The organism is Pseudomonas paraveronii, assembly GCF_963681955.1.
Classification (GTDB): Bacteria; Pseudomonadota; Gammaproteobacteria; order Pseudomonadales; family Pseudomonadaceae; genus Aquipseudomonas; species Aquipseudomonas paraveronii.
The window spans coordinates 2,221,748-2,337,090 of sequence record NZ_OY817130.1 but is presented as its reverse complement, the minus strand read 5'-3'; the positions used below and the strand labels follow the sequence as shown (position 1 = coordinate 2,337,090).

Sequence of the window (115,343 nt, the reverse complement as noted above, 5' to 3'; positions counted from 1 at the left end):
GACTTGAGCTTGTCGCGCTTGGCCTCCAGCCGCGAGCGACCACTGGCCGGGGCGACAGGCAGGGGTTGCAGGGCGCGGAGGGTCAACGCGGCGAGAGGCTGGTCGGGCGCGGCGAGAATTTGTTCGAGCAGGTCGACCCAGGCATCGGCCCAGCAGCGTACCCGAGCCTCGTCGAGGATCGCGGTGGCAAACACCCATTCGCCCCCCAGGCCTTGGGCGTTGGGGGTGAGGAACAGGGCCATGTCGAACTTCGAGGTTTGCGCCGGCACGGCGAGTAACTCAGCGCTCAGCCCCGGCACGGCGAACTGCCCGCGCGGCATGCTGTGCAGTACAAACAGCGCCTGCACCAGCGGGTTGCGCTGGCGTTCGCGAGCGACGCCACTGGCGTCGAGAATCTGCTCGAAGGGCAAGTCCGCCTGTTCGAAAACCGCCAGAGAATCCTCGCTGACGTGGGCCAACCATTGGCTGAACGACTGCTCCTCACGGACATGAGCACGCAGCGGAACGATGTTGACGAAGAAGCCGATGATTTTTTCCAGCTCGGCGCGCGGTCGACCGGCGATATCCGTGCCGTAGACCAAATCGTCCTGGCCGGTGACGCGATGTAACAGCCAGTCAAAGGCCCCGCGCAGGACCATGAACAGGCTGGCGCCGTGGGCCCGGCCGAGTATTTCAAGACGCGCGACTTGCTCGGCGCTGAGCTGGAAGGTCACGCTCGCACCGGCGGTCTGTTGCGTCGCCGGGCGCGGACGGTCGGTGGGAAAGGCCAGTTGCTGCGCTGCGCCGCGCAGGTAATCACGCCAGAAATCTTGTTCACGCTGACGCTCGGCGCTGCCGGCCTTGGCATTCTGCCACGCCGCGTAATCGCTGTACTGGATGTTCAATGGCGCAAGCGACGGTTCGCTCCCCGTCAATTGTGCCTGGTAAAGCGCGCCCAGTTCCTGGACCAGTACGCCGAATGACCAGCCATCGCCGATCAGGTGATGCATGCTCAGTAACAGGCAGTGCTCTTGGCCGTTCAGTCGCAGCAGCGTAACGCGCAGCAACGGCGGCCGTTGCAGATCGAACGGTTGCCCCGCTGCCTCGGCTTCGGCCACGGCCAGCGCGGTGGCCTGTTCGGCGTCGTGCAGACCACTTAGGTCGAGCAGCGGCAACGCCAGCTCAACCCGGTTGGCACAGTGCACCAGCGCCACGCCATCCGACCCCGGCACGAAGGCGCTGCGCAGGCTCGCTTGGCGCTGCATCAAATCGCCCAATGCGGCATGCAGGGCGTCCACCCGAAGGTCGCCGCACAGGCGTAATCGGGCGACCATGTTATAGGCTGCCCGGCCCTGTTCGCCGCCCAACTGCTGTGCCAACCACAGACTGCGCTGCACCGGCGACATGGGCTGCGGCCCGCTGGCATGCATGCTCTGCAACGGCACGCCGACGGCCAGACGCGGCGCGGCGTCAACCATGGCGGCCAACTGGGCAAGCGGTTTTGCGGCGAATAGCGCGCTCAGCGGTAACTCGACATTGAACTCGGCACGCACTCGCGACACGACTTGCACGGCGGCCAGGGAATGACCGCCCCTGGCGAGAAATACGTCGTCGCGGCTGATCTCAACACCCTCAAGCACCTCGGACCAGATCGCCGCCAGGCGCTGCTCGGTATCGCCTTGGGGGGCGCCGCCGTGCCCGGTGGGGACCAGGCCGAGTACCGGACGGCGGTAGACGTAATAGGCGCCCAGTTCGCCGGTTTCCAGGCGCTGGCGGCAGGCCGAGCGTTGCAGTTTGCCACTGGTGGTCTTGGGCAACGCAGCCGGCTCCAGCAAGGCGATGACGCTGGCGGGTTCCTGCTGGGTTTCACTGACCACCCGGTCGATGGCATCGATCAACGTCTGCGGGTCGAATTTCTTTTGCACGTTGCGGCCAATCTCGGCGGCGATGCCGATGCATTCTCGGCCGTCGACCTGTACCGGGAACGCGGCGACGCGGCCTTTGCGTACCGCTTCGACGCCCTGCTCCACGGCTTTTTCGATGTCTTGTGGGTAACGGTTCTGGCCGCGAATGATGATCACGTCCTTGGCCCGCGAGGTGATGAACAGACCACCGTTGTGGAGAAACGCCAGATCACCGCTGCGTAGCCAACGCCCATCGGGCAAGTCGAGGAAGGTCTTGGCGGTGGCCTCGGGATTGCGCCAGTAGCCACGCGCGACGCTAGGGCCGCGCACCCAGATTTCGCCGACCGTGTCTTGCGCGACGGGTTGCAGGGTTTGCGGGTCCATCAGGCGCACCTGATCGTCGAACAGCAGCCCGCCGCTGCTGACCACTTCGGTGCCGGACGGATCGGGCACCACCCGGCCATGGGCCAGCTCTTCGTGGTCGACATGCAGTGTGTAGTAGGGGCCACCCCGGGTATTACTCGTGACCATCAAGGTCGCTTCGGCCAGGCCGTAGCAAGGGTGCAGCGTGGTTGCCGACAGCCCCGCCGGCGAGAAGCGCGCAACGAAATCGGCCAGGGTATCGGCACGTACCGGTTCGGAGCCGCAGAACGCCACACGCCACCGGCTCAAGTCGAGCTCGGCGAGCAGGCTGTCGCGCACGCTTTCGGTACACAGGCGGAAGGCAAAGTCCGGACCGCCGCTCAAGGTGCCGCCATAGCGGTGGATCGCTTCCAGCCAGCGCGCCGGCCGGGCGAGGAAGTGCTGGGTGGTCAGCAATACCAGCGGCACGCCGGCGTAGATCGGTTGCAGCATGCCGCCGATCAGGCCCATGTCGTGGTACAGCGGCAGCCAGCTGACAAATACGTCGCCCGGCCGGGTGCCGAAGCCCATTTGCAGCAGGCGCTGGTTGTCCAACAGGTTGGCGTGAGTGACTTCAACGCCCTTGGGTTCGGAGGTGGAGCCAGAGGTGTATTGAAGCATGGCGATGGCGTCGCCCGGCACTTCACGTGACTGCCAGATCTGGGCCGGCTGGGCCTCAAGGTCCTGGACGCTTGCCACAACCGGCAGGTTCGCCAGGGCGAGGCCGTCACGCAATAGCAGGGAGGCTTCCAGGGCCGCCTGCTCGCAGATAATCAGCGAGGGCTCCGCATCCATAGCCATGCCTTGCAGGCGCTCGGTATGGAACTGGCGATTGCGCTCCGGCGGATAGGCTGGCACCGCGATCAACCCCGCATACAGGCAGGCGAAAAACGCCACGATGTACTCCGGGCCGTTGGTCAGCAGCAGGAGCACCCGATCACCTTCCTCGGCGCGTTGCCCAAGGCAGGCGGCCAGGTGACGGACCCGGGCGTCGAGCTGGGCGTAGGTGAACAGCTCGGTGGTTTCGTTGCCATCGCCGAGAAAGCGCAGGGCCAGTTGCTCGCCTTGTTGTTCGGCGCGCTGCGCCAGCATCTCGATGAGGGATTGGGGTTGAGGCTGATGTGGGATGGCCATGGGGCGTCCTCCTGCAATCGCAAAAAATTCAGTAAAAGTCGAGGGCTGTTCAGCGCACGTCGGCGCCATGCGGCTCGGCCATGGCTACCACCACCTTGCGCGGTCCCTGGAAGGGCCCACGGCCGTGGGCGGTGAGCATGTTGTCGAGCATCAGAACGTCGTTGTCCTGCCAGGCGAACTCGACTTGCTCCTGCTGCATCACGCCACGGATGTCTTCGAGCAGGGTCTCTTCCAGCGGACTGCCGTCGCCGTAATAGACGTTACGCGGCAGGTCCTCCTCCTCGACCAGGTCGAGCAGCGTTTCGCGTACTTCCTCGGGCAAGTTGGACACATGAAACAGGTGCGCCTGGTTGAACCACACCGCGTCGCCGGTGCGCGGATGGGTGGCCACCGCCTGACAGACCTGACGCGTGCGCAGGCCACCCTCTTCCTTCCATTCCAAGCTGATGCCATGGGCCTCGCAGTAGGCGTGCACGACACTGCGGTCCTCGGTGTTGAACACCTGCTCCCAGGACACGTCCAGGCCGTTGCCGTAGTTGCGGGTGTACATCAGGCCTTTGGTGGCGAACCGCTCGCGAATCTGCTCGCCAACCCGCCGGTAGATCGCGCGGCTGTCACCAATCGGCGTCGCGCCACCCACCGGCGATGCCTGCTGGCAGAAGAACCAGATTTTCATGGGCCAGTCCCGGGTGTAGGCCTGCTCGTTGTGCAGCGGGATATGCTGGTGCGGCGGGTATTCGGTGGAGGTATAGATCCCGGCGGCGACGTTGCTGCGCGGCGTGGAGCCGAATTCATAGGTGAGCAGGTCCGAACCGAAGCCCACGGCGAAACGGCGAAAACGCTCGGCAGTCTGCACGTCAAAGCCACGCAGCAGCACGCCACCGGCACTGAGCAGTTGCTCATCGATCAACGCCCGCAGATCGGGCAGGCAAGCCGACAGATCAAGGCCGGGCTCACGGGCCTCGATCAGCAGGGGCAACGGGGTACTGGCGTGGCGCAGGGGCCGGATGTCGAAACGTGAATCAAGCATGGAAGACTCCGCGAAACGAGGAAGACGGTGCGGCATGGGTCAGCCCAGGGCGCGCAAGGAAGGGAGTGAGGGACGCTGTGCCTGGGCCAGCGCAACCAGGCGCCGTAAGAAATCGTCGCGCTGGCGGTGCAGGAAGAAATGTCCACCGGCGCACATATCCAGCTGGAACGGCCCACTGCATTCAGCTTCCCAGGCCGCGAGAGCACTGACCGCGACGCTGTCGTCACGCCCGCCGAAGACATGCAGTGCGCACGGCAAAGGCCCGCGGCAAGGCGGTTGATAGCGGTCGCCAAGCAGGAAGTCGGCACGCAGCACTGGCAGCACCATGGCCAGCAATTCGGGGTCATCGAGTACTGCCTGGGGCGTACCGTCGAGGCGGCGCAGTTCGGCAATCAACTCGGCATCGTTCATGGGTTGCGCATCCGGCTTGCCGTCGCGCTGGCTGGGCGCGGTACTGGCCACGGCGATCAAGCCGCTGGGCAGCTTAATCCCCAGGGCGCCCAGCGCATGGGCCACTTCCAGGGCAACGACACCACCGACGCTATGGCCGAGCATCAGGTAAGGACCGTCGATCAGCGGCGCCAACTCGCTCGCCAGGCTCGCCGCGAGGCTGGGCATGTCCACCTGCAACGGCTCATCACCACGGCGACCATGGCCGGGCAGCTCGACTGGCTGTACATCGAGCCAGGCCGGCAAGGCGGCACGCCACGGTGCGAAAGCCATGGCGCTCGCACCAGAACAAGCGAAGCAGAACAGGCGGATGCGATCGGGGGCGACAGACACGGCAAATCTCCTTGGAAGCAATCGACAAGCCGGACCGGCCTTGCCTGGAACACTGCTAATAAGGACGAAAGAAATGCGCGGGGAATTAAGTGTCTTTGATAAATATTGTTATTTGCGGGGCAGGATTGGACTCGATTGTGGGGAGGGATGTCTCGTGCCTCCCCACAATCTTTAAACTACCGGCTGCAACCCAGCCGCCACGACAGGCACCTGGTGCTGGACGATCTGGCCGCGCTCGAGCTTGATCAACTGGTCGGCCAGGTGGAAGTAGCGGTCGTCATGGGAGATGACCAGCAGCGTCTTGCCCTGGGCGCGCAGCTCGGGCAGCAGCTCACAATAGAACACCTCGCGGAACGCCGGGTCCTGGTCGGCGGCCCATTCGTCGAAGATGATCACTGGCCGCCCTTCGAGGCAGGCGACGATCAACGCCAGACGCTTGCGCTGGCCCTGGGACAATTCACGGGTGGAGAACGAACCGTTACTGACGCTGACTTTGTGGTCCAGGTGCAGCTTGGCCAGCCATTCACTCACCTGGGTATCCAGGCTGGAGTCAGGGGCCTCGAGCAGGGTATCGAACAGGTGGAAGTCCGAGAACACCGCCGAGAACAGCTGGCGATAGTCGTCCCACTCGCCCGCCGCCACCGGCCGGCCATCGACGCGCACCTCACCACTTTCCGGCCGGTACAGGCCGGCGATCAGCTTGGCCAGGGTGGTCTTGCCACTGCCGTTACCACCAACCAGAAAGGTAATCTCGCCAGGGTTTAGGGTCAGCGCCACCGGGCCGAGGGTGAACACCTCATCCTCTCGCTCGCTGAAATAACCATGGGTCAGGCCATCCAGCTCCACTGTCACGCCTTTGGGCAGCACGTCAGGAATCGGGGTTTGCAGTTGGGTTTCAGCCTTCAACTCCGCGAGCGTCGTTTCGATGCGCGCACTGGCGACGCGCGCCTGGCTCATCTGCGGCAGGTTCAGCAGCACCCCTTCCAGCGGCCCCATCATGTACAGGAACACCATCACGTAGCCGGTGATCACCGCCGTATCGGAAGGAATCCACAAGCGCAGGAACAGCACCACGCCGATCAGCACCAGGAACAGCAAGCGCCCCCAGCCGCCAGTGATGGCGAACAGCATTAGGCCCTTGGCACGGTTGTGACGCACTTGCTCGACAGCCTTGACGAGCACTTCATCGAGAAAGCGCCTTGCCTTGGAGCGGTTGAGCTTGAGCTCCTTGGCACCCGAGACCATGGCGTCGAAGTGACTGAAGAGTTCGTCCTGGCTGGAACCCGCCTTGCGGAAGTACTGGAGCATGTGCGAATGGCACAGGTGGTAACCCAGCGAACCAAGACCGATGGCCAGCACCGAGACCAGGAAAATCGCCCACGATAGGTACGCCAGGTACCCGAGGCAACCGAGCACCACCACGGCACTGGTCACCAGCATCGGGAAACCGGTGAAGAAGTTCGACAAGGTGGTGGTGTCGTCGGCCAGGGCGGCCTGGATGCGCCCGCGCCCGGCCTTTTCCAGACCGCGCAGGGGCGCGGCAACCACATGCCGCGAGATGTGCAGGCGCAGGGTGGCCAGGCCTTGCTGGCTGAGGTGGGCGAACAGCGTGCGGGACAGCACTTGGCTGCCCATCACCAGCGCTATCACCAATACGAAAGGCAACGCGTAGCCGGCCAAGCCGTCCAGCGGTGCATTCAGGGCCTGGTTGATCAGCGCCACCAGCAGCACGTTGGCCAAACCGCAGACCAGGCTTGCGCCAATGGCCACGGCCAACCTTGTGCGCGAAGCGCGGACCAGCATACCGAACAATGACATGGTGTCTCCTTGGGGTCGGCTGGCGCAGGCCGTCACGCCGTCGCCGTCGATAGAGTGGGGTCACTGGAGTAAACGAAGCCTGCGGGAGATTCTTTAGGCTGCGCCGGCGGCATTATTACAGGTATTGGGAATTATATGCTGTTGCTATAGACTCGTATTCTCGTCAAGAGGCGACCTGCCTGCTTCGGAGTCTGTTGCAATGCTCATTACCCGTCGTCGAGCCCTGACCGGCCTCGCGTTGTTGCCGGTCGCGCTGTGCGCCTCGACCCTGGTCCGCGCCGCTGGCCCTAGATTGCCGAAAGTCGATATCGTCAGTTTCGAGCCCGCCCTCACCGAAAGCCTGCTAGGCCTGGGCGTAGCCCCCATGGCAGTGGTCAACGCCGGTTATTATCGCGAGTTCGTCGCCTATCCGGAAATGCCCGACGACGTCCTGGACCTGGGCCCGAGCATCGAGCCAAACCTGGAGTACCTGCAACGCCTGAAGCCTGGCTTGATCATCGGCACTTCCTGGCAGTTGGAAGGTACCTTGCTGCGCCGCATCGCGCCGTTGCGCACCTTCGATATCTACACCTCGAACGCCCAGCCCTATCGCAACGCCGGCCAGGTGATGCTGGACCTCGGCGCCCTGGTGGATCGACGCGACGAAGCGCGCGCCTTGCTGGAACAGACTGACCGCCTGCTCGACGACTTACGCGCCAAGCTCACGTCGATCAGCGACCGTCCGGTGTATATCGCACGCCTCAATCCAGACGGCCGCCACCTACTGCTGTTCGGTGCCAAGGGCATGTACCAGGCCGTCCTCGAAAGGTTGGGTTTGCGCAACGCCTACCAGGGGCGCACCAACGCATGGGGCGGCAGCCCCGCGGTGGGCATCGAGACGCTACTGGAACATCCGGAGGCCTCATTGCTGTATTACACCAACCCCCGCGAAGCCGTGGCGGCGCAACGCCGGCTGAACAACAGCCCAATCTGGCGCGCCTTGCCGATGATCCGCGAGGGCCGCATCCAGGCGCTGCCCCGCTTCTACCCAAGTGGCGGTTTGCTGACCGCACAACACCTGGCCCTGTCGATCACCGAGCAACTGCTCACCATGGAAGCCAACCATGCCTGACAGCACCTCACGCCTGCGCCGCCAACCGGTATGGCTGGCCCTCGGCCTGTTATTCATCGCCCTGGCCCTGAGCGCCCACCAAGGCAATTCGCTGCTGGCCGATGCCTCTTGGGAAAATGCCATCGGCCCAGTGTCACCCAGCGATCTGCCCACGTTGCTGGTGCGCTACAGCTATCTGCCGCGCCTGGTCATGAGCCTGCTGGTGGGCGCGGCCCTGGCCTTGGCCGGGGTGATGTTCCAGCAAGTACTGCGCAACCCCATCGCCGAGCCGACCACCCTCGGCGTCGCTTCCGGCGCCCACCTGGCGCTGGCCGCCTGCGCGATCTATGCGCCAAGCCTGCTCGACGGCGGGCAGGAAGGCGTAGCGCTGGCCGGTGCCGGCCTGGGCATGCTGGCAGTGCTGGGCCTGGCCTGGAGCCGGCGCTTGTCGCCGGTGGCGCTGATTCTTTCCGGGCTGATCATCAACCTGTATTGCGGGACCCTGAGCACCTTGCTGGTGCTGGCCAACCACGAGGTCTTGAGCAATCTGTTCATCTGGCAATCGGGTTCGCTGAACCAGAACAGTTGGCAGGATGTGTATCACCTGGCACCGCGCCTGGCGGTGGCGGCCTTGCTCGCCGCCCTGCTCGCCCGCCCGCTGGCGTTGCTCGGCCTCAACGATGCGGCGGCGGGCAGCCTCGGTTTGTCGCCCAACCGCCTGCGCCTGTTGGCCCTGGCGGTAGCGGTGGGCTTGAGCGCCAGCGCCATCGCCAGCGTCGGAGTGATCGGCTTCGTCGGTCTGGCCGCCCCTGCCCTGGCCCGCTTGGCCGGCGCCCGCACCTTGCGCCAGCGGCTGGTCTGGGCCCCCCTGTTCGGGGCCTTGCTGCTGCTGCTCGCCGATCAAGTGGTGCAGGCGTCAGCAGCACTGCTGGGCGGAGAAATGCCCACCGGCATCTTCACTGCATTCCTCGGCGCACCGCTGCTACTGGTGCTGCTGACCCGCCTGCATGAAACCCGCGTCGCTCCACCAACCCAACGCGCCGCTGCTCACGTTACCTCGCTTAAACGCACGGCGTGGATACTGCTCGCGGTGCTGGCAGCGTCCGCGTGTCTGGCGCTGACCTGGGGACGCGGCCCGGATGGCTGGTATTTCAGCGGCGGCGCGGAGTTCGACGCCTTGCTGCCATGGCGTGCGCCACGGGTGGCCGCCGCGTTCGCCGCGGGCATCCTGCTGGCTCTCGCCGGCACTCTGATGCAACGCATGACAGGCAACCCCATGGCCAGCCCGGAAATGCTCGGTGTCAGTTCCGGTGCCGCGCTGGGCGGTATTCTTGCCTTGCTGGTAGTCCCCGGTTTCAACCCATTAATACTGCTGCTGGCGGCCACGTTCGGCGCCCTGCTTGCCCTGCTGGCCATTGTCACTCTGAGCTGGCGCAGCGCCTTCGCGCCGGACCGCATGCTACTTACCGGTGTCGCACTGAGCACTTTGCTCAATGCTTTCGCCGCACTGTTCATGGTCAGCGGCGATTCCCGAGTGTTACTCATGCTCAGTTGGATGACCGGCTCGACCTATCGTATCGACGCCAGCCAGGCGGTAGTCATCAGTGCCCTGGCGGTGCTGTTCCTGCTGGTAACCCCCCTGTGCAACCGTTGGCTTTCGATCATGCCACTGGGCGCCGAGCGCACTCGAGCGCTGGGTATTTCCCTGTCCGGCAGCCGCCTGGTCTTGCTGTTACTCACCGCAGTAATGACAGCCGCCGCCACCCTGGTGGTAGGCCCGCTGAGCTTCATCGGCCTGATCGCACCGCACATGGCGCGCCTGCTCGGCGCGCAACGGCCTATCGCGCAATTGCTGCTCTCGGCACTGCTGGGCGGCACGCTCCTGGTGCTGGCCGACTGGTTGGGGCGCAACCTGGTGTTCCCGTGGCAAATCCCGGCCGGGATGTTCGCGACCTTCATCGGCGGTCCGTATTTCATGTGGTTGCTGGCACGTAAACGCTGACAGAGCTTGAATGCAGGCTAATTTAATAAAAATCTAAATAGTTAAGATTCCCATTCGTTAAAAACTTACATAAGCTATGGCCTGGACGAACTCAGCAGGTCAAGACCCAGCAGGTTCCTGCGGGTCGGCATACGTGAGAAACCACTAATGGAGAATCATCATGACCACGCCGAACTTCACCCTACATCTGGCTGACGGCCGCAGCGTGATCGCCCAAGTGTCGGACGATGGCAACGGCAGCCTGGCCATCGCGGGCATCGACCCGGTGCATTTCCGTCGGCAAGACGGGTACGTGCTACTGGAAAACATGCCCGAAGCGTTCCCCATCAGTGGCCTGCTGGCGCTGCTCGGCCAAGTCTTCTGCAATTCGTCCCGCGTCCCGATGCTGGAAATCAGCGCCCCGCTCGCCCTCGAGCGCGCACGCGATGCCATACGCCAAGGCGTATTCGACACCCTGCTTGGCCATGACGGCCATATGGCCCGCCTGGCATGCGCGCGCAGCAGTTTCTGGCAACACCCCCTGCCCTGGCTTACCACCAGTTCTGCCGCAGGTATGCCGGTGCGCTACACCTTCAGCGGCGACAAACGTCACCCGCAGCGCCCTCCGATCCCACACGGCGAGGTCTATCGCCGCGAACTGCCCGGCCTGAACACCACCTTCAGCCTGCGCACCGTAGACATCGGACTCGACCTGGAGCGTTTCAACCGCTGGATGAACCTGGAGCAAGTCGCGTTCTTCTGGGAGCAAACCGGCAGCCTGGACGAGCATGCTGAGTACCTGCAGCAGATGCTTGACGACCCGCGTGTCTTGCCGTTGATCGGCAGCTACAACGACGAGCCCTTCGCCTATTTCGAGATCTACTGGTGCAAGGAAGATCGCATCGCACCCTATTACGACGTGCAAGACCACGACCGTGGTTGGCACGTAGTGGTTGGCGAGAGCAAGCACCAAAGCGCCGGCAAGCTCAAAGGCTGGTTCCGCTCACTCATGCACTACATGTTCATCGACGAACCACGCACCCAGCGCATCCTCGGCGAGCCGCGGATCGACCACTCCCGGCAGATCGGTTTCCTCGAATCTCAAGGCTACGGCCGGCTCAAGACCATCACCCTGCCGCACAAGAAAGCCGCCCTGCTGCGCTTGGAACGCGAGACGTTCTTCGACGATTACTACCCCTGACCGCTCACCGTTGGCCGCCCGCTGCCTGATGGGGATCGAGTAACGAGCGGCCTGATGCTTACCCACTAAAAACACCACATTCAGGAGCCTCCATGCACGCAAAAAACGTCTTCGACTATCATCCGTTGGCGCTAGCCTTGTTTCTCAGCAGCCTGTCACTGACCGCAGCCCACGCCGCCGACAGCAGCGATACTGCGGCGCCAGGCGGCACGCTGGTGCTGCAGGAAACCAACATTAATGCGAAGGCGATCGAGAACCCGACCGGCCAGGTCACCGGCCCAGTAGCGACGCGTAGCACCAGCGCGAGCAAAACCAACTCGGCGATCAAGGAGATTCCGCAGTCGATTTCGGTCATCACTCGCGATGAAATGGACAACCGCAAGACCGACACCCTGGCTGAAGCCCTGAGCTACACGCCGGGCGTGATTGCACAGCCGGGCGGTTTCAGTCGCGTAGCTGATGACTTCGTGATCCGTGGTTTCAACGTGGGTTCGGGCACCGGCGGTATCCTGCGCGATGGCATGAAACTGCAAGGCAGCGTGTATGACGGGGGCATCGAACCCTACGGCCTGGAGCGCGTGGAAGTCGTCAAGGGCGCCTCTTCGGTGCTGTACGGCCAACTGTCGCCGGGCGGCCTGATCAACACCATCACCAAGCGTCCGACCGACACGCCCTTGCATGAAATCAACGTTGAATATGGCAGCCATGCGCGCAAGCAGTACAGCTTCGACCTGGGCGGCCCAATCGACGACGAGGGGAAGTTCTCTTATCGCCTCACAGGCCTGTGGCGCGACAGCGACACCCAGACCACCGACGCCGACGACGACCGCCGCTACATCGCACCGGCCTTCACCTGGCGCCCAAACGAGGACACCTCGCTGACCGTCCTGGCCAGCTATCAAGAAACGCGTACCGGTTTTGCACCACCGCTGGACTTTGACCTGACGACCTCGTCAAGCGCCAATTACCCCAAGGTCGACCGCGATTTGTACACTGGCGAGCGCGGTTTTGATCATTACAACAACTACACGACCACGGTCGGCTACCTGTTTGAACATAACTTCACGCCTGACCTGAAAGTCCGTCACGCTCTGCGCCACTTCGATGCCGACCTGAGCTGGGACTACATGCAAGTCGCCGATACCGGCAGCACCGCCTTGCGCAACCAGGGCCTGCTGGCACGCCGGGCGAGTATCCGCCGAGAGCGCTCCGAAGGCTGGACCAGTGACAACAACGTGGAATGGACGCTCAACAGCGGCGGGTGGCAGCACACTCTGCTGGCTGGCGTGGACTACTACCACAAGACCTACGATTCGCATCGCTTCTCCAGCGCCAACTCCATCTTCAACCCGGCCAACCCGGTGTACGGCGCATCGACGCGCATCACTTCCGCCGACAGCGGCTCGGACCTGCATAGCGCCCAGTCAGGCGTTTACCTGCAGGACCAGATCAAATTCGACAAGTGGACCCTGCTCTTGGGTGGTCGCCAGGATTGGGCGGAAAGCCGCACCTACGCCAATGCCACCGGCGCACGCACTCCACGCACCGACAAGAAAGCCACTGGCCGCGTAGGCCTGGTGTATGAAGCGGACAATGGCCTGGCCCCATACGTCAGCTGGAGCCAGTCGTTCCTGCCGGCCAACGTATTCAACGCCAACGCCGACACCTCGTTCAAGCCGACCGAGGGCGAACAGTACGAAGTGGGCGTGCGCTATACCCCGCCAGGGACCAATGCACTGTTGAGCGCCGCAGTGTATGACCTCAAGCAGAAAAACTCGCTGAGCACCGACCTCTCCGGCAACACCGTGCAGTTTGGTGAAACCCGTTCACGCGGTCTCGAGCTGGAGGCAAAGGCGGAGATTACCCCTAACCTCAGCACCACCGCATCGTATACCTACACCGACTCGAAGATCACCGATGACTCCGTCGCCAGCCGGGTGGGGACGCGCATCGACGGCGTGCCTTACCACATGGCCAACCTGTGGGCCGACTATCGCTTGAGCGCTCTGGGCCTGTCCAAGGTCGTGATCGGCGGTGGCGCCCGCTACATGGGCACCAGCCGTACTTCCAGCTCGGACAACGACGAGAAGGTTGATGCCTACACCCTGTTCGACGCCAAAGTCAGCTACGAAGTCGACAAGAACTGGACTGTGGCCATGAAGGCGCAAAACCTGACCAATGAAAAGTACCTGTTCTGCAACGCCTCGTGCCGCTACGGCGACGAGCGCACGCTGATCGGATCGGTCAACTATCGCTGGTAACAGGCTGATCGCAACCCAACGAGAACGCTCTTTGATGGGGAATGCCATTCACTTGAGCATTTGAGTCCAAGCCGGGCTTATCTGAACATCCGATGCCAGACCTCTGGCATCGGATTTTTTATGTCTGCTCAACAGAACTTACTCGACCCAGGCCAATGGTCTAGACGCTGTGCCGGCAACAAACACGGTCAGTGAGGAAGCGGCGTCAACCCGCCGTGGCCGAATGCTTCGAACGCAAACACCAGATTCATCCGCAACGCGGGTGGGGCAGTTTTCAATCAGCGCAAACTGCGTAGTCAATACCCGTGATTCGGGCGTGCCGAATAGACATTTCTGAGAGTGCCATCACGAGCGCCTGAACAGAGTCAGGGCCAGATGCTCATCTCGCTACGCAAACTGCTCCAGCAACAAACCGATTCCGCACGCGTCAGAATCCTGGACTCAAACGCACCGGATAGTGCTGGATTTCAGTGGTTCCCGCCGGAACGAAAAAAGGACCCGAAGGTCCTTATTTCAATCGCTTACAGAATTCAGTGGAACTCTGCAGCGCTATGTTTGGAGCGGGAAACGAGACTCGTACCTGGTGTCCGACCCATTGAAATATAAGGGGTTTCGTTTATTCCTGAAGTAGGAATGGACTTGATTCTGGACTTGTTTTCAGGGTGTATCAAGAGCAAAAAAGGAGTGAATCCACGCCACGCTATTGGATTCTACCTATAGCCAAATGACGATTTGGGCGGCTACAAAGCCAGCCTTGCACTCGGCGTCATCGAGATTGGCTGCATGTGCTAAGCGCAAGTTCTTCGATCTGTAATCTAATAATCCTTAGCCGCTATGCGGCAAGCTCGACGTAGCTAGACTCCCCTCCTCCAGTCGCACCCGACAACCACCCCCATACGAAGGTCAGCGTGGTGCGCCCTGCGTGATCAACGCCTACCGTGCCACGCGACCAGCCGGCAAGAATCTCGCCATCCGTAGTCAAGCACTGAAAAAGAAGCTCAATGGTATCGGGGCCTGTCGCGCGCCCGACTTGATTACCCATGCGAATTCGGCCGCCTTGGTAAGTGCCCGAAATGGCATTTTCCTCGACATGGTAGTGAAATACTGTACCTGCACCGGATAGTCCGTGGGCGTTGTCCGCTACCGTAAATCGGTGATTGTTCAGACGATCGCTGATTTGTGAAAAGGGAGTTTCCATAAATGACGAGTCCTTTAGTCGATATGTTCCATTCCAGCCTGATTATCTTAAGCCATTTTGTCGCGACTGATCTGATGCAGGCACTGCTTTGGCTGTCTCTGGAGCTTCGAACTCACGACGATAAAAAGCAAGATGGATTCACCGCCCGCTTACAAACAGCTAGCAGAGATCGCTCGCCAAACGCGGCCTCCCCCATAATTCACCGCCCCACCTCTAATGCTATAAACCCGAATCCTATTTCGCCGTAATCACCGACAACTTGGTAATCCCCGCCCGCTCGATCGAGGCCATCGCCCGCGCCACTTCGCCATAATTCACCCCGTTGTCGGCTTGCAATTGCACGCGCACGTCAGGGTTTTTCGCTTTGGCGGCTTGCAGGTTGAACTCGAGCAGATTCGGCTGGATTTCGTCCTTGTTGATGAACACCTTGCCCTTGTCGTCGATGCTCACCACCAGCGGATCGTTCTGTTCCACCGGCGCCACCGCTTCGGTCTTCGGCAGGTTGATCGGGATCGCGTTAGTCAGTAGCGGCGCGGTGACGATGAACACCACCAGCAATACCAACATGACGTCCACCAAAGGCGTGACGTTGATTTCGCTCAGCACTTCATCGCTGTCTTGTGTGGAGAAGGCCATCTCAGGAGGCCTCCTTGACTTTCTGCCCGGCGACGGTGGCGCCGGACTTGCTCAGCACCGGGTGCAGCAGCACGCGGAATGAATGTTTCTGCGCCAGGCTATAGAAGTCGTGGGCGAAGTCATCCAGGTCCGCGGAGGTCAGTTTCAGACGACGCAGGAAGTAGTTGTAAACCAGCACCGCCGGCACCGCGACAGCGATCCCCACACCGGTGGCGACGAGTGCGGCACCAATCGGTCCGGCCACGGTTTCCAGGCTCGCCGAGCCCGCCGCACTGATGCCTTTCAAGGCCGACATGATGCCCCAAACAGTCCCGAAAAGACCGATAAAGGGCGAGGTGCTGCCAATGCTGGCGAGGATCGCCAGGCCCGTTTCCAGCGAGCGTCGTTCACGCACGATCTGCTGACGCAAGGCACGTTCGAGACGGTCCTGGTGATTGATCGACTGGCTGAGGTCGGCGTTCTGGTGGTCGCTAACCTGAATGGCCGCATAACCTGCCAGCGCCACACGGGCCGCAGCGCCAGGCAGGCTGTTGGCGAAATCGGCGGCAGAGTCAAGGCTTGAAGCGGCCCAGAATTGCTTATGGAATTTTCGATCCTGCGTCTTGAGTCGGGTGAACTGCACGCCCTTTAACAAGGCCAGGCCCCAGGTCGCAACGGAGAAGAGGATTAATAGCCAGATGACGGTGTGTTCGATGGATTCGAAGGGGGATGCGATCAGGTTCATGGTCAGGCTCTCCAACTAGGCATTAAATCGGTTGTAGCGATGCGCCTTTTGTCAGGTGGCCCGCGGTGTCTGTCTATAGGATTGAATTACTTTATTTTGAAGTCGATGGGCACACTGACCCAGCCGTCCTGGGCGACATCGCCCTGCTTGGCTGGCACGAAACTCCAGCGTTTGACGGCTGCCAGTGCGGCGTCGTCGAGTTGATCGCGGCCGCTGCTTTTTTGGATCTGGATCTCACCGGGCTTGCCGCTGGCCAATACATGCACCCGCAACATCACTGTACCTTCCCAGCCGCGACGCATCGCCAGCGACGGGTATTCCGGTGCCGGGTTCTTTAAGTAACCGGCGCTGGCCGACGCCGGGGTCACCGGTTTCGGCGCTGGCGGTGCGGGTGGCGCTGGGGTGGCGACCGGTTGCGGCGGTGCTGGCGGTGCGGGTGGCTGCTCCACAGGTTTGGCCACGGGTTTGGGAATCGGTTTAACCACAGGCTTGGGCTTTGGAATCGGTTTCGGAGGTGGCGGCTTCACGGCCAGCTCATCTTCAACCGGCGGTGGCGGTTCGACCACTGGCTGCGGAATCGGCTCGGGCGGTGGTGGCTCCACCACCGGTGGCGCTGGCTGCGAGAACTCAATGGTCATCGGCGGGATCTCCGGCGGCACCACGGGCAGTGCCGGCGGTGGGTTCTGGTTGACCCAGACAATCACCGCGCCGTGCAACACCAAGGCAAACACCCCGAGCAAGACTCCTTCACGGCGACTCAACACCCGCTTGGGCGTGCTGTGCAGCCGCGACAGCGCCAGGGGTTCCCGGAGGACCCGGCCAAGGTCGAGCAGTTCGCCGCGGGATGCCGGGTGTCGGAACACCTCGAAGGCATTGGTGGCGCTCTGGACATTGCCCATTTATTTACTCCTGTTAGCCTTTGGATAGAACATGCGCCGGCACCGGATTACCGCGCTGGCACCGATTGAGTCACCGTCAAAGGCGTCAGGGAGAACACCTCAGTGTCCGTCAACTTTTCCACCTCGACGCGATGCGGAAAGATCTTCTTTTCCACGAACAAATCGTCGACTTGCTGCAACGCCTGCACATCCCTCGGCTCCACCGGCAACAGCGACTCGTCGCCCCAACTGCGCAGCCGTTGAGAGACTTCAAGCGGGATATCGTTGACCTTGGCGAAGACCCGAGCGTACTCGTCCGGGTTCTGTCGGGCCCACTCGAAGGCCTTGGCGAAACGCTGCAACACGTCGCTCAGCGCCTTGCGCTTGAGCGGGTCGGTGAGCACTTCATCGGAAGCCGTGATGAAGGTCAGCCCGGTGTTGATCCCCTCGCCGCTGATCAGCACCCGCGCGCCCTGCTGCTCGGCAAATGCCTGATAGATACCGAAGGTGGCCCAGGCTTCGATCTTGCCGGCGTTGAATGCGGATAAAGCGTCGGTCGGCAGGACGAACCCGACCTTGACGTCCTGTTCATCAACACCTGCGTTGGCCAGCGCGCGAATCAACAGGTATTGGGAAATACTGCCGCGGGCCGAAGACACCACGACATTTCGGCCTTTCAAATCGGCAACGGTGCGGATATCCGAATCGGCTGGAACCAGGATCGCAATGCCCCTTGATTGACTACGCCGTACCGCTACGATGCGCAATGGCGTGCCCCCGGTCGCGGCGGCAAGCACCGGGGTGTCACCAGCCGGCCCCAGATCGACGGCACCGGCGCGCAAAGCTTCGAACAAGGGAGCAGCACCCTGGAAGTTCGCCCATTCAACTTTGTAGTCGATACCCTCCAACGCATTCGCCGCCTCGACCACGGTGCGCAAGCCCTTGGCTTGATCGCCCAGAATCAGCTTCACGCCGGACAAGTCTGACTTGGCAGCGGATGAAGATTGAGGCGCAACCGTGTCACCGCAACCGCCGAGCAACAACGCGACGCTGGACAACAACACCAACGCAGATTTCCGAACGAGGATCGGCATAACAGAACATTCCCGTGTCAATGAATTGGAAGCTGCATCAGCCATGGGCAAAACGCCGGACAGTGCTGTTCGTGAGCTGACGTTCAGCCACGGCAACGGTTTCCACTTCAACCCCCAACAAACTCAGCAAGCGCGCGCGGATTTCCTGAAAACCCTCCTGACCGGTGTCTCGAGCTCGCGGCAGATCGATCGACAATTGTTCGGCGATCTTGCCGTTGGCCAGCACGATCACCCGGTCGGCCAGCAGGATGGCTTCGTCCACGTCATGGGTGACCAACAGCACCGCCGGGTTGTGTTTGCGCCACAACTCGATGATCAGCCGATGCATGCGAATCCGCGTCAGTGCATCAAGCGCAGCGAACGGTTCGTCGAGTAGCAGCAGCTTGGGTTCGCGCACCAGCCCACGGGCCAGTGCCACGCGTTGCGCTTCACCGCCGGAAAGCGTCGCCGGGTAAGCTTCAAGCCTATGGGCCAGTCCCACTTCCGTCAGCGCCTGCACCGCACGAGCCTTGGCGTCCGGGGTGTGCAGACCGAGAATCACATTCTTCCAGGCGCGCTTCCACGGCATCAATCGGGGCTCCTGAAATACCGCGGCCCGTGCCTTGGGCACCAGCAGATGACCGCTGTCGATACTGTCCAGGCCAGCCAGGCTGCGCAGCAAGGTGGTCTTGCCCGAACCGCTGGCCCCGAGCAGCGCGACGAATTCGCCCGGTGCGATGTCCAGGTCCAGGCCATCGATGACCCGCTGCTGGCCAAATTGGCGCACCACATTACGCAGTTGCACCGGTGCTTCTGACTGCAGGTTTTTTGCCGCGATAGTCGACATGTCAGTTCCTCACAAAAGATGGGCGCCAGGCCAGGGCAAAACGCTCCAGCGTGCGGATCAGTCCGTCGATCAGCAAACCGAGCACGCTGTAAATCAGCAGGCAAATGACGATCACGTCGGTGCGCATGAAGTCCCGCGCATCACTGGCCAGAAAACCGATGCCGGCGGTAGTGTTGATTTGTTCGACGAACACCAGGGCCAGCCAGGAAATTCCAAGCGAGTAACGCAAACCAACAAAGAATGAGGGCAAGGAGCCCGGCAGGATCACATGCCAGATCAACTCGCGACGATTCAGGCCCAGGGTGTTGGCGGCCTCGATCAATTTGGGGTCGATGTTGCGAATCCCGGCGAACAGGTTCAGGTACACCGGGAAGGTCGTACCGGTGACGATCAGCGCGATCTTGGTGAACTCGCCGATGCCAAACCAGAGAATGAACAACGGCACCAGTGCCAGGGAAGGAATGGTGCGCAGCATCTGCATCGGCGAATCGAGGATTACCTCACCGCGCTTGGACAGGCCGGTGATCAGTGCCGCGACGACACCGACGCTGACGCCGATACTCAAGCCCAGCAGCGCGCGCTGCAGCGACACCAGCAAATGCTTGCCCAGCTCCCCGGACACAATCATCGCCCAAAGGGTGCCACCGATTTGCGAGGGTGCGGCGATGATCCGTTGTGGGATCAGGCAGAGCTGCGACGCCAGTTCCCACAAGAGCAGCAACGCAATCGGGCTGAGCAGGCGCAGAAAGACTTCGGGGGTTCGCCAGTTGTGTAGCCAGTCGGGGATCAGCTTCGACGCACCCTGGCTTTCAACAGCCTTGCTGACGGAAAACGAGCTACTAGTGCTCTGCGTATCGAAGGTCTTTTCGGTCATCAGGCTTCCTTCCTCATCAAGAATATGGCTTCGGATTCATGCTATTCGCATAAAAAACGCCAGTGAAATTCTTTTTAGGAATAACCTAATATGATTAAAAATCAGATATAAAATAATCCAGATAAATTATTTGCATAATTAAACGCTGCAACCCACGTCCTGTGGCGGATGCATTCCTGACGCCGATTAAAATGCGCATTCCTGATATCTATTATTTTTTATGATTCATTTAATTAATAATTAACTTAGAACAAAACGGCATTTCACAGCCCTGCCCCCCTGCGCCTACTTTCGACGTCACAGACCGACCCCTGCCCGGTGGAGGCTTGAATCACGCCTATCCAAAGACAAGGAACCCAGCATGAGCATCGAATTTATCGGTTACATCGGTGGCCACCAATCCTCGGAAACCCAGCCGCGCAGCGGCCCGGTGTTGCAGCCCGAATATGTGGAGACCGTCGCCCGCGCCCATGAGGAAGCCGGTTTCGACCGCGCCCTGGTGGCGTTCCACTCCAACAGTCCGGACAGCACGCTGATTGCCTCCCATGCCGCCAGCGTGACGAAAAAGCTGAAGTTCCTGATTGCCCATCGACCGGGATTCGCCGCCCCGACCCTGGCCGCACGACAGTTCACCACCCTCGACGTGTTCAATGGTGGGCGCACTGCCGTGCATATCATCACCGGCGGCGATGATCGTGAATTACGCGCCGATGGAAGCTACATCGGCAAAGACGAGCGCTACGCCCGCACCGATGAATACCTCGACGTGCTACGTCAGGAATGGACCCGCGAAAAACCCTTCGACTATCAGGGCAAGTACTACCAGGTCGAGGGTGCGCACTCGCAAGTGAAGTCGCCACAACAGCCACACATACCGCTGTATTTTGGTGGCTCATCGGCGGCGGCCATCGCGGTGGCGGGTAAGCATGCGGACGTTTACGCGCTGTGGGGCGAAACATACGAACAGGTGCGCGAAGTGGTGAATCAGGTGCGCGCCGAGGCGGCCAAACATGGGCGCAGCATTCGTTTCAGCCTGTCGTTGCGACCGATTCTGGCCGACACCGAAGCGCAAGCCTGGGAACGTGCCGAGCGCATCCTGCAACAAGCCACAGCATTGGCCGAACAGAACGGCTTTGTTCGGCACGAACCACCGAACGAAGGCTCCCGGCGCTTGCTGGCGGCCGCAGCCCAGGGCTCGCGTCTGGATAAGCGCCTGTGGACCGGGATCGCCGGCCTGCTCGGCGCACAAGGCAATTCGACCTCTCTGGTCGGCACCCCGGAACAAGTCGCCGAAGCCCTGCTCGACTACTACGACCTGGGCATCACCACGTTCCTGATCCGCGGCTTTGACCCACTCAACGATACCATCGATTATGGCAAGCGCCTGATCCCGCTGACCCGCCAATTGGTGGCCGAGCGTGAACGGCAAGCGGCAGAAAAAGTGGCTTGATCAGTAGCGATTCCGCACGTAATAAAAAGGAGCTTACCTTGCGGTAAGCTCCAATTATTAATGCCTGGCATTAAACCTGTGGCGAGGGGGCTTGCCCCCCGTCGGGTCGCATAGCGACCCCTGCGCCCTTTCATTCAGATCGAGTGGTCTGGATTGTCGACTGCTTCGCAGCCGATCGGGGGCAAGCCCCCTCGCAACAAGAAATCCTTTCGCCACTTTTCTTTGCTACTGTCTTTGCACTTTGCATCGATGAAGCCTTCACGCCCATGACCAACCCAACGCCTGATCCTCAAGCCGTCTGCGCCCCCATCACCCGAAGCGCAATCTTCATCGTCGCCACACTGGCGCCCGGCAGCGATGCCGCCGAGAAAGTCCGAGGCTGGTGCGCCGACATCACCGCCCTTACCCGCTCCGTCGGCAAACGCGTGCCTACCGGTTACCTGTCCTGTGTCTGCGGCTTTGGTTCCAGTGCCTGGGACACGCTCTTCGGCGGCCCGCGCCCGACCTCGCTGCACGCCTTTCGCGAATTCGGTGACGAGGGGCGTCGCGCGGTGTCGACGCCGGGAGACGTTCTGCTGCACATACGTGCAGACCAGATGGACCTGTGTTTTGAGTTGGCGACGCAACTGCTTTCAGCGCTGGGCGATGCGGTTTCGGTGGTGGATGAGGTCCAGGGTTTCCGCTATTTCGACATGCGCAGCATCATCGGTTTTGTCGACGGCACGGAGAATCCGGATGATCGACACATGGCCAAATTCACGATCATTGGCGATGAAGATCCAGCGTTTGCCGGCGGCAGCTATGTGTTGGTGCAGAAATACCTGCACAAGATGGACGCGTGGAACGGGCTGTCCGTCGAGGCTCAGGAACGCGTGATCGGCCGCACCAAACTGTCCGATATTGAACTTGATGATGCAGCCAAACCGACCAATTCCCACAGCGCCTTGACCACCATCACCAAGGACGGCCAGGAGGTGAAAATCCTCCGGGACAACATGCCGTTCGGCCGGCCAGGTGCGGGGGAGTTTGGTACTTACTTTATCGGCTATGCCCGGTCGCCAGAGCCGATCGAGCTGATGCTCGAGAATATGTTTGTCGGCCGGCCCGTGGGCAACTATGACCGCTTGCTGGATTTCAGCACGGCGGTCACGGGTGGCTTGTTCTTCGTGCCTTCGGCGGATTTGCTTGAAGAGTTGGCGGATCGTGCGCCTTAATCGGTCAAGGATGCACAACCTGTGGGAGCGGGCTTGTTCGCGAAAGCGGAGTACCAGGCGCCGGTGATGCTGGATGTGACGACGCCTTCGCGAGCAAGCCGCTCCCACAGGGAATGTGGTGTTGAACTCACTCTTTGTAAGCTGTATCACTACGCTCCAACTGCCGGATCAGCGCATCCCAGTGCCGCGCAACACCCGGCCCGTCACCACTTTTGAACACCTCGGCCTGCTTCTCGACCTTGGCCACCACTTCGGCCGGCGGGAAGATCAAGTCGGCATTGCCACCGGCCTGCGCCGCGATCTGAATGTTGCAGGCACGTTCCAGGCCGCGCAGTTGCTGGAAGGCGTGTTCAACGCTGACACCGGCAGTCAGCAGCCCGTGGTTGCGCAGGATCAGCACACTTTTGTCCCCCAGGTCCGCCACCAGCCGTTCACGCTCGTCCAGGTCCAGGGCGATGCCTTCGTAACCGTGATAGGCCACCCGCCCGGAAAAACCGATGGAATGCTGCGAGATCGGCAACAGCCCATCGCGCTGCGCCGATACCGCGATGCCGTCGCGGGTGTGGGTATGCAGGACCGCTTGCAGGTCGGGACGCGCGCCGTGAATGGCACTGTGGATCACATACCCGGCGTAGTTGATGCCCAGGCCGGTCGGGTCGTCGACGATAGTGCCGTCGATGTCGACCTTGACCAGGTTGGACGCAGTAATTTCATCGAACAATAACCCGAAGGCATTGATCAGGAAATGTTCCTCAGGTCCCGGCACCCGCGCGGAAAAGTGCGTGTAGATGTGGTCAGTCCACTTGAACAACGCCGCGAGCCGATAGGCTGCGGCCAGTTTGACCCGCACTTCCCATTCTTCGGGAGTGACGCGCTGGCGAACATTTTTCGAGACGCTGGATAACGGGCTGACGCTGCTCATGGCAAAACTTCCTGGATGGCCTTAAGGATTTCACGCCAGCCTAGGGGATGCCAAAAAATAATAAAAAGCACATTTTAATCTAAGCTAATTATTATTTTTTTTTATTATAAACCGCCCTCTCCGCTCATCACGCCGCGCGCTTGATCTTCTGCAACGATCCAGCGACCAGTTTGCCAAAGGCATCGACCGGCCCTTGCAGGTTGCCGAGAAAGTGCGGATAGATCAGCCACAGATCCATTAGCGGTTTGAAATCCTTGAGCGGCATCACCGCCAACTGATCGAAATGCGCACTGCGCTCCAGCAACGGACGCGGTACCAGGCCGAGCCCCATTCCGTCGGCGACCAGGCCCAACTGCAACTCGGTACCGAAGGTTTCCAGATTGACCCGCAGAGCCAGTCCTTGATCTGACAGAGTGCGTTGCAACCCGGCGCGGAAACCACAGCCGTCAGGATTGAGAATCCAGCCACTCTGGTAAACGTCGGCGAGTTTGCACGCACGCTTGGGCACTTGCGCCTTGGCGCAGACCACCACCAATTCCATCTTGCCGATGGACTCACCGACGATGTTGTCCGGAAAAATCTTACCCGCCGGGAACAGCGCCGCCGCAGCATCCAGTTCACCGCGTTCGATCTTGCCGACCAGTTGACTGCCCCACCCTGTTGCCACCTGCGCGCGCAATTCGGGGTATTCGACGCGCAGATGCTTGAGGGCATCGAGCAGCACCACATCGCCGATGGTTTGCGGAACGCCCAGGCGCAGCAGCCCGGTGGGCGGCGCATCAGTGGCCACGAGTTCGCGCAACGCGTCCATTTCCCGCAGGATCAAACGGCACTGTTCATAAACCCGCGTGCCGATCAATGTGGGCTTGAGCGGCTTGGTATTGCGGTCGAAAAGCTCCACGCCCAATGCTTGCTCGAAGTTCTGCACACGCCGGGTAATGGCCGGCTGGGTCAGCTGCAACGACTCGGCCGCATGGCTGATGGACTGGCAACGAATCACCTCGACAAAGGCATCGATATCATCAATTTTCATTTGGCCCGCACATAGAGAACAGTCAATAAGATGTCTGAAAAGCATAGTTCTATTGCTGGAATCTGGATAGCCCAGAGCGCTCCTTGGCTCCTATCGATAACGTCTAACGCTATTCAATCGAGTTCTTAATTCCTTTCAGCTATAACCTAATCATTAAAAAATAGCATATTAACAACAATCATTATGCTTAGATAATCACAACAACCTTCGAAACGAACGATGGAATCGCCATGACCCAGGCCCGACACCCGGAGAGACTCAGAGTATTCATAGGCGCCCTGGCTGAACTAATCGACAGCCACCCGCGCGAGGGCGACCTGTTGCATCGCGGTGGCAAGCTGCTCGGCCAATTGGTCAGCCACGACGACTGGCTGCCGGAAGACTTTGCCCGCCCTGACCCGCAGCATTATCAACAATACCTGTTGCATGCCGATTCACGGCAGCGCTTCAGCGTCGTAAGTTTTGTCTGGGGGCCAGGGCAACGCACGCCAATCCACGATCATCGGGTCTGGGGCCTGATCGGCATGTTGCGCGGTGCCGAATATTCCCAAGGTTTCGCCCGCCACACCGACGGCACGCTGGTGGCCGAGGGCAACCGGATTCATCTGCAACCCGGTCAGGTCGAAGCGGTGTCACCCAAGATTGGCGACATTCATCAAGTCAGCAATGCCTTTGATGATCAGGTGTCCATCAGCATCCATGTCTATGGCGCCAACATCGGCGCCGTGCGCCGCGCGGTGTATCAGCCCGATGGCAGCGAAAAACTGTTTATCTCCGGTTATTCCAACGCCTTTCTCCCCAACATCTGGGATCTGTCCAAAGAGAGCCAAGCCTTATGAGTACAAGCCCTGTAAAAAAAGAGCTGATCCGCTCCTTCGCCGAGATTCGAAAGGCACTGTTGAGCAAAGAAGAACTGGCCCTCGTCGATGTGCGTGAAGAGGCGCCTTTCGCTGAGGCGCACCCGTTGTTCGCCGCCAACATTCCACTGTCCAGGCTTGAGCTGGAGGTGTACTCGCGGATCCCGCGGCTGGATACCCCGGTGACCGTCTACGACAACGGCGAAGGCCTGGCGCAGATCGCCGCTCAGCGCTTGCAAGAACTCGGCTACATCAATGTCGGCTTGCTGGAGGGTGGCCTGGACGGTTGGCGCCGTGCCGGTGGCGAGCTGTTTATCGACGTCAACGTGCCGAGCAAGGCCTTTGGCGAACTGGTGGAGAGCCAGCGTCACACGCCATCCCTGGCGGCGGAAGAAGTGCAGGCGCTGCTCGACAGCGAAGCCGATGTGGTGGTGCTCGACGCCCGGCGTTTCGATGAATACCAGACCATGAGCATTCCCACCGGCATCAGCGTTCCGGGCGCGGAGTTGGTATTGCGCGCCCGAGAACTGGCACCGGACCCGGCGACGCGGATCATCGTCAACTGCGCCGGGCGCACCCGCAGCATCATCGGCACGCAGTCGTTGATCAACTCAGGCATCCCCAACCCGGTTTCCGCCTTGCGCAACGGCACCATCGGCTGGACCCTGGCCGGTCAAAAACTGCAACACGGCCAGTCGCGCCGTTTTGCGCCGACCAGCGAAGAATACCGACACATCGCCGCTCAGGATGCCCGTCGCGTTGCCGACAAAGCCCTCGTCGGCCGTGCAACTCTGACCGACTTGCAAGGCTGGCAACAAGAAGCAACCCGCAGCACTTACCTGTTCGACGTCCGCACCCCGGAAGAATTCGAGACCGGCCACCTGCCCTCGGCCCGCTCGACACCGGGCGGCCAACTGGTGCAGGAAACCGATCACTTCGCGAGTGTCCGCGGCGCGCGTCTGGTTCTGGTCGATGACGATGGCGTGAGGGCCGACATGTCGGCGTCCTGGCTTTCGCAATTGGGATGGGAGGTGCATGTGCTGGATGACGTGCAGCCTTCGCATTTCAGCGAAAAAGGTGCCTGGCAGGCGCCGGTCCCCACGCCGCAGCAAGCCGAGGAAATCAGCCCCGAAACCCTGGCCGAATGGCTGACCCATCGCGACAGTGTGGTGCTGGATTTCACCAGCAGCGCCAACTACGTCAAACGCCATATCCCCGGTGCATGGTGGGCACTGCGCGGGCAATTGCGCGAAGCGCTGGCCAACGTACCGGCCGCACAACGCTACGTGCTGACCTGTGGCAGCAGCCAATTGGCACGGCTGGCTGTCGCTGATGTCGAGGCCCTGACCGGCAAGCCGGTGTTCCTGCTCAAGGGCGGCACGGCCAGCTGGATCGCTGCGCAACTGCCACTGCAAGACGGTGAAACTCATCTGGCTTCACCGCGCATTGATCGCTATCGCCGCCCCTATGAAGGCACCGACAATCCTCGCGAAGCAATGCAAGCCTATCTGGACTGGGAATATGGATTGGTGGCGCAACTGGCCCGCGACGCAACCCATGGCTTTTTTGTGATCTGAGCCCTTAAGGCTTCTGCACCGTATACCGGGCAGCGCCGTTTGATACGCCCAACGTTGAATTCAGCCCGACCCCTTTCTCCAGGCGGAGGTGACAAGAAGCATCAAGACCCGCCTGGAGCATGCTGTTATGAGTTTCACCCAGCCATTCAAATATCTGCTGATCGCCACCGCCCTCACCTTTGGCGCCGTCACTCACGCCGCCGACCTGCAACCGCTGTTGGTGGCCAATCAAAAGTCCACGATCAAGGTACTGCTGGAGGTCTCCGGTGAACTGAAAAATGTGCCCTACGAGATCCAGTTCTCCGAGTTCCCCGCCGCCGCGCCGTTAGGTGAAGCGTTGAACGCAGGAGCGGTGGACATCGGCGCCCTGGGCGATGCCCCTTATGTGTTCGCCCTCGGCGCCGGTGCGCCGCTCAAAGTGGTCAGTATCATTCATGCCGAGGGGCGCAATACCACTGCCATTCTTGTGCCCAAGGATTCACCGATCAAGGATGTCTCAGGCCTCAAGGGCAAGCGCATCGTCACCACGCGCGGCTCGATCGGACACTACCTGGCCATCAAGGCCCTGCGCGACGCCGGCCTGAGCACCCAGGATGTGCAGTTCGTTTTCCTGCTGCCCAGCGAGTCAAGACTGGTGCTGGATAACGGCACCGCGGATGCCTGGTCCACGTGGGATCCCTACACCACCGTCGTCACCTCTCAGAGTCAAGCCAAGATCCTGGTCAGCGGCAGCAACCTGCTGAGCAATCACCTTTATCTCGCAGCCACCGACCAGGCCATCGTCGATAAGCGCCAGCAACTGGACGACTTCGTCGCCCGGGTCGACCGGGCCTACCGCTGGAGCAACGAGCACCCCAATGAGTACGCCGCCGCCCAGGCCAAAATCACCGGCCTGCCCCTGGCGGTGCATGTGGCCGTGGCCAAGGCGACCCACATGCAGCCGGTGGTTATTGACGACGCGGTCGTCAGCGGCTTGCAGGCCACCGCCGACATCTATCAGGAAGAAGGCTTGCTGACCCGACACATCGACGTCTCCCAAGGCTTCGACAAAAGCTTCAACACCAAACGTCCCCCACTTACCCAAGCTTCGCGCTAAAGGAGTAGAACCATGAGCAAACAACGCCAACTCAAACTCGGGGCGATGGTCCATGGCGTCGGCCATGGTTGGGGCGAATGGCGCCACCCGCAAGCCCTGCCCAATGCCAGCGTGAATTTCGGTTTTTATCAGCAGCAAACGCAACTGGCTGAAGCGGCGAAGTTCGACTTCGTGTTTATCGCCGACAGCCTGCACATCCATGAGAAGTCGAGCCCGCACTACCTCAATCGCTTCGAGCCGCTGACCATCCTCTCGGCGCTGGCCGCGACCACTCGCCATATCGGCCTGGTGGCAACCGTCACCGTCAGCTACACCGAACCGTTCCAGGTGGCGCGCCAGTTTGCGTCCCTGGACCACATCAGCGGCGGTCGTGCCGGCTGGAACGTGGTGACCTCCTGGCTCAGCGGCACCGCCGATAATTTTGGCAAGGCCGAGCACCCGCCCCATGCGGTGCGCTACCGCATCGCCAAGGAGCATGTGAATGTGGTCAAGGGGTTGTGGGACTCCTGGGAAGACGACGCCTTCGCCTACAACAAGCAAAGCGGCGAGTTTTTCACCCCCGGCAAACTGCATGCGCTGGAGCACAAAGGTGAATTTTTCTCGGTGAAAGGCCCGCTCAACATCGCCCGCTCCCGACAAGGTCAGCCAGTGATTTTCCAGGCCGGTACCTCTGAGGACGGACGTAATTTCGCCGCGGAGAATTCCGATGCGATTTTCGTCAGCCCCGAGGGGTTCGACGAAGCACGCGCCTACTATCAAGACCTGAAAAAGCGCGCCAGCGGCTTCGGCCGGGATGCACAAGAGCTGTCGATCCTGCCGGGCATCCGTCCGATCGTTGGCCGCGATGAAGCAGAAGTTGAAAGCCGCTATCAGCAAGCGGTGGAACTGGTGAGTATTGAGGATGCGATTGTCGCCCTCGGCAGGCCATTCAATGACCATGATTTCAGCCAGTACCCATTGGATGCGCCATTCCCCGAGCTGGGTGACTTAGGCTCCAATAGCCAGAAAGGCGGCTCGGACCGGATCAAACAACTGGCCAAAGACGAAGGCCTGACCTTGCGCGAAGTGGCCCTGCGTTTCTCCCGGCCACGGCGGGATTTCGTCGGGACGCCTGAGCAGGTTGCCGATGCCATTCAAATTTGGTTCGAAGAAGGCGCGTCTGACGGTTTCATCATCAATTCGGTGCTGCCGGACGGCCTGCAATATTTCACCGAGCTTGTCGTGCCTGTGCTGCAACAGCGCGGTCTGTTTCGCGATGAATACAGCGGCACGACCCTGCGCGACAACCTAGGGCTCGAAGCACCCGCCAACCGTTACACAACCGCCCAGGTTCACCAGAAGAGCGAGGCACTGGCATGAGCGAATCCTTTAATCGCCTGCCGGGGCAGTTTAATCGTCGCGGCTTCCTGACGGCCAGCTCACTCGCCATCGGGGCGTTGGGGTTGTCCTCGATGGGATTGGCGTCACGTGCGTTCGCGCAAAACACCTCGCTTTCGGACCTGACCCTGGGCGTCGCCACTTATCGCGGCCAGGAGTCGTATTTCACCGAAGACGCCGGCACCGCTAACCGCCCTTACAAAGTCGATTACGCGGAATTTGCCGGCGGCAACCTGATCGTCGAAGCGCTGGCCTCGGGCAGCCTGGACATCGGCTCCATGAGCGAGATCCCACCGATCTTCTCTATCCAGAGCCATCGCCAACCGCGACTCATCGCAGTGATACAAGGCGACGTGAACAACCAGGTGTTCCTGATTCCCAAGGACTCGAAACTCGAATCGGTCGGGCAGTTGCGCGGCAAACGGGTCGGGTACGTGCGCTCGACCACCTCGCATTACTTTCTGATCAAGGCACTGAAAGAACAGGGCCTGACGATGAACGACATCACGGCGGTAGCGCTCACGCCGCAGGATGGTTTCAGTGCTTTCCAGAGCGGTCAGCTCGATGCCTGGGTGATTTATGGGGTGTTTATCCAGTTAGCGAAATTCCGCAGTGGCGCCCGGGTGTTGAAAACAGCTGAGGGTTATTTGTCCGGCAACTACTTGATGGCGGCGCGCCCCGCGGCCCTCGAAGACCCGCTGCGCAAACAAGCGATTCAGGACTACTTGCAGCGCACGGCGCGCACGCTGGAATGGATCAATAACAACCCCGATCCCTGGGCCGCCAAATCCGCGCAGCTACTGGGCGTCGACAAAGCGGTGTTTCTCGACATGTACAACAGCCGCAGCCAGCCGTGGAAAGTCATCGAAGTGGACGACCAGGCGATAGCCTCGCAACAGGAGGTCGCGGATTTGTTCTTCGCTGCGGGTGTGTTGAGCGAACGGCTGGATGTCAGTCCGTTGTGGGACAAAAGTTTCCGGTTGCTAGCGCTATGAGCCGATTCCCAGCCTTTTTGATCGAGTGAATCCACCATGAGTCTTTCTTCTCAACACCCGCCCTTACTGCGATCTGTCGAGGCGGCGAATTTCGACGCCTTGCTGGAAAACATCGGCGCACAACTCAGCGCCACGGCGCACCTTTATGACGAAAGCGGCGCCTTCCCCCAGGACAATTTCAAGCTGCTGCAGGAGCACGGTCTGGTCGCACTGACCGTGCCCAAAGCTCTCGGCGGTGGTGGCGCGAATCTGGCCCAGGCGCGCAAGGCGATCAGCGCAATCGCCAAGGGTGAACCCTCGACGGCGTTGATCCTGGTGATGCAGTACATCCAGCACGCGCGCCTGCAAGACAGTAAAACCTGGCCCGAAGCATTGCGCCTGCAAGTGGCGCAAGACGCCGTCCAGCAAGGCGCGTTGATCAACGCCCTGCGGGTCGAGCCCGACCTCGGCACCCCGGCTCGCGGTGGTTTGCCAGCGACCGTTGCCCGGCGCACCTCCGCCGGTTGGCGCATCAGTGGCCGAAAAATCTACTCCACCGGCAGTCATGGCCTGACATGGTTCAGCGTCTGGGCGCGCAGCACCGATGAAGATCCGCTGGTCGGTGCCTGGCTGGTGCACAAGGACACGCCCGGCATCAGCATCATCGAGGATTGGGACCATCTGGGCATGCGCGCGACGTGCAGTCATGAAGTGGTGTTCGACAATGTACTGGTGCCGCTGGATCACGCCGTCAGCGTCAGCCTCTGGAGCGCACCGCAACCCGAACTCGATGGCGACGGCTTCCTGTGGATGTCGGTGTTGCTCTCGTCGGTTTACGACGGCGTCGCCCAAGCCGCTCGCGACTGGTTGGTGGATTGGCTGGAACAACGCAAGCCATCCAACCTCGGCGCGTCGCTCTCCACCCTTCCGCGCTTCCAGGAAACCGTCGGGCACATCGACACGCTGTTGTTCGCCAACCGCAGCCTGCTGGATTGCGCCGCCGAAGGACGCACGCCGGCCATTAACGCCGCGCAACTGAAGTACCTGGTGACCGGCAACGCCATCCGCGCCGTCGAGTTGGCCATCGAGGCGTCTGGCAACCCCGGCCTGTCCCGCACAAATCCGCTGCAACGGCATTACCGCGATGTGCTGTGCAGCCGTGTTCACACGCCGCAGAACGATGCCGTGCTGCAAGGTGTCGGCAAAGCGGTCTTCGCCCAGCGCCAGCAAAAGGAACGTCCATGAGCCAGCTCATTATCGCCAGCCAACTGGATGAAGACTTCAACGATGTGATTCGTCAGCGCCTTGCACACACGCATCCTGACGCCCGGTTAATCGATGTGCCGAGCGGCGTACCCAGCGATCTGCCGACTGAAGTCAGTATTTTGTTGGCGCGGCCAATCAATGTTCGCGGCTATCTGGCGCCGGACACACCGCCGCCGGGTTGGCCCTACGGTTTGAAGTGGGTTCAGGTAGTGTCCTCCGGCATCGACTTCTACCCCCAATGGCTGTTCAACGGCCCGCCGGTGAGCACTTCGCGCGGCAGCGCCGCCGAGAACATCGCCGAGTTTGCCCTGGCCGCGATCTTCGCCGCCGCGAAGCGTCTGCCGGACATTTGGGTGCATGACTCGCAATGGAATTTCACCGCACTGACGCCGCTCAAGGGCACCACGTTGGGGATTCTCGGCTTCGGTGCGATTGGCCGCAGCTTGGCGAGCAAGGCCCACGCCTTGGGCATCAATGTGCTGGCGTTGCGTCAGAGTCAGACGCCGTTCGAGGTGGAAGGCGTCGAAGCCGCGCGAGATATCCATGACCTGTTTGCCCGTTCCGACCATCTGGTGCTGGCCGCGCCGTTGACCGGCGCGACCCGGCATATCGTCAACAGCGCGGTGCTCGCCAGCGCCAAACCCGGCCTGCACCTGATCAACATCGCCCGCGGCGGTCTGCTGGATCACGGGGCGTTGCTTGAAGCACTGGACAGCGGAACAATCGGCCTGGCTTCGCTGGACGTCACCGATCCCGAGCCACTGCCGGACGGACATCCGCTCTACACCCATCCACGGGTGCGCTTGTCACCCCATACCTCGGCGATTTCCACCAACAGTGGCCATGAGATTGCTGACAGTTTCCTGGCCAACCTTGAGCGTTATCTCAACGGTTTGGCGTTGGAGAATCAGGCGAACGTACAACGCGGGTATTGAATCCAGCCGAACCACCGTCATCGCGGGCAAGCCACGCTCCCACAGGTCATGTACATAACCTGTAGGAGCGTGGCTTGCCCGCGATTGCGTCATGTCAGCCAAAGACAAAACATCAGATTTACGCATTTAACTTACAAACTTAATGCCTGTTTTTTATAATTAACTTATAACTAATCGGACTTTTACAGCGCCGTATTATACAAATATTGTTACAACCATCACCGACCCCTGACCAGGTGGAGGCCCACGGAACTGCAGTTTTTCCGGCCGACACCACTCCACGGTCAACTGCCACACCCAAAAACCTGAAAACGGCTCAAGCCCCCGCCGCCATGGCTTTCGAATCATGGCCCCGGCAACGCTTTGCCAAAAAAAACACAACAACGCCAACGCTGCATCTACACACCTGGGGTTCACCATGTATAACACCTTCACTGCAAACCGTTTGACGCTGGCCGTGTCGCTGGCGATGTTCGGGTTGTCGGCCCACGCCGAAGAAAACACCATGGATGGTGCCCTCCCCGTTGTCACAGTCACCGCCGAACACCACAGCGAAGACCTGCAAAAAACCCCGCTGGCGATTTCTGCGTTCGACGAAAAAGCCCTGGAAGACAAGCAGATCAAAAGCATCCGCGACCTCTCCGGGCAAGTGCCTAACCTGCCCCTCAGCCGTCAGTCGATCTCCTACAGCGCCCAGACCTACGGGATTCGTGGCATCGGCGAAACCGACCCGATCCAGGAATCCGCCGTCGCGGTGTACGCCGATGACCTGTACATCCCGCGGGCGATTTCCTCGATGCTCGACTTCAACGACGTCGAGCGCGTCGAAGTGTTGCGCGGCCCGCAAGGCACGCTGTATGGACGCAACAGCAGCGCCGGCGCGATCCGCGTGATCACCCGCGATCCGAACCAGGAAACCCGGGGTTTCTTCGAGCTCGGCGCCGGCAACTACAACGCGCAGAACGGCCGATTGCTGATCAGTGGCCCGCTGGTGGACAACGCGTTGTTCGGCAGTTTTTCGGCGATTCGCCTGACCCGTGACGGCTCCGTCTCCAACCCGACCCGCGGTGAGGATGTGAACAACGTCGACATCCAGTCCTACCGCGGCAAGTTGCGCTTCAACCCGATCGATTCGCCGTGGGATGTGCAACTGACCCTGGCCGGCACCTTCGACCGTGGCGACACCACCAGCTACACGCCGTTTGATGCCGACGGCCACTTCGACAAATTCAAAAGTTACAGCAGCCTCGATCCGAAGAACCGACTCGACCAAGGCAGCTCGGTGCTGCGGGCGATCTACACCCTCGACGATCATCTGAGTTTCAAATCGGTGACCGCCTATTCCGCCTTCAACCAGCCTGTGGACTATGACAACTCCGGGCAGGCCGCCCTCATTCAGAACAGCCTGATCACCTACAAGCAGGACTATGCCACCCAGGAGTTCCAGCTCAACGGCGACTACGACGATTTCAGTTTCAGCACTGGCCTATACCTGTACCGGGAAAAATTCGACGCCGAGCGCGACAGCCTGACCTACTCGATTGCGCGCAACCGGGTGATCGGCCAGGGGCAATACAGCACAACCAATACCGAAAGTTATGCGTTGTATGGCCAGGGCAGTTACAAAGTCACGCAGCAACTGTCGCTGATCGCCGGCCTACGGTTCACCCGCGAACACAAGAACTTCGATTACACCAACTACGTGGTCAACACCGACCGGCAGATCACCGGTACCAATTTCAGCGCCGATTCAAGCAAATCCTGGCAATCCACCAGCCCGAAACTCGGCTTCGAATACGCCTGGAGACCGCACCTCAACCAGTACGCCTACGTCGCCAAAGGCTTCAAGGCCGGCGGCTACGACAATCGCGCGCCGACCCAGGCCGCTGCCGAACAGGCGTTTTCGCCCGAGGACGTGACGACCTGGGAAACCGGCTTCAAGGGTGACTTCTTCGACCAGCGCCTGCGAGCCAACGTCGCACTGTTCTACAACGACTACAAAGACCTGCAGACTAATGCCTACGACCCGGCGCTGGGTGTCAGCCTGCGGACCAACGTCGGCCAGGCACACACCTATGGCGTAGAACTGGAAACCCTGACTGCGCTGACCCGCGATCTGCAACTGACCGCCAATGTCGGCTACCTGGAAAGCCAGTACGACGACTTCGAGAATGCCAGCGGCGCTGGGGTCGATGCCAACGGCAAACAGTTGGTGTTCTCGCCGCGCTGGAACGCCAGCGTCGGCCTGAACTACACCATCCCGGCCGGACTGCCCGGTACCTGGCTGGCGGGCACCGATGCGCAGTTCCAGACCAAGTCCTACGCCAACGCGCTCAACGACGACGTCCAGGAAATCCCTCAGCAGACCTTCTGGAACGCCAACACCCGTTACCTCTCCGGCGACGGTCACTGGACCACCACGCTGGCCGTGAAAAACCTGCTCGATCGCGCTTACCCGCAGTCGGTCGGCTACGTGCCCTCCAGCGGCGCCCGCTTCTACTCCATCAACGACCCGCGAACCCTGTTGTTGTCCGTGCGCTACGACCTCTGACCCCCCTAACGACGCCCCCCCTACGCCGGATTCGATATCGCTTAATGCCAAGGAGCACCACGATGGCTGTTACCCGTAGAGAACTGATTTCCCGCATTGCCGCCGTCGGTGGCTATTCCGCCGCTGTCAGCGCCCTCGGTGCATTGGGGCTCACGCCTCAGGCCGTGGCGGCAACATTCAATCCGCTGCAACTGGGCAGCAGTGGCAAAGGCAAGCACGTGGTGGTGGTCGGTGCCGGTATATCCGGGCTGGTCAGCGCCTACGAGCTGCGCAAGGCTGGCTTCACCGTGACCATTCTCGAAGCGCGCGAGCGAGTGGGTGGACGCAACTGGACTCTGCGGCGCGGCACCAAAGTCGATTTCGACGATGGCGTCAGCCAGACCGTCGACTTCGACGACGGGCAGTTTTTCAACGCCGGTCCTGCACGTATTCCCAGCCATCACCAGACGATCCTCGGCTACTGCCGCGAACTGGGTGTCGAGCTGCAAGTGCTGGTCAACAGCAGCCGCAATGCGCTGGCCTTGCCCGATCCGACCAAACCGGCGTTCCAGTTACGCCAGGCGGTCAACGACACCCGCGGCCAACTGTCTGAACTGCTGGCGCGCACCGTCAGCCGCAAGGCCCTGGACCAGGACTTGAGCGTTGATGATCGCAAGGCGCTGCTCAATTTTCTCAAGGTCTATGGCGATCTTAACGCCGACTTCAAATACAAAGGCTCGGTGCGCTCGGGGTACACCCGTATCCCCGGTGCCGGCGATCAAACCGGCATCACCCGTGCACCGCTGGAGCTACAGACCCTGCTCAATCCCAAGCTCTGGGGCGCGTTGGTGTTCGATGAGATCCCGGAGTTTTCCTCAACCATGTTCCAACCGGTTGGCGGCATGGACCGGATTCCCTACGCGTTCTACGACAAGCTCAAGGACGCGGTGCGTTTCAACGCCGAGGTCAGCGACATTCAGACCTCCGAAAACGGCAGCCGCATCACCTACCGGGACCGCAAGACCGGCACCACCCAGACGCTGAGCGCCGATTACGCCATCGTCACGGTCCCCTTGCCGTTGCTGGCCAAGCTGCCGAGTAACTTCAGCCAGCCGTTCAAGCAAGCGATTCTCAGCGCGCAAAGCGATCAGGCGAACAAAGTCGCCTGGCAGTCGCCGCGTTTCTGGGAAACCGACTTCAACATCTACGGCGGATTGTCGTACCTGGATCATGAAGTCAAAGGTTTGTGGTACCCCAGCGACCGGTTGAACAGTGCCCAGGGGATTCTGGTCGCGGCCTACAACACCAGCCAATCAGCCCAGGCCTTCAGCAAGAAATCCCTCGCCGAACAGTTCGCCTCCTCGCGGCAAGCCGTGGAACTGCTGCACCCCGGACACAGCACCAAGCTGCAAAAACCGGTGGCGATCAACTGGGCCAAGGTGCCCTTCAGCAAAGGCCCGTGGATCGTCAACGACGAGGTCGGCGAGAGCGCTTACCAGATCCTCAACGAGCCTCAGGGCCGCACGTATCTGGCCAGCGACGCCCTCGCCCATGGCGGCGTCGGCATCTGGCAGAACAGCGCCGCCGACTCGGCGCGACGCATCGTTTCCCTGATCGGCCGCCATGCCGAACGCCAGCAAGCGGGCGTTGCCGCCTGACTTTTTTTCAATAAAGGACTGACCGATGAAAACCATGACTTTGCTCACAGGACTCCTCATGACCGCCACCGCCCTCACCAGCCACGCCGACGAGATCAAGCGCATCGCCCTGCCCAATTCGAGTTTCCCGATTTCGCTGGCGGTGTCGGTTCCGGCACAGACCGACCTGCTGTTTGTCAGCGGCCTGCTCGCCGACCTGCACGACCCGAAAGCGCCGAAGGATTCCTTCGCTGCCTATGGCGACACCGCGACGCAGACCACCTCGATTCTCAACAAGCTCAAAGGCGTGCTGCAAAGCCAAGGCCTGGACCTGGGTGATGTGGTGCAACTTCGGGTGTTTCTGGTGGGCGATCCGGCCAAGGGCGGCAAGCTCGATTTCGCCGGGTTGCAGGAAGGCTATACGCCGTTCTTCGGCAGCGCCGCGCAACCGAACAAACCAGCACGCACCGCCGTGCAGGTAGTCGCCCTGCCGCTACCGGGCGGCTTGGTCGAAATCGAAGCCGTCGCCGCTCGCAAGAAGTGACACGGACCTTAGCCGACATTCAGGAGCCTCACTCTCATGCTCACCTGCCAAACGCGCCTTGCCGCGCCTGCCTACCGCCCGTTATTGCTGCCCCTGTCGATTGCCTGTGGCTTGGCCTCGTTCAATATCGAGGCCGCCGAAAGCAACTCACCGACTCTCGACACGGTAGTCGTCACGGGTAACCGTGGCACCGTCCAACGCACCGTCACCACCAGCCCGATTCCGATCGACGTGGTGACCGGCGAACAATTGCGTTCGGTCGGAAAACCGAGCCTGTTGGAGGCGCTGAGCAAGTTCATCCCGTCCTTCAACCTGCCCGACCGCGCCGGTTGGGACGCCAGCGGCGTAGTGCGCTCGGCCACCCTGCGGGGGCTGACAGCGTCCCATGTGTTGGTGCTGGTCAACGGCAAGCGCCGGCATACCAGCGCCACGTTGAACATCAACGGCATCAACAGCGGCGCGGCACCCAGCGACCTCGACCTGATCCCGGTGGCGTCCATCGATCACATCGAGGTGCTGCGCGATGGCGCAGCGGCACAGTACGGCTCGGATGCCATTTCCGGGGTGATCAACATCATCCTCAAGCAAACCACCGGCGGCAGTTCCGACACCACCCTCGGCCAAGGCTATGACGGCAAACGCGGGACCGCGCAGGAGGCGCTCAATTATGGTTTTCAGATCGGCGAAGCCGGTGTACTCAATGTCTCGCTCGACACCCGCTATCAGGAACGCGACAACAAGGCCGGCAGCAACGGCTATAGCACGCATTACTATCCGCAGGCCGACGGCTCGCCCGACCCGCGTGAGGCCAACGCTAGCCACCACACTTACAAGGGTTACGGACTGCCCCGCAGTCAACTGGCCGATGTCGCCTACAACCTCGACCTGCCGTTGAACGATGCCGTCACGCTCTACTCGTTCTCGACCTTGGCCACCCGGGAGAACAACGACGGCCAGAATTTCCGCCTGCCCAACGGGCGCAACACCATCACCACCGGCCCCAATGGCTATCCCGACGGTTACAGTCCTTACTGGCTGATCAACGAAACCGACTTCCAGTCCGCTTTCGGTGCCAAGGGCGAGGATTTCAGCGGCTGGGCCTGGGACCTGAGCAGCACCTACGGGCGTAACTACGCCAAGCAACGCACCTACAACAACCAGAACCCGTCGCTGGGCGAAAACACCCCGAACAAGTTCACCTCCGGCATTTACATCGCGGACCAACTGACCAGTAATCTGGATCTTAAAAACAGCTACGAAATCGGCCTGGCCAAGCCGCTGGATGTCGCCTTCGGCTTCGAGCACCGACGTGAAAGCTACGAGACCCGCGCCGGCTCCGAAGCCTCGTATATCGATGGCGGTTACGTGTTCCCCGCCAGCCATCCGCGCGCCGGGCAGCGTCCCGATCCGGGCGCCCAGGTCACCAACGGCATTAGTCCTGAAGACGCACAGAAAGTCAGCCGCAACAGCGTCGCCAGCTACATCGACCTGGGCTTCTACCCCGTCGAACAGTGGTACCTCGGCGTCGCCGCACGGTACGAGCATTACAACGAAGGCGTCGGTGGCACCCGCAGCGGCAAACTCAGCACCCGCTACGAATTCAACCCGGTGTTTTCGGTGCGCGGCACCATCAGTAATGGCTTTCGCGCGCCGTCGCTGGCCAATCAGATTTTCACCGCGCGCTCGACCGGGTTCGACACCATCAATGGTGTCTACCAGTCTTACAACTACGTGATTCTGCCGGTGGATTCGGCCGGCGCCCAGGCTCTTGGGGCCGAGTCGTTGAAACCCGAACGCTCGACCAACTTCAGTCTCGGTTTCGCTCTGACTCCCAGCGAAAACCTGAGCCTGACCGTGGACGGCTACGTCATCAACCTGCGCGACCGTCTGGTGCTCAGCGAACGTTTCCAGGGCCCGGGCGTCGCCGCCCTGCTCGACAGCATTGGTGTGCCGGCCACCGCTGGCGCGCAGTACTTCACCAACGGCGCCAACACCCGGACGTCCGGGGTCGATGTGGTCGGCAATTACCGGCAGAACCTGAACCAGTTCGGCTCGGTGAGATGGACTGCGGCACTGAACTACAACCACACGAAAATCCTCAGCGTCAACGACACACCGTCACAACTGACCGCCCTGGGCGACTTCCAGCTGCTCGGACGCCAATCGCGAGCATTGATTACCAAAACCTCGCCCAGCAGCAAGATGATCTTCTCCGCTGACTGGGCGATCAGCGACTTCGACGTCAACCTGCGGCTGACCCGTTATGGCACCTACACCGAGGTCAACAGCTCGAGCGATCCAAGCCTGGACCGCGAGTATTCGGCCAAATGGATCACCGACCTGGACGTGGCCTATGCGCTCAACAAACAACTGACCGTCGCCGTCGGCGCGCAGAACCTGTTCGACAAGTACCCGGACCATATCGGCGTAAGCAACTCTTCATTCGGCGATAACTGGGGCAGTTTTTCACCCTTCGGCTTCACCGGCGGTTACTACTACACCCGCGTGCAATACGCGTTCTGACTCCTCGGGCGCGTAGAGCAAGAACAAAAGATCGCAGGGTATTTCGAAGCGCGGCCATTCATTCTGAGCGGTGCCGCCTCCGGCAAGGATGGCGCCTGAGGCTTAGGTTTCCATATAGCCTGATACAAGGCTCTTATTCCATTACAGAAGTACAAATTACTTTTATAGTGCGTTTCAATCTATGCGTTTGAGTTGATACAGATACGCCTCTTCAATTTTTTCAGGAGCCATGATGTCCGATCCAAAACCTCTGTTGTTTGCACTCTACGAACAAGCCAGTGTGGGCTGTGGAGGTGCGCCGAGCCTCTGGACGCATCCGGCTGACGAACGCCTGGCAATCAACTCGTTGGGCTACTGGTCGAACCTGGCGCGCATTGCCGACCAGGCCAACCTCGACATGCTGTTCTTCGGCGACGTGCTGGGTTTCTACGACGTCTTTGGTGGCAATGCCGATGCCGCAATGAAATGGGCTGTGGAAGCTCCGGCCAACGATCCATTGATGATCATTCCCGCCCTGGCCGCGGTCACCGAAAACCTTGCGTTCGGCGTCACGGTCACCACCAGCTATGAACACCCCTTCTCCCACGCTCGGCGCTTCAGCACCCTGGACCACCTCACCAACGGGCGGGTGGGCTGGAACATCGTGACCTCTTACCTGTCCAGCGCCGCGCGTAACTTCGGCCTTGAACAGATGATCAAACACGATGACCGCTACGAACGCGCCGAAGAATTTCTCGATGTGGTGTACAAGCTGTGGGAAGGCAGTTGGGCCGACGATGCGGTAGTCGCGGACAAAGCTCATCAGCTGTATGCCCGGGGTGATCGGGTACGGCCGATTAACCACGTGGGCGAGCACTATCGAGTCGCCGGTCCGCACCTCACCTCACCGTCGCCGCAGCGCACACCGCTACTGATCCAGGCCGGCTGGTCGGGTCGCGGTCGCGAGTTCGCCGCCAAGCATGCCGAGCTGATCTTCATTGCCAAGTCCAACCCTCAGGAAATCCGTCAGGGCCTGGAGGACATATGGACCAAGGCCCAGGCTCTCGGTCGCCAGCGAGAGGATGTGAAGTCCCTGACTGTATTGCGCATCGTCACCGCCAAAACCGAAATTGAAGCGCAGCGCAAATATGACGCGTTGCAAAGCAACTACCATCTTCAAGCGCAACTGGTCAGTTATGCGGGCGACACGGGCATCGATATCAGTCGCTATGCCGACAGCGATGCATTGTCGACCCACACCGAAGGGCTGACGTCCTATGTCATGCACCCCGATGGCAGTGGTAAGCCGTTGACCGCTGGGGATGTGAAGCAACGTTTTGCCAAAGTCACCCGCGGCAGCGACCTGATCCTGGTGGGTACCCCACAACAGGTAGCCGACCGGATCGAAGAACACGCACGCATTTCCGGCACCAGCGGCTACATGATCAATCCGTTGATCAGCCCTGGCACACTCGAAGATTTCGTGGAGTTGATCATTCCCGAATTACAAAAGCGCGGCCTCTACAGGACCCAGCCGCAAAGCGGTACCTTCAGGTCCAGGTTAAGGGCAGATGGCCGCAGCCATTTACCCGACTCGGCTTATGGCGCTTCATTCCGTTTCGGCAAGGCGCTTTAGCCCGAAGGCGACTGCTCAAGCGTTATCAAGCAGTCGCCGACCGTTCGAGGAAAACGTCGCGGGGGATCAGCGTTTACAGCGTAAGAAACAGCGCCAAGGTCCAGACTCGGGATTGATCGCGCTGCCGGGCGCAGATGAACAATGGATGCTCACGGCCTGGCTGCAGATTCAACCGGGTTCGATCGCAGTCGCGGCGGAGCAGGCTGGATACGGCAGCGACGTCGCGCTCAGCCGCGCGTTCAAAGCCGCTACAGGTGTGTCACCTGGACAATGGCGGCGAGAGCGCCAGACTTCCGGCAGGAACGAGCCTCGGCAAGGAAAATTGGCAGCAATGGGCTTAACCCGGATTTAAGTTTGATTGCCCGCCCACGCCCCTTTCGCGAGGTTCGCGACAAAATAGCATTGCGATTGTTCGAGCTACTGATAGGAAGGATCGGACTGCGCGCAGTCGGCTGGGACTCGCTGGAGATCAAGCCATGTCGTGTTCTATCGCATGGCAAACGACGACGTGATTGAGGTCGTCAGACTCCTTCATGACGCCATGGAGGTGCAGCTGCACCTGCCCAACTACTGATCACCGACCTGGCCCAACGGTTTAACTGGCCATGAACAGCGAAGGTAAGGCGCCCCCCTCTACATCTCAACCTGAGCGCCCTCGCTGCCAGCCGACTCGGCGGCCAATTGAAGCGCGAGGTTCCGGGTCCGACCGGACTATCGAGACCCACCACCAGAAACACGATGCTCAACTTTGCGTACCACTTTCAATGCTGAACAACCGCTTCTTAGGCGTTTGCCGCGGCCAGGCGCCTGGCATTACGCTCCAGCTGCCGAAGGACACGCGGATTGGCGCCCCTGACGACCAGTGCCCTCGGGGCATCACGCAGAGCACGAGCATCTCCTGAGCTAATTTCAGGGTAGGTACCGAGAGAAATACGGGGTTGCTTATCCGCCCAGGAAAAGCGGAAGTGCCAGCACTTTGCACCTTTCGTACTAACGAAGAGGGCGAGGCCGTTGTAGTCAGGGAGGGTGTAGTCCTTGGCACGGGGTTTGGCGTTTCGGACTCGGGTATCGGTGAGAGTCGGGGCCGAAGCCTCGCTTTTCAACGCCGAACGTAAATGTCACGCACACAAAAACGCCACTCTACTGAGTGGCGTTTTTGTGAATGCTTGGAGCGGGAAACGAGACTCGAACTCGCGACCCCGACCTTGGCAAGGTCGTGCTCTACCAACTGAGCTATTCCCGCGTCTTGGTGATGCGCATTCTATAGAATCCTCAGCACCCGTCAACCCCTTGATTCAAAAAAGTTTTATTTTTTTTCAACGGTGGTCCGCAGGTGAGGCCAGGCAGCGCGTAAATACTGGAGCATGGACCACAGCGTCAGGCCGGCGGCGACAAGTAGCAAGGCGTAGCCCAGCAAGACCCAGAAGGAGAAGTCCGACGGGTTGGCCAGCAGGATCACCAGCGCGAGCATTTGCGCGGCGGTTTTCCATTTGCCCATGTTCGACACAGCGACGTGGGCGCGGGCGCCGATTTCGGCCATCCATTCACGCAGGGCCGAAACGACGATCTCGCGGCCGATGATCACCGCAGCCGGCAGGGTCAGCCACAGGTTGCCGTGTTCCTGCACCAGCAACACGAGGGCGACGGCCACCATCAGTTTGTCAGCCACCGGGTCGAGGAACGCACCGAACGGCGTGCTCTGTTCCAGGCGGCGGGCCAGGTAGCCGTCAAGCCAGTCGGTGGCGGCAGCAACGGCGAACACCGAACTGGAGGCCATGTAGCTCCATTCGTAAGGCAAATAGAACAACAAAATGAAAATCGGGATAAGCAGGACGCGTAGAACGGTGATCAGATTAGGGATATTCATCGGCACAACTGGCTGCGAGGTGAGAAGGCATTCTACTCGCTGTGCAGATTTGCATAAATCAACTCAGCGAGCTTTTTACTGATACCGGGTGCTTTGGCTATTTCGTCAATGCTGGCACGGGAGAGCTCTTGCAAGCCACCAAAATGTTTAAGCAGGTCGCGTCGGCGTGTCGGACCTACCCCGGCCACGCCTTCCAGGGTTGAGGTTCGCCGGGTTTTGCCGCGACGGGCGCGATGGCCGGTAATGGCAAAACGGTGGGCTTCATCACGGATCTGTTGGATCAGGTGCAGCGCAGGCGAGTCGCCCTTCAAAGTGAACTCGTGGGCGGCATCATTCAAGTACAACGTCTCGAAGCCGGCCTTGCGCGTGGCGCCCTTGGCCACGCCGAGCAGGATCAGGTCGGGCACCGCCAGTTCGTTGAGCACGTCGCGGGCCATGGACAGCTGGCCCTTGCCGCCATCCACCAGCAGGATATCGGGCAGCTTGCCCTCCCCGTCCTTCAATTTGCTGAAGCGGCGGGTCAAGGCCTGGTGCATGGCGGCGTAGTCGTCGCCGGCGGTGACGCCTTCGATGTTGTAGCGCCGGTAGTCGGATTTGATCGGTCCCTCCGGCCCGAACACCACGCAGGACGCCACGGTGGCCTCGCCGCTGGAGTGACTGATGTCGTAGCACTCCAGGCGCTGGGGCGGCTCGTCCAGGTTGAGGACTTCGGCCAGTGCCTCGAAGCGCGCAGCCACGTGCTGTCGATTCGCCAGGCGCGCGCTCAGGGCCTGCTCGGCGTTGGTCACGGCCAACTGCTGCCAGCGTGCACGCGTGCCGCGCACGCGGTGGCTGATGTCCAGTTCACGGCCACGCAACGCGTGGATGGCCTCGATCAACGTCGGGAAGTCTTCATGCACGACGTTGACGATCAGTTCCGAGGGCAAATCGCGCTCGGGGCTGCTGACGTAATACTGACCCAGGAACGCAGCCATGACTTCAGCAACCTCCTCGTCAATACCGGTCTGCGGGAAGAAGTTCTTGCTGCCGAGCACCCGACCGCCACGCACGCTGATCAGGTGAACACAGGCGCCACCCGGGTTGACGAACGCGGCGATCACATCGACGTCGCCGGTTCCGCCTTCCATGCTTTGCTGGTCCTGCACACGGCGCAGCAGGGAGATCTGGTCGCGCAACTCGGCGGCTCGTTCGAAATCCAGGGTGCTCGCGGCTTGCTCCATGGCGCCGGAGAGTTCGTCGGTGAGGGCATTGCTGCGCCCTTCGAGAAACATCACCGAATGGCGCACATCCTCGGCGTACTCCGCCGGCTCAACCAGGCCGACACAGGGCGCCTTACAACGCTTGATCTGATATTGCAGGCACGGCCGGGTGCGGTTCTTGTAGAAACTGTCTTCGCACTGACGCACGAAAAAGGTCTTTTGCAGCAGGCTCAGGCTTTCGCGAATCGCACCGGCGCTTGGGTAAGGTCCGAAGTATTTGCCCTTCTGCTTCTTCGCGCCCCGATGAATACTCAGGCGCGGGAAGTTGCCGTCAGATAAAAACACGTAGGGGTAGGATTTATCGTCACGCAGCAGGATGTTGTAGGGCGGCCGCCATTCCTTGATCAGCGTCTGCTCAAGCAGCAGCGCCTCGGTTTCATTCGCGGTGATGGTGGTTTCGACCTGGGCGATACGCGCCACCAGGGCGGCGGTTTTCGGCGTGAGGCCGGTCTTGCGAAAGTAACTCGCCAAGCGGCTTTTCAGGTTCTTGGCTTTGCCCACATACAGCAGGCGCGCCTCGCTGTCGAACATGCGGTACACGCCGGGGCGGCCGCTGCAGGTCGAGAGAAAGGCACTCGGATCAAACGGTGTGGTCATGTCAGGCGCTGGCGTCCACCATGCCGTGGCGCACTGCGAGCAGGGTCAATTCAACATCACTGCTGATGGCGAGCTTCTCGAAAATGCGATAGCGGTAGGTGTTGACGGTCTTGGGTGACAGACACAGCTTGTCGGAGATGACCTGCACCTTCTGGCAGCCGACAATCATCAAGGCGATCTGGATTTCCCGCTCGGACAGCACATCAAACGGCGAGTCGCTGGTGGGCTGGAAGGATTTGATCGCCAACTGCTGAGCGATCTGCGGGCTGATGTAGCGCTGGCCGGCAAATACCAGGCGAATGGCTTGTACCATCTCCGCCAGGCCTGCGCCCTTGGTCAGGTAACCCGCTGCACCCGCCTGCAGCAGGCGTGTAGGAAACGGGTCTTCTTCGCACACGGTAACCACCACGACTTTGATGTCCGGATGGCTGCGCAACAATTTGGTAGTGGCACCAAGACCGCCGATCCCAGGCATCTTGACGTCCATCAACACCACATCGGGTTTCAACTCCCGGGCCTTGATCAGGGACTCCTCCCCCGATTCAGCCTGGCCGACTACTTGCAGGCCATCGATGTCAGCCAGCATTCGTGTAATGCCTGTACGAACGAGATCATGGTCATCGACTACTAGCACCCTAATCAAGCAGACACCTCGCGATATGGTCTTATAGGTTGCTGAACACCTTAGCAAAAAACCAAGGCGCAGACCTAGTTGCAAGTGTCATATATATAGCGTTTGAGCGCGAAGAGCGTGCCCGTCGAACGACGAGCAGCGCTGTTTTCTGGGCGAAAGGTCAGGAATTGCGGGCTATAGCTTGAATTTGCCGTTCACTTTCATGGTTGCCGAATGCTCGGCCAAGGTTGAGGTCAACCGGCTGATTGCATCCTGGTCCTCTTTGAACATCGACCGGTAGTCGCCCAGCACTTTTTCTTCGATATGACTCAGATTATCCATTTGAGCCGGTGTGGGTGCTCCCGTTAATACGTAAAGGAGATCCACCCCTCTTTCGGCCACACGCGATAAATAATCGGCTTTCGGGGCACGCCCACCGTTTTCATATTTCCCTTGTGCGTTCGCTTCTACGCCTCCAATTTCACCAAACACTTTTTGCGACAAGCCAAGCCGCTCTCTTTCTTGCCGTAAACGCGAACCGATTCCACTCATTTGGATGTATGATCCTAAATTGGCACCCTTCAAGAGGTGATATGTTCATCCCTTGATTAAACAAACTTGAACGGTTTTGAACTATGCCCGGAATTCGTACTGCTGCACAAGCCAAGGCTTGGCTTGAACATCAAGGTAAGTCAGTTCAAGCGTTCGCCCGGGAACACGGTGTCGACCCGGCAACCACTTATCAGGTGCTCGCTGGGCGCAAGAAAGGACGGCGTGGAGAGGCCCATAAGGTAGCGGTCCTTCTGGGCATGAAAGAAGGCGTCATTCTTGCCGAGAATGAGCCCCTGAGGCAGGAACAGGAAATAATGTCCTAAACGCAGTATGCGCTTATTAAACAGCTGTGCCTGTTTTGCGCAGATGAGTCACTTATTGGTCCACAGGTTTGGGCCGACAGTCGCGCTCCATGCGCCAGAAGCACGCTTCCTCACCCGCAACCTGCAAACCCTTGCGCTGATAAAGCCTTTTTGCCGGATTGGTTTTAAATACGGTCAACCGTAAAAGACCGCGGCCTTGACCGCATGCCTTGAGCGCCATTTGCTCCAGTACCCAGTTGCCTGCTCCGCGCCCACGCAAAGGTTCGAGAATATGCAACTCGCGAATATACAGCGCCTGGCTATCGCGGCTCAGGCTGATAAAGCCCATCACGGTGTCGTCGCTGCAGATCAGCCAATTCTCGCGCCCTGCCCAGGCGACATCGAAACCATCGTTGGACCACAGCAAACCGTATTGCGCGTAGTAGCCACGCATGGCTTCGTAGGTCAGCGTCCGGGCAAATGAGCGATCCTGTTCAGTCGCCGCGCGCAAGTGAAACGTCATGTCATCGAACCTCTTCAGCACACAGCACTACTGATCGGCCGGTCCAGCGCCCGCTGTCGCGATGAGCAATCACCAGTGCATCGCCCACACCCGGCGCGGCGGCAAGCACATGCCCATCGGCAGCCCAGATAGCACTGCGCCCCGCGCACGCCCAGCCGCCCGATGGGCCACCGTGATTGGCCATCAACACCACCAGGCCATGCTCGGCGGCATAGCCCTGAAGCAGCGCACTGTCCGTTGCGTAGCCGCCTTCGCTGATCAGCACGCCGGCGGCGTATACCGTGGCGCCCGCTTGTGCGGCCTGACGTGGATGGCTGGCGTGGGAGAAGTCTGCGCAGACCGCCAGCGCAATTCGCTCATCCCCCCACTCGAGTGCAACACCGCCCTGCCCCGCGACAAACGCCACCTCTTCGCCGGGATGCAGATGCTGCTTGGTGTATACCGCAAGCGAACCGTCTGCCCCCAGCACCAGTGCGGCGATCAACACGCCCGCCCCTGGCGCCAAGCGGATCGGCATGCCCACCACGGCGGTCAAGCGCAGCTCCCGCGCCATCTCGCGCAGCGGTGTTAAAAGTGCGTCCGAGGGGGCTATCGCCAATTCACCCGCCAAGGACGGCTCATAGCCGGTCAACGACAACTCCGCAAACACCAGCAGTTGCACGCCATGCTCAGCCGCTGCGCGCATGAACGCCAGGTGCCGTTGGATATTGGCCGGCACGTCGCCCGCGATGGAAATGGATTGAGCAACCGCAAGGGTCAAGGCAGTCATGGTCGCGTCCCAGCAATCATTATCGAGTGGCGACCAGCATATCGGCACTCACCCCATAGCCGTAAGTACCTCGACACAATAGAAATTACTGATTGAATCCACCCGTGCGCCTCTAGTAAGCTCCCACCATCATTTGGAGAAACACCATGTTGCAACTCACCCACACTCAGGTTTGTCCTGCTGCCAGCGCCTCGCGCTCGGTGTCGGCTACCCGTGTGAACGGTTTGAGTGCACGAGTCAGCTTTTATTTTGGGTATTGGTTTAGCCACTGGCGCGCCTGATACCTGAAATCGGCGCCCACTGTTCAAGGGGTCGCCTACCAGAGAAATCTAACCCCCGGTCGGCTCCCCGATCGGGGGTTTTGCTTTTTCAGCCCTGAACACTTTGTTTGATCAAGAACATTTAAAGGAATCACGACATGAACTACGCCACCTATTACCGCTACGACACCAGCACCGCATGGCGATTTAGCAAGCTCCGCTCGGGACAGCCTGCCGCCTCCGATCGGTCACCTATCGGTGGCAAGCCAGCACACGTAGCCACTACGGCCAATTGTCGAACACCCCAGTAGGGCAGAGCGCGCGGGAATCGCCCGCCGCTTGCCCAGGAAGCCTTGAAGATGAACTCCTCCGTCGCCGCTCTGCCCGTTTCTGCCCTGACCAGCGCCAATGAAGCACTGACCCTGCGCTTGCCCAGCGCCCTTGAGCTCAAGCACCAGTTGCCACTCAGCCCATTCCTCAATGAACAAATCCACGCCCATCGCCAAGCCGTGCGCGCCATCCTCAATGGCGAAGATTCACGTTTGCTGGTGATCGTTGGCCCGTGTTCGATCCACGACCCGGAATCGGCCATGGAGTACGCACGCAACCTGAAGAAGCTGGCGTTGGAAGTCAGCGACCAGATGCTGCTGGTAATCCGCGCCTACGTCGAAAAACCGCGTACCACCATCGGCTGGAAAGGTCTGGCCTACGACCCGCACCTGGATGGCAGCGATGACATGGCGGCTGGCCTGCGCCTGTCCCGCGAACTGATGCGCGAAATGCTGCGCCTGGGCCTGCCGGTCGCCACCGAGTTGCTGCAACCCATGGCCGCCGGTTACTTCGACGACCTGCTCAGTTGGGTCGCCATCGGTGCGCGCACCACCGAGTCGCAGATCCACCGCGAAATGGCCAGCGGCCTGGGCATGCCCGTCGGCTTCAAGAACGGCACCGACGGCGGTGTCGCCATTGCCTGCGATGCGATGCGCTCGGCGTCCCACCCGCACCGGCACTTCGGCCTCGACAGCCAGGGCCACCCGGCGGTCATCCAGACCCCGGGCAACCCCGACACGCACCTGGTGCTGCGCGGCGGTCACCGTGGGCCGAACTACGATGCGCAGAGCGTGGCCCAGGTGAAACAAGACCTGGCCAAGTCCAAGGTAGCCGCGCGGATCATGGTCGATTGCAGCCACGCCAACAGCGGCAAAGACCCACTGCGTCAGCCGGCAGTGTTCAATGAAGTGCTGGAACAACGCCTGCAGGGCGACACTTCGCTGATCGGCATGATGCTCGAAAGTCACGTGTTCGAAGGCTGCCAGCCATTAGGCCCGGCGATGAAATACGGTGTGTCGGTGACCGACGGTTGCCTGGGCTGGGACAGCACCGAGCAGTTGTTGCGCAGTGCAGCCGAGCGCTTGCGCGAACACACCATCGGCTGAGCAATGGACGCTGGCTTGCCCGCAACGCGCGGACAAGCCAGGCGGCCGCAACGATCAGCCGTCTGGCCATTCGTGACTTGCGGTAAAGAGTCCTTTTCGGATTGGACGGTTTTTCCGAAGGAACGACGGGCGGATACTCGACGCTATTGTTCACCCCCCTCAGGAGTTACTGATGTCTATCCCCACGCACAACGTCCCGGCCTTCGGCCTCGGCACCTTCCGCCTGCAAGGCCAGGTGGTGATCGACTCCGTGAGCAACGGCCTGGAACTGGGCTACCGCGTCATCGACACCGCACAGATCTACGACAATGAAGCCGACGTCGGCCAAGCGATCGCCGCCAGCGGTGTGCCGCGTGACGAGCTGTTTATCACCAGCAAGATCTGGATCGCCAATTTCGCCGAAGGCCAACTGATACCAAGCCTCAGGGAAAGCCTGCGCAAGCTCAGGACCGACTACCTGGACCTGACTCTGATCCACTGGCCATCGCCGGAAGACCAGGTGCCCGTCGCCGTATTCATGGACCAGTTGTTGGAAGCCAAGCGCCTGGGCCTGACCCGTCAGATCGGCGTTTCCAACTTCACTGTCGATCTGATGCAGCAGGCGATTGCTGCGGTAGGCGCGGACAACATCGCCACCAACCAGATCGAGCTGCACCCCTACCTGCAAAACCAGAAGGTGGTGGATTTCGTCACCGACCATGGCATCCAGATCACCTCGTACATGACCCTGGCCTACGGCGAGGTGCTGAAAGACCCGGTAATTCAACAGATCGCCGAACGCCATCAAGCCACCCCGGCGCAAGTGGCTCTCGCCTGGGCCATGCAATTGGGCTACGCGGTAATCCCATCGTCCACCCGACGCGCCAACCTGGAAAGCAACCTCAAGGCCCTGCATCTGACCTTGAGCGCTGCCGACATGGCGCAAATTGCCGGGCTGGAACGGGGCCAGCGCCTGACCAGCCCCCAAGGTATCGCGCCGAAGTGGGACTAAACCCCAGCCACCGGCATGCGCGATAACTCCCGCAGCCATGGCAATACCCGCAGGCCAGTAGTGGCCTCGGGTGGGTCGATGATGTCCATGAAGTGTTCAAGATTGACGTTATCCGGTACCCCGGGCAAACGGACCAGTACCTGCGGTGTCGAGCCTACGGGTACGTCCAAGTCCAGGTGATCATAGACCAGCACGTGGCGCACCTGGGCCTGCGGCCCACCGGTATGGGCCACCAACCCTGCATTGACGATCAGCACGTCAAAGGGTTCAGCCGGAATCGCCGTGAGGATCTGAACCTCCTCAAAAGTTTGCACCGGCACAATCCGGTGATACCCCAAACGGTTGAGCATTTTTTCGATATACAGCCGTTGCAGGTGCTGTTCATCGGCAATCAGGATGGTCAGTGCTTTGTTCGGCATGGCAAACCCCTGGCAGGCAGTGCTCGTTGAGTGAGAGCGGCCCATTTTCCAGACATATCCCGCAGACAAAATCAGGCATGTTCCCCCTTCGTGTAGGAGTTGTCCCAAATTCACCGAATGACATCTCCCTGCGTCAAGGCTGATTGCAATAAACGCTCAGGCTGTGATGCAAATCATTGATCGCCTGGTCGACGCCCTCAACCGCCCCACCCAGCGCCTGGAGGTCGTGCCGTTCACACACGGCCTCCAAGGTTTCGCAACAGGTGATCAGCACGTGCGCCTTGACCATCCGCGCACCGCCTTTGGCGCGGTGTGCCAGATCATGCAACTTGGCGAAGTCGGCCTGGCGTCGCAACGACGGCAATAGCCTGTGATCGGCTTCCAGACTGTCGAGCAGCGGCATCAACAATTCGTTGAGCGCGGCGCGATCGTCCCCTGTCAGGATGATCAGCGTCCCCAGATCAAACGCCGGTTCGGCTTGCGGCTCGCATGGGCTTGCCATGCGCGGGACCAGGGCCGATCGCAAATCTTCGAGCCCGGTGGGCTTGAACAGGCACCCGTCCATGCCTGCCTGGCGGCAGCGCTCGGCTTCTTCGGGTTGGGCATTGGCGGTAAACCCTAGCAGCAGACACGGCACCAGGCCTCGCTCGCGCTCTTGTGTACGAATATCCCGGGCCAATGTGTAACCGTCCTTCAGGGGCATATTGCAGTCGGTTATCACCCCATCGAAGTGCCCGGCCTGCCACAACGCCAGCCCCTGAACACCGTCCTCCGCCGTGGTGATGCGATGCCCCAGGAAGCTCAATTGCCGGGCCAGCAGCAAACGGTTGGCCAGGTAGTCATCCACTACCAGGATACTCAACGCGCGCGTCGGCGGGCCGTGCGGGACAGGCGCCGAAGCCGGCGCCGGCATCGCGGCCGCCAGGGTCAGCGCCACGCTCACGTCCACTCGGGTGCCCTGCCCCAGCACACTGCTCAGGTGCAACTGACCACCCATCATCTCGCATAAACTGCGGCTGATCACCAGCCCCAGTCCTGAACCGCTGCGTGCCGACTGTTCAGCGTTGCTGCCCTGGATAAACGGGTTGAACAGCCGCTGCTGATCCTGAGCACTGATTCCCATACCCGTGTCTTGCACCCACAACCTGAGCAGCAGTCGATCCTCCGAAACGTCCCCCTGGGCGCCCAGTTGCACCTGGCCTTTGCTGGTGAACTTGATGGCATTGCTGAGCAGGTTCGAGACCACCTGCTTGAAGCGCAGCGGATCGATCAGCACCGGGCGATCAAGCGCCGGATCGAGTGTCACGCGCAGCGCCAACCCCTTGGCTCGCGCGAGTCCTTCAAATACCCGCACCACCGAAGCCAGCAACTCATGCAGGTTGGCCGGCTCCTGGGCCAGGGACAGATGCCCGGATTCGATCCGTGCGATATCCAGAATATCGCCGATCAATTCCAGCATGCCCCGCGATGCCACCGACGCCACCTCCAGCGCATCGCGATCCGCCCGACCTTGCTCGGCGCTTTTGAGCGCCAACTCGATCATGCCGATCACCGCGTTCATCGGTGTCCGGATCTCGTGGCTCATAGTGGCCAGGAACGTCGTCTTGGCGCGGTTGGCGGCGTCGGCATCGTCCTTGGCTTCCTGCAACTGGCCCAGCAAGCGGTGGCGCTCACTCACATCCACCCAGCCGGCAATCATGCCCACGACCTTCTCGTCGCCGTCGCGGTACGGCAGCATCCAATGGTAAATCGTGAGGACTTCGCCGCCCGGCACCCTGAGGATCCGGTCATGAATCTGCGGCTCGCCCCGCGCCATCAACTTCAGGTAGTCGTCATGGTACGACTGGGCTTGCGGCGGGTTACCAGTGTCGGTTTCCACCACGGTCTTGCCGATCACGTCTTCGAGCTTGAAACCGAATACGTCGAGGTAGGCATTGTTGCAGGCCATCAACCGCCCCTGGCGATCGCGCACGTAAATCGGGTGAGGCGTGCCGTCGATCAACACGCTCATAAAGCGCATCTGATCGCTCAACGCGCGCTCGGCCTGGGCGCGCTTGCGAATCAGGCTGCGCAGGTAAAAGGCCCAGCACAGGGTAATCAACAACAGCACCGCAGCGAGACTGAAGCCCTGGATGATTGCGTTGCGATGGCGCAGCCAGTAGCTGTCTTCAATGATGATCTCGCTGCGCCAGTGATTGGTCAGCTCATCCAGCTCTTCAGGCGTGATACTCAACAACGCCTTGTCGAGGATCGAATACAACTCCAACTGGCTACGGTTGACGCCAAACGTGATCCGCGCCGGCTCCGTGCCGACGGTGCTGGTCATACGCAAGCGGTCACGGTAGTGACGCGCGATCATATAGCGCGCACTGATGAGCGAAATCACGGTCGCATCGGCCCCACCATTGGCCACCAGTTCCATGGCCGCCTCAGGGTTCGCGCTGTCGACAAACTCGATGCTGGGATAATCCCGCGCGATTTGCTCACCCAGGCTGTTGCTGCGAATGAACGCCAGGCGTTTTCCGGGCAAGTCTTCCAGGGTCACCAGCCGCTCGTCTTCGGCGCGAACCACCAACACATACGGGTTGGACAGGTAAGGCCGGGTGAAGCGCAGCTTCTCGGTTCGCTCGACGCTGGGGGTAATCACCGCCAACATGTCCGCCTGGCCAGCGTTGACCTCGTCAATTTGTCGAGGCAGCGAACTGCCCTTCACCACATCGAACTTCAGGCCCGTGCGCAAGCTGATCCGCGACAGCACCTCGGAGCTCAACCCTTCGAATTGCCCTCGCTCATTGAAAAACGACAACGGCACGAACTTGTCGAGCACCGCCACTTTCACACGCGGGTGTTTCTCCAGCCAGCGCTGCTCACTGTCACTCAGGCGCAGCCGTTCCGCTTCCATGTAACCGCTGCCGCCAGCACTCCAGCGGCGCAGAATATCCATCTGCTGGTTGACCGGCACGGTGGCCAACGCGGTGTTGACGATGTTGCGCAGGCGAACATTATCCTTGGTGAACGCGAACCCGAAAGGGTTGACCTCCAGGCCGGAAAAATCTGCCACGCGCACATTATTGAGGTGGTTCTTGTTGATCAGGTACCGGGTGCTGATGGCATCCCCCAGGTAGACATCGGCCCGACCGAACGCCACCGCACCGATGGCTTCGAAGGTCGAGGCAAATAGCTGCAACTGCGCGTGGGGGTAGAACTGCTGCACGGCATCGGGCTGCATGTAGTGATACAGCATGGCCACACGCTTACCGGCCAAGTCTGCGCTCAGGGCCTGGGTGTCGCCGATACGGGTGACCAGGGTGGGTTGATCGTTGGCGTATGAACGCGACAGCACCAACTGCGGGTCCGCGGCTTCATAGCCGTTGGCCGAGCCAACGAAATCCACCGCGCCTTGCTTGAGCGCTTCAATCACTTCATCGCGGGTTTGGTAGCGCCGCACTTCGACGGTGACATTCAACGCCTGCGCCACCAGCGCCGCATAATCGGCGGTAATGCCTTCAAGCTCGTCGTTGTTGTTGCTCAGGTCGAATGGCGCATAATCCGGCGCCGACACCCCCATCACCAACGTGCGCCGCTCACGTAGCCAGCGCCAGTCGGTTTCATCCAGCATCAGGCTGGCGTTTTCGAGCTGAGAGTGCCCCAACAAGCGCAGTGCGTGTGACTCATCGACGGCCACTGCGATCATGGGCAACAGGCCCATCAACAAGATCGCGGCGAACCGCTTAAACGCAGTGGCGGTCATTTCAGATCAGATGATTGCGCTGGGCAAACTTGGATAAGTGCACCACCGACGACATGCGTAACTTCTCCTTGAGCCGAGTCTTGTAGGTGCTGATGGTCTTGTGGCTCAGCAACATGTCCTCGGCGATTTCCTTGTTGCTCAGGCCCAGGGCCAGCTTCTGCAGCACCGTCAACTCGCGATCCGAGAGGGCTTCCACCAACTCGCACTCAGTCGTTTGCAAATCATCGCGGCGCACCGAACTGGTGGGCAGGCTGGGAAAGCAGCTGTAGTTGGACATCACGGCCTTGATTGCTTTTTGCAGTTCGTCCAGCTCACCGGTCTTGGCGACAAACCCCATGGCGCCCGCCCGCATGCAACGGGTAGAAAAAAACACCGCCAAATAGGATGTAAGCACCAGGATCTTGCATGGAAGACCCAAGGCCTTGATCCGACTGATGACCTCCAGGCCACCCAACTTGGGCATCGCCAGGTCGAGAATCACCAGGTCCGGGCGCCCTTCCCTGGCCTTCTGCACGGCATCCGCACCATTACCGGCTTCATCGATTTCAGTAAAACCTTCCTGTTTCAACAGAAATTTGACAGTGGCACGGATAAACGGGTGGTCATCCACTATTAACGCTTTGCTCATAAAAACCCCTGACAGGACAAAGTACGCTGACACATCACACGGAACCCAGCCACCTGTGAGAATTGACAGTTCCGACAAACGGTACTGCCCCTCAGCTCGCCAGAAGGCGGGTGCCTGGTCCCTTCCTTTGAAAACCACCACGAACACTTGAAGCCATATCATTGCTGCTGGAAAGCCGCAGCGATCAACCTTAGCAATGGAGTGACGTTTCATACGAAGGGATAATCCTGGCTGCGTGTAGGACCTTTCCTCACAAGAGCATAGCCAACCCTTGGCAGGTCCAGGCTTGGCTAGGGTCGATCAATCGGTGGTACTTGGGCTCCAGAAAGCCTGCACCACCAGACTCGAGGTGGAAATACGCGCCACCAGGGCGTCCAGCTCGTCACCGTCCACCGAGGTGGCGACCAGGGTGGCTTCGATCTCCACTTCTTCACTGCCAAACGATCGCACATCGACATCACTGGCCGGGTAGTTGCTACGCGCCAGCTCGGCTTCCAGCAACACCATGACCGCCTGTTGCTGGCTGCGCTGTGCAATCACATAGAGGATGTTGGTCACCTCCGCCGACACCACATCCAGCGGCTGGCGGTTGATGTTATTGACGATCGGCCGCAGCAACGTGTTCGCCGCCAGCACAAACAGCGTGCCCAGCAGCGCTTCGAGGATCAGGTCGGCACCGGCACAGGCGCCCACCGCCGCCGAGGCCCAGAGGGTGGCGGCGGTGTTGAGCCCGCGCACATTGCCCTCTTCGCGCATGATCACACCGGCCCCCAGAAAGCCGATGCCCGACACCACATACGCGACCACCCGCACCGCGCCTTCCGCGCCGCCCAGGCGGTTGGCCATGTCGACGAAAATCGCCGCGCCCACTGCGACCAGCACGTTGGTGCGCAAGCCCGCCGTGCGCTGGCGGTACTGGCGCTCGAAGCCGATCAAGCCACCGAGGATAAACGCCGCGGTAAGGCTGACCACGGTATCGATCAGGGAGTTGAGGTTGATGTTGTTGATTGCCTGCATAAAAAACTCCATGAATGCTGCGGCAAATTGAAACCACCCCTGGACCCGCAGGGAACCGGGTCCAGGAGCGTTTGATAGCGCGTGTTATTGCCAGCCAAACTTGCGGATGTAGTAACCCTTCACCGCCTGGGTCAACGCCATGTACGCCAACAGAATCACCGGCAGGAACACAAAGTACAGCGACGGCAGCGCCTGCAGTTTGAAGTAGTGCGCCAGCGGCCCCATCGGCAGGAAAATCCCCACGGCCATGATCACCCCCGTCATCACCATCAACGGCATCGCCGCACGGCTTTGCAGGAATGGGATTTTCGGGGTGCGGATCATGTGCACGATCAGCGTCTGGGTCAGCAGCCCCACCACGAACCAGCCCGACTGGAACAGGGTCTGGTGGTCCGGCGTGTTGGCATCGAACACATACCACATGAGTGCGAACGTGGTGATGTCGAAGATCGAACTGATCGGCCCGAAAAACAGCATGAAACGGCCCACGTCCCCCGGTTGCCAGCGTTGCGGCTTGGCGAGCATTTCTTCATCGACGTGATCGAATGGAATCGCGATCTGCGAAATGTCGTACAACAGGTTTTGCACCAGCAGGTGCATGGGCAGCATCGGCAGGAACGGAATGAACGCACTGGCGACCAACACCGAAAACACGTTGCCGAAGTTGGAGCTGGCGGTCATCTTGATGTACTTGAGCATGTTGGCGAAGGTGCGCCGGCCTTCGAGCACGCCCTCCTCCAGGATCATCAGGCTCTTTTCCAACAGGATGATGTCAGCCGCTTCCTTGGCGATGTCCACCGCACTGTCCACTGAAATACCGATATCGGCAGTGCGCAGCGCGGGTGCGTCGTTGATCCCGTCGCCCATGAAGCCCACCACATGGCCGTTGGCCTTGAGCAAGCGCACGATGCGCTCCTTGTGCGACGGCGTCAGCCTGGCGAACACGTTGGTGGTTTCCACGGCCTTGGCCAACTCGGCGTCGGTCATGTCCTCGATGTCGTTGCCCATCAGCAGACCTTGCTGCTCCAGGCCCACTTCGCGGCAGATCTTGGCGGTGACCAGTTCGTTATCGCCCGTCAGCACTTTGACGGTCACGCCGTGGGCTTTCAGAGCCTTGAGGGCAGGCGCGGTGCTTTCCTTCGGTGGATCGAGGAAGGCGACGTAACCGATCAGCGTCAGGTTGTTTTCATCTGCCAGGCTGTAGGTATCGCGCCCGTCGGACATCGGCTGCGCGGCGACCGCGACCACCCGCAAGCCTTCTTCGTTGAAGGCCGCGGTCACTTGGCGGATGCGCGCCAGCAACTCATCGGTCAGCGCTTCATTGGTGTCGCCGTGGCGCACCCGGCCGCACACCGACAAAATCTCCTCCACCGCGCCTTTACAGATCAACAGGTGCGGCTGGCCTTGCTCGGCCACCACCACCGACATCCGGCGACGGTTGAAGTCGAACGGAATCTCATCGACCTTCTGGAACGCGGTGGCGACTTTCAGCTCGCGATGCACCTCCACATGCTCCAGCACCGCCACGTCCAGCAGGTTTTTCAGGCCGGTCTGGTAGTAACTGTTGAGGTAGGCCATTTCCAGCACGTCGTCGGATTCTTCGCCCCACACGTCCACATGGCGCGCCAGGAAAATCTTGTCCTGGGTCAGCGTGCCGGTCTTGTCCGTACACAGCACGTCCATGGCACCGAAGTTCTGGATCGCGTCCAGGCGCTTGACGATGACCTTCTTGCGCGACAGAAACACCGCGCCCTTGGCCAACGTCGAGGTGACGATCATCGGCAACATTTCCGGGGTCAGGCCCACGGCAATCGACAGCGCGAACAGCAGCGCTTCGGTCCAGTCGCCCTTGGTGAAACCGTTGATGAACAGCACCAGCGGTGCCATCACGAACATGAAGCGGATCAGCAGCCAGCTGACTTTGTTGACGCCCTGCTGGAACGAGGTGGTTGCACGGTCAGTGGCGGTGACACGCTGGGCCAACGCGCCGAAATAGGTGCTGTTGCCGGTGGTCAGGATCACCGCCGTCGCCGCGCCGGACACCACGTTGGTGCCCATGAACAGGATGTTTTCCAGGTCCAGCGGGTTGCGCGTCTTGGCGTCCTGCTGCTGGGCGAACTTCTCCACCGGCATCGATTCGCCGGTCATTGCCGCCTGGCTGACGAACAGGTCCTTGGCGTTGAGCACGCGGCAGTCGGCGGGGATCATGTCGCCGGCCGACAGCACGACCAGGTCGCCCGGCACCAGTTGCTTGATCGGCAGTTCGATGGGTTTGCCTACCTCGCGACGCAACACCGTCGCGGTGTTGCTTACCATGGCCTTGAGCGCATCGGCAGCCTTGTTCGACTTGGCCTCCTGCCAGAACCGCAGCAGGGTCGACAGCACCACCATGGAAAAAATCACCGTGGCGGCCTTCATGTCTTCGGTCAGCCAGGAGATTACCGCCAGCAAGGTCAGCAGCAGGTTGAAGGGGTTTTTGTAGCAGTGCCACACATGCACCCACCAGGGCAGCGGCTGCTCATGCTCGACTTCGTTGAGGCCGTATTGCTCCCGCAGCGCGTCGGCTTCCTGGGCGTTCAAGCCTTCGGCATGACTGCCCAGGGTGCCCAGCAGTTGCTCCGCGCTACTGTTGGCGGCGACCACCAGGGTCTGTGCCAGAGTCGGCGGGACTTCGCGGCTGACGCTGGCGTCGGTGACGCTGTCGAGCAGTGCCAGGCGACGGAAATGCCGGGCGATATGCCGGGTCCGTAGGAAGCCGGCGAAGAACTCTTTCAACAGAGTGAAGTTCATGGTGTTACTCCTGCGCGAGGAAACCGTCGTGCAGGTACGGCCAGCTAAACCGCGCCCGATTAAGAAGGCACAGCCAGCCGGGCCCGCCTGCCGCAAAAAGGCAGGCGCGTCCGTAGCAGCCTGAGGTGAGTCAGGTGCTGGTCAGCGTCGATGAGAGGGGATCAAGACAGGCGCCAGAACTGGTCGCCGCCGGGATGCCGCTTCTCGCTGTTTGGCGAGACAACGGCATCGGAACAATGCGCGTTACCTTGCCAAGTCTGTGCCGGTTACCGAAACCGGCCGACAACTGTCACTTGAACAAGTACCCACTGAGGGTCTCCGCTATTGATGAAAACGCGCGAAGCTTACGCCCCGACTACAGGAGAGTAAACCGCAGGAAAGTACCTACATCATGAATAGGAGAATTCTTCAGGATGGGTTCAGGAACCCCTATCTTGAAGCCCTCCGACGCTTAAATGTGGGAGGGAGCTTGCTCCCGATGGCGATGGTGCAGCTAGAGATAAGCTAACTGCCCCACCGCCATCGGGAGCAAGTCGAGTCGTCGCACCGCCCCTCCCACAGGTTGAATGTGTCTATCCGCAGCTAAGGTGCAACAGGTCGATCTCGCGGCACCCGTATCAGGTAATCATCCACCTGCCCACCCACCAGCGCCTTGACCTGAATCGACACCGTATTCAGCTGTCGCCCCATCCTGATCCCCTCGCGAATACGCACCGGCACATACCCCAGTTTCGGCCAGAAGCGCTCGGCCTTGCGATTACCGACCACCACCGTCAGGCGCAGCCACTCGGCACCCTGCGTGACGGCCCATGCTTCGAGGTCGGCGTGCAACCGTTGCGCCAGCCCGCTGCCATGCAGGCGCGTATCCACCAGCAGTAAGCCGATATGCCACACCCCGCTCGCGAGCATATCCGCCGCGATATTCACCACGGCCACCAGTTGCTGTTCGCTGTCGCGATAGCCCAGCCAATACATCCGGCGGCAACTCCAGCCGGCCGGCAACTGGCCCTGTAATTCGTCCCGAGCTTCGGTCGACGTGGCCGGTTCGCCATTCACCGCCAGGAAGTAACTCGGCGACCGCTCAAAAAAATCCTGCAGCTCGGCTTCATCAGCGTCCAGCAGCTCAACCACCGCGACGCCCTCGATGGAACAGCCAGGTAACGCGTGCAAATCAACGTCCATGTTCAGCCGCCCTCAATCATCGCGCGTCAGCACTTCCAGCAATTCAATTTCAAAGCGCAAAGGGCTGTTGGGCTTGATATGCGCGCCCATCGAGCGCTCGCCATACGCCAGGTGCGCCGGCACGAACAATGTGCGCACGCCGCCAACTTGCATGCCCATTAACCCCAGATCCCAGCCCTTGATCACCCGACCCGTTCCAATCACACACTGAAACGGCTTGCCCCGCTCCCAAGACGAATCGAACACCGTGCCGTCTTCCAGGGTGCCGGTGTATTGGGTGGTGATCAACGCACCCTTGACCACGGCCTTGCCGGTGCCGGGGCGGATGTCGGTGATCTGGAGTTGTTCGTCGCTCATGGGGGGCTCTCGTTGACTGCGCAAAGGCTGGGTTTTCCCAGAATCAGCGGGGTTTGGCAAGTGTAGGAAGCGTCAGATCAATGACATTTCTCTTTAACCTGCGGGGCGTTTCCGCCGGCTGGGCAGCACCTCGCGCACAGGCGCTATTTCGAGATCGCACTCGGTGAATATAATCGGGGGGGCGGTGAATTGATCACTGGAGTGCATGCAGCCGCGCTGCACCGGCGGCACGCGTTGTGATGAGGGATGATTGCCTCACCACAACAAAAGCAATCACCGCCTCAAAGCTCAAGGCCGGACAGTAAGGTTTTGTCGCGAGAGAGCAGACCTAGTGTCTGCAACACGTCATTGACGGCGCCGACAACGCCCACATTTTTAGGCTGGGGCTTCCCATCGACAACATCCTTCAACGCTGTCAAAAACTCCACCCGGCCCGAATCGACCTTATCGGACTTGCTGTCCTTGGGTGAGATACGGCCCTGGACAGTATTAATCTCTTTATCAAGGTAAGCGCTAAATTCAGACTTTTTCATTGCCAGTTTCCTTCTTCAACAATCCGTGAGGGCACACGCAGCAGCTTAAGAAGCTCACTGCATCTTGCCTACTGTCAGAGTTCACAGGTCTGTACCAGTTGCCGGGTGTCGTTCTCACAACCAATGCCAGTGCGTGTCGATCCAATTTCGCAGGGACCGAAAGACCTGACCTCTCTCCACGAATAGGGGCAGCGAACTATCAAGAGCCCACTGACACCTCAACCGGAAGCGCCCGATTTTCTCTCGCCCGTCAGATCACCTCTTATGGAGCGCCAGCCACTCCGGCGGTATCCACCCAAAGAGGTCACCCGCAATGAACCAAACCACAAGCCCTGTACGTGTTTCTGTCGTGCAATTCGATCCCCAGGTCGGCGTGGACCACCGTGCCGCAAACCTGCGAGGCAGCCTGGAGCTGGCAGCCGAGGCGGCGAACGGCGGCGCCAATCTGATCGTGCTGCCGGAGCTTTCCAACTGCGGTTACTTCTTTTCCTGTCGCAAAGATGCCTTCGATCACGCCGAAGCAGTGCCGGGCGGGTCGAGTATGCGGGCATGGATCGACTTTGCCCGCAGGTACCAGGTCTATCTGGTGGCGGGCCTGAGCGAAATCGACGGCATGCAATTATTCAATACGGCGGTGCTGCTCGGCCCGGATGGTTTTATCGGCAAGTACCGCAAGGCCCATTTATGGAACCTCGAGAAGCTGTGGTTCACCCCTGGAAACACCGGCTTTCCAGTCTTTGAGACACCCATCGGGCGGATCGGCATGCTGATCTGCTGGGACATCTGGTTCCCCGAAGTGCCGCGCATTCTGAGCCAGCAAGGTGCCGATATCATTTGCAGCCTGAACAACTGGGTTTGGACGCCGCCCCCATTGTTCGACGACGCCGGCAAGTGCATGGCGTCTTACCTGACGATGACGGCTGCGCACGTCAATAACGTGTTTATCGCCGCCGCCAGCCGAATCGGCGAAGAACGCGATGCCCGTTACCTGGGGTGTTCGTTGATTGCCGGGACCAATGGGTGGCCGATCGGCAAGGTGGCGTCGGCCAATCGTCAGGAGATTCTGTTCGCCGATATCGACCTGAGCAGCGCGCGCAGTGCGCCCATCTGGAACAGCCTCAATGATCTGCAAAGGGATCGGCGGGTTGACCTGTACGATCAGATGCTGGGCTACATGCAGCATCGTGCATTACCGCGTTGAGCACGACTGGCCTCACAACCAATGCCAAAACCGGCTCCAAAACCCGCGCCCCAAGTCATTCTTGCAACCCGCATATTGCTGCGCATACAACTGCGAGCGGGCCTGCACCTTGCTGGCCACGGGCGGTAGCCAGGCTTTGCCGGCGTAGGTGCGCTGGCGATAGCCGCCCCAGCCTTCGTGGTAATTCAGGTATTGGCCGTAGGCGTCGTACTTGTACACACCGTTGAGGGTGTAGGTCTTGTCCATGTACCAACCGACGAAGTCGATGGCGTCGTCGAAGTCCTGGCGACTGGCCCCGCTGCGGCCGGTGCTTTTGCGGTAGTCGTTCCACACTTCATCCTTGGCCTGGGCGTAGCCGGCGGCGGTGGAGACGCGGCCCCAGGGGATGATCCACAACAGGTAGTTGCGCGGGGCCTTGGCGTCCTGCCGGAAGGCCGACTCCTGGTACATGATGGCGAACGGCAACTGGATCGGCACACCCCAGCGCTTTTGGGTGACTTGGGCGGCGTCGTACCAGTCCGCCTTTTCGCGAAAGATGCCGCAGAGGTCGTTGGGCGTGCGTGGCGGCGAGGTGCCGCAGGCCGCCAGTAGAGAAGTGAGTATTAACAATCCGACGGCTTTGCCTGCGCTCAAGATGCACCTTTGCGGGATACGCTAAAAAGGCCGGCATCTTACGCCTTCAATGCGGCCGGTGGAAAAACAGCCTCGCCAACGTGTGCCAGGTCGCACGGCACAATTGCTCTGCACTATCCCAAAGCCCGGGTGTCGTAACTCCCATGCGCCCATTCCCCGGAGAAACCATGAGCCAGGACGTCCTCGCCAAAGAAACCAATCGCCGCCAATTGCAGCAAATCATCTCCGGGTTGTCCGACGGAGTGATCTTGGCCGAGCTCGACCAGACCATCCTCTGGGCCAACGAAGCCGCGCTGAGCATGCACGGGGTCAGCGCGGTCGAGCACCTGGGCGCGAACAATCAGGCGTATGCCGAGCGGTTCGCCTTGCGCTATCGCAATAACCACGCGCTGTTGCTGGACAGCTACCCCCTCAGCCGTTTGGCGGCCGGCGAAGCGTTCAGCGACGTGGTCGTGGAAGTCACGTCCACCGGCGACAGCGAGCGCAGTTGGGTCCATCGCCTACGCAGCCTGGTGCTGACCGATTCACGCGGTGAACCGGAGTTGCTGGTGTTGATCCTCAGCGACGCCACCGAATGGGCGAGCGCCGAGCAGCGCTTCGAGAAGACGTTCAACGCCAACCCCGCCCCCGCCGTGATCTGCCGCCTCAGCGACCTGCGCTACATCAAGGTCAACCAGGGCTTTCTGGAGATGACCGGCTTCAACCGCGACCAGGTGATCGGCCGTTCGGTGTACGAACTCGACGTACTGGAACACGCCGAGCGCAAGGACTTGGCCATCCAGCGCCTGGCCGAAGGTGCAACCATCCCGCAGATGCAGGCCGAATTGAGATTGCCCGAGGGCGGCAGCAAGTTGGTGATCGTGGCCGGCCAGCCGTTGGACATGAACGAGGAAGACTGCATGTTGTTTTCCTTCACCGACCTGGAGCCTCGGCGCAAGGCGGAAATCGCCCTGCGCCAGAGTGAGGAGCGCTTCGCCAAGTCGTTCCGCCTTTCGCCCGTGCCGACCCTGGTGTGCAGCGCCGCCAACCAGCAAGTACTGGATATCAACGAAGCCTTCATGAACATGACCGGCTACACCAGCGAAGAGCTGATCGGCAAAGCCATCGAAGACATCAACTTCATCGACAGCGCCCAGGCCTGCGCGCAGTTGTTCGCCACCCTGGAAAAAGCCGGCAACCTCGACGGGCTGGATCTGAAGGTGCGCAAGAAAGGCGATGAGGTGATCGACTGCGTGGTGTCCGCCGATACCGTAAGCATCCAGGATGTGCCCTGCTACCTGCTGGTATTGATGAACATCACCGAACGCAAACGCTCGGAACTGGAGCTGGTGGCGGCCATCGAGGAAGTGATGCAGGACGCCTCCTGGTTCAGCCAGACCCTGATCGAAAAACTGGCCAACGCCAAAAGCGTCAACCGCCCCAACGTGCCGGGCATTGCCTTCACCGACCTCACCGCGCGCGAGCGCGATGTACTGGGTTTGATTTGCGAAGGCCTGGCCGACAAAGAGATCGCCTCGCGCCTGAAGCTGGCACCCAACACGGTGCGCAACCATGTGGCCACGGTGTATTCAAAACTGGGGGTGCATAGCCGTAGCGCGGCGATCGTCTGGGCCCGTGAACGCGGGCTGTTCGCCGGTGAATTGCGCCTTAAAAACAAACGTTGAACGTGCAAATGCACTAGTGCCGCTAGTGCGAATTCGCCTTATTGCGCGTGGGCGTAATGCTTAACCTTCCGGAGGTGGACACAGGGTTTAGAGGCTGTGTCGTCCTACTCGACACCCGGAAGGAATTAGCATGTTTACCCTGTCTCAACTGCGAAATTGCATCGAAGAAGGCCTGTCGCCGCTGACCTGCGAATTCACCCTGTGCCGCGACGCCTCGCTGACCCTCAAAGTCTTCGACGCCGAAACCGGCCGCGTCGACTTGGTAGTGACCGGGATCAGCACCAAACGGCTGCAGACCCCGCAAGAAGTGGACAAGATGGTCGAAGAATTACGCTACGAGCTGCAGAGCAACCACCTGGGCAAACTCACCCTGGATGACTTGCCTTCAGCCTCGCACCCATGAAATAGAACACCCCACCGCCGATGATAAACGCCCCCAGCATGTAGAACATGAACGGAGCCGGCTGACTGGCCAACACCAGCCCGCACAGCACCGGCCCCAGCGCGGCGCCGAGGTTGGACAGGTTCTGCGCCCCGTAATACATGCCACGCAGGTGGTCCGGGGCAATGCGGTCGATAAACATATACTCGGCCGGGAACACGACGATTTCCCCCACGGTGAACACCGCCATCGCCAGCACCCACCACAGCACGCTGGTGGACAGCGCAAAGCCGATCAACCCCAGCATGAACATGCTCAAGCCGAAGATCAGCCACTGGCTCAAGTAACGGTGCGAGATGCGGCGGCCAATCACGTATTGCAGGGCAATCACCAACACGGCGTTGGTCGTAAGTACGGCGCTGATGACCTTGTAGGTGTATTCAGCAGTGGTGGTGGTCACCAGGTATTGCGACAGATACGCCGTGAACTGGCCGAACACCACCGCGCTAAGCAAGCCACCAACGGTGAAGCACACCAGCCGCCGATCCTTTAACAACACGCGGCCGACGGCCAGGAACGACACCGGCTTTTGCGTGGTATCGACAGTCGCCAGCGCACGATCGCCCCAGCGCCAGTACACCAGGAAAAACCCCGCCCCCAACAGCGCCGAGAGCATAAACGGCAAGCTGATATCCAGCTTGGCCACCATCGCGCCAAAGAACGGCCCCAGCGCATAGCCGATATTGGTCAGGGTGTACTTGATCGAAAACACTTCACTGCGCGCGTCTTCCGGCAGGAGGCTGGCAAAGCCGGCTTTGATCGCAATATCGATGACCGCGTAAGCCAGGTTGATCAGGATCAGGCAGCCATAGAACGCCCAGATATTCTGCGCGAGCACCGTGCCGATAAAGCCCACCATAAACAGCGCACTCAAGCCCAGCAGCAACCGATAGCTGCTGATGCGATCGACGAGAAACCCGCCGTACACGCTGAGCAACGAGCCGACGATCAGCGAACTGCCGATCACCAGGCCGACTTGGGTGATGTCCAGGGCAAAGTGACGGGTGAGGTAGATAACCAGGTATGGAAAGGTGATCGCCTTGGCCAGCGTCAGCATCAACGTGGCCGACAGCAACAGGTTCACGGTGCGGGGGTAGTGTCTTAGGGTGGCAAGCATCCTGCTCTCATTCCATGAAGGTAACGCGACCATTGCAGCCGGTTACCTTACCTCAGGAACCTGAAAAAAAGCAGGCGTTGCCATCGTGAAAATATTCATGTAGTTTTTCATGAAATTTAACGAAATAAATTTCATGAACCAACAAGAAGAACTCGAAGCCCTCGCGATCCTGATCCACGACCTGCGCAAGTACAAGAAACTCACCCTCGCGCAATTGGCGCAAAAGATCGAGCGCTCGGTGGGTTTCCTGTCTCAGGTCGAGCGTGGCCTGTCACGCCCGACCGTGGCGGACCTGACCGCCATCAGTCACGCCCTTGACGTACCCACCACCTATTTCTACAGCCTGAGCAAGCCCAAGGCCATCAACTGGGTGACGCGCCCCAACGAGCGGCGCACGGTGTATTACGCCAATGGCATCACCGACATCCTGGTCTCCCCCAACATGAACGGTGCGTTTTCGATGCTCGACAGCCTGCTGGCCCCCGGCGCCAACAGCGGTGAGCAGACCATGAGCGACCGCGCCGAACAGGCCGGGTTTGTGCTGGAGGGCGAGCTGACGCTGTGGGTGGAAGGGGAAGCCGATTCGGTCACCCTGCGCCAGGGCGACAGCTTCCACCTGGCCAGTTTCGCCCGCTGCCGCTACGCCAACCTGACCGAACTGCCCGCCCGCGTGCTGTGGGTTTACAACTAGGAGCTACACCCGTGAAAAGCCATTCCTCCACGCTGCTGGCCGAAGTACGGAGCTTTCGCCAGAACCACCCCGACGTGCGTTACGTTGACCTGATCGCCCTGGACATCCCCGGGCATTTCTACGGCAAGCGCTACCCAGTGGAGATGCTGGAAAAAGTCGCCGCCGGCGGCCCGTTGAAGCTGCCGCAGAACGCCGTGCTGCTGGGGGTTCAGGGCGGGCTGTTCAAGATCGGCGATTACTGTTTCAACGACGGCGACCCCGATGCCAACCGCCGCCTGGTGCCCGGCACACTCATGCCGGTGAGCTGGGAATCGCAGCCACTGGGCCAGATGCTGATCACCTCGGACGGCACCGAAGCGCCTATCGAATTCGAACCGCGAGAAGTATTGGCCAAAGTCCTGGAACGCCTGCACCACAAGGGCATTCATCCGGTGGTGGCCTTCGAACTGGAGTTTTACCTGTTCGACAAGAAGCTCGACAACGGCCTGCCGCAATTCGCCCGCGACCCGTTGAGTGAAGACGCCGACGACCAGCCCAACCTGCATATCGAGCGACTGTCGCGCTTCAGCGAGGTGCTCGACGATATGGCACAAACCGCCAAGGACCAAGGCATCGACATCACGGTGATCACCGCCGAACTCGGCCCCGGCCAGTTCGAGATCAACTTCGGCCACTTGGACGATGGCCTGCGCGCCGCCGACTGGGCCGCCCTGTTCTGCCGCAGCACCCGTGGCGTTGCGCTCAAGCACGGCTACCGCGCCAGCTTCATGGCCAAGCCCTACCTGCAATTCCCCGGCAGCGGCATGCATGTGCATGTCAGCCTGTACGACGGCGCCGGCAACAACTTGCTCGCCGCCCATCAACAGCAGCCCCTGCGCCATGCCGTGGCCGGTTGCCTGGAGCTGCTGCCGCACTGCATGCCGATCTTCTCGCCGAACCACAACGCCTTCCGCCGCCTGGGGGGTACGGTCAACGCCGCCACCCGTGCGAGCTGGGGCTTTGAAGACCGCGATGCGTGCGTGCGCATCCCGGAATCCGACCCGCGCAACCTGCGCATCGAACACCGCCTGGCCAGCGCCGATGCCAACCCCTATCTGGTGTTGGCGGCGATTCTGGCGGGGTTGGAGCACGGGCTTGAAGCCCAGCGCGAACCCATCGCCCCACTGAATGATGACCGCAACAGCGGCACCGACTTCCCCCTGGAAATGCTCGAAGCCGTGCGCGCCATGCAACATCAAGCGGTATTGCGCGATAAGCTGGGCGCAGAATTTGTCGACGTGTACTGCGAGAACAAACGCCAGGACCACTTGGCGTTTCAACAGGAGATCAACACGCGGGAATACCGCTGGTTTCTCTAACCCCCCCTGGAATCACCGATGACCGACCAAAGCGCCCCGGCCCTCAAGGAAATCTTCAACCTCGAACGCCTGCAACACATTGCCACCGAGATGACGGCGGTGTACCCGGCGTTCGACGCCACGGGGTTTCTCAAGCACGCCAAGGCCGGGCTGGCCGAGTTGTCGGTGATGCAGCGCATGGCGCGGGTCAGCGACAGCCTGCATGCGGTGATCCCGCTGGATTACCCGCAGACCCTCAAGCTGCTCTATGCGCTCGCACCGCGCTTGAACAGCGGGTTTGTCAGCCTGTTCCTGCCACACTACGTGGCAAGTCATGGCCGGGATGACTTCAAGCGTTCCATGGCTGCGCTCAAATACTTCACGACCTTTGGTTCCTCCGAATTCGCGATCCGGCACTTCTTGCTGCACGACTTCGAGCGCACCCTGGCGGTGATGCAAGAGTGGGCGCTGGATGACAACGAACACGTGCGCCGTCTCGCCAGCGAAGGCTCACGACCGCGACTGCCGTGGTCATTTCGCCTGGCCGACGTGCAGGCCAACCCCGAGCTATGCGCGTCGATCCTCGACAGCCTCAAGGCCGACAGCAGCCTCTATGTGCGCAAGTCCGTGGCCAACCACCTCAACGACATCACCAAGGACCACCCCGATTGGGTGCTCAGCCGGATCGAAGGCTGGTCGCTGGATAACCCGCACACTGCGTGGATCGCCCGCCATGCGCTGCGCAGCCTGATCAAGCAAGGCAACACCCGCGCGCTGACGATCATCGGCGCAGGAGCCAAGGCCGAGGTCAAGATTCATCACCTGCGCGTCACCCCGGCGGTGATCAAACTGGGGGAGCGGATCAACCTGACCTTCAGCCTCGAATCCACCGCCGCTGCGCCACAGAAACTGGTGGTGGACTACGCCATCGACTATGTAAAAAGCGCCGGCCACAGCGCGGCCAAAGTGTTCAAGCTCAAGGCCTTTACCCTTGGCGCAGGCGAGCACCAGCGCATCAGCCGCGAACAACATATCCGTGAACTGACCACGCGCAAACACTACCCCGGCAAGCACGCGGTGCATGTGCTGGTAAACGGCGAACGGCTGGGCAGTGCGGAATTCGAACTGCGCGATTGACTCAGTTCAAGCAACACCACAGATCCAATGTGGGAGGGGGCTTGCCCCGATAGCGGTGAATCAGTCATGCATGTTTTGGTTGACACACGGCTATCGGGGGCAAGCCCCCTCCCACATTTGGATCTCCATAGATCAGATAGACCCTGATCTGCTTTTGCTCTTGCTTGGCCTTATAGCCGACCTGATCTTGGAAGCTGAACCAGGTCAAAAATGTGGGAGGGGGCTTGCCCCCGATAGCGGTGCTTCAGTCATGCATGTTTTGGCTGACACACGGCTATCGGGGGCAAGCCCCCTCCCACATTTGGATCTCCATAGATCAGATAGACCCTGATCTGCTTTTGCTCTTGCTTGGCCTTATAGCCGACCTGATCTTGGAAGCTGAACCAGGTCAAAAATGTGGGAGGGGGCTTGCTCCCGATAGCGGTGAATCAGTCATGCATGTTTTGGCTGACACATGAAGTGCGCCCCAAAAGTTGGACAGTGATTGTTAGGCTACAGCGGACCGGGCTCTGTACGCTACAGGGCTCAGTCCGCCAAGCTTCGTTTTGATTCGTTTATGGTTGTAGTAATGGATGTATTCAGCCAGTCCAGCCTGCAACTGAGCCACGCTGTCGAAGCTTTCCCGGTAGTAAAATTCTGACTTCAACGTACCAAAGAAGCTCTCCATTGTGGCGTTGTCATAGCAGTTTCCTCTGCGTGACATGCTCTGTTCCAACCCTGCTTTTTCTAGTTGATCCCGGTACTTTGGGTATCGATAGTGCCAACCCTGATCCGAGTGCAGCATGGGTTTGACGCCCTCAGGCAAGCGCTCAAGAGCTTGTTCCAGCATGTCGCCCACCAACGCATATTGGGGGCGTGTGGCGGTCTGATAAGCCACGATTTCTCCGTTGTACAAGTCTAAAACTGGAGACAGATACAGCTTTCCGCCAGCCACTTTGAACTCGGTGACATCCGTTACCCATTTCTGATTCGGTTGTTCAGCCTCGAACTGACGAGCCAGGGTATTGGGCGAGACTTTTCCCATCGGCCCTCGATACGATCTGTATTTCTTCGGTCGTACCGTACATTTCAGACTCAACTCCCCCATCAGTCGCCGCACCGTTTTACTGTTGATCAACTGTCCGTTGCTGCGCAGAGCTAAAGTCATACGACGATAGCCGAAGCGCCCCTTATGCTCGTCTTGAAGGCTCTGGATAGAGGCTTTCAGCGAAACGAACCGGTCTGCTCCGTCCATCGCCTTGAGTTGGTAGTAGTACGTGCTGCGGGCGAGCCCAACCAGTTTGAGCAAAGGGTCCAAAGGGAAGCTTTGCCTCAACTCAGAGACTAATCGGGCTTTTTCTTCGCTTCTTTCTCGCGCCTCATTACCGCCTCGCCTAACTCCCCAAGCTTTTTAGGTAGGCGTTCTCCATGCGCAAATACTGGAGTTCATCAAGTAAAGCCTTGTGAGCACGCTCTTGGTCGGTGAGTGGGGCAGCCGTTTTTCGAGGTTTAGCTGGTGGTTTGGACATAGCGATATTCAATCCTTTTTCCCCTGAGGCCAGGGCTTCAATACCGCCACTGTAATACTGCTGCTGCCATCTGCCCACTTGGGTAGAGTCACCCAGATTGAAGAGTGCCGCTGCGCGGCGAAAAGAGAGGGAGTCACGCCACATGCGTTGCAGAACGGAGAACTTGAACAAAGCACTATAACGTCCACCGGAACTACTCAGACTGGCCTCACCGTGCAGCCGGTAAGCTTCCACCCAGCGGCGAAGCAAAGTGGGGTCCATTTGAAATCGGGCTGCAATATGGCGAAAGCCACGGCCTCGCTCTAGGAGGGCGGTAATGGCGGAAAGTTTGAACTGCGCGGTGTACTTGCTCATGAAAAAGCCCCAGGAGTTGGATGAGTGTCCAACTTTTGGGGCGCACTTCAACACGGCTATCGGGGACAAGCCCCCTCCCACATTTGGATCTCCATAGATCAGATAGACCCTGATCTGCTTTTGCTCTTGCTTGGCCTTATAGCCGACCTGATCTTGGAAGCTGAATCCGATAAAAAGTGTGGGAGGGGGCTTGCCCCCGATAGCGGTGCTTCAGTCATGCATGTTTTGGCTGACACACGGCTATCGGCGGGCAAGCCCCCTCCCACATTTTTGATCCGGTTTCTTCAGGTGGACTCGCCGAGCAACAGTGGCTGCTCGCGCGCGCACAACTCCACCACGTAATCCCACAGCACCCGCAGCCGCACCGACTTGTGCAATTCCCGGCGCGAGCTGATCCAATAACTGCGCTGAATCCCCTCCCCCGGCAGCAACGACACCAAGTCCGGGTCACTGGCCGCCATAAAGCACGGCAACACAGCAATCCCCAGCCCGGAACGCGCCGCCTGGTGCTGGGCGATCACGCTGGTGCTGTGGAACACCACCTTGGGGTTGCGACAGAAACTGCTGAGGAATTTCAGTTCCTGGCTGAACAGCAGGTCGTCGACGTAATCGATCCAAGCATGGCCGGCAAGGTCTTCACGTTTTTCAATCGGCGGGTTACGCGCCAGATAAGCGCGGCTGGCATAGAGCGCCAGGCGGTAGTCGGTGAGTTTGCGCGTGACCAGTTGATCGACGCTGGGGCGTTCGAGGTGGATGCTGATCTCGGCTTCGCGGTTGAGGATGCTGACGAAGCGCGGCACGGCCACCAGTTCCACTTCCAACCCCGGATAGCGCTCAAACAGCCCGCCCATGCGGCTGGCGAGGAACATCACGCCCAGCCCTTCGGCCACGCCCAGGCGGATCTTGCCCAGGGGCGCGGCGGTGTGGGTCAGTTCGTCTTCAGCCAGCAGCGCGACGTTTTCCATGGCTTCGGCATGTTTAAGCAGGGCCTCACCGGACGGCGTCAACTCATAGCCGTGGGCGTGCTGCACGAACAACGCGGTGCCGAGGCTTTTTTCGATGGCCTCGATATGCCGCGCCACGGTGGCGTGGGTGGTTTTCAGACGGTGCGCGGCGGTGAGCAGGCGGCCGCTGCGCTGCAACTCGAGAAAATACCGCAGGTCATTCCAGTCGAACATAGCGCCTCCAATCCGTGAGCCTGGGCCGCGCTGTTTAAAAACGCACAGCGGCTGGGTAAAAACTAACATTTTTAAGACGAAAACTAACAACTAGGATGGAGCCAATAAGAAAAACAAGCGAGACCTCAGATGCCCACTGCAACTGCTGAATACGATTACATCGTCGTAGGCGCCGGCCCCGCAGGCTGCCTGCTGGCCAATCGACTGTCCGCCAACCCCGCCCACCGTGTGCTGTTGCTTGAAGCCGGTGGACGCGACAACTACCCCTGGATTCATATCCCCGTCGGCTACCTGTTCTGCATCGGCAACCCACGCACCGATTGGTGCTTCAAGACCGAAGCCCAGGCCGGCCTGCAAGGCCGCGCCCTGAGCTACCCACGGGGCAAGGTGCTCGGCGGTTGTTCGTCGATCAACGGCATGATCTACATGCGCGGCCAGGCCCAGGATTACGATGGCTGGGCGGCGGAAGGTAACGCCGGCTGGGCGTGGAAAGACGTGCTGCCGCTGTTCAAGCAGAGCGAAAACCATTTTGCCGGCGATTCGGAATTTCACAGCGATGGCGGCGAATGGCGGGTTGAACAACAACGGCTGTCGTGGCCGATTCTGGATGCCTTCCGTGAGGCTGCGGCGCAAAGCGGCATCGCCAACATCAGCGACTTCAACCAGGGCGATAACGAAGGCTGCGGTTACTTCCAGGTCAACCAGAAGGCCGGCGTGCGCTGGAATGCGGCCAAGGCGTTCCTCAAGCCGATCCGCCGGCGGCCGAACCTGACCGTGTTGACCGAGGTGGAAGTCGACCGCGTATTGCTGGAAAACGGCCGCGCATCGGCAGTGCTCGGGCGTCAGCACGGCCAACAGCTCAGTTGGAAGGCGCGCAAGGAAATCGTGTTGTGCGCAGGCGCGGTGGGTTCACCTGGCATTTTGCAACGCTCGGGGATTGGCCCGGCCAACGTGCTCAAACCGCTCGGCATTGATGTGTTGCATGAATTGCCGGGCGTCGGCGGCAACCTGCAGGACCACCTGCAACTGCGGCTGATCTATAAGCTGGAAAACGCGCGCACCCTGAACCAGATCGCGGGCACCGTGTGGGGCAAGATGGGCATGGGCCTGCGCTACCTGTATGACCGCAGCGGCCCGCTGTCGATGGCGCCCAGCCAGCTCGGCGCGTTTGCGCGCTCGGGCCCGGAACAAACCTCGGCCAACCTTGAATACCATGTGCAACCGCTGTCCCTGGAGCGCTTTGGCGAGCCGTTGCACGCGTTCCCGGCGTTTACCGCGTCGGTTTGCGACCTGCGCCCGCAAAGCCGTGGGCGTATCGATATTCGCTCGTCCAACCCGGCAGATGCGCCGCTGATCCAGCCCAATTACCTCAGCCATCCGCAAGACCTGCAGGTGGCCGCCGATGCGATTCGCCTGACTCGACGCATCGTCGCCGCACCGGCCCTGAGCGCGTTCAAACCGGTGGAATACTTGCCCGGCGATGCACTGCAAACCGAAGAGCAACTGCACGAAGCCGCAGCGCGCATCGGCACGACGATTTTCCATCCGGTGGGCACCTGCCGCATGGGCAGTGACCAGGACGCGGTGGTCGACGCGCAACTGCGGGTCCACGGCGTGCCGGGACTGCGCATCGCCGATGCGTCGATCATGCCCCGCATCACGTCCGGCAATACCTGCTCACCGACGCTGATGATCGCGGAGAAAGCCGCGCAACTGATCCTTTCGCCGAACACTGTAGGAGCGAGCTTGCCCGCGAAAAGCACAAAGGCGCCGCGTTCATCCAGATTTCCCGCGTAATCGTTGGCGATTTTCGCGAGCAAGCTCGCTCCTACAGGGGAACGGAAAACAGACCGGCGCTGAGGTTGGCGCCGACAGTGGAACAACAATAAATAATCACTGTGAGGGATACCCAATGTCAGAACATGCTCAAACCCTGGGCTCGGCGGTCAGCGCGAGCACCGGTAGCGAATCGAGAAAAGTCATCTTCGCCTCGTCCCTGGGGACGGTGTTCGAGTGGTATGACTTTTTCCTCTATGGCGCCCTCGCGGCGGTGATCAGCAAGCAGTTCTTTGCCGGGGTCAACGACACCACGGCGTTTATCTTTGCCTTGATGGCCTTCGCGGCCGGCTTTGTAGTGCGCCCGTTCGGTGCGCTGGTATTTGGCCGGCTGGGCGACATGATCGGGCGCAAGTACACGTTCCTCGTGACCATTATCCTGATGGGCGTGGCGACGTTCTGTGTCGGCCTGTTGCCGACGTATGCCAGCATCGGCATCGCGGCGCCGATCATTCTGATCGTCCTGCGCATGCTGCAAGGCCTGGCACTGGGCGGTGAATACGGCGGCGCAGCCACCTATGTGGCCGAACACGCCCCCGCCGGCAAGCGCGGCCTGCACACCAGTTGGATTCAATCCACCGCTACCCTCGGGTTGCTGCTGTCTTTGCTGGTGGTACTGGCCTGCCGCTACTTCACCGGTGACCAGTTCGAAGTGTGGGGCTGGCGCATTCCGTTCCTGTTTTCCATCGTATTGCTGGGCATTTCCACCTGGATTCGCATGAGCCTGCATGAATCGCCGGCGTTCCTGAAAATGAAAGAGGAAGGCAAGGCCAGCAAGGCGCCAATCCGTGAGTCCTTCGGTAAATGGGAAAACCTCAAGGTGGTGCTGATTGCGCTGTTCAGCATCAACGGCGGACAAGCGGTGACCTTTTACGCGGCACAGTTCTATGTGCTGTTCTTCCTCACGCAGTTCCTGAAGATGGACCCGGCCCTGGCCAATATGCTGCTGATCATCAGCGTGGTGATTGGGGCACCGTTCTTTATCTTCTTCGGCTGGCTGTCGGACAAGGTCGGGCGCAAGCCGGTGCTGATGCTCGGCCTGCTGCTGGCGACCGCGCTGTACTTCCCGATCTTCAAGGGCCTGGCGCACTACACCAACCCGGCGATGGACCAGGCCAGTCGCCAGGCGCCGATCACCGTGCTGGCCGACCCGGCCACCTGCACCTTCCAGTTCGACCCGGTCGGCAAGGCGCGTTTTGATAGCCCGTGCGACAAGGTCAAGACCTTCCTGGTCAAGCAAGGCCTGCCCTACAGCAGCGCCGCCGCCCCCGCGGGCAGCCCGGTGCAGGTGAGCGTGGGCGACGTGCGCATCGATGGCTTTGACGAGGCGGCCCTGCGCGCTGCCGTGACCCTGGCCGGCTACCCGACATCGGCGGATGTGGCCCAGGTCAACAAGGTGATGGTGGTGGTGCTGATCGTTGTGCTGATCCTGATCGCGGCCATGTGCTACGGCCCGCTGGCGGCGCTGATGGTGGAATTGTTCCCGACACGCATCCGCTACACCTCGATGTCCCTGCCCTACCACATCGGCAACGGCTGGTTTGGCGGGTTCCTGCCAACCGTGTCGTTTGCGCTGGTGGTGTACACCGGCGATATCTTCTACGGCTTGTGGTATCCGGTGGTCGTGACCGGGGTAAGCCTGATTGTCGGGATGTTCTGCCTCAAGGAAACGCGGCACGTGGATATCGATAACAACTGACCCGACCGCCTGAACACCGCAGGTCCCCTGTGGGAGGGAGCAAGCCCCCTCCCACATCTGCTCTGCGGCGCCACACAAATTGCTGTACATCCATACAGATAATGGTTGCTCAAATCCCTCGGACTCCGCATCCTGCAAGGCATCAACCTGATCTGATGTGATGACCATGCGGCTGTTCCTCTGTGAAAAACCCTCCCAGGCCAAGGATATTGCGGCCGTGCTCGGCGCCACTCGCCGTGGCGACGGTTGCTGGCTGGGCAACGGGGTGACCGTCACCTGGTGCATCGGCCACCTGCTGGAAACCGCCCCGCCCGATGCCTACGACGCCAAGTACAAGCGCTGGGTGCTCGCCGACCTGCCGATCATCCCGGACAAATGGAAGATGCGGGTCAAGCCCAAGACCGCCAGCCAGTTCAAGGCCGTCAAGCGCCTGCTGGGCGAAGCCCAGGAGCTGGTGATCGCCACCGACGCCGACCGTGAGGGTGAAATGATCGCCCGCGAGCTGGTGGAGCATTGCCGCTATCGCGGGCCGATCCAGCGGCTATGGCTGTCGGCGCTGGACGACGCTTCCATTCGCAAGGCCCTGGCCGCGCTCAAACCCGGCGCCGAAACCTTCAGTCTGTACCACTCGGCCCTCGGCCGTTCCCGCGCCGACTGGCTGATCGGCATGAACATGAGCCGCCTGTTTACCTTGCTCGGCCGTCAATCCGGTTACCAGGGCGTGCTGCCGGTGGGTCGCGTGCAAACTCCGACCCTGCGCCTGGTGGTGGACCGTGACCGCAGCATCGCCGATTTCGTACCGGTGGCCTACTGGGCCATCGATGTCGACCTGCGCCACGCGCACATGATCTTCACCGCCCAATGGCGCGCCGTCGACGATGCCTGTGACGACCAAGGCCGCTGCCTCAACCCGCAACTCGCCCGGGATGCCGCCGACGCCATGACCCGCGCTGCCAGCGCGCGACTGGTGAAGTTGCGCACCGAACGCATGCGCGAGGTCGCCCCGCTGCCCTTCGACCTGGGTACGCTGCAGGAAATCTGTTCGAAGAAGCTCGGCCTCGGCGCCCAGGAAACCCTGGACATCGCCCAATCGCTCTACGAAACCCACAAGGCCATCACCTACCCGCGCAGCGATTGCGGCTACCTGCCCTTGAGTCAACATGGCGACGCGGCGAAGATCCTTGCCGCATTGGGCCGTGCCGACGCGGCCGTCAACGAACTGATGCCGCATATCGATCCCCAACGCCGCTCGCGGGCGTGGAACGACGCCAAGGTCAGCGCCCACCATGGCATCATTCCCACCGGCGCCGGCAAGGATGTCGGGCAGCTCACCGGCAAGCATCGGGCGGTCTACACACTGATTCGCGCACGTTACCTGGCGCAGTTTCTGCCCAACCACGAATATGATCGCACCCAGGCGGATTTCGACTGCGCAGGCCAGGCGCTGCGCGCGGTGGGCAAAGTCGTCATCGAAGCGGGCTGGAAGCGCGCGCTGCCCGAAGCCCTTCCACCGGCCAAAGGCCGTGAGGCGCCAGCACCGCAAGCCCTGCCGGCACTGGTGCAAGGCCAGGATTACGCCGTCGCCAAGGTCAATCTCAAGGACCTGTGGACCCAGCCGCCCAAACCCTTCACCGAGGGCGACCTGATCAAGGCGATGAAAAACGTCGCCAAGCTGGTGGAAGATCCGCTGCTCAAGCAAAAGCTCAAGGACACCACCGGCATCGGCACCGAAGCCACCCGCGCCGGGATCATCCAGGGCCTGCTGGACCGGGGCTACCTGATGAAGAACGGCAAGGCACTCTCGGCCACCCCGGCGGCGTTCAGCCTGATCGACGCAGTGCCCCGCGCCATCGCCGACCCGGGCACCACCGCGATCTGGGAACAGGCGCTGGACATGGTGCAAAGCGGCGAAATGAGCCTGGAAGAATTCGTCGCCAAACAAGCGGCCTGGATGAGCAAGCAAGTGGCCCGCTGCAACGGTATGCGCATGACCATCACCGGCCCTGCCAGCCCGGCAGGCCGCGGCGCCACACCGTGGAAAAAGAAACGCACGGCCGCACCCCGCAAGACGGCGGCCAGCCCGAAGCGAGCGAAAAAGCCGACAAGTACCGGGTAAACCATGAATAAATCCGGGGTATGACGTTTTTTGACGGGTTTAACGCCGCTTTGGTCCTTGCTCCCGCGCGAGCCGTCTAGGATTCTGTAGGGGATTGCAGACTTCCCAACAACAACATCGGAGTGGCCGCCATGAAAACCGTCTCAGAAGTACTCAAAGCCAAAGACAAGCAAAACCAGGAAGTCCACACCATTGAATGGGACCACACCGTATTCGAAGCGTTGGTGGTGATGTCATCGAAAAATGTCGGGGCCTTGCCGGTCGTCAAGCAGGGCGAGGTGGTTGGCATCATCAGCGAACGTGACTACGCACGAAAACTGATACTCAAAGGCCTCTCTTCAGTCACCACCAAAGTCCATGAGGTCATGAGTTCTCCAGTCATAACGGTTGATGCCCATAAAACGGTCGAAGAATGCATGAACATCATGACCGACAGTCACCTGCGCCACTTGCCGGTGGTCGTCGACGGAAAACTGCTGGGTTTGCTCTCCATCGGCGATCTGGTCAAGGAGGCCATTGCCGAACAAGCCAACCTGATCAAGCAACTGGAGCAATACATTCGCGGCGAATAGGAGACCCCATGCTCGACATGCTCGAACATCAGGAAGACCACCTCGATATCCTGCACCGGACCATGGCCGAACGGCGTTTTCTGGTGCTGACCGGGGCGGGAATCAGCACGTCGTCGGGTATCCCGGACTACCGGGACAGCGAGGGCATACGCCGGGGCAAGGCGCCGATGATGTACCAGGAGTTCCTGGCCACCCCACAAGCGCGCCGCCGTTATTGGGCGCGGGCGATGCTGGGCTGGCCACGGGTGCGCATTGCGCAGCCGAACCAGGCCCACCTGGCGCTGGCCGCCTTGCAACACCGCCAGCGTATCAGCGGGCTGATCACGCAAAACGTCGACACGTTGCATGACCAGGCCGGTAGCCATGATGTGATCGAGCTGCACGGCAGCTTGCATCGCGTGCTATGCCTGGATTGCCAGCGGCCCTGCGCACGCGATGTGATCCAACGGTTGATGGAAACCGAGAACCCCTACCTGGCCGGCGTCGATGCCGTGCAGGCACCCGACGGCGATACCCTGCTTGATCCTGCTTTTGAACAACGCTTTCGCGTGCCCCGCTGCCCCCACTGCAACGGCGAACGGCTGAAACCGGACGTCGTGTTCTTCGGCGAGAACGTTGCCCAGGCCACCGCCGCCAGGGCAATGGCGGCGGTGGAGCAAGCCGAGGGTTTATTGGTGGTGGGGTCGTCGCTGATGGCCTACTCGGCGTTTCGCCTGTGCAAGGCGATGGTCGAGCAAGGCAAGCGGGTGATTGCCATCAATCTGGGCAAGACCCGTGGGGATGAGTTGTTGCAGATGAAGATCGCGGCGTCCTGCGAGCGGTTGTTGCCGCTATTGGCAGAGCGCCTGGGATAACCAGAACACTGCGCATCAAAAATGAGTGGGCAACCCGGCCAGGCTAACGAGCTCCGGCGACCCACCGCACAAAAAATGACGCCCAAGTCACACTTCCCCGCACGGCCCCGTCCCCACGACGATTTATGTAGTGATCAAAAATAATCACTACATAACCGTTGACGTAACCTTTTTGTCCTTGCATGATCTAGACGTCTCCCGGATCGGGAGCGTTGGTAACAAGCGTTTTGAACAAGCTCGTCTGACCGCCGAGCTGTTTTTTCCGGATGTGCACTGCCCACAAGGCAGATTGATGAAGCTGACCGACCCAAAGGGTTCGGTACAAGGAGCTCAAACGCTGCTTGTCTTCGTTATGAAACCATTGCGTAGCAGTTCATCAGCAAGACTACATGCATCAGGTTCAAGACCCTGCCCGTATTCGGCAGACCGTCACTGACGCCCGGTTTTCGGAACCGGAGACAACTAAGCAGTTTTAACGAATCAATTGATAGATCGCCAACTGGTCAAGGGGCTTACACATGAATCTGAACAACCAACCAACTATCGAACAATTGGCTGAGATGTTCGCAGCGCAGAAAGACACACTCGACGACCATATCCTGTGGATTGGTAAATCGGGCAAAGTCCAAATTGACTGCCTGGCGCCCCACACCGAAGAAGCCGAGTTCGACAGAAATAACCGTGAACTGGCGGCGCGCCTGAAGGTGTATCGTCGTGGCCAGGGTTATGTCGGCAAGAAAGCGGCGGCCGATCGTAACTTTATCGAGCAGGTGTTCGACACACTTAACCACGCGTGGGCGTCTTTCAAAGACAGCGCACAAGTTAAAGTAATCGACCGCTACTCCTAAGTACAACTCAACTAATGTGGGAACTGGCTTGCCAGTTCCCACATTTTTTATGCAACTTCAAAAGTTGGGGTAACGGCCTTTCCCCGCCTCATCGCGAAAAATATCAAACAACACCTGTGCCGCCGCCGAGAGTTCATGCCCCGGTTTGGTCAACACACCAATCGGCCGCTCGATCACCGGATCGGTCAAGGTGATGCAATGGGCGCCCGCCTCCTGCATCTGCTGCGCACATAATGCCGGTACGGCGCTGACCCCCAGGCCACTGGCAACCATCTTGCCCACCGTCGCCAATTGATGACTCTCCAGCGCCACCGGCAATTTCATCTGCAAGGCGCCCAGATGCTCCTCCAGCATCACCCGTACCGTTGAGGGTCGTTGCAGGGCAATGAACGGTTGTTCCAACAGGCTTTTCCAGTCGATTTCAGCACGCAGTGCCAAGGGTGAATCCATGGGCACCACGGCAATGAAGCGGTCCAGGTATAACGGCGTAAACGCCAGCGACGACCCCTCGGACGGTTCGAACGCCACGCCCAACTCGACCTGACGATCACGGACCATCTCCAGCACCTGTTCGTTGATCAGGTCATGCACCGTCACGTTCACATGGGGGTAACGCGCACGGAATATCTTCAGGATCGGCGGCAACAGGTTGCCTGCAAACGACGGCATCGCTGCCACCGTTACCCGCCCGCGCTGCAGGGTGAAGCGCTGGCGCAGTTCATCCTCGGCGTTGTCCCAATCGGCAATCAACCGACGCGCCAGCGGCAACAAAGATTCCCCTTCAGGGGTCAGCGCGACATTGCGGGTATTGCGGCTGAACAAGCGCCCGCCCAGCCCTTCTTCCAGGCCTTTGATGGTCAGGCTCAGTGCCGATTGAGAGAGGTGCAGCCGCTCGCAGGCAGCAGCAAAACTCAGGCTCTGTGCCACGGCCAGAAAGGCACGCATCTGTTTGACGGTCATGACGTTACTCCGGATGACGGCTCGACTATGCAGTTTTTTAAATCAATCAACCTTAAAAAACAACTTAACAAATCAATCCGTCGGCGCAACACTCGGAACATTGACTGGCCCACAAACAATAAAAGAGGTGCTATATGGCAGGTTTCGATAAACGCGTTGCGTCCTATGAAGAGGCACTGGCAGGCCTGGAAGACGGCATGACCGTACTCGCCGGCGGCTTTGGCCTGTGCGGCATCCCGGAAAACCTCATCGCCGAGATCAAACGCAAAGGCACCCGCGACCTGACGGTGGTTTCCAATAACTGCGGCGTCGACGGTTTTGGCCTGGGCGTGCTGCTGGAAGAAAAGCAGATCCGCAAAGTGATCGCGTCCTACGTGGGCGAAAACGCCCTGTTCGAGAAGCAACTGCTCAGCGGCGAGATCGAAGTGGTGCTCACCCCTCAAGGCACCCTGGCGGAAAAAATGCGCGCTGGCGGCGCCGGCATTCCGGCCTTCTTCACCGCCACCGGCGTCGGCACCCCGGTTGCCGAAGGCAAGGAAACCCGCGAATTCAACGGTCGCCCGTACCTGATGGAAGAATCCATCACCGGCGACTTCGCCATTGTCAAAGGCTGGAAAGCCGACCACTTTGGCAACGTCATCTACCGCCACACCGCCCAGAACTTCAACCCGCTGGCCGCCACCGCCGGCAAGATCACCGTGGTCGAAGTCGAGGAAATCGTCGAACCGGGCGAGCTGGAACCGTCGCAGATCCACACCCCTGGCATCTACGTCGACCGGATCATCTGCGGCACCTTCGAGAAGCGCATCGAACAGCGCACCGTCCGCAAATAATCCCTCCAGCCCGAAGAGAATAAGAGGAACAGCACCATGGCTCTCACCCGCGAACAAATGGCTCAACGCGTCGCCCGCGAAATGCAGGACGGTTTCTACGTCAACCTCGGCATCGGCATTCCGACCCTGGTGGCCAACTATATCCCCGAAGGCATGGAAGTGATGCTGCAATCGGAAAACGGCCTGCTCGGCATGGGCCCGTTTCCCACTGAAGAGACCATCGATGCCGACATGATCAACGCCGGCAAACAAACCGTGACCGCGCGCATCGGCGCCTCGATCTTCTCCTCCGCCGAATCTTTCGCAATGATTCGCGGCGGCCATGTCGACCTCACCGTGCTCGGCGCGTTTGAAGTGGACGTACAGGGCAACATCGCCTCATGGATGATCCCCGGCAAGCTGGTCAAGGGCATGGGCGGCGCCATGGACCTGGTGGCCGGCGCGGAAAACATCATCGTGATCATGACCCACGCGTCCAAGGACGGTGAGTCCAAGTTGCTCAGCCAATGCACCCTGCCGCTGACCGGTGCCCACTGCATCAAGCGCGTACTGACGGACCTCGCCTACCTGGAAATCGACAACGGCGCCTTTATCCTAAAGGAGCGTGCCCCAGGGGTCAGTATTGAAGAGATTGTCAGCAAGACAGCCGGTAAACTGATCGTCCCCGACCATGTTCCAGAAATGCAATTCCAGTGAGGACACATTCCATGCAAGACGTTGTGATTGTTGCTGCCACCCGTACCGCGGTAGGCAGCTTTCAAGGTTCGCTGGCGAACATCCCGGCACCGGAGTTGGGCGCTGCCGTGATCCGTCGCCTGCTGGAGCAGACCGGCCTCGACCCGGCCCAGGTGGATGAAGTGATCCTCGGTCACGTGCTCACTGCAGGCTCAGGCCAGAACCCGGCGCGCCAGGCGTCGATCCTCGCCGGCCTGCCCCATGCCGTACCCGCGATGACCTTGAACAAGGTCTGCGGTTCGGGCCTCAAGGCCCTGCACCTGGGCGCCCAGGCCATCCGCTGTGGCGATGCCGACGTGATCATTGCCGGCGGCATGGAGAACATGAGCCTGGCCCCCTACGTATTGCCCGCCGCGCGCACCGGTTTGCGCATGGGCCACGCCAAGATGATCGACAGCATGATCACCGACGGCCTGTGGGATGCATTCAACGACTACCACATGGGCATCACCGCCGAGAACCTGGTGGACAAGTACGGCATCAGCCGTGAAGCCCAGGACGCCTTCGCCGCCGCGTCCCAGCAAAAAGCCGCCGCCGCTATCGAAGCCGGCCGCTTTGCCGATGAGATCACCCCGATTCTGATCCCGCAGCGCAAGGGCGACCCGGTGGCCTTCGCCGTGGACGAACAACCGCGCGCCGGCACCACCGCCGAGTCGTTGGCCAAGCTCAAACCCGCGTTCAAGAAAGACGGCAGCGTCACCGCTGGCAACGCGTCCAGCCTCAACGACGGCGCGGCCGCCGTGCTGTTGATGAGCGCCGACAAGGCCAAGGCCCTCGGCCTGCCCGTGCTGGCGCGTATCGCCAGCTACGCCAATGCCGGCGTCGACCCGGCCATCATGGGCATCGGCCCGGTCGCGGCCACCCGCCGTTGCCTGGAGAAAGCCGGCTGGAATGTGGCCGACCTGGATCTGGTCGAAGCCAACGAAGCCTTTGCCGCGCAATCCCTGGCGGTGGCCAAAGAGCTGGAATGGGACGCCGATAAGGTCAACGTCAACGGCGGCGCGATCGCCATTGGCCACCCGATCGGCGCGTCAGGCTGCCGCATTCTGGTGACCCTGCTGCACGAAATGATCAAACGCGACGCCAAGAAAGGCCTGGCGACGCTGTGCATCGGTGGCGGCCAAGGCGTAGCCCTGGCCCTTGAGCGCAGCTGATTCAAGAGCAACACACGAAAAGGCCCGGTTCCACGAAAAACCGGGCCTTTTTTTCGCCTTCAGTCCGCACGCGGCACCGCAAACACCGCGTTCGCCCGCGCCACGATTTTGTCCCCCACCTGCAGACTCACCGTGGCAAATGCCATTTGCCGGCCACGCTTGTGATGCTCAAGGCGCACCACAATCCACTCCCCCACTTGCACCGCGCCCAGGTAATCCACGGTCATGCTCGCGGTAATCAACGGCAACGGCGGCTCACTGGAAAACGCCATCGCATAGCCCATGCCGATATCCGCCAAGGTTGCCAACACGCCGCCATGCACCGTGCCACGGCCATTGGCGTGACGGTTGTCGGCGCGCAGGCCGATTTCCAGTTGCAAGCCGTCACCCCGGCAATAGGCCGGACCTAACAAGTCGAGGAGCGGGCTGCTGCGCGGCAGTGAGACAAAACCTTCGGGCACGGCGTGAGCGATCATCGCGGGTTCTTCCTTGGAGTCAGGCATGAGGTGTACTCCAGCCCCCACGCGGCGACCATTACCATCAGCCGCGCATATCCGTTGCGATGCCTGGGGCTGATTCACCAACCCCGTTCAGGGCTGGCCTCAGCGCCTCATACAGCGCTGATAGCGCTCATCCACCCGCTGGGCGAACCAGGCGGTGGTCAGGTTGCGGGTGATCTTCGGGCTTTTGAGCACAATGCCCGGCAGGATCGCCCGCGGCAGCGGTTTGCCCGCCGCTGTGTCGGCCAGGGCAAACACGCGTTTGTAGAGCGTGGTCTGCTCAAAATCCAATTGCTCGCCCTGCTCCAGCTGACTGCGGATGCTGGGGTTGCGCATGTCCAGCCTGGCGCCGAGGGAACGCACCGCCAATTCGGTGCTGCCGGGCAACAGCGAGCCGTAGCGGATCAAATCCCCGTCCAGCGCCAACTCGGTGCCTGAGACGCGGCTGACGGCGGCCTGGAACGCCGCGTTGCGGCTGGCGTACCAACCGGCGTTGAAGTCGGCAAACCGGTACAGCGGCCGGTCATAACTCACCGGGTAACCGAGCAAATGAGCGATGCCGAAGTACATACCGCCACGTCGGGTGAACACTTCCCGTCGGATCGTGCCGTCCACCGTGTAGGGATAACCCCGCGCCTGCTTCTGCGCAAACTCGATGCTCACTTGCATCGGGCCGGCGGTGTGTACCGGGTTGAAGCCGCCAAACAGCGTGTTGCCCAAGGGCACCATGCTGATGAAGTCATCGAAGATCCCGCTCAAGTCCTTCTCCGTGCGCGCAGCGTTCAAGCGATCGGCGTAGGACTTACCGGTGGGCGAACGCAGTTGCAATGCAGTGCGGACCAACACCGCTGGCACATGCACCTTACCGGCACGGCGCAGGATTTCATCCTGGGCGATCTTGCCCATATTCGGCACGGGTGGATCGACCTGGTAAGTGGACTCTTGCTCGGTCACCGCCAGCACGGCGCAGATGTTTTCGGTACTGGGGTAGATGTGCTGGGTGTCGAACGCGGTGTAGATATCCTTGGCCCAACCGTTGCGATCGGCGACCTTGGCGGGCAGCAGGCGCACGATCTGCGCCTTGACCTCGGCTTCACTGCGCTCCGGCTGTTGCGGGCCGCGTGCGGTCGAGCAACCTGCCAGCACCACCAAGGGCATGAGACACAGGATCAGGTGGCGTAGGTACATGGGGCTTCCTTGAAGGGCGATGAGCCGGGCATTGCTGATATCGACCGGTAAGTCTAACGCGGGTTCGCCCTGTGCTCCCCTCGCCAACGTAATGCGAATATGACAGGATCTTTCATCAACCATTCGTACAAGGAGTTTGAATGCCATGCTCAGCATGAACTTTTTCATCACCTGCCTGATCGTTGTGCTGATTCCCGGCACCGGCGTGATCTTTACCGTGTCCACGGGCCTCATGGCCGGCAAGCGCGCCAGCGTGTTCGCCGCGCTGGGCTGTACCGCCGGGATCATCCCGCACTTATTGGCATCCATCCTCGGCCTTTCCGCGCTGCTGCACACCAGCGCATTGGCGTTCGAAGCGCTGAAATTCGCCGGAGCCGCCTACTTGCTGTACCTGGCCTACGCCACGTGGCGCGATCGTTCGGCCTTCGCGATGAATGACACGCCAACGGCAACCACGGCCCGTGGCCTGATGCTCCGCGGGTTTTTGCTGAATATTCTCAACCCCAAGCTGACGATTTTCTTCCTGGCCTTCCTGCCTCAGTTCGTCACACCGGCCAGCACGGCGCCGGCCTTGCAAATGCTGGTGCTGAGCGGCGTGTTCATGGCCATGACGTTTGCGGTGTTTGTGGTGTATGGCTTGCTGGCCAATGTGTTTCGCCGCGCGGTGATCGAGTCACCACGGGTTCAGAATTGGCTGCGGCGCAGTTTTGCGGCGGCCTTTGCAGGGTTGGGGTTGAACCTGGCGCTTGCACAGCGCTGAAAAACGCTACAACCCACTGTGGAAGCGGGGGTTGCCCGCTCCCACAAGTTGGGTGCTTTAGATGCCTGCCAGCGCCAGGTCCATGGCGAAGTAAGTGAAGATCAGGTCCGCGCCAGCGCGCTTGATCGAACCCAAAGTTTCCCGCACCACCCGGTCCTCATCGATCGCGCCTGCCTGGGCACCGAATTTGATCATCGCGTACTCGCCGCTGACCTGATACGCCGCCACCGGCAGGCGCGAGGCTTCGCGGATGTCGCGGATGATGTCGAGGTAGGCACCGGCCGGTTTGACCATCAGCGCATCCGCGCCTTCCTGCTCGTCGAGCAGCGATTCACGCACGGCTTCGCGGCGGTTCATCGGGTTCATCTGGTAGCTTTTGCGGTCGCCCTTGAGCGCGCTGCCACCCGCTTCACGGAACGGACCGTAAAGGGCCGAAGCGAATTTGGTGGAGTAGGCCATGATCGGGATATGCGTGAAACCGGCGTCATCCAACGCCCGGCGAATCGCCTGGACCTGGCCGTCCATCGCCGCCGACGGCGCGATCACATCGGCACCGGCACGGGCCGCCGCCACAGCTTGCTTGCCGAGGTTGACCAACGTCGCGTCGTTGTCGACATGGGCGCCATGCATCACGCCGCAATGGCCGTGATCGGTGTATTCGCAGAAACAGGTGTCGGACATCACGATCATTTCCGGCACCGCGTCCTTGATGATCGAGGACATGCGCGAGACCAGGCCACGCTCTTTCCAAGTGTCGCTGCCACTGGCGTCCAGGTGGTGCGACACGCCAAAGGTCATCACCGACTTGATCCCGGCGCGGGCATAACGCTCGATTTCCCCGGCCAGCTTTTTCTCAGGGATGCGCAGCACACCCGGCATGCTGGTGATTGGCACAAAATCATCGATTTCTTCTTCGACGAAAATCGGCAGCACCAGATCATTGAGGGTGAACTCGGTTTCCTGGAACAAGCTACGCAACTCCGGGGAGCGGCGCAGACGGCGTGGGCGGGCTTGAGGGAACTGGCTGGTCATGGCTGTCCTGAATAAGGCTAAAAACGTTGGGGCGAAAGCGTATGCCCCCCGACCCCGGCAGCGCAAATGCCAGGCAGACAATAGTTTATGGCAAGGCCCACAACAATTGCATTGATCTAGAGCTGTAGACGCCCTTCGATGCACACCGCCACGGCACCGCCGACCCAGATTTCATCGCCCTGGCGCTCGATGCGGATACGCCCCGCGCGCCCCATCGCCGTGCCCTGGCTGACCACGTAGCGGCTCGGCGCCAGGCCTTCGCCCAACAACCATTGGGCCACCCCGGCATTCAAGCTGCCGGTGGCCGGGTCTTCGGGGAACCCGTCGCCGGCAATGAACGCGCGCACTTCAAAGTGCGCGTCTACAGCGTCGCGTTCGGGATCGCAGGGTGCAATCACGCCCACCGCCAGGCCGAGCAATTGCGCATAATCGGGCTGCAGATCGAGCACCGCCTGGCGGTCGGCCAGCATCACCGCCAGCCAACCCGCGCCGTTGTCGACCCACTGGCTGCGCACAATGGCCTCGGGCGCCAGGCCCAAGCCCAGGCGCACGCGCTCCAGCAACGCCGCCTCCAGCGGGCCCGAGCGCAACAACGGCGGCGCGATGAACGCCAGCTCATCGCCTTGGCGACGGATACGCACCAGGCCGATTTCGCACTCCTGGATAATCTCCTCCCCTTGCGCAATCCCCCCCGCCTGCAACCACGCGTGGCAACTGCCCAGCGTCGGGTGCCCGGCGAACGGCAGTTCCTGCAAGGTGGTGAAGATTCTCACCCGGTAGTCAGCCCGTGGATCGCGGGGCGTGAGTAAAAACGTGGTTTCGCTGAGGTTGGTCCACTTGGCGAAGTCGGCCATCTGTTGGTCGCTGAGGCTGTCGGCCCCCAGCACCACCGCCAGCGGGTTGCCTTTGAGCGACACGCTGCTGAAGACATCCAGTTGTTTGAAATCGAAAGTCGGCATGGGCTCAGCTCGGAATGTTCAGGCCACGGATCACCGCCGGACGTGCGATAAAGCCGTCCAGCGCGCGCAGCACATTGGGGAAATCGGCGATGCCGACCAAGTCGCCGGATTCGTAGAACCCGATCAGGTTACGGATCCACGGAAACGTCGCGATGTCCGCGATGCTGTAGTCGTCGCCCATGATCCAGGTGCGGCCCAGCAGGCGTTTTTCCAAGACCTCCAGCAAGCGCCGCGACTCGGCGACGTAGCGGTCACGCGGGCGCTTGTCTTCGTAGGCCTTGCCAGCGAACTTGTTGAAGAACCCCACCTGGCCAAACATCGGGCCGATACCGGACATCTGGAACATCAGCCACTGAATGGTTTCATAACGTGTCGCCGGGTCTTCGGAAAGCAACTGGCTGGTTTTTTCCGCCAGGTAAAGCAGGATCGCACCGGATTCGAACAGCGCCAACGGCTGGCCGCCGGGGCCGTCGGGGTCGATGATCGCGGGGATTTTGTTGTTCGGGTTCAGCGACAGAAACTCGGGCGACAGCTGGTCCTGGGTCTCGAAGCTGACCTTGTGCGCCTCGTAGGGCAGGCCCAGTTCTTCGAGCATGATCGAGACTTTTACCCCGTTGGGCGTGGGCAACGAATACAGTTGCAGACACTCCGGATGCTGGGCGGGCCATTTGCGGTTGATCGGGAAAGCGGCGAGTGAATTCATCGGGATATCCCTCGGCGGAAAACCCCCATGATAATCATCTGCCCGGCATCCTGCATGGGTCATCATTGCGCAACATCCCCTCGCTAATCTCCCCCACGGGCGAACCAAAGTGACCTCGCGGACTCTTAAGTGCGCCTGAACGGTGAATGGAGGCACCTTGCAGAACCACACGGAACACCGCAGGACGCAGCATGCGTCACTGGGGCCGGGCTTGTCCGCCTTAATCCGATGCACTGAAGACTCGAACCTAATGACAATCAAGCCTCTGTGCCTTGCGCAACGCCTCAAACGATATTCATACATCATATTGCCGCTGTTGCTGGTCGGCGGCGTCCTCGACCTGGCCCTGCAATCGCGTATCAGCAGCGCCGAGCCGGTGGACGGCGTGCAAACCCTGGTGTTCCTGCGCCACGGCGAAAAACCCGCCGGCGGCCTGGGCCAGCTCAATTGCCAGGGCCTGAACCGCGCGATGAACCTGGCCACCGTGTTGCCGGAAAAGTTCGGTAAGGCCAACTTCGTCTTCGCCGCCAACCCGACGCGCAATGTCGAGGAAGGCGAAAAAGACAATTCCTACAGCTACATTCGCCCACTGATGACCATCAGCCCCAGCGCAATCAAGCTCGGGTTGCCGGTAAACATCAAGTTTTCGGCGAATGACACCAACGCCCTCGCCGACGAACTGGTGGAAAACAAATACCATAACGCCATCATCTACACTGCCTGGTCCCACGGCTATCTGCCGGAGTTGATCAACAAGGTGGCCAGTGAAGCGGTGGGCGAAAAGCACACCATCACCGAAGACTGGTCCGGCAATGACTACGACACGCTGTATGTACTGACACTCACCTGGCACAACGGCAAGGCATCGTTGCTGAGCCGCAACTATAAGCAGGGCCTGAATAATGGCGAACAAACCTGCCCGGATGCGACCCAGGTCAGCGCAGATCTCTGAAGCCTGAGCGATAGGGGCGTATGATGCGCGGCTATTGACTCATCTGCGGATCAACACCATGTCCAACCTCGTCTCCACCCAGCCCAACCGGGGCTGGTCGTTCTGGTGGAAACCAGCGCTGTTCCTGCTGGTCGCCTGCATCGGCCTTTACTACGTGAAGTGGTCGCCCTACTACTTCAAGGCGTTTGTCGCCGCCGACAACCACAGCATCGGCGCCTCAATTCTCAATGACCAGCAAACCTCGCCACTGGCGGCGGCGCTGGCCTATGCCCAGGTGTATTTCCTGGCGATCTGGAAAGCCGCCGTTCTAGCGGTGATCCTCGGCTCGTTGCTGCAAGTGTTGATCCCCCGCGACTGGCTGCTGCGCCTGTTTGGTCGTGCCGGGCTGGGTTCGACCCTGCGCGGCGGGCTGTTCGCCTTGCCCGGAATGATGTGCAGTTGCTGCGCGGCACCGGTGGCGGCAGGCATGCGTCGGCAGCAAGTGTCAGTAGGCGCGGCGCTGGCGTTCTGGATCGCCAACCCGGTACTGAACCCGGCCACCCTGGTATTCATGGGGTTTGTGCTGGGTTGGGGCTTCACGGCGTTAAGGCTGGTGGCAGGGATTGTGCTGGTGGTCGGCGTGTCCCTGGTGGCCCAGCGGATCGCACGCCCGGAGCAAGTGCCGGAAGCGGCGCTGGGGGCGGTGGCCGAGGCCAGCGTGATCGAGTCGCAACCGTTTTTCAGCCGCTGGTTGCGCACCCTGTGGCAACTGTTCTGGAGCACGATCCCGGTCTACATCCTGGCGGTGCTGGTGCTGGGCGCGGCGCGGGTCTGGCTGTTTCCCCACGTGGATGGGGCGATGACCGACAGCCTGCTGTGGCTGGTGCCGCTGGCGATTGTCGGCACGCTGTTCGTAATTCCGACCGCCGCAGAGATACCGATCGTACAAACCATGATGACGCTGGGCATGGGCAGCGGCCCGGCCGTGGCCTTGTTGATGACCCTGCCGAGCGTGAGCCTGCCGTCACTGCTCATGTTGCGCAAGGATTTCGACGCGCGGGTGCTGCTCACGGTGGCAGGCTTGACCATGCTGGTGGGCGTGGTCTGCGGTTTGATTGGAGCGGCGATCCTTTAGGTAATGGGTGAGGTTGAGGGCCTTGTCACAGGCAAGCATCAACCTCGCAAAGCACCACGCTCGCGCAAATACTCCACCACCGCCGCCTGCTCCCCGACAAACTCGATGCGTGCGCCTTTGCTTTCGCGCTGGAAGGCGTACATCGGGTCGTAATACTCACGCAGCAACCCTTCGATCCATACGCGGTGCAGGTCCACGGCGCCGCTACGGGCCTGTTCCGCCAGGGCGTCCTGCAGAATCGCCTGCAACCGCTGGAAGCGCTCGCCGCCCAGGCGCTTGTGGATATTGGCCAGGCTCTGGGTCAGGCGCTCGGCAAACAGGGCGTAGCCGGTTTCGCCAAATACCGCGATGAATTCGGCGCAAAGGTCGACCACGTAATCACGCAGGATACGTTCGACACGGCCTTCGATGCTGTCTTCCAGCCACACCATCGCAAAGGTCTGCATGCCCTTGTGCAACGGCAACGGCAGTGCACAACTGCCGATCATGCGGCTCTCATCCTCGACCACAAACTGCTCGACGCCGCCCGCACGTTTTTTCAGCAGGTCCACTGCCAGGCGGTTCTCGAAGTCGATGTTGGACGGTTGCACCGTAGCTCGCTTGCCAAAGCTGGAACCGCGATGATTGGCGTGGCCTTCCAGGTCCAGGGCGTTGCGCAGTTGGCCGAGTACTTCGGTCTTGCCAGTGCCGGTCATGCCGCCCAGTAACACGAAATCACACTCGGTGACAGCCTGTTCGACGGTGTCCAGCAAAAAGCTGCGCATGGCTTTGTAGCCGCCACCGACGCGGGGATACTCGATACCGGCTTCGGTTTTCAGCCATTGCTGCACAATCTGCGAGCGCAACCCGCCACGAAAGCAGTACAGATAGCCGTCCGGGTTGGCCTGGGCGAACCGCGCCCATTGCTCGATGCGCCCGGCCTTGATTGCTCCGGACACCAGCTCGTGTCCGAGCACGATAGCCGCTTGCTGGCCCTGCTGCTTGTAGCAAGTGCCGACCCGCTGACGCTCGTCGTCGGTCATCAGTGGCAGGTTGACCACGCCCGGGAACGCGCCCTTGGCGAACTCGACCGGCGCGCGGGTATCCATCATCGGCCGGTCGTTGAGGAAGATGTCGCGGTAGTCGGTGATGTCAGTCGCCATCAAAACACCTCTACCGCGTGGGTCTGTCGCTCAACCAATTCACCGATGGACTCAAGGGTCAGGCCCAGTTCGCGGGCGACCGCATGAAACTCGGCGTCGCCCTCGGGCGTAACAGCGATCAACAGGCCGCCGCTGGTCTGCGGGTCACACAGCACGCGTTTGTGCAGCTCCTGCAGGCGCCCAAGTTTGCTCGCATAACTGTCGAAGTTGCGCAAGGTGCCGCCCGGCATGCAGCCCTGGTCAAGGTAGTCCTCGATCCCGGGCAGGCGTGGGACTTTGTCGTATTCGATGCGCGCCGTCACGCCGCTGCCGTCAGCCATTTCCACCAAATGGCCGAGAAGGCCAAAGCCGGTGACGTCAGTCATTGCCGTTACACCGGCCAATTTGCCGAAGCGGCTGCCAGGCTTGTTGAGGGTACACATCCAGTCACGAGCCAGGCCGATATCCGCCTCGCGTAATTTGCCCTTCTTTTCCGCGGTGGTCAGGATGCCGATGCCCAGGGGTTTGGTCAGGTACAAACGGCAGCCGACGGTGGCGGTGTCGTTGCGCTTCATATGGCGCTTTTGCACGATACCGGTCACGGCGAGGCCGAAGATGGGCTCCGGCGCATCGATGGAGTGACCGCCGGCCAGGGGAATACCGGCCTCGTCGCACACGGAGCGGCCGCCACGGATCACTTCGCGAGCAACCTCAGGCGCCAATACATTTACCGGCCAGCCCAGAATGGCGATAGCCATCAACGGATCGCCGCCCATGGCGTAGATGTCGCTGATCGCGTTGGTGGCGGCAATCCGGCCGAAGTCGAACGGATCGTCGACAATCGGCATGAAAAAATCAGTGGTGGAGACCACACCGCGCTCGTCGTCGATGGCATACACCGCCGCATCGTCGCGCGAGGCGTTGCCCACCCACAGGTTGGGGTCAAGGTTCTGTGCGCCGCTGCCGGCGAGGATCACTTCCAATACCTGGGGCGAAATCTTGCAGCCACACCCCGCGCCATGGCTGTACTGGGTAAGGCGAATCGGCTCGTTCATGGTGGACCTCAAGCTATCAAGTGCGCGGATTCTAACAGACGGCAAAAAGCCGGCGGGGCTCTTACGAGCCCAGCCGGCCTTTTTGAGGTTGCTGCGATTACTGACGAGCGGCCAGCAAACGCTTGTGACGGTTGCGCCGGGCGATGTTCAAGCACTCGATCGCCGCCGAGAACGCCATGGCCGCATACACGTAGCCTTTTGGCACATGGGCGCCGAAGCCTTCGGCGATCAGGGTCATGCCGATCATGATCAGGAAGCCCAGGGCCAGCATCACCACGGTCGGGTTGTCGTTGATGAACTTGGCCAGCGGTTCAGCCGCCACCAGCATCACGATGACCGAGGTCACCACGGCAACGATCATGATCGGCAAATGCTCGGTCATGCCCACGGCGGTGATGATGCTGTCGATGGAGAACACCAGGTCGAGCATCAGGATCTGGCCGATGGCTGCAGCAAAGCCGATGGACACGGCATTGCCGGTGCTGGTCTTCTCTTCAGGCTCCGGGTCCATGCTGTGATGGATCTCGGTGGTTGCCTTCCAGACCAGGAACAGGCCGCCGGCGATCAGAATCATGTCCTTCCACGAAAACGCCTGGCCGAAGATTTCAAACACCGGCGTGGTCAACTGCACGATGAACGCAATGGTGCTCAACAGACCCAGGCGCAATACCAACGCCATGCTGATACCGATGCGTCGCGCCTTGGCACGGTGCTGCTCGGGCAATTTGTTGGTGAGGATCGAGATAAAAATCAGGTTATCGATGCCCAGCACGATTTCCATCACGATCAAGGTGGCCAATGCGACCCAGGCGGTGGGGCTGGCGGCCAGTTGTACAAGGTAGTCCATAGATCAATCCTGACGTTGTGCTGGAAAATTAGGCTTCTTTACGTGTCGATTCAGACTCGTTTTGCGGCTGATCGTCTTTTTTCTGCGGACTGATCAGGCCCTGGGTCGCTTCACTCAACGCCTGTTCGGCGGCCTTGTGGGTTTCATCGATCACTTGCTTGGCCGATTCGGTGGCCTTGCCCATCACCTGCTGTGCGCTTTTTTCGACCTGATCACAGCCGCTGACCACCACCAATGAAAGCGCAAGCAACGATGCCGCGCCCAGGGAATTGAGTTTCATGATGTTTTCCTCGTTAGAACCATTGGGTCCAAATAGTGGCCCCTCGATAGCGACGCATTCTAGGCAGAGGGACACTTCAGGAAAATTCGTATTTTTCTCGCGTATACTTCGGTTTTAACGAAGTGTAGGCCGGCATGCTCAATTACCGACAATTGCATTACTTCTGGGTGGTGGCCAAGACCGGCAGCATCGTGCGCGCCTGTGAGCAATTGAACCTCACGCCCCAGACCATCAGCGGGCAGATCAGTCTGTTGGAACAAACCTTCGGTATCGCCCTGTTTCAGCGGGTCGGCCGCCAGCTGGAGCTGACCGAGGCCGGGCGCCAGGCCCTGCCCTACGCCGAGCAGATGTTCCAGACCGGCAATGAATTGGAGGCGATGTTGCGCGCGCAGCCGGATGAACAGCAGATCCTGTTTCGGGTCGGGGTGGCGGATGTGGTGCCCAAATCCATCGTCTACCGGCTGATCGCGCCGACCATGGAGCTCAGCGAGCCGATCCGCATCACCTGCCGCGAAGACAAACTCGAACGTCTGCTCGCCGACCTGGCGATCCAGCGCCTCGATCTGGTGATTTCCGACAGCCCCATGCCCACGCATCTGGACATCAAAGGCTACAGCCAGAAGTTGGGCGAATGCGGCATCAGTTTTTTCGCCACTCAAGCGTTGGCTGACCGACACCGCGGCGTTTTCCCACAGTGTTTACAGGGGGCGCCATTGCTGATTCCGGGGGCGGAGACGGTGGTGCGCAGCCGCTTGCTACGCTGGTTTGCCGAACAGCAGATCCAACCGAAGATCATCGGCGAGTTCGACGACAGCGCCTTGATGCAGGCATTCGGCCAATCCGGCAGCGGGATCTTTATCGCCCCCAGCGTGATCGCCGATGAGGTGGTGCGCCAGTATGGCGTCGCGCTGATTGGCCAGACGGATGCGGTGACCGAGTCGTTCTATGCGATTTCGGTAGAACGCAAGGTCAAGCACCCCGGCATCGTGGCGATTACCGAAGGTGCCAGGCGGGAACTGTTCACCGCCCTGCCCTGAAGGTTCAGGCGCTGGTCGGCAGCGGTTTGACGCCCATCAGCCACAACGCCAGCAACATCGACACCAGGATAAACCCGGACGCGGCCAAGCCCAGGCTGGCCAGGCCCAGGGTGTCGATCACATGCCCTCCGACCAAGGCACCGAGACCAATACCCAGGTTACCCCCGGCAATATTCAACGACGCGGCAAACGCCGGCGCATGCGGGGCGGCCTTCATCAGCCGCACATGGCTGACCAGGAACATCGCCGCCTGGGTCACGCCCCACACGGCCATCGCCGCCGCCAGGCCGATGGTGGAATGAATCGCCGGCACCACCGCAACCATACCGCCGATCATGAACCCGCAGAACACCATCGATGCGATCAAGGGGTGGCGATCCACCGCGCGGCCGCCCAGGGAGTTGCCGATCAGCCCGACTGCGCCAAAGCCCATCAGGCACCAGCCGACCAGCGTGCCGTCGAACCCGGCCAGGCGCTCAAGGATGTCCGCCAGGTAGGTGTAGGCGGTGAACATGCCGCTGAAGACCAGGATCGACAGCAGGATGTGCCCCTGCATCAACGGGCTGCGCAACAGCTTGAATTGCGAGCGCAACGTCACCTGCGCGTTCTTCGCCTGTGTCACCGGCAGGTAGACATACAGCAGCAGTGCCTTGGCCAACGCAATCACCGCGAGGATGGCAAACGCGCTGCGCCAGCCGAACATATCGGAAATCAGCGTGCCCACCGGAATGCCGAAGACGGTGGCGCAGACGATCCCGAAGCCGATCTTCTCGATGGCCCGGCCGGCGTATTCCGGGCCGACGATGTCCACCGCCGTTTCACTGGCCAAGGCCCAGAACACCGGCAAACCCAACGCCGGAATCAAGCGCGCCAGGGACATCACCCAGATGTTCGGTGCCAGTGCCGCCACGCCATTGGCCACGGCGAACATGATCAAAATCGTGATGAATAGGCGCTTGCGCTGGAACCGCGCGCAGTAGGCCGTGAGAAACGGGCCGAACGCCGCCACGGTGAACGCAAACAGCGTCACCAGCAGGCCGGCCTGGGACACGCTGACATTCAGGTCCCGGGCAATCGACGGCAACAGGCCGACGATAATGAATTCTGTGGTCAGCACGGTAAAACCGGCGGCCGACAGCAGCAGGATGGGAAACAGCATGAAAACTCCAGAAACGACAACATCAACGAAAGCCCGGAGGCCCGCTGACGAAGAGGAAAGATGAGAGACGGCGATATTAACAGGATCTGTGCGAATTGGCCGCAAATGGGTGACGGAATGCCGCACCAATCGGGACATTTCCTACAGCATGATAGACTCCGCGCCCGCTTCCTACAGCGCGCTCCACCTGCAATGCTGCGTCCTACTAAAAAAACCAGAGACAACCGTTTATGACTGCTGCCCCTTCCCTTTTCCAACGACTCGCGCGCGTCAGCCTGGTCACGCAAATCGTCATCGGCCTGATCGCCGGCATTCTGCTGGCCCTCGTGTTGCCCGAGGCGGCCAAGGCCACCGGTTTCATTGGCAAAGTGTTTGTCACCGCGCTGAAGGCCGTGGCGCCGATCCTGGTGTTTGTGCTGGTGATGGCGTCAATCGCCAACCATAAACACGGCCAGGAAACCCACATCAAGCCGATCCTGTTCCTGTACCTGCTGGGCACCTTCGCGGCCGCCGTGGTTGCGGTGATCGCCAGCACGCTGTTTCCCTCGCCGCTGGTGCTCGCCACCCACGACGCCACCGTGAGCGCCCCCGGCGGCATCGGCGAGGTGTTGCAGAGCCTGTTGCTGAGCGTGGTGGATAACCCGGTGAGCGCGCTGATGAACGCCAATTTCATCGGCATTCTGGCCTGGGCCATCGGCATGGGTATAGCGATTCGCCATGCCGGCGAAACCACCCGCACGGTGCTCGATGACCTGTCCAACGGCGTGACCTTGATCGTGCGCGTGGTGATCCGCTTCGCGCCCCTGGGGATTTTCGGCTTGGTAGCCTCGACCCTGGCCACTTCCGGCTTCGGTGCCCTGCTCGGCTACGCCCACCTGTTGGTGGTGCTGATCGGCTGCATGCTGTTCGTGGCGCTGGTGATCAACCCGGCCATCGTGTTCTGGAAGTTGCGCCGCAACCCCTACCCGCTGGTATTGCTGTGCCTGCGCGAAAGCGGCATCACGGCGTTCTTCACCCGCAGTTCGGCGGCGAACATTCCGGTGAACCTGGCGTTGAGCAAACGCCTGGGTCTGCATGAAGACACCTACTCGGTGTCGATCCCCCTGGGCGCCACCATCAATATGGCGGGTGCGGCGATCACCATCACCGTGTTGACCCTGGCGGCCGTACACACCCTGGGCATCACCGTAGACCTGCCCACCGCCGTGCTGCTCAGCGTGGTCGCCGCCATTTGCGCGTGCGGTGCGTCGGGCGTGGCCGGTGGTTCGCTGCTGCTGATTCCACTGGCATGCAGCCTGTTCGGCATTCCCAGCGATATCGCCATGCAGGTAGTGGCGGTCGGTTTCATCATCGGCGTGTTGCAGGACTCTGCGGAAACCGCACTCAACTCGTCCACCGATGTGCTGTTTACTGCGGCAGCGTGCCTGGGCAAGGACGAGCAGCCGGTTTAAACAGCGCTCGCAAAAAAGCCCGGGGCCGTTCTCAAAGGAACGACCCCGGGCTTTTTTATGCGTTTAAAACACGGTTATTTAGAACGCGCCCATGTAGTCGCGCTTGCCCACTTCCACACCGTTGTGACGCAGCAGTGCGTAGGCGGTGGTGACGTGGAAGAAGAACTGCGGCAGGCCGTAGGTCAGCAGGTAGGACTGGCCGCTGAAGCGCTTCTCTTTCGGCGTGCCTGGGCGCGTGATGATCTCGATGCCTTCTTTGCCGTCGATTTGCTCGGGCTTGATGCTGTCCATAAACGCCAGGACCTTGGCGATCAGCGCTTGCAGGTCGGCAAAGGTCACTTCGTTGTCTTCGTATTTCGGCAGTTCGATCTCGGCCAGGCGCGCGGAAACGCCCTTGGCGAAGTCGACGGCGATCTGCACCTGGCGCACCAGTTGGAACATGTCCGGGAACAGGCGCGCTTGCAGCAAGGCGTTGGGTTCGATGTTTTTCGCGGTGGCGTGGGCTTCGGCTTTGTCCAGCACACCACTCAAGGCGGTGAGCATTTGCTTGAAGACTGGGACGGAAGCGGCGTACAGGGAAATAGTCATGACAGTCTCATCGATAAGGGCGGGGTTGGAACCAGCGGCGATTATAGCCGTGCCGGCCGCTTGTCTTTTATTTTTTCAGGATTAGGCTAGTGCGTTCACTGCATAGGGAAAGCGCGATGACCGCTGAGCACGACACCGACACCCCTGAGCCGCGCCTGAACAGCACGGAAATCCGCATCCTGGGCTGCCTGATCGAAAAACAGGCGACCAACCCGGAAACCTACCCCCTGACCCTCAACGCCCTGGTGCTGGCCTGCAACCAGAAGACCAGCCGCGAGCCGGTGATGAACCTCAGCCAAGGCCAGGTCGGCCAAAGCCTGCGTGTGCTGGAAGGCCAGGGGTTCACCCGCCTGGTCATGGGCAGCCGCGCCGACCGTTGGGAACACCGGGTCGACAAGGCCCTGGAATTGGTGCCGGCCCAGGTGATCCTGACCGGGCTGCTGTTTCTGCGTGGGCCGCAGACGGTCAACGAGTTGCTGACCCGCAGCGGGCGCATGCATGATTTCGAAGACGCCGACCAGGTCGTCCACCAACTGGAACGCCTGATTGCGCGCGGGCTGGCCGTGCTGGTGCCGCGCCAGGCGGGGCAGCGCGAGGATCGTTATACCCACGCGCTGGGCGACCCGGCGGATATCGAGGCGATTATCGCCGCGCGCGGCAGCCCGGTGGAGCGCGGGGCCGGCGGGGTCTCAGTCGAGCGCATCGAAGAGCTGGAAGCGCGGATTGCCGCGCTCGAAGAACGGCTGGCACAGCTGGAACAGGCCTGACACGGTCAAAACCCTGTAGGAGCCGGCTTGCCTGCTCCTACAGTTGATGTGCAATGTTCTTCAGCCTCGCGCAAAAGCGACGGCTTTTTCGAACTGTGCCTGGGTCGGCCGCACGCCGGTGTACAACACAAACTGCTCCAGCGCCTGGATCGCGATCACTTCCAGCCCGGTGATCACACGCTTGCCTTGGGCACGTCCACGCACGATCAACGGCGTTTCCGCCGGGATCGCCACCACATCGAACACGGTCTGCGCCTGGTCCACGGCGTCCGCCTCGAAAGCCAGCTGATCGGCCTCGGCCCCGCCGGTCATGCCGATCGGCGTCACGTTGATCAACATCTGCGGGCGCAGATCACCCAGTTGCGCCTGCCATTGATAGCCCAGGCTCTGCGCCAGCGCCCTGCCCGCCGCTTCGTTACGCGCCACGATCACGCCATTGGCGTACCCGCCGTCACGCAGGGCACTGGCCACGGCCTTGGCCATGCCGCCGCTGCCGCGCAGGGCAAAGGTCGATTCTGTCGGTACTGCGTGCGTTTTCAGCAGTTGCTCAATGGCGATGTAGTCGGTGTTGTAGGCCTTGAGGTGGCCGGCCGTGTTGACGATGGTGTTGAGGGATGCGATGGCTTTGACCGAGCTGTCCAGTTCGTCCACCAGGGCAATGCTGGCCTCCTTGAACGGCATCGACACCCCGCAACCGCGAATCCCCAACGCCCGGATACCGCCGATCGCGCCAGCTAAATCCTGGCTGCTGAAGGCTTTATAGTAGAAGTTCAGACCCAGTTGTTCATACAAATGGTTATGAAATCGCAGGCCGAAATTCCCGGGACGCGCCGACAGTGACATGCACAGTTGGGTATCCTTGTTGGGGTGCATCTGCATGGGTAACTCCTTGAAGTAAGCAAATCGGTACAGACCTTACACAACCTTTACCTATCGGCCGTGCTGTTTTTCAGAAATACGTTGTCTTAAAAGTATCCCCGCGACATTACTTGAGCTAATTGATTGCAGGCCACAAGCGCAGGGGCTAACCGAGGAATGACCATGATTCGTAAAATCCCCAAGATCGCCTTGCTTATCGGTGCACTCGCTATGGCAGGCCAAGCCTCCGCCCACGGTGGTGGATGGGGTGGTCCGGCCGTCTTGGGTGCGTTAGTCGGCGCCGCTGTCGTGGGCTCCGTGGTTGCCAGCCAACCTCGTGAGGTCTACGTGCAGCAGCCAGTGTATGTGCAACCGCAACCGGTTTACGCCGCACCACCGCCGGTGTACTACGCACCGCCACCGCCGGTGTATGTGCAACAACAGGTCTATTACCGCCCGGCGCCGGTGTATTACGGCCCACCGCGTGGCTATTACGGCCCTCCCCACGGCTACTATGGCCGCGGCTGGTAAGTTTGAATCGATCTGCCTGAACAGGCCTCGCCCACCCGCGGGGCCTTTTTTTGCGCAGCGGTTTATCGCAAATCGTCCGGTTTGATCGCACCAAGGTCGCTATGAGGACAATGGCCGCGCCGCAATCCCACATCATTGAAGCCGAAAGTCTACTTGCCCGACCGGGTCTCGCGCTGTCATGTTTATGTCACGACTCACTTTCACTATCCCACCTCTGAACCCGATAACAACAAGGACGGCTGACCATGCCCACGCAAAACCCACACCACGTTGCCGGACTCTGTACGTCCAGCAAGGTCTACAGCGCACTGACCGAACTCAAGCATCTGGAAGGCCACCGCAACGCAAAATTCCTCGCACTGCTGGCCGAAAGCCTGGTGCGCAAAGGCCTGCTCAATGAGCAGGAAGTGGTGAACATGCTCGACCAAGTGGTGGAGTGACGCCTGGCGTTGATGTCGACTATCAAGCCGGGTGATTTTTCCTCGACGCTGGCACCCCGTAAGGTGACCCCCATAGCGATTGGAGGTCCTTATGCCCACTGTTCAGATCATGTCCGTCATCGGCAGCGCCGTTCCTGCCCCCCTGCGCAAGCTGGGTGTACTCGCCTGCTGGTACCTGATGCACGATGGCGAGCCCGTCAGCGGCCCGCTCACTTCGTTATCGGCTGCCGAGCAACAAGCGGCAACCTTCAGGCTCCGCGCCTGAGGCCTAGGGCAACGGCAACTTGACCCGTGGCTTGCTTTCGACAAAGAGCGCCCAGCTGGACATGAACAACGCCGCCACCAGCGGCCCGATCACAAAGCCGTTCAGGCCGAACACCGACAGGCCACCCAGGGTCGAGATCAGAATCAGGTAGTCCGGCATCTTGGTGTCCTTGCCCACCAGAATCGGGCGCAGCACGTTATCCACCAGGCCGATGACGAATACGCCGAACAGGCCCAGCACCACGCCTTGCCAGATCGCCCCGCTCAACAGGAAGTATGCCGCCACCGGCCCCCACACGATCCCTGCGCCCACCGCCGGCAGCAGCGAGAGAAACGCCATCAACACCGCCCAGAGCAACGCGCTGGGAATGTCCAGAAACCAGAAGATCAAACCGCCCAACGCCCCTTGGGTCACGGCAACCAGCACGTTGCCCTTGACCGTGGCGCGCACCACGCGGTTGAACTTGAGTTGCAGACGGCGCTTTTGCGGCTCGGCCAGCGGCACCGCCGTGCGGACTTTTCGCACCAGCTCCGGGCCGTCACGCAGCAGGAAAAACAGCAGATACAGCATGATGAAAAAGCTCACCAGGAAATCGAACGTGCCCTGGCCAAAGCTGAACGCCTGGCTGGCAAAGAACTGGCTACCCTGCATCGCGCTCTTGACGATTTTCTCGCGCAGGCCTTCCAGGTTGCCCATGCCGAAGCGGTCCAGAAGGTGCTGAAAGTAAGGTGGCAGGAAGTTCTTGAACTGTTCGATATACCCGGCCACGTCCAGCTTGCCGCTTTCGACATTTTTGTACAGCGTGGCCCCCTCCTGCACCAGCAAGGCGCTGGTGATGATCACCGGCAGAATCGCAATTACCAGGCACACCATCAGGGTGGCCAGGGAGGTCAGGTTGCGGTTCCAGCCGACTTTCACCTGCAGACGCCGCTGCATCGGGGCAAAGATGATACCCAGGATGACGGCCCAGAACACCGCGCCGTAAAACGGCAGCAATATCCAGATAAAGGCGACGGTCACCAGGACCAGCAGTAACAGCAGCGTTTTGAATTGCAGGTTGGTTTGATTCATGTCCGATCCATGTCAAAAAAGCCGGACGCGCGTTTGCGTCCAAATGCTTAGTCCGTCGCAATCGCTGGGAGTGCCCTCTTTGTTGCAGCAAGCGTAGACCTGGATCAATAAATCCCTGTACGCCTTCGGCTACGCTCGCGACCTTTTGGGTCCCACTCCCCATGTCTCTCGTCCTTGCCCCCGAACTGCTTGCCCCCGCGGGCACCCTGAAAAACATGCGCTACGCCTTTGCCTACGGCGCCGATGCGGTATACGCCGGCCAGCCGCGCTACAGCCTGCGCGTGCGCAACAACGAATTCGACCACGCCAACCTGGCCCTGGGCATCGAGGAAGCCCATGCGCTGGGCAAGCGCTTCTACGTGGTGGTCAACATCGCGCCGCACAACGCCAAGCTGAAGACCTTCCTCAAGGACCTGGCCCCGGTGATCGCCATGGGCCCGGATGCGCTGATCATGTCCGACCCGGGGCTGATCATGCTGGTGCGTCGCCACTTCCCGCAGATGCCCATCCACTTGTCGGTGCAGGCCAATACAGTGAACTGGGCCAGTGTGGAATTCTGGCAACAGCAAGGGATCTGCCGGGTGATTCTGTCGCGGGAATTGTCCCTGGAAGAGATCGGCGAAATCCGTGAGCAGGTGCCGGCCATGGAGCTGGAAGTGTTTGTCCACGGCGCCTTGTGCATGGCCTATTCCGGGCGCTGCCTGCTCTCGGGCTATATGAACAAGCGCGACGCCAACCAAGGCACCTGCACCAACGCCTGCCGCTGGAAATACCAGGCCACGCCGGCAGTGGAAAACGCCACCGGCGATATCGTCCAGCAATACCGGCCGGAACCCACACTGGGCATTGGCGCACCGACCGATCAGGTGTTCCTGTTGCAGGAGGCCAACCGTCCGGATGAACAGATGCCCGCCTTCGAAGACGAGCACGGCACCTACATCATGAACGCCAAGGACCTGCGCGCGGTGCAGCATGTGGAGCGCCTGACGCGCATGGGTGTGCATTCGTTGAAGATCGAAGGCCGTACCAAGTCCCACTTCTACTGCGCGCGCACCACCCAGGTGTATCGCCAGGCCATCGATGATGCGGTGGCGGGTCGCGAGTTTGACCGCAGCCTGATGACCAACCTGGAGTCACTCGCACAACGCGGCTACACCGAAGGTTTCCTGCGCCGCCATGTACACGACGAATACCAGAACTACCAGAACGGCAGTTCGGTGTCGGAGCGTCAGCAGTTCGTCGGGGAATTGACCGGCGAGCGCCGGGGCGAGCTGGCCGAGGTCAAGGTGAAAAACCGTTTTGCGCTGGGCAATCACCTGGAATTGATGACCCCCGCCGGCAATTTTCACTTCGACCTGGCCACACTGCACAACGCCAAGGGCGAAGCCATCGAGGTGGCGCCGGGGGATGGGCACACGGTGTATGTGCCCTTGCCGACGGAGATGGATCTGCGTTTCGGCCTGTTGATGCGCGACGTCGAGTAACTCCCCTCAGATCCTGAACTGGGCCACCAGTTGGCCCAAGCGCTGGCCGAGGTCCGCCAGGCTGCGCGACGTCTGGGCGCCCAACTGGGTTTCATCGGCCACGCTGTCTACCGCCACGGCAATTTGATGCACGCTGCGGTTGATCTCCTCGGCCACGGCGGTCTGCTCTTCGGCGGCGCTGGCAATTTGCGCGTTCATCGAGTTGATGGTGCCGATCAACTGCGCGATGGTGTCCAACGACGCCCCGGCTTCGTTGGCCTGGACCGAGGTGCCGTCGCCAGCGTCGCTGGAACGGCGCATAGCCTCCACGGCGGCGACGGTGCCTTTTTGCAGGCGGTCGATCATGCCCTGGATTTCCTGGGTGCTGGTCTGGGTGCGGCTGGCCAGGGCGCGCACTTCGTCGGCAACCACGGCGAACCCGCGACCGGCCTCCCCCGCCCGCGCCGCTTCGATCGCGGCGTTAAGGGCCAACAGGTTGGTCTGTTCGGCAATCGAGCGGATGACGCTGAGCACGCTGACAATCGACGACACGTCCTGCTGCAGACTGTCGAGGGACACGCCGCTGCTGCGGATATCGTTCACCAACGCATGGATCTGCGCGATGCTGCGGTCCACCACGCGCTTGGCGGCCTGGCCCTCGGCGTCGGTCTGTTGCGCCGCGACGGAGGCGCCCTGGGCACTGTGCGCAACTTCCTGAGCGGCGGCGGACATCTGATTGATCGCGGTGGCCACCTGGTCGGTCTCGTGACGCTGACGCTCCATGGCCTGTTCCGAGCGCTGCGCCTGGTCGGACACCTGGCCCACCAGCCCGGTGAGTTGCGCGGTCATTTCGGTGATCTGGCGTACAAGGCCGTGGATCTTGTCGACAAAACGGTTGAACGCCCCGGCCAGATCGCCGAGCTCATCCTGGCTGGTGATAGCCAGGCGCCGCGTCAGGTCGCCCTCGCCGGCGGCGATGTCGTCGAGGTTGGCTTTCATCAGGTGCAGCGGACGCAGGATGGTATTGGCCAGGACCATGCCCGCTGCGGCAATCACCAGCAACACCAGCACAGCCACGCCGAGGATACTCAGCAATACGCCCTCCATGCGCTTCTGGACCTTGGCCTCGACCACCGCGACCTGGGCGTCGATGCCATCCAGGTTGACCGAGGTGCCGATGACCATGTCCCACTTGGGCAGGTACTCGGTATAACCCAGTTTGGGCACCAATTCGGTCTGCCCGGGCTGGGTCGAACTGTATTGCAGGTAGTGGGTGCCGTCCTTGCCGACCTTGACCAGGTCGCGGTTGACGTAGACCCCATTGGGGTCGCGGTTGTCCTTGAAGCTCTTGCCCACGCCGTCCGGGCTGTTGCCCTTGAACAGGCGGATGGTCTCGGAGTCGTAGCCGAAGAAGTAGCCGTCCTTGCCGTAGCTGGTATTGGACAGCAGCTTGACCACCTCGGCACGCACCGCCGTATCACCCGGGGCGGCGGCGTCGTAGAGCGGCTTGATGGTGCTCATGGCCACTTCCACATAACTCTGCAGAGTGGCTTTGGCGGCGTCGAGCAAGTGCTGGCGGGTCTCATCCACCTCGTTGCGCGCTTGCCCTTTGAGGATCCACACCGTGGTCAGGCTGATCACCAACGCAAACAACAGCACCGGCACTATGGCGAGGCACAGGACTTTGACCTTCAGGCTCAGACGCATGGCTTTTCTCTCTTATTAGTGGCGGCTTGAGAGGTTAACGGCCAACTGCGCGGATTCTGTAGGACGACCTCGTCAGAGCGTCATCGCCGCCACCCAGCCAAACACCAGCAGCGGGATGTTGTAATGCAGGAACGTCGGCACCACGGTGTCCCAGATATGGTGGTGCTGGCCGTCGATATTCAGGCCGGAGGTCGGGCCCAGGGTCGAGTCCGACGCCGGCGAACCGGCATCGCCCAAGGCACCGGCCGTGCCGACGATGCAGACGATCGCCAGCGGGCTGAAGCCCAATTGCACACACAGCGGCACGAAAATCGCGGCCAGGATCGGCACCGTGGAAAACGACGAGCCGATCCCCATGGTCACCAGCAACCCCACCAGCAACATCAGCAACGCCCCTACCCCACGGCTATGGCCGATGAACGCCGCCGACGTTTCCACCAGCGAGCGCACGTCACCGGTGGCCTTGAGCACTTCGGCAAACCCTGAGGAGGCGATCATGATGAAGCCGATCATCGCCATCATCTTCATGCCTTCGGTGAACAAGTCGTCCGTCTCGCGCCAGCGCACGATGCCCGACACCGAAAAAATCAGGAACCCGGCCAGGGCGCCGATGATCATCGAGTCCAGCCACAGTTGAATGATGAACGCCGAGGCAATCGCCAGGCCGGCCACTAGCAGCGTCAGCGGGTTGTACTGCACCGCGACCTGTTCGACCCGCTCGATTTTCTCCAGGTCGTACACGCGTTTTTTGCGGTAGCTGACAAACACCGCCACCAGCAGGCCGACCACCATGCCCAGCGCCGGCAGGCCCATGGCGTGGGTCACGTTGACCTGACTGATGTCCACGCCGCTCTTGGCCACGTTGGCCAGCAGGATCTGGTTGAGGAAGATGTTGCCGAAGCCCACCGGCAGGAACATGTAAGGCGTGATCAAACCGAAGGTCATCACGCAGGCGATCAGGCGGCGGTCCAGTTGCAGTTTGGTCAGCACGTATAACAACGGCGGCACCAACAGCGGAATAAACGCGATATGAATCGGCAGGATGTTTTGCGAGGCAATCGCCACCACCCACAGCAGGCCAATCAGTAACCATTTGACATGGCTGCCGCCGCTGGCTTCCTGGCGATCAACCAGCAGCAGCGCCTTGTCCGCCAGGGCATGGGCCAGGCCGGACTTGGCAATCGCCACCGCGAAAGCACCGAGCAATGCGTAGGACAAAGCCACCGTCGCGCCACCACCCAGCCCACCGTTGAAGGCCTGGAGCGTAGCGTCGATGCCCAGGCCACCGGTCAGCCCGCCCACCAGGGCGCCGACGATAATGGCGATGACCACATGCACGCGGGACAGGCTGAGCACCAGCATGGTGCCGACTGCGGCGATGACTGCGTTAATCATGGTTACCTCAAGCAAAAAACAAACAACAGGCATGCCCGCGCGCTGGCGGCCATCGAGGATGACTGCCGGCGTGCAGGCTTAAAGGAGGTCTTATTAGAGGGCGCGCACTTTGCAGCAGGCGCGCTCGCATGTCAAAAAACGGCGTCGCTTACAGATTTAAATTGAACGTTTGAATAAAGAAAAACCCACAGCTGCCGATACAAGGGCTCTCTATGTTTTCAGGTTAAGGATGCCCCGCGATGTCCCTCAGACAGCTGTCCATTCAATGGAAAATCACCCTGCTCGCAGGCCTCTGCCTGCTGGGAATCGTGACCCTGCTGGTGGGTCTGTCGCTGTATCGCATGGAACAGAGTTCGCAACGGGTCAAAGCCTCCAGCATGCACATGCTCGATGAAGCGGCCCAGGCGCGTATCGAAGCCCAGGGCGAAGCGCAGGCGCTGGGCATCCGCCGGCAGTTCATGGATGCCTATCAATACGGTCATGGGTTTTCCCGCCAGGTGCTGTTCCTGCGTGAACAGGCAGAAAAGCGCTTCATCGATGCCTTCGACACCCGTGAAGACTTGACCCGCCAAGTCAAGGCCGCCTTGCAGGCCAACCCCGACCTGCTCGGGTTGTCCCTGGTGTTCGAAGCCAATACCCTGGACGGCAAGGATGAGCTGTTCGTCAACCAGGCAGAGCTGGGCAGCAACGACAAAGGCCGGTTCGCCCTCTATTGGTCACAGCCGACGCCCGGCAAACTCACCGCCATGTCGCTGCCCGAAAGCGACATGTCCGACACCAGCATCGGTCCGAGTGGGGAAAAGGCCAACGCCTGGTTCACCTGCCCGCGCACCACCCTCAAACCGTGCGTGATCGAACCGTACTTCTATGTCATCGACGGCCAAAACGTGCTGATGACCAGCATCGTGTTCCCGCTGACGGTGAATGGCAAAGTCATCGCCTCGCTGTCGGTGGACATCAACCTCAACAGCCTGCAGGCAGTGAGCCAACAGGCGAGCCACAAGCTGTATGACGGCCAGACCCAGGTCAGCATTCTCAGCCCCACCGGCTTGCTGGCCGGCTACAGCGCGGATGCGAGCAAACTCAGCCAGCGCCTCGACCAGGTCGACCCCGCCAGCGGCGCGCAATTGATCAGCGCCCTGGCCGGCAGTACGCGGATCAGCAGCCTGCGGGCCGACCATCGACTCAAGGTCCTGGCGCCGTTCACGCCGATCCCCGACGGCAAACCGTGGGGCGTGTTGCTGGATGTGCCGGAAAAAATCCTAGTGGGCCCGGCCGAAGCGCTCAAGGCGCAACTGGACGCCGATAACACCCGCGGCACCTTGCTCGAATTGAGCCTGGGCCTGCTCGCCGCCGTCATCGGCCTGGGGCTGGTGTGGCTGATGGCGCGCAGCGTGACCCGGCCGATCCTGGGCGTGGCGCACATGCTCGAAGACATCGCCAGCGGCGAAGGCGACCTGACCCGCCGCCTGGCCTACGACAAACAGGACGAGTTGGGGCAACTGGCCGGCTGGTTCAACCGCTTCCTCGACAAACTGCAGCCGATCATCGCCGAGGTCAAACGCTCGGTGCAGGACGCCCGTGGCACCGCCGACCAATCCGCCGCGATCGCCAGCGAGACCAGCGCCGGCATGGAACAGCAATACCGCCAGGTCGACCAGGTGGCCACCGCCTCCCATGAAATGAGCGCCACCGCCCAGGACGTCGCCCGCAGTGCGGCCCAGGCCGCCCAAGCCGCACGCGATGCGGACCAGGCCACCCGTGACGGCCTGAAAGTCATCGACCGCACCACCACCAACATCGGCCATCTGGCAGCGGACATGAGCACCGCCATGACCCAGGTTGAAGGCCTGGCGACCAACAGCGCGAAGATCGGCTCAGTGCTCGAAGTGATTCGTGGCATCGCCGAGCAGACCAACCTGCTGGCCCTCAACGCCGCCATCGAAGCCGCCCGCGCCGGTGAGGCCGGCCGTGGGTTTGCGGTGGTGGCCGACGAAGTGCGCAACCTCGCCCGACGAACCCAGGAATCGGTGGAAGAAACCCGCCTGGTGATCGAGCAACTGCAAAGCGGCACCACCGATGTGGTCGGCGCCATGGGCAACAGCTATCGCCAGGCCCAGGGCAGCGTCGAACAAGTCGGCGAGGCAGTCACCGCCCTGCGCCAGATCGGCGAAGCGGTCACGGTGATCAGCGACATGAACCTGCAAATCGCCAGTGCCGCCGAAGAGCAAAGCGCGGTGGCCGAAGAGATCAACAGCAACGTGGCGACGATCCGCGATGTGACCGAGTCGCTGTCGGAACAGGCCAACGAATCGGCGCGGGTCAGCCAGGCGTTGAACCGTTTGGCCAATCAGCAGCAGGGGTTGATGGATCATTTCCAAGTGTGAGTGACCGCCACCGACTCTGAAAGAGATCCAATGTGGGAGGGGGCTTGCCCCCGATTGCAGCGTGCCAGTCAAAGTCTACATCGACTTCACACCGCTATCGGGGGCAAGCCCCCTCCCACCTTTTTGATCGGCGTCAGCATTTGGTGACTCACCGCCTGGCCAATCAGCAACAGGGGTTGATGGATCATTTCCGGGTATGAGTGACCGCCACCGACTCTGAAGGAGATCCAATGTGGGAGGGGGCTTGCCCCCGATTGCAGTGGGTCAGTCAAAGTCTACATCGACTGATTCACCGCTATCGGGAGCAAGCCCCCTCCCACCTTTTTGATCGGTGTCAGCATTTGGTGACTCACCGCCCGGCCAATCAGCAACAGGGGTTGATGGATCATTTCCGGGTATGAGTGACCGCCACCGACTCTGAAAGAGATCCAATGTGGGAGGGGGCTTGCCCCCGATTGCAGCGTGCCAGTCAAAGTCTACATCGACTTCACACCGCTATCGGGGGCAAGCCCCCTCCCACCTTTTTGATCGGCGTCAGCGCTTGGGCAGTTCGATCAGCACCTTGAGCCCACCCAGTTGGCTTTCCTGCAACTGCAACACCCCGCCCCATACCTCGACGATATCGCGCACGATCCCCAGGCCCAGGCCGTGGCCGTCGATCTGTTCATCCAGGCGCGTGCCACGGCTGAACACCTGGTCACGCTGGGCTTTGGGAATGCCGGGGCCGTCGTCTTCCACCGCCAGCAGGTAACTGTGCGGCGTCTCGCTGACGCTCAGGCGCACCTCGGCATCCGCCCATTTGCAGGCGTTGTCCAGCAGGTTGCCGAGCAGCTCCAGCAAGTCTTCGCGGTCCCAGGGCAATTGCAGGCCTGGAGCGGCGTGGTGGCTCAAGTCCAGGTGGTCGCCGTGGACCATGTTCAGGGTCGCCAGCAAGCCCGGCAGTTCTTTTGCGCAATCAAACAAGGCGCCCGGCAGGGTTTCGCCGGCCAGGCGCGCGCGGTTGAGTTCGCGGTTGAGGCGCTGTTGCACCTGTTCAAGCTGCTCGCGCAACAGCGTGCGCAAGTGCGGCTGATCCTTGAGCGCTTCGCTCGACGCCGCGCTCAACAGCACCGACAGCGGGGTTTTCAGCGCGTGGCCGAGGTTGCCCAGGGCATTGCGTGAACGCTTGAGGCTGTCTTCAGTGTGGGCCAGCAGGTGGTTGATCTGCGCCACCAGCGGCTCCAGCTCCAGCGGCACCTGGGTGTCGAGTTGCGAGCGCTGGCCCTGTTGCAGCTGGGCGATCTGGTTGCGCGCAACTTCCAGCGGGCGCAAAGCGCGACGGACCGTGACCCGTTGCAGGATCAACACCAGCAACAGGGCCGCCACCCCCAGCACCAGGCCGATCTGACGCATCAGCCGAAAACTTTCCCGCACGGGCGTGTAGTCCTGGGCCACGCTGATGGAAATCGATTGGCCGAAGCGCTTGTAGTCCGAGCGCAGTACCAACAGTTGCTGGCCTTCCGGCCCCAGTTGCAGGTTGCCCTTGAGCCCGACCTCGGGCAGGCGTGGCAGCTCCTGGTCCCACAATGAGCGGGAGCGCCAGCGGGTGTCGGCGAAATCGATACGGAAATAATGCCCCGAGAACGGCCGCTGATAGGCCGGCGACAAGCGTTGCTCGTCGAGTTGCACACCATTCGGCCCGCGCACCAGCGCGACCAGCAGGTTCTCGCTGTCGTTGCGCAAACCGGCTTCCAAATAGCGCTGCAAACCGGCTTCGAACAACCATAGGCTGGTTTGCGCCAGCACCACGCCAACCACCACCATCACGCTGATCAGCCCCAGGCTCAGGTGCCGCTGGATCGACCTCATGCAGGACTGGCGCCAAACAGATACCCCTGGCCGCGCCGGGTTTCGATCACACTGCGGCCCAATTTTCGGCGCAGGTGGTTGACGTGGACTTCGAGCACATTGGAATCGCGCTCGGTCTCGCCGTCATATAAGTGCTCGGCCAGATGGCTTTTCGAGAGGATCTGTTCCGGGTGCAGCATGAAATAGCGCAGCAGGCGGAACTCGGCGGCGGTCAGCTGGATTTCGTCGCCGTCGCGCAGCACGCATTGACGCCCTTCATCCAGGTGCAGGCCGGCCGCTTGCAAGGTCGGCTGGTTGGCCTGGCCGTGGGAGCGGCGCAACAGCGCCTGGACGCGCAAGTGCAGCTCTTCGGGATGAAACGGCTTGCTCAGGTAATCGTCGGCCCCGGCCTTGAGCCCTTCGATGCGCTCGGCCCAGGAATCGCGGGCGGTGAGGATCAGCACCGGGGTGGCCAGCGCGGCCGCGCGCCATTGCGCCAGCACCTCAAGCCCGGGCAAGCCGGGCAGGCCGAGGTCAAGGATGATCAAGTCATAGGGTTCGCTGCGGCCCTGGTACGCAGCATCGCGCCCATCGGCCAGCCAATCGACGGCATAGCCCTGGCGCTGCAGGCCGGCCATCAGCTCATCGGCCAGCGGTACATTGTCTTCCACCAACAGCAGGCGCATCAGTCTTCCTCGTCTTTGATCAGCGCACCGCTGGTCGCGTCGAGTTTGATCTCGCGCACCACGCCTTCGGTCGTCACCAGTTCCACTTCATACGCATATTGGCCGTCCTTTTTCTCAAGCTCAGCCTCCAGCAGCCGCGAGCCGGGGTGGCGCGCCATGGCCTGCTGCAACAGTTGCTCGAGCGGCAGGATCACCCCCTGCTGGCGCAGAGCCAGGGCTTCATCCTGGTTGAGGTCGCGGGCTGGCAGGCTTGAGCAAAACGCCAGGAGCACCAGCCCCACCCAGCCAACGGCGCGTCGATATACCTTCATTACGTATCCTGATGATTCTTGAGAACATGCCCGGTGAGCGCGTCCAATTCAACCTCCCATTCGATGCCGTCGGCATCCTCCAGTTCGACCTGGTAGAGGTACTTGCCATATTCCTCATCCAGGTCGGTGTCCAGCAGGGTAGAACCGGGATGCAGGGCCAGGGCCGTGGCTTCAAGCTGGTCGAAGGCGACAATAGTAACAGTGCCGGGCACGCGGAGTGGTTTGTCGGGGTCCACTCCTTGGGCCTGTGCCGCCAAAGAGGCGACGATCCCGGCGGCGACCAGCACTGTAAGGCGCTTCATGATAAGTCTCCGCTTCACGATATTTGTCCTACGCCACCATACCCGCGGCAACTTAACTGAAGCTGAATTGCCACCATGGCAATTCGCGTCACCCGCGTTTTCCTTCACCCGGCGAGATTTTCTATACTGCCCCGCTCGCTTCAACAGAGACCGGTATGACAGCCATCCACATCAAGTTTCCCGCCCTGACACTCAAGGCCGGCAAGCGCGCCTTTGCGCGCATTCGCGAGCAAGGCCTCACGCCTGCCGATGTCGGTATCCTTCCCGGTGCGGCGGGCGGGCCCAAGGCCTTGGGCATCCAGGGCCTGGACCTGGCGCTGTTCGGCGACTGGCTACCCCGCTCGCCGCGCGAACGCGCGCTGATCGGTGCCTCCATCGGTTCCTGGCGGTTTGCCAGCGCCTGCCTGCCCGACCCGGTGCAAGGCCTGCTCGACCTCGGCCGCCTGTACAACGAACAGCGCTTTGCCAAAGGCGTGACCATGGCCGAGGTCAGCCAGAGCTGCCGGCGCATGCTCGATGACCTGCTGGCCGGGCGCGATGCGCGGGTGCTGGACAACCCCGACTATCGGCTGAACATCATGGTGGTCAAGAGCCACGGCCTGCTCGCCGACGATCACCGCGGGCGCCTGGGCCTGGGCTTATCGTCGGTAATTGCCGACAACCTGCGCGGCCGCGCACGGCTGGCGCGGCATTTCGAACGGCTGATCCTCCACGACCCACGCCAGGCGCCGCCGGTGCATGCGCTGCAGGATTTCCCGTCGCGCTTCCTCGACCTGAACCTGGGCAACCTGCGCCAGGCGCTGCTGGCGTCTGGCTCAATCCCCATGGTGATGCAAGGCGTGCGCGACCTGCCTGGCGCGGGCGCGGGCACCTACCGCGACGGCGGCCTGCTGGATTACCACCTCGACCTGCCCTACCACGGCGATGACATCGTGCTGTACCCGCACTTCACCGACCGCGTCATCCCCGGCTGGTTCGACAAGAGCCTGCCATGGCGACGCAGCAATCAACAAGGCTTGCAGGACGTGTTGCTGCTGGCACCGTCGAAGGACTACCTGGCCCGCCTGCCCCACGGCAAACTGCCGGACCGCAGCGACTTCAAGCGCTTTCTGGGCGATGACGCGAGTCGCAACAAGTACTGGCAAACCGCAATGAGCGAGAGCCGGCGCCTGGGCGATGAGTTTCTGCAACTGGCCGACCAGGGGGGCCTGGGCGAGCGCTTGCAGACGCTTTGACCCAGCGGTATGCGCGAGGCGCGATGTAGCTGTTAAACTCGCCGCCTGCCAGAAACCTGACCGAGCTGAAAAATACTGTGGAAATCTTCAAGGAATTTACATTCGAATCCGCCCACCGCCTGCCCCACGTGCCAGACGGCCACAAGTGCGGGCGCCTGCATGGACATTCGTTCAAGGTGGCGATCCACCTGAGCGGCGACCTGGACCCCCATACCGGCTGGATTCGCGACTTCTCGGAGATCAAGGCGATTTTCAAGCCGCTCTATGAACGCCTCGACCACAACTACCTGAACGACATCCCCGGCCTGGAAAACCCCACCAGCGAAGTACTGGCCAAGTGGATCTGGACCGAATTGAAACCCCTGCTGCCCGAACTCAGCGCGATTCGCATCCATGAAACCTGCACCAGCGGCTGCATCTATCGCGGCGAGTAAACCTCACGTCAACGCCCTGTCGGAGCGCCCTATGGAAAACACCTGGCTGGCCCAGGCCAAACGCTTGCAGGCATTGGCTTCCACGGGGCTGCATTTTTGCACCGACGACTTCGAACGCGAGCGCCTGGAGGAAATTGCCGAGATCGCCCACAGCATGCTCGCGCAATTGGGCAATGTGCCGCTGGAACGCATCACCGGGCTGGTCTCGGATTTCGCCCAGCGCTACTCGACGCCGATGATCGATGTACGCGGCGCGGTGATCGACGGCGAGCGCATTCTGCTGGTGCGCGAGGCGACCGATGGTTGCTGGGCGCTGCCGGGGGGCTATGCCGATATCGGTCTGTCGGCGGCGGAAAACATCGTCAAGGAGATCCGCGAGGAAGCCGGGCTGACGGTGACCGCGCGGGCGCTCTACAGCGTCACGCACAAAGCCAAGGGCTTGTACCGCGCGGATGTGCGGGACTTCTACAAGCTGTATTTCCTGTGTGAACGGGTCGACCAACTGGCACCGACGGCCGGGTTCGAAACCACCGAGGTGGGTTTTTTCGCCCTCGACGAGCTGCCGCCGCTGTCCCGTGGACGCACCATCGAAAGTGATCTTGAGGCGGCCTTTGCCTTTCATCGCGGCGAGACCACGCAAACGCTGTTCGACTGATCCAATGTGCATCACCGCTGCACCGCTTTCGTGCCCGATTGGGCACCGCGACCACTCCCGCCCGCGCTCCGCGCCTGTTTGGCGATAAATCCTGTGCATACTGCACAACGCCCACCGTGCGCCCGTCACTGCGGCTGAATTGGCACGCGCGGTGCAATAGGCCTGCGTCACTCATTCAGGGAGCA

103 protein-coding genes, 1 tRNA gene and 3 pseudogenes (1 of these 107 cut by a window edge) are annotated in these 115,343 nt (G+C 60.9%); 53 read left to right on the top strand and 54 right to left on the bottom strand.

Going from position 1 to position 115,343, the window contains the following annotated elements; genetic code table 11:
* The 4 genes from U5A08_RS10755 to U5A08_RS10740 form a co-directional block, all read right to left on the bottom strand.
* Nucleotides 1–3,419, bottom strand: the 5' portion of a protein-coding gene (locus U5A08_RS10755) for a condensation domain-containing protein (RefSeq protein WP_321851463.1). 1,057 nt of this gene lie to the left of the window's left edge; the window shows 3,419 of its 4,476 coding nt (coding positions 1–3,419); the start codon lies at nt 3,417–3,419; the stop codon falls past the left edge of the window.
* Nucleotides 3,420–3,468: 49 nt separating this feature from the next.
* Nucleotides 3,469–4,449, bottom strand: a complete 981-nt coding sequence (locus U5A08_RS10750; protein ID WP_198865928.1) for a TauD/TfdA family dioxygenase — start codon at nt 4,447–4,449, stop codon at nt 3,469–3,471.
* Nucleotides 4,450–4,488: 39 nt separating this feature from the next.
* Nucleotides 4,489–5,232, bottom strand: a complete 744-nt coding sequence (locus U5A08_RS10745) for a thioesterase II family protein (protein WP_321851462.1) — start codon at nt 5,230–5,232, stop codon at nt 4,489–4,491.
* 171 nt (nt 5,233–5,403) lie between these two features.
* A complete protein-coding gene (locus tag U5A08_RS10740) occupies nt 5,404–7,050 on the bottom strand; it encodes a cyclic peptide export ABC transporter (protein WP_253394720.1) in 1,647 nt (548 codons plus the stop codon).
* A gap of 199 nt (nt 7,051–7,249) precedes the next feature.
* On the opposite strand from U5A08_RS10740, the gene U5A08_RS10735 reads away from it, so the two are divergent.
* The 4 genes from U5A08_RS10735 to U5A08_RS10720 all read left to right on the top strand — a co-directional run bounded on the left by U5A08_RS10735 (nt 7,250) and on the right by U5A08_RS10720 (nt 13,583).
* A complete protein-coding gene (locus U5A08_RS10735) occupies nt 7,250–8,161 on the top strand; it encodes an ABC transporter substrate-binding protein (protein WP_095021394.1) in 912 nt (303 codons plus the stop codon).
* Complete coding sequence (gene fhuB / locus U5A08_RS10730; protein WP_321851460.1) at nt 8,154–10,142, top strand: Fe(3+)-hydroxamate ABC transporter permease FhuB; 1,989 nt, start codon at nt 8,154–8,156, stop codon at nt 10,140–10,142. The genes U5A08_RS10735 and fhuB overlap by 8 nt, the downstream gene beginning before the upstream one ends.
* A gap of 160 nt (nt 10,143–10,302) precedes the next feature.
* Nucleotides 10,303–11,322 (top strand): GNAT family N-acetyltransferase, encoded by a 1,020-nt coding sequence (locus U5A08_RS10725; RefSeq protein WP_321851459.1) that lies wholly within the window; start codon nt 10,303–10,305, stop codon nt 11,320–11,322.
* A gap of 92 nt (nt 11,323–11,414) precedes the next feature.
* Nucleotides 11,415–13,583, top strand: a complete 2,169-nt coding sequence (locus U5A08_RS10720) for a TonB-dependent siderophore receptor (RefSeq protein WP_095021391.1) — start codon at nt 11,415–11,417, stop codon at nt 13,581–13,583.
* An 832-nt stretch (nt 13,584–14,415) separates the two neighbouring features.
* Here U5A08_RS10720 and U5A08_RS10715 read toward each other — a convergent pair.
* The 7 genes from U5A08_RS10715 to U5A08_RS10685 all read right to left on the bottom strand — a co-directional run bounded on the left by U5A08_RS10715 (nt 14,416) and on the right by U5A08_RS10685 (nt 19,813).
* On the bottom strand, nt 14,416–14,781 hold the full coding sequence (locus U5A08_RS10715; RefSeq protein WP_253394717.1) for an avidin-fold protein: 366 nt from the start codon (nt 14,779–14,781) through the stop codon (nt 14,416–14,418).
* A 234-nt stretch (nt 14,782–15,015) separates the two neighbouring features.
* A complete protein-coding gene (locus U5A08_RS10710) occupies nt 15,016–15,417 on the bottom strand; it encodes an ExbD/TolR family protein (protein WP_083333778.1) in 402 nt (133 codons plus the stop codon).
* A 1-nt stretch (nt 15,418) separates the two neighbouring features.
* Entirely contained in the window at nt 15,419–16,141 is a 723-nt protein-coding gene (locus tag U5A08_RS10705; RefSeq protein ID WP_083333779.1) for a MotA/TolQ/ExbB proton channel family protein, read from the bottom strand.
* A gap of 86 nt (nt 16,142–16,227) precedes the next feature.
* Nucleotides 16,228–17,040, bottom strand: a complete 813-nt coding sequence (locus U5A08_RS10700) for an energy transducer TonB (RefSeq protein WP_169886300.1) — start codon at nt 17,038–17,040, stop codon at nt 16,228–16,230.
* A gap of 47 nt (nt 17,041–17,087) precedes the next feature.
* On the bottom strand, nt 17,088–18,113 hold the full coding sequence (locus U5A08_RS10695) for an ABC transporter substrate-binding protein (protein WP_169886298.1): 1,026 nt from the start codon (nt 18,111–18,113) through the stop codon (nt 17,088–17,090).
* 37 nt (nt 18,114–18,150) lie between these two features.
* Nucleotides 18,151–18,939 (bottom strand): ABC transporter ATP-binding protein, encoded by a 789-nt coding sequence (locus U5A08_RS10690; protein ID WP_083333782.1) that lies wholly within the window; start codon nt 18,937–18,939, stop codon nt 18,151–18,153.
* 1 nt (nt 18,940) lies between these two features.
* Entirely contained in the window at nt 18,941–19,813 is an 873-nt protein-coding gene (locus U5A08_RS10685; protein ID WP_321851458.1) for an ABC transporter permease, read from the bottom strand.
* 361 nt (nt 19,814–20,174) lie between these two features.
* Between U5A08_RS10685 and U5A08_RS10680 the strand changes: the two genes are divergently transcribed.
* Complete coding sequence (locus tag U5A08_RS10680) at nt 20,175–21,263, top strand: LLM class flavin-dependent oxidoreductase (protein WP_321851457.1); 1,089 nt, start codon at nt 20,175–20,177, stop codon at nt 21,261–21,263.
* Between the two features lie 266 nt (nt 21,264–21,529).
* Nucleotides 21,530–22,477, top strand: a complete 948-nt coding sequence (locus U5A08_RS10675; protein WP_253394711.1) for a Dyp-type peroxidase — start codon at nt 21,530–21,532, stop codon at nt 22,475–22,477.
* A gap of 127 nt (nt 22,478–22,604) precedes the next feature.
* Here U5A08_RS10675 and U5A08_RS10670 read toward each other — a convergent pair whose 3' ends face one another.
* Together U5A08_RS10670 and U5A08_RS10665 are read right to left on the bottom strand one after the other, a co-directional pair.
* Nucleotides 22,605–23,399 carry a class II aldolase/adducin family protein gene (locus U5A08_RS10670; protein WP_321851456.1) on the bottom strand — a complete coding sequence of 265 codons (795 nt, stop codon included), beginning with the start codon at nt 23,397–23,399 and terminating at the stop codon, nt 22,605–22,607.
* 127 nt (nt 23,400–23,526) lie between these two features.
* Nucleotides 23,527–24,432, bottom strand: coding sequence for a LysR family transcriptional regulator (locus U5A08_RS10665; RefSeq protein WP_253394710.1), 906 nt, complete (start codon nt 24,430–24,432; stop codon nt 23,527–23,529).
* Nucleotides 24,433–24,662: 230 nt separating this feature from the next.
* Here U5A08_RS10665 and U5A08_RS10660 point away from each other — a divergent pair, with 230 nt between their 5' ends.
* From U5A08_RS10660 to U5A08_RS29870, 14 genes and pseudogenes are all read left to right on the top strand, one after another.
* The gene (locus U5A08_RS10660; protein ID WP_253394708.1) at nt 24,663–25,271 is read left to right on the top strand and encodes a cysteine dioxygenase family protein; all 609 of its coding nucleotides are present in this window, start codon (nt 24,663–24,665) and stop codon (nt 25,269–25,271) included.
* Nucleotides 25,268–26,866 carry a rhodanese-related sulfurtransferase gene (locus U5A08_RS10655; RefSeq protein ID WP_083333789.1) on the top strand — a complete coding sequence of 533 codons (1,599 nt, stop codon included), beginning with the start codon at nt 25,268–25,270 and terminating at the stop codon, nt 26,864–26,866. The genes U5A08_RS10660 and U5A08_RS10655 overlap by 4 nt, the downstream gene beginning before the upstream one ends.
* Nucleotides 26,867–26,993: 127 nt before the next feature.
* The gene (locus U5A08_RS10650; protein ID WP_083333790.1) at nt 26,994–27,962 is read left to right on the top strand and encodes an ABC transporter substrate-binding protein; all 969 of its coding nucleotides are present in this window, start codon (nt 26,994–26,996) and stop codon (nt 27,960–27,962) included.
* A 12-nt stretch (nt 27,963–27,974) separates the two neighbouring features.
* Entirely contained in the window at nt 27,975–29,321 is a 1,347-nt protein-coding gene (locus U5A08_RS10645; RefSeq protein WP_253394706.1) for an LLM class flavin-dependent oxidoreductase, read from the top strand.
* The gene (locus U5A08_RS10640; protein ID WP_083333792.1) at nt 29,318–30,334 is read left to right on the top strand and encodes an ABC transporter substrate-binding protein; all 1,017 of its coding nucleotides are present in this window, start codon (nt 29,318–29,320) and stop codon (nt 30,332–30,334) included. Before U5A08_RS10645 ends, U5A08_RS10640 begins: the two co-directional genes overlap by 4 nt.
* Before the next feature lie 36 nt (nt 30,335–30,370).
* Complete coding sequence (locus tag U5A08_RS10635) at nt 30,371–31,558, top strand: acyl-CoA dehydrogenase family protein (RefSeq protein ID WP_253394704.1); 1,188 nt, start codon at nt 30,371–30,373, stop codon at nt 31,556–31,558.
* Nucleotides 31,555–32,514 (top strand): D-isomer specific 2-hydroxyacid dehydrogenase family protein, encoded by a 960-nt coding sequence (locus U5A08_RS10630; RefSeq protein WP_083333794.1) that lies wholly within the window; start codon nt 31,555–31,557, stop codon nt 32,512–32,514. Before U5A08_RS10635 ends, U5A08_RS10630 begins: the two co-directional genes overlap by 4 nt.
* Before the next feature lie 418 nt (nt 32,515–32,932).
* Nucleotides 32,933–35,065, top strand: coding sequence for a TonB-dependent receptor (locus U5A08_RS10625; RefSeq protein WP_321851453.1), 2,133 nt, complete (start codon nt 32,933–32,935; stop codon nt 35,063–35,065).
* Between the two features lie 62 nt (nt 35,066–35,127).
* On the top strand, nt 35,128–36,702 hold the full coding sequence (locus tag U5A08_RS10620; RefSeq protein WP_094989691.1) for a flavin monoamine oxidase family protein: 1,575 nt from the start codon (nt 35,128–35,130) through the stop codon (nt 36,700–36,702).
* A gap of 25 nt (nt 36,703–36,727) precedes the next feature.
* Nucleotides 36,728–37,225, top strand: coding sequence for a RidA family protein (locus U5A08_RS10615; protein WP_253394701.1), 498 nt, complete (start codon nt 36,728–36,730; stop codon nt 37,223–37,225).
* A 36-nt stretch (nt 37,226–37,261) separates the two neighbouring features.
* Nucleotides 37,262–39,748, top strand: coding sequence for a TonB-dependent receptor plug domain-containing protein (locus tag U5A08_RS10610; protein WP_253394700.1), 2,487 nt, complete (start codon nt 37,262–37,264; stop codon nt 39,746–39,748).
* Nucleotides 39,749–39,980: 232 nt separating this feature from the next.
* Nucleotides 39,981–41,363, top strand: a complete 1,383-nt coding sequence (locus U5A08_RS10605; RefSeq protein ID WP_253394699.1) for an LLM class flavin-dependent oxidoreductase — start codon at nt 39,981–39,983, stop codon at nt 41,361–41,363.
* A gap of 145 nt (nt 41,364–41,508) precedes the next feature.
* Complete coding sequence (locus U5A08_RS29875) at nt 41,509–41,715, top strand: helix-turn-helix domain-containing protein (RefSeq protein WP_373423801.1); 207 nt, start codon at nt 41,509–41,511, stop codon at nt 41,713–41,715.
* Nucleotides 41,716–41,838: 123 nt separating this feature from the next.
* Nucleotides 41,839–41,937 (top strand): annotated as a pseudogene (locus tag U5A08_RS29870) (type II toxin-antitoxin system RelE/ParE family toxin); the annotation flags it as partial.
* Between the two features lie 208 nt (nt 41,938–42,145).
* Here U5A08_RS29870 and U5A08_RS10590 read toward each other — a convergent pair.
* From U5A08_RS10590 to U5A08_RS10565, 6 genes are all read right to left on the bottom strand, one after another.
* Nucleotides 42,146–42,466 (bottom strand): Arm DNA-binding domain-containing protein, encoded by a 321-nt coding sequence (locus U5A08_RS10590; protein ID WP_094989695.1) that lies wholly within the window; start codon nt 42,464–42,466, stop codon nt 42,146–42,148.
* A 64-nt stretch (nt 42,467–42,530) separates the two neighbouring features.
* Nucleotides 42,531–42,606 (bottom strand) — tRNA-Gly (locus U5A08_RS10585).
* 63 nt (nt 42,607–42,669) lie between these two features.
* Entirely contained in the window at nt 42,670–43,230 is a 561-nt protein-coding gene (gene pgsA / locus U5A08_RS10580) for a CDP-diacylglycerol--glycerol-3-phosphate 3-phosphatidyltransferase (RefSeq protein ID WP_247406081.1), read from the bottom strand.
* A gap of 32 nt (nt 43,231–43,262) precedes the next feature.
* Nucleotides 43,263–45,086, bottom strand: coding sequence for an excinuclease ABC subunit UvrC (uvrC, locus tag U5A08_RS10575; RefSeq protein WP_253394697.1), 1,824 nt, complete (start codon nt 45,084–45,086; stop codon nt 43,263–43,265).
* Between the two features lies 1 nt (nt 45,087).
* Entirely contained in the window at nt 45,088–45,729 is a 642-nt protein-coding gene (gene gacA / locus U5A08_RS10570; protein ID WP_247407148.1) for a response regulator transcription factor GacA, read from the bottom strand.
* A gap of 165 nt (nt 45,730–45,894) precedes the next feature.
* Entirely contained in the window at nt 45,895–46,251 is a 357-nt protein-coding gene (locus U5A08_RS10565) for a helix-turn-helix domain-containing protein (protein WP_253394696.1), read from the bottom strand.
* A gap of 83 nt (nt 46,252–46,334) precedes the next feature.
* Here U5A08_RS10565 and U5A08_RS10560 point away from each other — a divergent pair, with 83 nt between their 5' ends.
* A complete protein-coding gene (locus tag U5A08_RS10560) occupies nt 46,335–46,574 on the top strand; it encodes a DNA-binding protein (protein ID WP_253394695.1) in 240 nt (79 codons plus the stop codon).
* A gap of 52 nt (nt 46,575–46,626) precedes the next feature.
* Here the strand turns inward: U5A08_RS10560 and U5A08_RS10555 are convergent, their stop codons facing one another.
* Together U5A08_RS10555 and U5A08_RS10550 are read right to left on the bottom strand one after the other, a co-directional pair.
* Nucleotides 46,627–47,076 (bottom strand): GNAT family N-acetyltransferase, encoded by a 450-nt coding sequence (locus U5A08_RS10555; protein WP_253394694.1) that lies wholly within the window; start codon nt 47,074–47,076, stop codon nt 46,627–46,629.
* A 1-nt stretch (nt 47,077) separates the two neighbouring features.
* On the bottom strand, nt 47,078–47,845 hold the full coding sequence (locus tag U5A08_RS10550) for a carbon-nitrogen hydrolase family protein (RefSeq protein ID WP_253394693.1): 768 nt from the start codon (nt 47,843–47,845) through the stop codon (nt 47,078–47,080).
* A 619-nt stretch (nt 47,846–48,464) separates the two neighbouring features.
* On the opposite strand from U5A08_RS10550, the gene U5A08_RS10545 reads away from it, so the two are divergent.
* Nucleotides 48,465–49,541: a 3-deoxy-7-phosphoheptulonate synthase gene (locus tag U5A08_RS10545; RefSeq protein WP_321851445.1), complete on the top strand. Its 1,077-nt coding sequence runs from the start codon at nt 48,465–48,467 to the stop codon at nt 49,539–49,541.
* A gap of 172 nt (nt 49,542–49,713) precedes the next feature.
* On the top strand, nt 49,714–50,532 hold the full coding sequence (gene dkgB, locus U5A08_RS10540) for a 2,5-didehydrogluconate reductase DkgB (protein WP_253394691.1): 819 nt from the start codon (nt 49,714–49,716) through the stop codon (nt 50,530–50,532).
* On the opposite strand, the gene U5A08_RS10535 is transcribed toward dkgB, so the two are convergent.
* The 8 genes from U5A08_RS10535 to U5A08_RS10500 form a co-directional block, all read right to left on the bottom strand.
* Nucleotides 50,529–50,951 carry an ANTAR domain-containing protein gene (locus tag U5A08_RS10535; RefSeq protein ID WP_253394690.1) on the bottom strand — a complete coding sequence of 141 codons (423 nt, stop codon included), beginning with the start codon at nt 50,949–50,951 and terminating at the stop codon, nt 50,529–50,531. The two genes, dkgB and U5A08_RS10535, sit on opposite strands and share 4 nt — an antisense overlap.
* A gap of 133 nt (nt 50,952–51,084) precedes the next feature.
* Nucleotides 51,085–54,702, bottom strand: a complete 3,618-nt coding sequence (locus U5A08_RS10530) for a transporter substrate-binding domain-containing protein (RefSeq protein ID WP_253394689.1) — start codon at nt 54,700–54,702, stop codon at nt 51,085–51,087.
* A gap of 1 nt (nt 54,703) precedes the next feature.
* A complete protein-coding gene (locus U5A08_RS10525) occupies nt 54,704–55,330 on the bottom strand; it encodes a response regulator transcription factor (protein WP_253394688.1) in 627 nt (208 codons plus the stop codon).
* 300 nt (nt 55,331–55,630) lie between these two features.
* The gene (locus tag U5A08_RS10520; RefSeq protein WP_253394687.1) at nt 55,631–56,347 is read right to left on the bottom strand and encodes an MgtC/SapB family protein; all 717 of its coding nucleotides are present in this window, start codon (nt 56,345–56,347) and stop codon (nt 55,631–55,633) included.
* Nucleotides 56,348–56,431: 84 nt separating this feature from the next.
* The gene (mgtA, locus tag U5A08_RS10515) at nt 56,432–59,137 is read right to left on the bottom strand and encodes a magnesium-translocating P-type ATPase (protein ID WP_253394686.1); all 2,706 of its coding nucleotides are present in this window, start codon (nt 59,135–59,137) and stop codon (nt 56,432–56,434) included.
* A gap of 582 nt (nt 59,138–59,719) precedes the next feature.
* Nucleotides 59,720–60,319 (bottom strand): GNAT family N-acetyltransferase, encoded by a 600-nt coding sequence (locus U5A08_RS10510; RefSeq protein WP_253394685.1) that lies wholly within the window; start codon nt 60,317–60,319, stop codon nt 59,720–59,722.
* Nucleotides 60,320–60,331: 12 nt separating this feature from the next.
* On the bottom strand, nt 60,332–60,676 hold the full coding sequence (locus U5A08_RS10505) for an FKBP-type peptidyl-prolyl cis-trans isomerase (RefSeq protein WP_247398250.1): 345 nt from the start codon (nt 60,674–60,676) through the stop codon (nt 60,332–60,334).
* 281 nt (nt 60,677–60,957) lie between these two features.
* The gene (locus tag U5A08_RS10500) at nt 60,958–61,209 is read right to left on the bottom strand and encodes a hypothetical protein (RefSeq protein ID WP_253394684.1); all 252 of its coding nucleotides are present in this window, start codon (nt 61,207–61,209) and stop codon (nt 60,958–60,960) included.
* Nucleotides 61,210–61,522: 313 nt separating this feature from the next.
* Here U5A08_RS10500 and U5A08_RS10495 point away from each other — a divergent pair, with 313 nt between their 5' ends.
* Nucleotides 61,523–62,410: a nitrilase family protein gene (locus U5A08_RS10495; RefSeq protein WP_253394683.1), complete on the top strand. Its 888-nt coding sequence runs from the start codon at nt 61,523–61,525 to the stop codon at nt 62,408–62,410.
* Nucleotides 62,411–62,422: 12 nt separating this feature from the next.
* On the opposite strand, the gene U5A08_RS10490 is transcribed toward U5A08_RS10495, so the two are convergent.
* Nucleotides 62,423–63,043 carry a transglycosylase SLT domain-containing protein gene (locus tag U5A08_RS10490; RefSeq protein WP_247398239.1) on the bottom strand — a complete coding sequence of 207 codons (621 nt, stop codon included), beginning with the start codon at nt 63,041–63,043 and terminating at the stop codon, nt 62,423–62,425.
* A gap of 167 nt (nt 63,044–63,210) precedes the next feature.
* On the opposite strand from U5A08_RS10490, the gene U5A08_RS10485 reads away from it, so the two are divergent.
* Together U5A08_RS10485 and U5A08_RS10480 are read left to right on the top strand one after the other, a co-directional pair.
* A complete protein-coding gene (locus tag U5A08_RS10485; protein WP_321851442.1) occupies nt 63,211–64,707 on the top strand; it encodes a PAS domain S-box protein in 1,497 nt (498 codons plus the stop codon).
* A 130-nt stretch (nt 64,708–64,837) separates the two neighbouring features.
* Nucleotides 64,838–65,110, top strand: coding sequence for a DUF1652 domain-containing protein (locus tag U5A08_RS10480; RefSeq protein ID WP_253394679.1), 273 nt, complete (start codon nt 64,838–64,840; stop codon nt 65,108–65,110).
* On the opposite strand, the gene U5A08_RS10475 is transcribed toward U5A08_RS10480, so the two are convergent.
* Entirely contained in the window at nt 65,073–66,266 is a 1,194-nt protein-coding gene (locus tag U5A08_RS10475) for an MFS transporter (RefSeq protein WP_253394678.1), read from the bottom strand. The genes U5A08_RS10480 and U5A08_RS10475 overlap by 38 nt on opposite strands.
* A gap of 133 nt (nt 66,267–66,399) precedes the next feature.
* On the opposite strand from U5A08_RS10475, the gene U5A08_RS10470 reads away from it, so the two are divergent.
* Genes U5A08_RS10470 through U5A08_RS10460 form a run of 3 tightly spaced genes read left to right on the top strand, consistent with a single transcriptional unit; the run spans nt 66,400 to nt 69,431 of the window.
* Nucleotides 66,400–66,957 carry a helix-turn-helix domain-containing protein gene (locus U5A08_RS10470; RefSeq protein ID WP_321851440.1) on the top strand — a complete coding sequence of 186 codons (558 nt, stop codon included), beginning with the start codon at nt 66,400–66,402 and terminating at the stop codon, nt 66,955–66,957.
* Between the two features lie 11 nt (nt 66,958–66,968).
* Nucleotides 66,969–68,315, top strand: a complete 1,347-nt coding sequence (locus tag U5A08_RS10465) for a glutamine synthetase family protein (protein WP_253394673.1) — start codon at nt 66,969–66,971, stop codon at nt 68,313–68,315.
* Between the two features lie 18 nt (nt 68,316–68,333).
* Nucleotides 68,334–69,431, top strand: coding sequence for a DNA alkylation repair protein (locus U5A08_RS10460; RefSeq protein WP_253394671.1), 1,098 nt, complete (start codon nt 68,334–68,336; stop codon nt 69,429–69,431).
* Nucleotides 69,432–69,918: 487 nt separating this feature from the next.
* Here the strand turns inward: U5A08_RS10460 and U5A08_RS10455 are convergent.
* Nucleotides 69,919–71,293, bottom strand: a protein-coding gene (locus U5A08_RS10455) for an IS3 family transposase (RefSeq protein WP_425262823.1) whose coding sequence is annotated in 2 segments (ribosomal slippage) — nt 69,919–70,812 and nt 70,814–71,293 — 1,374 coding nt in all. Because the reading frame shifts where the segments join, the coding sequence is not laid out codon by codon here.
* 284 nt (nt 71,294–71,577) lie between these two features.
* Nucleotides 71,578–72,471, bottom strand: a complete 894-nt coding sequence (locus tag U5A08_RS10450; protein ID WP_253394669.1) for a LysR family transcriptional regulator — start codon at nt 72,469–72,471, stop codon at nt 71,578–71,580.
* Between the two features lie 129 nt (nt 72,472–72,600).
* Between U5A08_RS10450 and U5A08_RS10445 the strand changes: the two genes are divergently transcribed.
* From U5A08_RS10445 to U5A08_RS10420, 6 genes are all read left to right on the top strand, one after another.
* Entirely contained in the window at nt 72,601–74,268 is a 1,668-nt protein-coding gene (locus U5A08_RS10445; protein ID WP_253394667.1) for a GMC family oxidoreductase, read from the top strand.
* Nucleotides 74,269–74,383: 115 nt separating this feature from the next.
* Nucleotides 74,384–76,006 (top strand): MFS transporter, encoded by a 1,623-nt coding sequence (locus U5A08_RS10440; RefSeq protein WP_253394665.1) that lies wholly within the window; start codon nt 74,384–74,386, stop codon nt 76,004–76,006.
* Nucleotides 76,007–76,172: 166 nt separating this feature from the next.
* On the top strand, nt 76,173–78,122 hold the full coding sequence (locus tag U5A08_RS10435; protein WP_321851434.1) for a DNA topoisomerase III: 1,950 nt from the start codon (nt 76,173–76,175) through the stop codon (nt 78,120–78,122).
* Nucleotides 78,123–78,253: 131 nt separating this feature from the next.
* Nucleotides 78,254–78,694: a CBS domain-containing protein gene (locus U5A08_RS10430; RefSeq protein ID WP_253394661.1), complete on the top strand. Its 441-nt coding sequence runs from the start codon at nt 78,254–78,256 to the stop codon at nt 78,692–78,694.
* Between the two features lie 8 nt (nt 78,695–78,702).
* Nucleotides 78,703–79,548, top strand: a complete 846-nt coding sequence (locus tag U5A08_RS10425; protein ID WP_321851431.1) for an NAD-dependent protein deacetylase — start codon at nt 78,703–78,705, stop codon at nt 79,546–79,548.
* Between the two features lie 518 nt (nt 79,549–80,066).
* Nucleotides 80,067–80,396 carry a hypothetical protein gene (locus U5A08_RS10420; protein WP_253394657.1) on the top strand — a complete coding sequence of 110 codons (330 nt, stop codon included), beginning with the start codon at nt 80,067–80,069 and terminating at the stop codon, nt 80,394–80,396.
* Between the two features lie 57 nt (nt 80,397–80,453).
* Here the strand turns inward: U5A08_RS10420 and U5A08_RS10415 are convergent, their stop codons facing one another.
* Nucleotides 80,454–81,356 (bottom strand): LysR family transcriptional regulator, encoded by a 903-nt coding sequence (locus U5A08_RS10415; protein WP_046384021.1) that lies wholly within the window; start codon nt 81,354–81,356, stop codon nt 80,454–80,456.
* Nucleotides 81,357–81,490: 134 nt separating this feature from the next.
* Between U5A08_RS10415 and U5A08_RS10410 the strand changes: the two genes are divergently transcribed.
* The 3 genes from U5A08_RS10410 to U5A08_RS10400 are packed head-to-tail and all read left to right on the top strand — an operon-like array spanning nt 81,491 to nt 84,078.
* Nucleotides 81,491–82,189, top strand: coding sequence for a CoA transferase subunit A (locus U5A08_RS10410; RefSeq protein WP_010566044.1), 699 nt, complete (start codon nt 81,491–81,493; stop codon nt 82,187–82,189).
* A gap of 36 nt (nt 82,190–82,225) precedes the next feature.
* Nucleotides 82,226–82,885: a CoA transferase subunit B gene (locus tag U5A08_RS10405; protein WP_253394655.1), complete on the top strand. Its 660-nt coding sequence runs from the start codon at nt 82,226–82,228 to the stop codon at nt 82,883–82,885.
* Nucleotides 82,886–82,896: 11 nt separating this feature from the next.
* Nucleotides 82,897–84,078 carry an acetyl-CoA C-acetyltransferase gene (locus tag U5A08_RS10400; RefSeq protein WP_253394654.1) on the top strand — a complete coding sequence of 394 codons (1,182 nt, stop codon included), beginning with the start codon at nt 82,897–82,899 and terminating at the stop codon, nt 84,076–84,078.
* 59 nt (nt 84,079–84,137) lie between these two features.
* Here U5A08_RS10400 and U5A08_RS10395 read toward each other — a convergent pair whose 3' ends face one another.
* Both U5A08_RS10395 and U5A08_RS10390 read right to left on the bottom strand, forming a co-directional pair.
* Nucleotides 84,138–84,554 (bottom strand): PaaI family thioesterase, encoded by a 417-nt coding sequence (locus U5A08_RS10395; RefSeq protein WP_253400364.1) that lies wholly within the window; start codon nt 84,552–84,554, stop codon nt 84,138–84,140.
* A gap of 126 nt (nt 84,555–84,680) precedes the next feature.
* The gene (locus U5A08_RS10390; RefSeq protein ID WP_253394652.1) at nt 84,681–85,766 is read right to left on the bottom strand and encodes a DUF1615 domain-containing protein; all 1,086 of its coding nucleotides are present in this window, start codon (nt 85,764–85,766) and stop codon (nt 84,681–84,683) included.
* A 145-nt stretch (nt 85,767–85,911) separates the two neighbouring features.
* On the opposite strand from U5A08_RS10390, the gene U5A08_RS10385 reads away from it, so the two are divergent.
* Nucleotides 85,912–86,526: a LysE family translocator gene (locus U5A08_RS10385; RefSeq protein WP_253394650.1), complete on the top strand. Its 615-nt coding sequence runs from the start codon at nt 85,912–85,914 to the stop codon at nt 86,524–86,526.
* Nucleotides 86,527–86,583: 57 nt separating this feature from the next.
* On the opposite strand, the gene hemB is transcribed toward U5A08_RS10385, so the two are convergent.
* From hemB to U5A08_RS10370, 3 genes are all read right to left on the bottom strand, one after another.
* Nucleotides 86,584–87,558, bottom strand: coding sequence for a porphobilinogen synthase (hemB, locus tag U5A08_RS10380; RefSeq protein ID WP_017847039.1), 975 nt, complete (start codon nt 87,556–87,558; stop codon nt 86,584–86,586).
* A gap of 116 nt (nt 87,559–87,674) precedes the next feature.
* A complete protein-coding gene (locus U5A08_RS10375) occupies nt 87,675–88,517 on the bottom strand; it encodes a PhzF family phenazine biosynthesis protein (RefSeq protein ID WP_321851427.1) in 843 nt (280 codons plus the stop codon).
* 4 nt (nt 88,518–88,521) lie between these two features.
* Nucleotides 88,522–89,220 (bottom strand): glutathione S-transferase N-terminal domain-containing protein, encoded by a 699-nt coding sequence (locus U5A08_RS10370; protein WP_253394644.1) that lies wholly within the window; start codon nt 89,218–89,220, stop codon nt 88,522–88,524.
* 250 nt (nt 89,221–89,470) lie between these two features.
* Between U5A08_RS10370 and U5A08_RS10365 the strand changes: the two genes are divergently transcribed.
* Nucleotides 89,471–90,172 carry a histidine phosphatase family protein gene (locus U5A08_RS10365; protein WP_321851425.1) on the top strand — a complete coding sequence of 234 codons (702 nt, stop codon included), beginning with the start codon at nt 89,471–89,473 and terminating at the stop codon, nt 90,170–90,172.
* A 58-nt stretch (nt 90,173–90,230) separates the two neighbouring features.
* Nucleotides 90,231–91,286, top strand: coding sequence for a permease (locus tag U5A08_RS10360; protein WP_253394640.1), 1,056 nt, complete (start codon nt 90,231–90,233; stop codon nt 91,284–91,286).
* Between the two features lie 38 nt (nt 91,287–91,324).
* Here U5A08_RS10360 and mnmH read toward each other — a convergent pair whose 3' ends face one another.
* From mnmH to U5A08_RS10340, 4 genes are all read right to left on the bottom strand, one after another.
* Entirely contained in the window at nt 91,325–92,428 is a 1,104-nt protein-coding gene (gene mnmH, locus U5A08_RS10355) for a tRNA 2-selenouridine(34) synthase MnmH (RefSeq protein ID WP_253394639.1), read from the bottom strand.
* Complete coding sequence (selD, locus tag U5A08_RS10350; RefSeq protein WP_321851423.1) at nt 92,428–93,462, bottom strand: selenide, water dikinase SelD; 1,035 nt, start codon at nt 93,460–93,462, stop codon at nt 92,428–92,430. Before selD ends, mnmH begins: the two co-directional genes overlap by 1 nt.
* Nucleotides 93,463–93,559: 97 nt before the next feature.
* The gene (locus U5A08_RS10345) at nt 93,560–94,309 is read right to left on the bottom strand and encodes a TerC family protein (RefSeq protein ID WP_247404419.1); all 750 of its coding nucleotides are present in this window, start codon (nt 94,307–94,309) and stop codon (nt 93,560–93,562) included.
* Nucleotides 94,310–94,337: 28 nt separating this feature from the next.
* Nucleotides 94,338–94,589, bottom strand: a complete 252-nt coding sequence (locus U5A08_RS10340) for a hypothetical protein (RefSeq protein ID WP_247404422.1) — start codon at nt 94,587–94,589, stop codon at nt 94,338–94,340.
* Between the two features lie 134 nt (nt 94,590–94,723).
* On the opposite strand from U5A08_RS10340, the gene nhaR reads away from it, so the two are divergent.
* Nucleotides 94,724–95,626 carry a transcriptional activator NhaR gene (gene nhaR / locus U5A08_RS10335; RefSeq protein WP_253394633.1) on the top strand — a complete coding sequence of 301 codons (903 nt, stop codon included), beginning with the start codon at nt 94,724–94,726 and terminating at the stop codon, nt 95,624–95,626.
* A gap of 4 nt (nt 95,627–95,630) precedes the next feature.
* On the opposite strand, the gene U5A08_RS10330 is transcribed toward nhaR, so the two are convergent.
* On the bottom strand, nt 95,631–96,785 hold the full coding sequence (locus tag U5A08_RS10330; RefSeq protein WP_253394631.1) for an MFS transporter: 1,155 nt from the start codon (nt 96,783–96,785) through the stop codon (nt 95,631–95,633).
* 230 nt (nt 96,786–97,015) lie between these two features.
* Here U5A08_RS10330 and sstT point away from each other — a divergent pair, with 230 nt between their 5' ends.
* On the top strand, nt 97,016–98,236 hold the full coding sequence (sstT, locus tag U5A08_RS10325; RefSeq protein WP_321851421.1) for a serine/threonine transporter SstT: 1,221 nt from the start codon (nt 97,016–97,018) through the stop codon (nt 98,234–98,236).
* A gap of 78 nt (nt 98,237–98,314) precedes the next feature.
* Here sstT and U5A08_RS10320 read toward each other — a convergent pair whose 3' ends face one another.
* Nucleotides 98,315–98,824 (bottom strand): DUF1993 domain-containing protein, encoded by a 510-nt coding sequence (locus U5A08_RS10320; protein WP_253394627.1) that lies wholly within the window; start codon nt 98,822–98,824, stop codon nt 98,315–98,317.
* A gap of 116 nt (nt 98,825–98,940) precedes the next feature.
* Between U5A08_RS10320 and U5A08_RS10315 the strand changes: the two genes are divergently transcribed.
* Nucleotides 98,941–99,591, top strand: coding sequence for a YceH family protein (locus tag U5A08_RS10315; RefSeq protein ID WP_253394624.1), 651 nt, complete (start codon nt 98,941–98,943; stop codon nt 99,589–99,591).
* A 60-nt stretch (nt 99,592–99,651) separates the two neighbouring features.
* Here the strand turns inward: U5A08_RS10315 and U5A08_RS10310 are convergent, their stop codons facing one another.
* Complete coding sequence (locus tag U5A08_RS10310; protein WP_321851418.1) at nt 99,652–100,470, bottom strand: shikimate 5-dehydrogenase; 819 nt, start codon at nt 100,468–100,470, stop codon at nt 99,652–99,654.
* 156 nt (nt 100,471–100,626) lie between these two features.
* On the opposite strand from U5A08_RS10310, the gene U5A08_RS10305 reads away from it, so the two are divergent.
* The 3 genes from U5A08_RS10305 (at nt 100,627) to U5A08_RS10295 (ending at nt 101,685) form a co-directional block, all read left to right on the top strand.
* Nucleotides 100,627–100,980 (top strand): hypothetical protein, encoded by a 354-nt coding sequence (locus U5A08_RS10305; protein ID WP_065907126.1) that lies wholly within the window; start codon nt 100,627–100,629, stop codon nt 100,978–100,980.
* 245 nt (nt 100,981–101,225) lie between these two features.
* A complete protein-coding gene (locus tag U5A08_RS10300; protein WP_247406676.1) occupies nt 101,226–101,420 on the top strand; it encodes a hypothetical protein in 195 nt (64 codons plus the stop codon).
* A 91-nt stretch (nt 101,421–101,511) separates the two neighbouring features.
* On the top strand, nt 101,512–101,685 hold the full coding sequence (locus U5A08_RS10295; RefSeq protein ID WP_247406673.1) for a hypothetical protein: 174 nt from the start codon (nt 101,512–101,514) through the stop codon (nt 101,683–101,685).
* Between the two features lie 3 nt (nt 101,686–101,688).
* Here the strand turns inward: U5A08_RS10295 and U5A08_RS10290 are convergent, their stop codons facing one another.
* Nucleotides 101,689–102,756: an AI-2E family transporter gene (locus tag U5A08_RS10290; protein WP_253394620.1), complete on the bottom strand. Its 1,068-nt coding sequence runs from the start codon at nt 102,754–102,756 to the stop codon at nt 101,689–101,691.
* A gap of 161 nt (nt 102,757–102,917) precedes the next feature.
* On the opposite strand from U5A08_RS10290, the gene trhP reads away from it, so the two are divergent.
* On the top strand, nt 102,918–104,240 hold the full coding sequence (gene trhP, locus U5A08_RS10285) for a prephenate-dependent tRNA uridine(34) hydroxylase TrhP (protein WP_253394618.1): 1,323 nt from the start codon (nt 102,918–102,920) through the stop codon (nt 104,238–104,240).
* Nucleotides 104,241–104,246: 6 nt separating this feature from the next.
* Here trhP and U5A08_RS29865 read toward each other — a convergent pair whose 3' ends face one another.
* The 3 genes and pseudogenes from U5A08_RS29865 to U5A08_RS10275 form a co-directional block, all read right to left on the bottom strand.
* Nucleotides 104,247–105,002, bottom strand: a complete 756-nt coding sequence (locus U5A08_RS29865) for a methyl-accepting chemotaxis protein (RefSeq protein ID WP_373423800.1) — start codon at nt 105,000–105,002, stop codon at nt 104,247–104,249.
* Between the two features lie 102 nt (nt 105,003–105,104).
* Nucleotides 105,105–105,926 (bottom strand): annotated as a pseudogene (locus U5A08_RS29860) (cache domain-containing protein); the annotation flags it as partial.
* Between the two features lie 72 nt (nt 105,927–105,998).
* Nucleotides 105,999–107,318 (bottom strand): Na+/H+ antiporter family protein, encoded by a 1,320-nt coding sequence (locus U5A08_RS10275; RefSeq protein ID WP_321852200.1) that lies wholly within the window; start codon nt 107,316–107,318, stop codon nt 105,999–106,001.
* Between the two features lie 242 nt (nt 107,319–107,560).
* Here U5A08_RS10275 and U5A08_RS29855 point away from each other — a divergent pair.
* Together U5A08_RS29855 and U5A08_RS29850 are read left to right on the top strand one after the other, a co-directional pair.
* Nucleotides 107,561–108,850, top strand: a pseudogene (locus U5A08_RS29855) (cache domain-containing protein); the annotation flags it as partial.
* Between the two features lie 102 nt (nt 108,851–108,952).
* Nucleotides 108,953–109,708, top strand: coding sequence for a methyl-accepting chemotaxis protein (locus tag U5A08_RS29850; protein ID WP_373423798.1), 756 nt, complete (start codon nt 108,953–108,955; stop codon nt 109,706–109,708).
* Nucleotides 109,709–110,242: 534 nt separating this feature from the next.
* Here U5A08_RS29850 and U5A08_RS10265 read toward each other — a convergent pair.
* Genes U5A08_RS10265 through U5A08_RS10250 form a run of 4 tightly spaced genes read right to left on the bottom strand, consistent with a single transcriptional unit; the run spans nt 110,243 to nt 112,834 of the window.
* Nucleotides 110,243–111,556: a sensor histidine kinase gene (locus U5A08_RS10265; RefSeq protein WP_253394612.1), complete on the bottom strand. Its 1,314-nt coding sequence runs from the start codon at nt 111,554–111,556 to the stop codon at nt 110,243–110,245.
* The gene (locus U5A08_RS10260; protein WP_253394610.1) at nt 111,553–112,221 is read right to left on the bottom strand and encodes a response regulator transcription factor; all 669 of its coding nucleotides are present in this window, start codon (nt 112,219–112,221) and stop codon (nt 111,553–111,555) included. Before U5A08_RS10260 ends, U5A08_RS10265 begins: the two co-directional genes overlap by 4 nt.
* A complete protein-coding gene (locus tag U5A08_RS10255) occupies nt 112,221–112,532 on the bottom strand; it encodes a PepSY domain-containing protein (RefSeq protein ID WP_253394608.1) in 312 nt (103 codons plus the stop codon). The genes U5A08_RS10260 and U5A08_RS10255 overlap by 1 nt, the downstream gene beginning before the upstream one ends.
* Nucleotides 112,532–112,834 (bottom strand): PepSY domain-containing protein, encoded by a 303-nt coding sequence (locus tag U5A08_RS10250; RefSeq protein WP_253394606.1) that lies wholly within the window; start codon nt 112,832–112,834, stop codon nt 112,532–112,534. The genes U5A08_RS10255 and U5A08_RS10250 overlap by 1 nt, the downstream gene beginning before the upstream one ends.
* A 155-nt stretch (nt 112,835–112,989) precedes the next feature.
* Here U5A08_RS10250 and U5A08_RS10245 point away from each other — a divergent pair, with 155 nt between their 5' ends.
* The 3 genes from U5A08_RS10245 to U5A08_RS10235 all read left to right on the top strand — a co-directional run bounded on the left by U5A08_RS10245 (nt 112,990) and on the right by U5A08_RS10235 (nt 115,158).
* A complete protein-coding gene (locus tag U5A08_RS10245; protein WP_253394605.1) occupies nt 112,990–114,069 on the top strand; it encodes a patatin-like phospholipase domain-containing protein in 1,080 nt (359 codons plus the stop codon).
* A 77-nt stretch (nt 114,070–114,146) separates the two neighbouring features.
* Nucleotides 114,147–114,503 carry a 6-carboxytetrahydropterin synthase QueD gene (gene queD / locus U5A08_RS10240; protein ID WP_017736453.1) on the top strand — a complete coding sequence of 119 codons (357 nt, stop codon included), beginning with the start codon at nt 114,147–114,149 and terminating at the stop codon, nt 114,501–114,503.
* Between the two features lie 31 nt (nt 114,504–114,534).
* Nucleotides 114,535–115,158, top strand: coding sequence for an NUDIX hydrolase (locus U5A08_RS10235; protein ID WP_247407682.1), 624 nt, complete (start codon nt 114,535–114,537; stop codon nt 115,156–115,158).
* The last annotated feature ends 185 nt before the right edge of the window (nt 115,159–115,343 follow it).

Coding starts and splice junctions, on each gene's coding strand:
- U5A08_RS10415 (WP_046384021.1), bottom strand. CDS start 81,356: ATGACCGTCAAACAGATGCGTGCCTTTCTGGCCGTGGCACAGAGCCTG.
- U5A08_RS10670 (WP_321851456.1), bottom strand. CDS start 23,399: ATGAGCAGCGTCAGCCCGTTATCCAGCGTCTCGAAAAATGTTCGCCAG.
- nhaR (WP_253394633.1), top strand. CDS start 94,724: ATGCTCAATTACCGACAATTGCATTACTTCTGGGTGGTGGCCAAGACC.
- U5A08_RS10480 (WP_253394679.1), top strand. CDS start 64,838: ATGTTTACCCTGTCTCAACTGCGAAATTGCATCGAAGAAGGCCTGTCG.
- U5A08_RS10510 (WP_253394685.1), bottom strand. CDS start 60,319: ATGGACGTTGATTTGCACGCGTTACCTGGCTGTTCCATCGAGGGCGTC.
- U5A08_RS10750 (WP_198865928.1), bottom strand. CDS start 4,449: ATGCTTGATTCACGTTTCGACATCCGGCCCCTGCGCCACGCCAGTACC.
- U5A08_RS10650 (WP_083333790.1), top strand. CDS start 26,994: ATGAGTTTCACCCAGCCATTCAAATATCTGCTGATCGCCACCGCCCTC.
- U5A08_RS10250 (WP_253394606.1), bottom strand. CDS start 112,834: ATGAAGCGCCTTACAGTGCTGGTCGCCGCCGGGATCGTCGCCTCTTTG.
- U5A08_RS10545 (WP_321851445.1), top strand. CDS start 48,465: ATGAACTCCTCCGTCGCCGCTCTGCCCGTTTCTGCCCTGACCAGCGCC.
- uvrC (WP_253394697.1), bottom strand. CDS start 45,086: ATGACCACACCGTTTGATCCGAGTGCCTTTCTCTCGACCTGCAGCGGC.
- U5A08_RS10520 (WP_253394687.1), bottom strand. CDS start 56,347: ATGCAGGCAATCAACAACATCAACCTCAACTCCCTGATCGATACCGTG.
- U5A08_RS10695 (WP_169886298.1), bottom strand. CDS start 18,113: ATGCCGATCCTCGTTCGGAAATCTGCGTTGGTGTTGTTGTCCAGCGTC.
- U5A08_RS10620 (WP_094989691.1), top strand. CDS start 35,128: ATGGCTGTTACCCGTAGAGAACTGATTTCCCGCATTGCCGCCGTCGGT.
- U5A08_RS10725 (WP_321851459.1), top strand. CDS start 10,303: ATGACCACGCCGAACTTCACCCTACATCTGGCTGACGGCCGCAGCGTG.
- U5A08_RS29865 (WP_373423800.1), bottom strand. CDS start 105,002: ATGGAGCGTCAGCGTCACGAGACCGACCAGGTGGCCACCGCGATCAAT.
- U5A08_RS10400 (WP_253394654.1), top strand. CDS start 82,897: ATGCAAGACGTTGTGATTGTTGCTGCCACCCGTACCGCGGTAGGCAGC.
- U5A08_RS10435 (WP_321851434.1), top strand. CDS start 76,173: ATGCGGCTGTTCCTCTGTGAAAAACCCTCCCAGGCCAAGGATATTGCG.
- U5A08_RS10525 (WP_253394688.1), bottom strand. CDS start 55,330: ATGAGCAAAGCGTTAATAGTGGATGACCACCCGTTTATCCGTGCCACT.
- U5A08_RS10615 (WP_253394701.1), top strand. CDS start 36,728: ATGAAAACCATGACTTTGCTCACAGGACTCCTCATGACCGCCACCGCC.
- hemB (WP_017847039.1), bottom strand. CDS start 87,558: ATGACCAGCCAGTTCCCTCAAGCCCGCCCACGCCGTCTGCGCCGCTCC.
- U5A08_RS10310 (WP_321851418.1), bottom strand. CDS start 100,470: ATGCAGATGCACCCCAACAAGGATACCCAACTGTGCATGTCACTGTCG.
- U5A08_RS10260 (WP_253394610.1), bottom strand. CDS start 112,221: ATGCGCCTGCTGTTGGTGGAAGACAATGTACCGCTGGCCGATGAGCTG.
- U5A08_RS10630 (WP_083333794.1), top strand. CDS start 31,555: ATGAGCCAGCTCATTATCGCCAGCCAACTGGATGAAGACTTCAACGAT.
- U5A08_RS10440 (WP_253394665.1), top strand. CDS start 74,384: ATGTCAGAACATGCTCAAACCCTGGGCTCGGCGGTCAGCGCGAGCACC.
- U5A08_RS10555 (WP_253394694.1), bottom strand. CDS start 47,076: ATGACGTTTCACTTGCGCGCGGCGACTGAACAGGATCGCTCATTTGCC.
- mgtA (WP_253394686.1), bottom strand. CDS start 59,137: ATGAACTTCACTCTGTTGAAAGAGTTCTTCGCCGGCTTCCTACGGACC.
- U5A08_RS10720 (WP_095021391.1), top strand. CDS start 11,415: ATGCACGCAAAAAACGTCTTCGACTATCATCCGTTGGCGCTAGCCTTG.
- U5A08_RS10560 (WP_253394695.1), top strand. CDS start 46,335: ATGCCCGGAATTCGTACTGCTGCACAAGCCAAGGCTTGGCTTGAACAT.
- U5A08_RS10660 (WP_253394708.1), top strand. CDS start 24,663: ATGACCCAGGCCCGACACCCGGAGAGACTCAGAGTATTCATAGGCGCC.
- U5A08_RS10330 (WP_253394631.1), bottom strand. CDS start 96,785: ATGCTGTTTCCCATCCTGCTGCTGTCGGCCGCCGGTTTTACCGTGCTG.
- U5A08_RS10655 (WP_083333789.1), top strand. CDS start 25,268: ATGAGTACAAGCCCTGTAAAAAAAGAGCTGATCCGCTCCTTCGCCGAG.
- U5A08_RS10370 (WP_253394644.1), bottom strand. CDS start 89,220: ATGAATTCACTCGCCGCTTTCCCGATCAACCGCAAATGGCCCGCCCAG.
- U5A08_RS10645 (WP_253394706.1), top strand. CDS start 27,975: ATGAGCAAACAACGCCAACTCAAACTCGGGGCGATGGTCCATGGCGTC.
- U5A08_RS10425 (WP_321851431.1), top strand. CDS start 78,703: ATGCTCGACATGCTCGAACATCAGGAAGACCACCTCGATATCCTGCAC.
- U5A08_RS10305 (WP_065907126.1), top strand. CDS start 100,627: ATGACCATGATTCGTAAAATCCCCAAGATCGCCTTGCTTATCGGTGCA.
- U5A08_RS10410 (WP_010566044.1), top strand. CDS start 81,491: ATGGCAGGTTTCGATAAACGCGTTGCGTCCTATGAAGAGGCACTGGCA.
- U5A08_RS10715 (WP_253394717.1), bottom strand. CDS start 14,781: ATGGAAACTCCCTTTTCACAAATCAGCGATCGTCTGAACAATCACCGA.
- U5A08_RS10315 (WP_253394624.1), top strand. CDS start 98,941: ATGACCGCTGAGCACGACACCGACACCCCTGAGCCGCGCCTGAACAGC.
- U5A08_RS10375 (WP_321851427.1), bottom strand. CDS start 88,517: ATGCCGACTTTCGATTTCAAACAACTGGATGTCTTCAGCAGCGTGTCG.
- dkgB (WP_253394691.1), top strand. CDS start 49,714: ATGTCTATCCCCACGCACAACGTCCCGGCCTTCGGCCTCGGCACCTTC.
- U5A08_RS10470 (WP_321851440.1), top strand. CDS start 66,400: ATGAACCAACAAGAAGAACTCGAAGCCCTCGCGATCCTGATCCACGAC.
- U5A08_RS10360 (WP_253394640.1), top strand. CDS start 90,231: ATGTCCAACCTCGTCTCCACCCAGCCCAACCGGGGCTGGTCGTTCTGG.
- U5A08_RS10675 (WP_253394711.1), top strand. CDS start 21,530: ATGACCAACCCAACGCCTGATCCTCAAGCCGTCTGCGCCCCCATCACC.
- U5A08_RS10295 (WP_247406673.1), top strand. CDS start 101,512: ATGCCCACTGTTCAGATCATGTCCGTCATCGGCAGCGCCGTTCCTGCC.
- U5A08_RS10320 (WP_253394627.1), bottom strand. CDS start 98,824: ATGACTATTTCCCTGTACGCCGCTTCCGTCCCAGTCTTCAAGCAAATG.
- U5A08_RS29875 (WP_373423801.1), top strand. CDS start 41,509: ATGCTCACGGCCTGGCTGCAGATTCAACCGGGTTCGATCGCAGTCGCG.
- U5A08_RS10740 (WP_253394720.1), bottom strand. CDS start 7,050: ATGTCATTGTTCGGTATGCTGGTCCGCGCTTCGCGCACAAGGTTGGCC.
- fhuB (WP_321851460.1), top strand. CDS start 8,154: ATGCCTGACAGCACCTCACGCCTGCGCCGCCAACCGGTATGGCTGGCC.
- U5A08_RS10550 (WP_253394693.1), bottom strand. CDS start 47,845: ATGACTGCCTTGACCCTTGCGGTTGCTCAATCCATTTCCATCGCGGGC.
- U5A08_RS10290 (WP_253394620.1), bottom strand. CDS start 102,756: ATGAATCAAACCAACCTGCAATTCAAAACGCTGCTGTTACTGCTGGTC.
- U5A08_RS10385 (WP_253394650.1), top strand. CDS start 85,912: ATGCTCAGCATGAACTTTTTCATCACCTGCCTGATCGTTGTGCTGATT.
- U5A08_RS10390 (WP_253394652.1), bottom strand. CDS start 85,766: ATGTACCTACGCCACCTGATCCTGTGTCTCATGCCCTTGGTGGTGCTG.
- U5A08_RS10235 (WP_247407682.1), top strand. CDS start 114,535: ATGGAAAACACCTGGCTGGCCCAGGCCAAACGCTTGCAGGCATTGGCT.
- U5A08_RS10710 (WP_083333778.1), bottom strand. CDS start 15,417: ATGGCCTTCTCCACACAAGACAGCGATGAAGTGCTGAGCGAAATCAAC.
- U5A08_RS10475 (WP_253394678.1), bottom strand. CDS start 66,266: ATGCTTGCCACCCTAAGACACTACCCCCGCACCGTGAACCTGTTGCTG.
- U5A08_RS10255 (WP_253394608.1), bottom strand. CDS start 112,532: ATGAAGGTATATCGACGCGCCGTTGGCTGGGTGGGGCTGGTGCTCCTG.
- U5A08_RS10430 (WP_253394661.1), top strand. CDS start 78,254: ATGAAAACCGTCTCAGAAGTACTCAAAGCCAAAGACAAGCAAAACCAG.
- U5A08_RS10625 (WP_321851453.1), top strand. CDS start 32,933: ATGTATAACACCTTCACTGCAAACCGTTTGACGCTGGCCGTGTCGCTG.
- U5A08_RS10485 (WP_321851442.1), top strand. CDS start 63,211: ATGAGCCAGGACGTCCTCGCCAAAGAAACCAATCGCCGCCAATTGCAG.
- U5A08_RS10680 (WP_321851457.1), top strand. CDS start 20,175: ATGAGCATCGAATTTATCGGTTACATCGGTGGCCACCAATCCTCGGAA.
- U5A08_RS10500 (WP_253394684.1), bottom strand. CDS start 61,209: ATGAAAAAGTCTGAATTTAGCGCTTACCTTGATAAAGAGATTAATACT.
- U5A08_RS10605 (WP_253394699.1), top strand. CDS start 39,981: ATGTCCGATCCAAAACCTCTGTTGTTTGCACTCTACGAACAAGCCAGT.
- U5A08_RS10405 (WP_253394655.1), top strand. CDS start 82,226: ATGGCTCTCACCCGCGAACAAATGGCTCAACGCGTCGCCCGCGAAATG.
- U5A08_RS10495 (WP_253394683.1), top strand. CDS start 61,523: ATGAACCAAACCACAAGCCCTGTACGTGTTTCTGTCGTGCAATTCGAT.
- U5A08_RS10565 (WP_253394696.1), bottom strand. CDS start 46,251: ATGAGTGGAATCGGTTCGCGTTTACGGCAAGAAAGAGAGCGGCTTGGC.
- U5A08_RS10530 (WP_253394689.1), bottom strand. CDS start 54,702: ATGACCGCCACTGCGTTTAAGCGGTTCGCCGCGATCTTGTTGATGGGC.
- U5A08_RS10265 (WP_253394612.1), bottom strand. CDS start 111,556: ATGAGGTCGATCCAGCGGCACCTGAGCCTGGGGCTGATCAGCGTGATG.
- U5A08_RS10635 (WP_253394704.1), top strand. CDS start 30,371: ATGAGTCTTTCTTCTCAACACCCGCCCTTACTGCGATCTGTCGAGGCG.
- U5A08_RS10300 (WP_247406676.1), top strand. CDS start 101,226: ATGCCCACGCAAAACCCACACCACGTTGCCGGACTCTGTACGTCCAGC.
- U5A08_RS10420 (WP_253394657.1), top strand. CDS start 80,067: ATGAATCTGAACAACCAACCAACTATCGAACAATTGGCTGAGATGTTC.
- trhP (WP_253394618.1), top strand. CDS start 102,918: ATGTCTCTCGTCCTTGCCCCCGAACTGCTTGCCCCCGCGGGCACCCTG.
- U5A08_RS10445 (WP_253394667.1), top strand. CDS start 72,601: ATGCCCACTGCAACTGCTGAATACGATTACATCGTCGTAGGCGCCGGC.
- mnmH (WP_253394639.1), bottom strand. CDS start 92,428: ATGGCGACTGACATCACCGACTACCGCGACATCTTCCTCAACGACCGG.
- pgsA (WP_247406081.1), bottom strand. CDS start 43,230: ATGAATATCCCTAATCTGATCACCGTTCTACGCGTCCTGCTTATCCCG.
- U5A08_RS10685 (WP_321851458.1), bottom strand. CDS start 19,813: ATGACCGAAAAGACCTTCGATACGCAGAGCACTAGTAGCTCGTTTTCC.
- U5A08_RS10245 (WP_253394605.1), top strand. CDS start 112,990: ATGACAGCCATCCACATCAAGTTTCCCGCCCTGACACTCAAGGCCGGC.
- U5A08_RS10700 (WP_169886300.1), bottom strand. CDS start 17,040: ATGGGCAATGTCCAGAGCGCCACCAATGCCTTCGAGGTGTTCCGACAC.
- U5A08_RS10450 (WP_253394669.1), bottom strand. CDS start 72,471: ATGTTCGACTGGAATGACCTGCGGTATTTTCTCGAGTTGCAGCGCAGC.
- U5A08_RS10505 (WP_247398250.1), bottom strand. CDS start 60,676: ATGAGCGACGAACAACTCCAGATCACCGACATCCGCCCCGGCACCGGC.
- U5A08_RS10345 (WP_247404419.1), bottom strand. CDS start 94,309: ATGGACTACCTTGTACAACTGGCCGCCAGCCCCACCGCCTGGGTCGCA.
- U5A08_RS10535 (WP_253394690.1), bottom strand. CDS start 50,951: ATGCCGAACAAAGCACTGACCATCCTGATTGCCGATGAACAGCACCTG.
- U5A08_RS10640 (WP_083333792.1), top strand. CDS start 29,318: ATGAGCGAATCCTTTAATCGCCTGCCGGGGCAGTTTAATCGTCGCGGC.
- U5A08_RS10365 (WP_321851425.1), top strand. CDS start 89,471: ATGACAATCAAGCCTCTGTGCCTTGCGCAACGCCTCAAACGATATTCA.
- U5A08_RS10735 (WP_095021394.1), top strand. CDS start 7,250: ATGCTCATTACCCGTCGTCGAGCCCTGACCGGCCTCGCGTTGTTGCCG.
- U5A08_RS10460 (WP_253394671.1), top strand. CDS start 68,334: ATGACCGACCAAAGCGCCCCGGCCCTCAAGGAAATCTTCAACCTCGAA.
- U5A08_RS10340 (WP_247404422.1), bottom strand. CDS start 94,589: ATGAAACTCAATTCCCTGGGCGCGGCATCGTTGCTTGCGCTTTCATTG.
- sstT (WP_321851421.1), top strand. CDS start 97,016: ATGACTGCTGCCCCTTCCCTTTTCCAACGACTCGCGCGCGTCAGCCTG.
- U5A08_RS10705 (WP_083333779.1), bottom strand. CDS start 16,141: ATGAACCTGATCGCATCCCCCTTCGAATCCATCGAACACACCGTCATC.
- U5A08_RS10395 (WP_253400364.1), bottom strand. CDS start 84,554: ATGATCGCTCACGCCGTGCCCGAAGGTTTTGTCTCACTGCCGCGCAGC.
- U5A08_RS10690 (WP_083333782.1), bottom strand. CDS start 18,939: ATGTCGACTATCGCGGCAAAAAACCTGCAGTCAGAAGCACCGGTGCAA.
- U5A08_RS10665 (WP_253394710.1), bottom strand. CDS start 24,432: ATGAAAATTGATGATATCGATGCCTTTGTCGAGGTGATTCGTTGCCAG.
- U5A08_RS29850 (WP_373423798.1), top strand. CDS start 108,953: ATGGAACAGCAATACCGCCAGGTCGACCAGGTGGCCACCGCCTCCCAT.
- U5A08_RS10610 (WP_253394700.1), top strand. CDS start 37,262: ATGCTCACCTGCCAAACGCGCCTTGCCGCGCCTGCCTACCGCCCGTTA.
- selD (WP_321851423.1), bottom strand. CDS start 93,462: ATGAACGAGCCGATTCGCCTTACCCAGTACAGCCATGGCGCGGGGTGT.